Annotated in this window: 105 protein-coding genes, 1 tRNA gene and 2 pseudogenes (1 of these 108 only partly in view); 53 read left to right on the top strand and 55 right to left on the bottom strand. The window is 52.5% G+C overall.

Annotated features, from left to right (window positions below; all coding sequences use genetic code 11):
* Nucleotides 1–33: 33 nt before the first annotated feature.
* A complete protein-coding gene (gene yjgA / locus ACMYSL_RS26045; protein ID WP_110276580.1) occupies nt 34–585 on the bottom strand; it encodes a ribosome biogenesis factor YjgA in 552 nt (183 codons plus the stop codon).
* A 94-nt stretch (nt 586–679) separates the two neighbouring features.
* Here yjgA and pmbA point away from each other — a divergent pair, with 94 nt between their 5' ends.
* The 12 genes from pmbA to ACMYSL_RS25985 all read left to right on the top strand — a co-directional run bounded on the left by pmbA (nt 680) and on the right by ACMYSL_RS25985 (nt 11,495).
* Nucleotides 680–2,032, top strand: a complete 1,353-nt coding sequence (gene pmbA / locus ACMYSL_RS26040; RefSeq protein ID WP_304255439.1) for a metalloprotease PmbA — start codon at nt 680–682, stop codon at nt 2,030–2,032.
* 35 nt (nt 2,033–2,067) lie between these two features.
* Nucleotides 2,068–2,454: a cytochrome b562 gene (gene cybC / locus ACMYSL_RS26035; RefSeq protein WP_182235848.1), complete on the top strand. Its 387-nt coding sequence runs from the start codon at nt 2,068–2,070 to the stop codon at nt 2,452–2,454.
* 345 nt (nt 2,455–2,799) lie between these two features.
* Nucleotides 2,800–3,138: a glycine dehydrogenase gene (locus ACMYSL_RS26030; protein WP_110276582.1), complete on the top strand. Its 339-nt coding sequence runs from the start codon at nt 2,800–2,802 to the stop codon at nt 3,136–3,138.
* 10 nt (nt 3,139–3,148) lie between these two features.
* Complete coding sequence (locus ACMYSL_RS26025) at nt 3,149–3,511, top strand: SFCGS family glycine-rich protein (protein WP_110276583.1); 363 nt, start codon at nt 3,149–3,151, stop codon at nt 3,509–3,511.
* Nucleotides 3,512–3,513: 2 nt separating this feature from the next.
* A complete protein-coding gene (locus ACMYSL_RS26020) occupies nt 3,514–3,813 on the top strand; it encodes a DUF4312 family protein (protein WP_004108982.1) in 300 nt (99 codons plus the stop codon).
* Nucleotides 3,814–3,833: 20 nt separating this feature from the next.
* Nucleotides 3,834–4,610 (top strand): DUF4311 domain-containing protein, encoded by a 777-nt coding sequence (locus tag ACMYSL_RS26015; RefSeq protein ID WP_112216248.1) that lies wholly within the window; start codon nt 3,834–3,836, stop codon nt 4,608–4,610.
* 13 nt (nt 4,611–4,623) lie between these two features.
* Entirely contained in the window at nt 4,624–5,268 is a 645-nt protein-coding gene (locus tag ACMYSL_RS26010) for a DUF4310 family protein (protein WP_112216249.1), read from the top strand.
* Nucleotides 5,269–5,310: 42 nt separating this feature from the next.
* Entirely contained in the window at nt 5,311–6,444 is a 1,134-nt protein-coding gene (locus ACMYSL_RS26005; protein WP_304255443.1) for an amidohydrolase/deacetylase family metallohydrolase, read from the top strand.
* The gene (locus tag ACMYSL_RS26000; protein WP_181483866.1) at nt 6,428–7,546 is read left to right on the top strand and encodes a DgaE family pyridoxal phosphate-dependent ammonia lyase; all 1,119 of its coding nucleotides are present in this window, start codon (nt 6,428–6,430) and stop codon (nt 7,544–7,546) included. Before ACMYSL_RS26005 ends, ACMYSL_RS26000 begins: the two co-directional genes overlap by 17 nt.
* Nucleotides 7,543–8,283: a 2-dehydro-3-deoxy-phosphogluconate aldolase gene (dagF, locus tag ACMYSL_RS25995; protein WP_434660437.1), complete on the top strand. Its 741-nt coding sequence runs from the start codon at nt 7,543–7,545 to the stop codon at nt 8,281–8,283. The genes ACMYSL_RS26000 and dagF overlap by 4 nt, the downstream gene beginning before the upstream one ends.
* A gap of 127 nt (nt 8,284–8,410) precedes the next feature.
* Nucleotides 8,411–9,562: a lactonase family protein gene (locus ACMYSL_RS25990; RefSeq protein WP_434660436.1), complete on the top strand. Its 1,152-nt coding sequence runs from the start codon at nt 8,411–8,413 to the stop codon at nt 9,560–9,562.
* Nucleotides 9,563–9,584: 22 nt separating this feature from the next.
* Nucleotides 9,585–11,495, top strand: a complete 1,911-nt coding sequence (locus ACMYSL_RS25985; RefSeq protein ID WP_434660435.1) for a BglG family transcription antiterminator — start codon at nt 9,585–9,587, stop codon at nt 11,493–11,495.
* Nucleotides 11,496–11,549: 54 nt separating this feature from the next.
* Here ACMYSL_RS25985 and ACMYSL_RS25980 read toward each other — a convergent pair whose 3' ends face one another.
* Together ACMYSL_RS25980 and ACMYSL_RS25975 are read right to left on the bottom strand one after the other, a co-directional pair.
* A complete protein-coding gene (locus ACMYSL_RS25980) occupies nt 11,550–11,942 on the bottom strand; it encodes a DUF4280 domain-containing protein (RefSeq protein WP_434660434.1) in 393 nt (130 codons plus the stop codon).
* Nucleotides 11,939–12,238: a hypothetical protein gene (locus ACMYSL_RS25975; RefSeq protein WP_434660432.1), complete on the bottom strand. Its 300-nt coding sequence runs from the start codon at nt 12,236–12,238 to the stop codon at nt 11,939–11,941. Before ACMYSL_RS25975 ends, ACMYSL_RS25980 begins: the two co-directional genes overlap by 4 nt.
* Before the next feature lie 674 nt (nt 12,239–12,912).
* On the opposite strand from ACMYSL_RS25975, the gene ACMYSL_RS25970 reads away from it, so the two are divergent.
* The 3 genes from ACMYSL_RS25970 to ACMYSL_RS25960 are packed head-to-tail and all read left to right on the top strand — an operon-like array spanning nt 12,913 to nt 17,222.
* On the top strand, nt 12,913–13,401 hold the full coding sequence (locus ACMYSL_RS25970) for an Hcp family type VI secretion system effector (protein WP_434660430.1): 489 nt from the start codon (nt 12,913–12,915) through the stop codon (nt 13,399–13,401).
* 56 nt (nt 13,402–13,457) lie between these two features.
* Entirely contained in the window at nt 13,458–15,458 is a 2,001-nt protein-coding gene (locus tag ACMYSL_RS25965) for an AAA family ATPase (RefSeq protein WP_434660428.1), read from the top strand.
* Between the two features lie 12 nt (nt 15,459–15,470).
* Nucleotides 15,471–17,222 (top strand): type VI secretion system Vgr family protein, encoded by a 1,752-nt coding sequence (locus tag ACMYSL_RS25960; RefSeq protein ID WP_434660427.1) that lies wholly within the window; start codon nt 15,471–15,473, stop codon nt 17,220–17,222.
* Between the two features lie 17 nt (nt 17,223–17,239).
* On the opposite strand, the gene nrdG is transcribed toward ACMYSL_RS25960, so the two are convergent.
* From nrdG to ACMYSL_RS25945, 3 genes are all read right to left on the bottom strand, one after another.
* Nucleotides 17,240–17,704 carry an anaerobic ribonucleoside-triphosphate reductase-activating protein gene (nrdG, locus tag ACMYSL_RS25955; RefSeq protein ID WP_434660425.1) on the bottom strand — a complete coding sequence of 155 codons (465 nt, stop codon included), beginning with the start codon at nt 17,702–17,704 and terminating at the stop codon, nt 17,240–17,242.
* A 235-nt stretch (nt 17,705–17,939) separates the two neighbouring features.
* Nucleotides 17,940–20,078: an anaerobic ribonucleoside-triphosphate reductase gene (gene nrdD, locus ACMYSL_RS25950; protein WP_110276594.1), complete on the bottom strand. Its 2,139-nt coding sequence runs from the start codon at nt 20,076–20,078 to the stop codon at nt 17,940–17,942.
* A gap of 370 nt (nt 20,079–20,448) precedes the next feature.
* On the bottom strand, nt 20,449–21,192 hold the full coding sequence (locus ACMYSL_RS25945; RefSeq protein ID WP_434660424.1) for a MurR/RpiR family transcriptional regulator: 744 nt from the start codon (nt 21,190–21,192) through the stop codon (nt 20,449–20,451).
* Between the two features lie 305 nt (nt 21,193–21,497).
* Between ACMYSL_RS25945 and ACMYSL_RS25940 the strand changes: the two genes are divergently transcribed.
* The 3 genes from ACMYSL_RS25940 (at nt 21,498) to celB (ending at nt 24,530) form a co-directional block, all read left to right on the top strand.
* On the top strand, nt 21,498–21,761 hold the full coding sequence (locus tag ACMYSL_RS25940) for a PTS sugar transporter subunit IIB (RefSeq protein WP_249421906.1): 264 nt from the start codon (nt 21,498–21,500) through the stop codon (nt 21,759–21,761).
* Nucleotides 21,762–21,840: 79 nt separating this feature from the next.
* On the top strand, nt 21,841–23,148 hold the full coding sequence (locus ACMYSL_RS25935) for a 6-phospho-beta-glucosidase (protein ID WP_182235881.1): 1,308 nt from the start codon (nt 21,841–21,843) through the stop codon (nt 23,146–23,148).
* Between the two features lie 26 nt (nt 23,149–23,174).
* Complete coding sequence (celB, locus tag ACMYSL_RS25930) at nt 23,175–24,530, top strand: PTS cellobiose transporter subunit IIC (RefSeq protein ID WP_434660423.1); 1,356 nt, start codon at nt 23,175–23,177, stop codon at nt 24,528–24,530.
* A gap of 200 nt (nt 24,531–24,730) precedes the next feature.
* Here the strand turns inward: celB and treC are convergent, their stop codons facing one another.
* From treC to treR, 3 genes are all read right to left on the bottom strand, one after another.
* Entirely contained in the window at nt 24,731–26,386 is a 1,656-nt protein-coding gene (gene treC, locus ACMYSL_RS25925; RefSeq protein WP_434660422.1) for an alpha,alpha-phosphotrehalase, read from the bottom strand.
* A gap of 52 nt (nt 26,387–26,438) precedes the next feature.
* Nucleotides 26,439–27,857 carry a PTS trehalose transporter subunit IIBC gene (gene treB / locus ACMYSL_RS25920; RefSeq protein WP_181483856.1) on the bottom strand — a complete coding sequence of 473 codons (1,419 nt, stop codon included), beginning with the start codon at nt 27,855–27,857 and terminating at the stop codon, nt 26,439–26,441.
* A gap of 128 nt (nt 27,858–27,985) precedes the next feature.
* On the bottom strand, nt 27,986–28,933 hold the full coding sequence (gene treR / locus ACMYSL_RS25915) for a trehalose operon repressor TreR (RefSeq protein ID WP_434660420.1): 948 nt from the start codon (nt 28,931–28,933) through the stop codon (nt 27,986–27,988).
* 180 nt (nt 28,934–29,113) lie between these two features.
* Between treR and mgtL the strand changes: the two genes are divergently transcribed.
* A complete protein-coding gene (gene mgtL / locus ACMYSL_RS25910; RefSeq protein ID WP_220138900.1) occupies nt 29,114–29,167 on the top strand; it encodes a mgtA regulatory leader peptide MgtL in 54 nt (17 codons plus the stop codon).
* A 146-nt stretch (nt 29,168–29,313) separates the two neighbouring features.
* Nucleotides 29,314–32,022 carry a magnesium-translocating P-type ATPase gene (gene mgtA / locus ACMYSL_RS25905; RefSeq protein WP_434660418.1) on the top strand — a complete coding sequence of 903 codons (2,709 nt, stop codon included), beginning with the start codon at nt 29,314–29,316 and terminating at the stop codon, nt 32,020–32,022.
* A 51-nt stretch (nt 32,023–32,073) separates the two neighbouring features.
* Here the strand turns inward: mgtA and ACMYSL_RS25900 are convergent, their stop codons facing one another.
* The 5 genes from ACMYSL_RS25900 to ACMYSL_RS25880 form a co-directional block, all read right to left on the bottom strand.
* Nucleotides 32,074–32,526, bottom strand: coding sequence for a transposase (locus ACMYSL_RS25900; protein WP_434660417.1), 453 nt, complete (start codon nt 32,524–32,526; stop codon nt 32,074–32,076).
* A 57-nt stretch (nt 32,527–32,583) separates the two neighbouring features.
* On the bottom strand, nt 32,584–32,970 hold the full coding sequence (ridA, locus tag ACMYSL_RS25895) for a 2-iminobutanoate/2-iminopropanoate deaminase (RefSeq protein ID WP_434660415.1): 387 nt from the start codon (nt 32,968–32,970) through the stop codon (nt 32,584–32,586).
* Nucleotides 32,971–33,104: 134 nt separating this feature from the next.
* A complete protein-coding gene (gene pyrI, locus ACMYSL_RS25890; protein WP_110276600.1) occupies nt 33,105–33,566 on the bottom strand; it encodes an aspartate carbamoyltransferase regulatory subunit in 462 nt (153 codons plus the stop codon).
* A 12-nt stretch (nt 33,567–33,578) separates the two neighbouring features.
* Nucleotides 33,579–34,514 (bottom strand): aspartate carbamoyltransferase, encoded by a 936-nt coding sequence (gene pyrB, locus ACMYSL_RS25885; RefSeq protein WP_182235888.1) that lies wholly within the window; start codon nt 34,512–34,514, stop codon nt 33,579–33,581.
* A gap of 37 nt (nt 34,515–34,551) precedes the next feature.
* The gene (locus ACMYSL_RS25880) at nt 34,552–34,656 is read right to left on the bottom strand and encodes a pyrBI operon leader peptide (RefSeq protein WP_072351778.1); all 105 of its coding nucleotides are present in this window, start codon (nt 34,654–34,656) and stop codon (nt 34,552–34,554) included.
* 194 nt (nt 34,657–34,850) lie between these two features.
* On the opposite strand from ACMYSL_RS25880, the gene ACMYSL_RS25875 reads away from it, so the two are divergent.
* The gene (locus ACMYSL_RS25875; RefSeq protein ID WP_182235890.1) at nt 34,851–35,303 is read left to right on the top strand and encodes a YhcH/YjgK/YiaL family protein; all 453 of its coding nucleotides are present in this window, start codon (nt 34,851–34,853) and stop codon (nt 35,301–35,303) included.
* Nucleotides 35,304–35,415: 112 nt separating this feature from the next.
* Here ACMYSL_RS25875 and argF read toward each other — a convergent pair whose 3' ends face one another.
* The gene (argF, locus tag ACMYSL_RS25870; RefSeq protein WP_110276604.1) at nt 35,416–36,420 is read right to left on the bottom strand and encodes an ornithine carbamoyltransferase; all 1,005 of its coding nucleotides are present in this window, start codon (nt 36,418–36,420) and stop codon (nt 35,416–35,418) included.
* Nucleotides 36,390–36,485 carry a putative translational regulatory protein ArgL gene (gene argL, locus ACMYSL_RS25865; protein ID WP_375538842.1) on the bottom strand — a complete coding sequence of 32 codons (96 nt, stop codon included), beginning with the start codon at nt 36,483–36,485 and terminating at the stop codon, nt 36,390–36,392. The genes argF and argL overlap by 31 nt, the downstream gene beginning before the upstream one ends.
* A gap of 99 nt (nt 36,486–36,584) precedes the next feature.
* On the opposite strand from argL, the gene rraB reads away from it, so the two are divergent.
* A complete protein-coding gene (gene rraB, locus ACMYSL_RS25860) occupies nt 36,585–37,010 on the top strand; it encodes a ribonuclease E inhibitor RraB (protein WP_110276605.1) in 426 nt (141 codons plus the stop codon).
* A 52-nt stretch (nt 37,011–37,062) separates the two neighbouring features.
* Nucleotides 37,063–37,821, top strand: a complete 759-nt coding sequence (miaE, locus tag ACMYSL_RS25855) for a tRNA isopentenyl-2-thiomethyl-A-37 hydroxylase MiaE (RefSeq protein WP_434660410.1) — start codon at nt 37,063–37,065, stop codon at nt 37,819–37,821.
* 41 nt (nt 37,822–37,862) lie between these two features.
* Here miaE and ACMYSL_RS25850 read toward each other — a convergent pair whose 3' ends face one another.
* Both ACMYSL_RS25850 and ACMYSL_RS25845 read right to left on the bottom strand, forming a co-directional pair.
* Nucleotides 37,863–38,885, bottom strand: a complete 1,023-nt coding sequence (locus tag ACMYSL_RS25850; RefSeq protein ID WP_434660408.1) for an alpha/beta hydrolase fold domain-containing protein — start codon at nt 38,883–38,885, stop codon at nt 37,863–37,865.
* Between the two features lie 161 nt (nt 38,886–39,046).
* Nucleotides 39,047–39,550, bottom strand: coding sequence for a GNAT family N-acetyltransferase (locus tag ACMYSL_RS25845; protein WP_434660406.1), 504 nt, complete (start codon nt 39,548–39,550; stop codon nt 39,047–39,049).
* Nucleotides 39,551–39,735: 185 nt separating this feature from the next.
* Here ACMYSL_RS25845 and ACMYSL_RS25840 point away from each other — a divergent pair, with 185 nt between their 5' ends.
* Nucleotides 39,736–40,932 carry a YjgN family protein gene (locus tag ACMYSL_RS25840; protein ID WP_434660404.1) on the top strand — a complete coding sequence of 399 codons (1,197 nt, stop codon included), beginning with the start codon at nt 39,736–39,738 and terminating at the stop codon, nt 40,930–40,932.
* 55 nt (nt 40,933–40,987) lie between these two features.
* Here the strand turns inward: ACMYSL_RS25840 and ACMYSL_RS25835 are convergent, their stop codons facing one another.
* From ACMYSL_RS25835 to pepA, 3 genes are all read right to left on the bottom strand, one after another.
* Nucleotides 40,988–43,843, bottom strand: coding sequence for a valine--tRNA ligase (locus ACMYSL_RS25835; RefSeq protein WP_434660402.1), 2,856 nt, complete (start codon nt 43,841–43,843; stop codon nt 40,988–40,990).
* The gene (holC, locus tag ACMYSL_RS25830; protein WP_182235909.1) at nt 43,843–44,286 is read right to left on the bottom strand and encodes a DNA polymerase III subunit chi; all 444 of its coding nucleotides are present in this window, start codon (nt 44,284–44,286) and stop codon (nt 43,843–43,845) included. Before holC ends, ACMYSL_RS25835 begins: the two co-directional genes overlap by 1 nt.
* Nucleotides 44,287–44,406: 120 nt before the next feature.
* Nucleotides 44,407–45,918, bottom strand: a complete 1,512-nt coding sequence (pepA, locus tag ACMYSL_RS25825) for a leucyl aminopeptidase (RefSeq protein WP_181483840.1) — start codon at nt 45,916–45,918, stop codon at nt 44,407–44,409.
* Between the two features lie 393 nt (nt 45,919–46,311).
* Between pepA and lptF the strand changes: the two genes are divergently transcribed.
* Together lptF and lptG are read left to right on the top strand one after the other, a co-directional pair.
* Nucleotides 46,312–47,409 carry an LPS export ABC transporter permease LptF gene (gene lptF / locus ACMYSL_RS25820; RefSeq protein ID WP_110276612.1) on the top strand — a complete coding sequence of 366 codons (1,098 nt, stop codon included), beginning with the start codon at nt 46,312–46,314 and terminating at the stop codon, nt 47,407–47,409.
* Nucleotides 47,409–48,491 (top strand): LPS export ABC transporter permease LptG, encoded by a 1,083-nt coding sequence (lptG, locus tag ACMYSL_RS25815; protein ID WP_112216274.1) that lies wholly within the window; start codon nt 47,409–47,411, stop codon nt 48,489–48,491. The genes lptF and lptG overlap by 1 nt, the downstream gene beginning before the upstream one ends.
* Before the next feature lie 41 nt (nt 48,492–48,532).
* Here lptG and ACMYSL_RS25810 read toward each other — a convergent pair whose 3' ends face one another.
* Both ACMYSL_RS25810 and ACMYSL_RS25805 read right to left on the bottom strand, forming a co-directional pair.
* The gene (locus tag ACMYSL_RS25810) at nt 48,533–50,035 is read right to left on the bottom strand and encodes a helicase HerA-like C-terminal domain-containing protein (RefSeq protein WP_434660399.1); all 1,503 of its coding nucleotides are present in this window, start codon (nt 50,033–50,035) and stop codon (nt 48,533–48,535) included.
* A gap of 88 nt (nt 50,036–50,123) precedes the next feature.
* Nucleotides 50,124–50,945: a TIM barrel protein gene (locus tag ACMYSL_RS25805; protein WP_434660398.1), complete on the bottom strand. Its 822-nt coding sequence runs from the start codon at nt 50,943–50,945 to the stop codon at nt 50,124–50,126.
* 359 nt (nt 50,946–51,304) lie between these two features.
* On the opposite strand from ACMYSL_RS25805, the gene ACMYSL_RS25800 reads away from it, so the two are divergent.
* Nucleotides 51,305–52,810, top strand: a complete 1,506-nt coding sequence (locus tag ACMYSL_RS25800; protein WP_182235917.1) for a CoA-acylating methylmalonate-semialdehyde dehydrogenase — start codon at nt 51,305–51,307, stop codon at nt 52,808–52,810.
* 18 nt (nt 52,811–52,828) lie between these two features.
* Entirely contained in the window at nt 52,829–53,638 is an 810-nt protein-coding gene (gene iolB, locus ACMYSL_RS25795; RefSeq protein ID WP_110276617.1) for a 5-deoxy-glucuronate isomerase, read from the top strand.
* Between the two features lie 144 nt (nt 53,639–53,782).
* Here the strand turns inward: iolB and ACMYSL_RS25790 are convergent, their stop codons facing one another.
* Both ACMYSL_RS25790 and ACMYSL_RS25785 read right to left on the bottom strand, forming a co-directional pair.
* Entirely contained in the window at nt 53,783–54,640 is an 858-nt protein-coding gene (locus ACMYSL_RS25790) for a MurR/RpiR family transcriptional regulator (protein WP_110276618.1), read from the bottom strand.
* 151 nt (nt 54,641–54,791) lie between these two features.
* Nucleotides 54,792–56,705 (bottom strand): bifunctional 5-dehydro-2-deoxygluconokinase/5-dehydro-2-deoxyphosphogluconate aldolase, encoded by a 1,914-nt coding sequence (locus ACMYSL_RS25785; RefSeq protein WP_110276619.1) that lies wholly within the window; start codon nt 56,703–56,705, stop codon nt 54,792–54,794.
* Between the two features lie 527 nt (nt 56,706–57,232).
* On the opposite strand from ACMYSL_RS25785, the gene iolD reads away from it, so the two are divergent.
* The 4 genes from iolD to iolE are packed head-to-tail and all read left to right on the top strand — an operon-like array spanning nt 57,233 to nt 62,086.
* The gene (gene iolD, locus ACMYSL_RS25780; RefSeq protein WP_142464504.1) at nt 57,233–59,173 is read left to right on the top strand and encodes a 3D-(3,5/4)-trihydroxycyclohexane-1,2-dione acylhydrolase (decyclizing); all 1,941 of its coding nucleotides are present in this window, start codon (nt 57,233–57,235) and stop codon (nt 59,171–59,173) included.
* Nucleotides 59,174–59,221: 48 nt separating this feature from the next.
* Nucleotides 59,222–60,235 carry a Gfo/Idh/MocA family protein gene (locus tag ACMYSL_RS25775; protein ID WP_110276621.1) on the top strand — a complete coding sequence of 338 codons (1,014 nt, stop codon included), beginning with the start codon at nt 59,222–59,224 and terminating at the stop codon, nt 60,233–60,235.
* 41 nt (nt 60,236–60,276) lie between these two features.
* Nucleotides 60,277–61,161, top strand: coding sequence for a sugar phosphate isomerase/epimerase family protein (locus ACMYSL_RS25770; RefSeq protein ID WP_110276622.1), 885 nt, complete (start codon nt 60,277–60,279; stop codon nt 61,159–61,161).
* A gap of 25 nt (nt 61,162–61,186) precedes the next feature.
* Nucleotides 61,187–62,086 (top strand): myo-inosose-2 dehydratase, encoded by a 900-nt coding sequence (iolE, locus tag ACMYSL_RS25765; protein ID WP_434660393.1) that lies wholly within the window; start codon nt 61,187–61,189, stop codon nt 62,084–62,086.
* A 159-nt stretch (nt 62,087–62,245) separates the two neighbouring features.
* On the opposite strand, the gene ACMYSL_RS25760 is transcribed toward iolE, so the two are convergent.
* From ACMYSL_RS25760 to ACMYSL_RS25725, 8 genes are all read right to left on the bottom strand, one after another.
* Nucleotides 62,246–63,556, bottom strand: a complete 1,311-nt coding sequence (locus tag ACMYSL_RS25760; RefSeq protein WP_434660391.1) for an ABC transporter substrate-binding protein — start codon at nt 63,554–63,556, stop codon at nt 62,246–62,248.
* On the bottom strand, nt 63,549–64,622 hold the full coding sequence (locus ACMYSL_RS25755) for an ABC transporter ATP-binding protein (RefSeq protein WP_434660389.1): 1,074 nt from the start codon (nt 64,620–64,622) through the stop codon (nt 63,549–63,551). The genes ACMYSL_RS25760 and ACMYSL_RS25755 overlap by 8 nt, the downstream gene beginning before the upstream one ends.
* Before the next feature lie 5 nt (nt 64,623–64,627).
* A complete protein-coding gene (locus ACMYSL_RS25750) occupies nt 64,628–65,452 on the bottom strand; it encodes a phosphodiesterase (RefSeq protein WP_434660387.1) in 825 nt (274 codons plus the stop codon).
* 10 nt (nt 65,453–65,462) lie between these two features.
* Nucleotides 65,463–66,350 carry a carbohydrate ABC transporter permease gene (locus ACMYSL_RS25745; protein WP_434660385.1) on the bottom strand — a complete coding sequence of 296 codons (888 nt, stop codon included), beginning with the start codon at nt 66,348–66,350 and terminating at the stop codon, nt 65,463–65,465.
* On the bottom strand, nt 66,340–67,212 hold the full coding sequence (locus ACMYSL_RS25740; protein WP_304255508.1) for a carbohydrate ABC transporter permease: 873 nt from the start codon (nt 67,210–67,212) through the stop codon (nt 66,340–66,342). The genes ACMYSL_RS25745 and ACMYSL_RS25740 overlap by 11 nt, the downstream gene beginning before the upstream one ends.
* Nucleotides 67,213–67,393: 181 nt before the next feature.
* Nucleotides 67,394–68,413 carry an NADPH-dependent aldehyde reductase Ahr gene (ahr, locus tag ACMYSL_RS25735; RefSeq protein ID WP_434660382.1) on the bottom strand — a complete coding sequence of 340 codons (1,020 nt, stop codon included), beginning with the start codon at nt 68,411–68,413 and terminating at the stop codon, nt 67,394–67,396.
* A gap of 149 nt (nt 68,414–68,562) precedes the next feature.
* A complete protein-coding gene (locus ACMYSL_RS25730; RefSeq protein ID WP_434660380.1) occupies nt 68,563–69,141 on the bottom strand; it encodes a class I SAM-dependent methyltransferase in 579 nt (192 codons plus the stop codon).
* Entirely contained in the window at nt 69,141–70,154 is a 1,014-nt protein-coding gene (locus ACMYSL_RS25725) for an HNH endonuclease (RefSeq protein ID WP_434660378.1), read from the bottom strand. Before ACMYSL_RS25725 ends, ACMYSL_RS25730 begins: the two co-directional genes overlap by 1 nt.
* Nucleotides 70,155–70,461: 307 nt before the next feature.
* Between ACMYSL_RS25725 and ACMYSL_RS25720 the strand changes: the two genes are divergently transcribed.
* From ACMYSL_RS25720 to ACMYSL_RS25705, 4 genes are all read left to right on the top strand, one after another.
* A tRNA-Leu gene (locus tag ACMYSL_RS25720) sits at nt 70,462–70,546 on the top strand.
* Between the two features lie 198 nt (nt 70,547–70,744).
* Nucleotides 70,745–71,998, top strand: a complete 1,254-nt coding sequence (locus ACMYSL_RS25715) for a tyrosine-type recombinase/integrase (RefSeq protein ID WP_316502897.1) — start codon at nt 70,745–70,747, stop codon at nt 71,996–71,998.
* A 196-nt stretch (nt 71,999–72,194) separates the two neighbouring features.
* Complete coding sequence (locus ACMYSL_RS25710) at nt 72,195–73,256, top strand: nucleoid-associated protein (RefSeq protein WP_312069854.1); 1,062 nt, start codon at nt 72,195–72,197, stop codon at nt 73,254–73,256.
* Nucleotides 73,257–73,311: 55 nt separating this feature from the next.
* A complete protein-coding gene (locus tag ACMYSL_RS25705) occupies nt 73,312–74,661 on the top strand; it encodes a hypothetical protein (RefSeq protein WP_316502896.1) in 1,350 nt (449 codons plus the stop codon).
* Between the two features lie 60 nt (nt 74,662–74,721).
* On the opposite strand, the gene ACMYSL_RS25700 is transcribed toward ACMYSL_RS25705, so the two are convergent.
* From ACMYSL_RS25700 to ACMYSL_RS25675, 6 genes are all read right to left on the bottom strand, one after another.
* Nucleotides 74,722–75,510 carry a retron system putative HNH endonuclease gene (locus tag ACMYSL_RS25700; protein WP_097336608.1) on the bottom strand — a complete coding sequence of 263 codons (789 nt, stop codon included), beginning with the start codon at nt 75,508–75,510 and terminating at the stop codon, nt 74,722–74,724.
* Nucleotides 75,497–78,034: an N-6 DNA methylase gene (locus ACMYSL_RS25695; RefSeq protein ID WP_434660374.1), complete on the bottom strand. Its 2,538-nt coding sequence runs from the start codon at nt 78,032–78,034 to the stop codon at nt 75,497–75,499. Before ACMYSL_RS25695 ends, ACMYSL_RS25700 begins: the two co-directional genes overlap by 14 nt.
* Before the next feature lie 42 nt (nt 78,035–78,076).
* Entirely contained in the window at nt 78,077–78,265 is a 189-nt protein-coding gene (locus ACMYSL_RS25690; protein ID WP_316502893.1) for a hypothetical protein, read from the bottom strand.
* Between the two features lie 4 nt (nt 78,266–78,269).
* Nucleotides 78,270–78,476, bottom strand: a complete 207-nt coding sequence (mads1, locus tag ACMYSL_RS25685) for a methylation-associated defense system helix-turn-helix domain-containing protein MAD1 (protein ID WP_316502892.1) — start codon at nt 78,474–78,476, stop codon at nt 78,270–78,272.
* 949 nt (nt 78,477–79,425) lie between these two features.
* On the bottom strand, nt 79,426–79,635 hold the full coding sequence (locus ACMYSL_RS25680) for a helix-turn-helix transcriptional regulator (RefSeq protein WP_434664268.1): 210 nt from the start codon (nt 79,633–79,635) through the stop codon (nt 79,426–79,428).
* 107 nt (nt 79,636–79,742) lie between these two features.
* Entirely contained in the window at nt 79,743–80,321 is a 579-nt protein-coding gene (locus tag ACMYSL_RS25675; protein ID WP_434660371.1) for a hypothetical protein, read from the bottom strand.
* A gap of 415 nt (nt 80,322–80,736) precedes the next feature.
* On the opposite strand from ACMYSL_RS25675, the gene ACMYSL_RS25670 reads away from it, so the two are divergent.
* Both ACMYSL_RS25670 and ACMYSL_RS25665 read left to right on the top strand, forming a co-directional pair.
* Entirely contained in the window at nt 80,737–81,654 is a 918-nt protein-coding gene (locus tag ACMYSL_RS25670) for a hypothetical protein (RefSeq protein WP_434660369.1), read from the top strand.
* A 348-nt stretch (nt 81,655–82,002) separates the two neighbouring features.
* Complete coding sequence (locus ACMYSL_RS25665) at nt 82,003–83,205, top strand: IS256 family transposase (RefSeq protein ID WP_434659316.1); 1,203 nt, start codon at nt 82,003–82,005, stop codon at nt 83,203–83,205.
* A 35-nt stretch (nt 83,206–83,240) separates the two neighbouring features.
* Here ACMYSL_RS25665 and ACMYSL_RS25660 read toward each other — a convergent pair whose 3' ends face one another.
* Complete coding sequence (locus ACMYSL_RS25660) at nt 83,241–84,608, bottom strand: hypothetical protein (protein ID WP_434660367.1); 1,368 nt, start codon at nt 84,606–84,608, stop codon at nt 83,241–83,243.
* Complete coding sequence (locus ACMYSL_RS25655; protein ID WP_434660365.1) at nt 84,608–86,695, bottom strand: ATP-binding protein; 2,088 nt, start codon at nt 86,693–86,695, stop codon at nt 84,608–84,610. The genes ACMYSL_RS25660 and ACMYSL_RS25655 overlap by 1 nt, the downstream gene beginning before the upstream one ends.
* A 148-nt stretch (nt 86,696–86,843) precedes the next feature.
* Between ACMYSL_RS25655 and ACMYSL_RS25650 the strand changes: the two genes are divergently transcribed.
* Entirely contained in the window at nt 86,844–87,755 is a 912-nt protein-coding gene (locus ACMYSL_RS25650; protein ID WP_434660364.1) for a DNA adenine methylase, read from the top strand.
* 130 nt (nt 87,756–87,885) lie between these two features.
* On the opposite strand, the gene ACMYSL_RS25645 is transcribed toward ACMYSL_RS25650, so the two are convergent.
* Nucleotides 87,886–89,124, bottom strand: coding sequence for an IS110 family transposase (locus ACMYSL_RS25645; RefSeq protein ID WP_434660362.1), 1,239 nt, complete (start codon nt 89,122–89,124; stop codon nt 87,886–87,888).
* 389 nt (nt 89,125–89,513) lie between these two features.
* Between ACMYSL_RS25645 and ACMYSL_RS25640 the strand changes: the two genes are divergently transcribed.
* The 5 genes and pseudogenes from ACMYSL_RS25640 to ACMYSL_RS25620 form a co-directional block, all read left to right on the top strand.
* Complete coding sequence (locus ACMYSL_RS25640; RefSeq protein ID WP_050872430.1) at nt 89,514–90,389, top strand: GTPase family protein; 876 nt, start codon at nt 89,514–89,516, stop codon at nt 90,387–90,389.
* 243 nt (nt 90,390–90,632) lie between these two features.
* Nucleotides 90,633–91,349, top strand: coding sequence for a helix-turn-helix transcriptional regulator (locus tag ACMYSL_RS25635; RefSeq protein ID WP_012543038.1), 717 nt, complete (start codon nt 90,633–90,635; stop codon nt 91,347–91,349).
* A gap of 35 nt (nt 91,350–91,384) precedes the next feature.
* Nucleotides 91,385–91,837 carry a hypothetical protein gene (locus ACMYSL_RS25630; protein ID WP_000734321.1) on the top strand — a complete coding sequence of 151 codons (453 nt, stop codon included), beginning with the start codon at nt 91,385–91,387 and terminating at the stop codon, nt 91,835–91,837.
* Between the two features lie 71 nt (nt 91,838–91,908).
* Nucleotides 91,909–92,382, top strand: coding sequence for a hypothetical protein (locus ACMYSL_RS25625; protein WP_434660360.1), 474 nt, complete (start codon nt 91,909–91,911; stop codon nt 92,380–92,382).
* A gap of 119 nt (nt 92,383–92,501) precedes the next feature.
* Nucleotides 92,502–92,630, top strand: a pseudogene (locus ACMYSL_RS25620) (DUF932 domain-containing protein); the annotation flags it as partial.
* An 81-nt stretch (nt 92,631–92,711) separates the two neighbouring features.
* Here ACMYSL_RS25620 and ltrA read toward each other — a convergent pair.
* Nucleotides 92,712–94,412 carry a group II intron reverse transcriptase/maturase gene (gene ltrA / locus ACMYSL_RS25615; RefSeq protein WP_434659184.1) on the bottom strand — a complete coding sequence of 567 codons (1,701 nt, stop codon included), beginning with the start codon at nt 94,410–94,412 and terminating at the stop codon, nt 92,712–92,714.
* 580 nt (nt 94,413–94,992) lie between these two features.
* Between ltrA and ACMYSL_RS25610 the strand changes: the two are divergent.
* The 6 genes and pseudogenes from ACMYSL_RS25610 to drt2 all read left to right on the top strand — a co-directional run.
* Nucleotides 94,993–95,685: pseudogene (locus ACMYSL_RS25610) on the top strand (DUF932 domain-containing protein); the annotation flags it as partial.
* 30 nt (nt 95,686–95,715) lie between these two features.
* A complete protein-coding gene (locus tag ACMYSL_RS25605) occupies nt 95,716–96,156 on the top strand; it encodes an antirestriction protein (protein WP_059356640.1) in 441 nt (146 codons plus the stop codon).
* Between the two features lie 12 nt (nt 96,157–96,168).
* On the top strand, nt 96,169–96,711 hold the full coding sequence (gene radC / locus ACMYSL_RS25600; protein WP_017880113.1) for a RadC family protein: 543 nt from the start codon (nt 96,169–96,171) through the stop codon (nt 96,709–96,711).
* A 10-nt stretch (nt 96,712–96,721) separates the two neighbouring features.
* On the top strand, nt 96,722–97,063 hold the full coding sequence (locus tag ACMYSL_RS25595) for a type IV toxin-antitoxin system YeeU family antitoxin (RefSeq protein WP_141875858.1): 342 nt from the start codon (nt 96,722–96,724) through the stop codon (nt 97,061–97,063).
* Between the two features lie 20 nt (nt 97,064–97,083).
* On the top strand, nt 97,084–97,338 hold the full coding sequence (locus ACMYSL_RS25590) for a TA system toxin CbtA family protein (RefSeq protein WP_181481292.1): 255 nt from the start codon (nt 97,084–97,086) through the stop codon (nt 97,336–97,338).
* Between the two features lie 640 nt (nt 97,339–97,978).
* The gene (drt2, locus tag ACMYSL_RS25585; protein WP_181481293.1) at nt 97,979–99,265 is read left to right on the top strand and encodes an antiviral reverse transcriptase Drt2; all 1,287 of its coding nucleotides are present in this window, start codon (nt 97,979–97,981) and stop codon (nt 99,263–99,265) included.
* Between the two features lie 379 nt (nt 99,266–99,644).
* On the opposite strand, the gene ACMYSL_RS25580 is transcribed toward drt2, so the two are convergent.
* From ACMYSL_RS25580 to ACMYSL_RS25565, 4 genes are all read right to left on the bottom strand, one after another.
* Nucleotides 99,645–100,373, bottom strand: a complete 729-nt coding sequence (locus ACMYSL_RS25580) for a hypothetical protein (protein WP_434660358.1) — start codon at nt 100,371–100,373, stop codon at nt 99,645–99,647.
* Nucleotides 100,374–100,526: 153 nt separating this feature from the next.
* Entirely contained in the window at nt 100,527–100,961 is a 435-nt protein-coding gene (locus ACMYSL_RS25575) for a VOC family protein (protein WP_110276635.1), read from the bottom strand.
* 205 nt (nt 100,962–101,166) lie between these two features.
* On the bottom strand, nt 101,167–101,490 hold the full coding sequence (symE, locus tag ACMYSL_RS25570; protein WP_181483818.1) for an endoribonuclease SymE: 324 nt from the start codon (nt 101,488–101,490) through the stop codon (nt 101,167–101,169).
* Nucleotides 101,491–101,779: 289 nt separating this feature from the next.
* Nucleotides 101,780–102,574, bottom strand: coding sequence for a DNA/RNA non-specific endonuclease (locus tag ACMYSL_RS25565; RefSeq protein ID WP_304255581.1), 795 nt, complete (start codon nt 102,572–102,574; stop codon nt 101,780–101,782).
* A gap of 393 nt (nt 102,575–102,967) precedes the next feature.
* Between ACMYSL_RS25565 and ACMYSL_RS25560 the strand changes: the two genes are divergently transcribed.
* Complete coding sequence (locus ACMYSL_RS25560; protein ID WP_434660355.1) at nt 102,968–104,002, top strand: DUF1176 domain-containing protein; 1,035 nt, start codon at nt 102,968–102,970, stop codon at nt 104,000–104,002.
* 203 nt (nt 104,003–104,205) lie between these two features.
* Entirely contained in the window at nt 104,206–105,216 is a 1,011-nt protein-coding gene (locus ACMYSL_RS25555) for a LacI family DNA-binding transcriptional regulator (RefSeq protein ID WP_181483815.1), read from the top strand.
* 123 nt (nt 105,217–105,339) lie between these two features.
* On the opposite strand, the gene ACMYSL_RS25550 is transcribed toward ACMYSL_RS25555, so the two are convergent.
* The 6 genes from ACMYSL_RS25550 to ACMYSL_RS25525 all read right to left on the bottom strand — a co-directional run bounded on the left by ACMYSL_RS25550 (nt 105,340) and on the right by ACMYSL_RS25525 (nt 111,925).
* Nucleotides 105,340–105,774 (bottom strand): GlcG/HbpS family heme-binding protein, encoded by a 435-nt coding sequence (locus tag ACMYSL_RS25550; protein ID WP_434664266.1) that lies wholly within the window; start codon nt 105,772–105,774, stop codon nt 105,340–105,342.
* Complete coding sequence (locus ACMYSL_RS25545) at nt 105,761–106,672, bottom strand: dihydrodipicolinate synthase family protein (RefSeq protein ID WP_434660353.1); 912 nt, start codon at nt 106,670–106,672, stop codon at nt 105,761–105,763. The genes ACMYSL_RS25550 and ACMYSL_RS25545 overlap by 14 nt, the downstream gene beginning before the upstream one ends.
* Nucleotides 106,666–107,493, bottom strand: coding sequence for an SDR family oxidoreductase (locus ACMYSL_RS25540; RefSeq protein ID WP_434660352.1), 828 nt, complete (start codon nt 107,491–107,493; stop codon nt 106,666–106,668). Before ACMYSL_RS25540 ends, ACMYSL_RS25545 begins: the two co-directional genes overlap by 7 nt.
* A 24-nt stretch (nt 107,494–107,517) precedes the next feature.
* Nucleotides 107,518–108,621, bottom strand: coding sequence for a mandelate racemase/muconate lactonizing enzyme family protein (locus ACMYSL_RS25535; RefSeq protein WP_134184959.1), 1,104 nt, complete (start codon nt 108,619–108,621; stop codon nt 107,518–107,520).
* Between the two features lie 52 nt (nt 108,622–108,673).
* Nucleotides 108,674–110,131, bottom strand: coding sequence for an MFS transporter (locus tag ACMYSL_RS25530; protein ID WP_181483811.1), 1,458 nt, complete (start codon nt 110,129–110,131; stop codon nt 108,674–108,676).
* A gap of 144 nt (nt 110,132–110,275) precedes the next feature.
* Nucleotides 110,276–111,925, bottom strand: coding sequence for a signal transduction protein (locus tag ACMYSL_RS25525; RefSeq protein ID WP_434660349.1), 1,650 nt, complete (start codon nt 111,923–111,925; stop codon nt 110,276–110,278).
* 566 nt (nt 111,926–112,491) lie between these two features.
* On the opposite strand from ACMYSL_RS25525, the gene ACMYSL_RS25520 reads away from it, so the two are divergent.
* On the top strand, nt 112,492–113,856 hold the full coding sequence (locus ACMYSL_RS25520; protein ID WP_112216418.1) for an MFS transporter: 1,365 nt from the start codon (nt 112,492–112,494) through the stop codon (nt 113,854–113,856).
* Nucleotides 113,857–113,898: 42 nt separating this feature from the next.
* On the opposite strand, the gene ACMYSL_RS25515 is transcribed toward ACMYSL_RS25520, so the two are convergent.
* Both ACMYSL_RS25515 and ACMYSL_RS25510 read right to left on the bottom strand, forming a co-directional pair.
* Nucleotides 113,899–115,242 (bottom strand): OprD family outer membrane porin, encoded by a 1,344-nt coding sequence (locus ACMYSL_RS25515; RefSeq protein WP_434660347.1) that lies wholly within the window; start codon nt 115,240–115,242, stop codon nt 113,899–113,901.
* An 84-nt stretch (nt 115,243–115,326) separates the two neighbouring features.
* A protein-coding gene (locus ACMYSL_RS25510) for a histidine phosphatase family protein (protein ID WP_434660345.1) crosses the window boundary here: on the bottom strand, nt 115,327–115,343 show its 3' end. Its footprint extends 763 nt past the window's final position; 17 of the gene's 780 nt are visible here — the last part of the coding sequence; its start codon lies beyond the right edge, outside the window; the stop codon is at nt 115,327–115,329.

Genomic DNA, 115,343 nt, shown 5'->3' with positions numbered 1-115,343 from the left:
GCACAGACCTTAATCCGGGGGAGTCATTCGGAATTAGCCTTCGCTCTCGGCCAGTTCACGCAGATACTGGAAGATAAGACGCGCGGACTTCGGCGGCTTATTGCCTTCTTTCTCTTTTTTGGCGTTACGAATAAGCGAACGCAGCTGCTGACGGTCGGCGTCCGGCCACAGGTTCAGCACTTCAGCAACGGCGTCATCACCATTATCAATCAGACGATCGCGGATTTGTTCGAGCTTGTGGAACAGCGCAACCTGCTGGTTGTGGCGGTTCTTTAGCTTATCCAGCGCCTGGCGAATCGGATCGACATCGCGGTTACGCAGCATTTTGCCAATCAGCTGCATCTGGCGGCGGCGGCCTTCTTTCTTGATGCGTTGGGCGAGTTCAATGGCATCGCGCAGGTCGGTATCCAGCGGGATTTTATCCAGCGCGTTTTTCCCAAGCTCTACCATTTCCGCGCCAAGACGCTTCAGTTCTTCGGCGTCGCGCTTAATTTCACTTTTACTGACCCAGATAATTTCATCGTCTTCATCTTCGACGTCATCACCAGGGACATCGTCGAGCCAGTCTTCGGGCTGCTTTGTCATCTCAGGCTCCTTAAAAAAGAGGCTAATGTTACCAGTTAAGGCGCGCACTGAAAAATGGTTCTCTGTTAGACTTCAGTTAACTCCTTCTTACATTATGGCATTAGCAATGAAAGTTATCTCTCAAGTTGCACAACAGCGTAAGACGCTGGAAGAAGCCGTGACCACGGCGCTGGAACTGGCGGCAGGCAAATCCGACGGGGCTGAAGTCTCCGTCAGCAAAACCACCGGCATTGGCGTCAGCACCCGCTACGGTGAAGTGGAGAACGTAGAATTTAATAGCGATGGTGCTCTGGGCATCACCGTTTATCACCAGAATCGCAAAGGCAGCGCCTCCTCGACCGACCTCAGCCCGCAGGCCATTGCCCGTACGGTACAGGCGGCGCTGGATATCGCGCGCTATACCTCACCGGACCCGTTCGCAGGCGTGGCGGATAAAGAACTACTGGCTTTTGAGGCTCCGGATCTCGATCTGTTCCACCCGGCGGAAGTCTCCCCGGACGAAGCGATTGAGCTGGCCTCTCGTGCAGAGCAGGTCGCATTGAAAGCGGATAAACGCATCAGCAATACCGAAGGCGGCAGCTTTAACAGCCACTACGGCATTAAGGTGTTCGGCAACAGCCACGGCATGCTGCAAAGCTACTGCTCAACTCGTCATTCACTCTCCAGCTGCGTGATTGCCGAAGAAAACGGCGACATGGAGCGCGATTACGCCTACACCATCGGCCGGGCGCTTGAAGATTTACAATCGCCGGAGTGGGTTGGTGAGGAGTGCGCCCGCCGCACCCTATCGCGCCTGGCTCCGCGTAAACTGTCGACGATGAAAGCGCCGGTCATTTTCGCCAACGAAGTGGCGACCGGGCTTTTTGGTCACCTGGTCGGAGCGATTGCCGGCGGCTCGGTTTATCGTAAATCCACCTTCCTGCTCGATGCGCTGGGTAGCCAAATCCTGCCGGACTGGCTGACGATTGAAGAGCATCCGCATCTGCTGAAAGGGCTGGCTTCCACCCCGTTTGATAGCGAAGGCGTGCGTACAGAGCGTCGCGACATTATTAAAGATGGCGTGTTGACCCAGTGGCTACTGACCAACTATTCCGCGCGTAAGCTGGGGCTGAAGAGCACCGGCCACGCGGGCGGGATCCACAACTGGCGCATTAACGGCCGTGGCCTGAGTTTTGAAAAGTTGCTTAAAGAGATGGGCACCGGTCTTGTGGTGACTGAGCTGATGGGGCAGGGTGTTAGCGGCGTCACCGGCGACTACTCACGCGGCGCATCCGGCTTCTGGGTAGAAAACGGCGAAATTCAGTATCCCGTCAGTGAGATCACCATTGCAGGAAATCTGAAAGATATGTGGCGTAATATCGTGACCATCGGCGACGATATCGAAACGCGCAGCAACATTCAGTGTGGTTCCGTGCTGCTGCCGGAGATGAAGATCGCCGGGCAATAACACCTGTGTGTCAATAATAAAAAAGGAAGTGAGCAATGCGTAAAAAACTATTAACGATGCTGGCTGTATCGGCTTTTGCGCTCGGTTCGGCATCGGCTTTCGCCGATCTGGGCGAAGACATGGATACCCTTGCTGAGAACCTGCAAGTGGTGCAAAAAACCTCGGATGCCGGTGAGCTGAAAACCGCGCTGAACAAGATGCGTACTGCGGCGGTAGACGCGCAGAAAGAGACGCCGCCGAAGCTGGAAGGTAAAGCTTCTGACAGCGCGGAAATGAAAGACTATCGTCACGGTTTTGATGTGCTAATCGGCCAGATCGACGGCGCGCTGAAGCTGGCTGACGAAGGCAAAGTCAAAGAGGCCCAGGCCGCAGCGGAAGAGTTTAAAACCACCCGCAATGAGTACCACAAGAAGTACCGTTAATCGTCTTTAGATCGTTGGTATTTCTGCCGGGCGGCGGCTAACGCCTTGCCCGGCCTACCAAACCCAAACCTGTTCTTAAAGCTCGCGCAAGCGGATGGATTCCCCAAAAACCCTTCACCATCACATTTTTCACTTTTCCTGCACGTCTGTTTTAGCCACTTTTAAACCGATGAACTTGTGATATTCATCACGTGCATTCATTGAAATTAATACATTCACAATAACTATGTGAAATGGATCACGCCTGCCTTCTTCCTTTCCACTTCGAAGTGGAAAACAACTCGCTACAAACTCTTTCCCCCTGGCATTAGTGTTATCCCCAGAGACATCAACGGGGTAATTCAAGTGAATAACGGAGCGGTAACACACGTCCCAGAGGAGCAGGCCACGCTAACCGAAAGGCTGGCCGACGAGATGCTGCAGCAGGTCTTCGCACTGTTAAGCCGCCGCAATATCGTCCCCAACGACGTTCAGGAGCAAATGCTGACTTCCCACGTGCGGGCGATGGCCCATCGGTCAATCAGCGGCGAGCCGCTGCCGGACGTGGATGCCAGCCTGTTCGAAGAGATTTCAGAAGATTCAATGATGCTGGCCCGCGAAGTGGTCGCGCAATTCGGCAATCTGCCAGATGAAGAAGCCTGGCTGCTGTCCGTCCACTTCGAAGTCGCAAAAGAAAACCTGTAAGGAGCAAAACATGGAACAAATCACCGTAGTCATTGGCGATCGCCTGGGTAAAGGACAAAAAGTTGCCGCAGGTGCGGAAAAAGCCGGGGCTCGTGCCGTTGTGGTACCGGGCGTCGCCGCGGATATGAAGCTGGGCGACATGATGAAAGCCGAAAACGCCACTTTCGGTATCTCCTTCTGCGGCAGCGGCGGAGCAGGGGCTATCACCGCACAGAATAAGCACGGCTACAAAGCAAAATATGGCATGCGTTCCGTTGATGAGGGCGTCACCGCTATCAACGAAGGTTACAACGTTCTGGGCTTCGGCTTTATGGATAAAGAAGAGCTGGGCGAGCGCCTGGTTGAAGCCTGGAAGAAGAAATACGGCGTGTGAGTATGAAAGAGCAATTCACCACCACGGTGAGCGTTACCGGCAAAGGCGAGAGCAAAACACGCGCTTTCGCCGATGCTCTGAACCATGTCCAGGCGGCGGTAATGAAAACGTCGCCGCACATCTTACTGCGTATTGAACCACAGGATGTGGAGGTTGTTCATGCGCGAGAAGCGGTACGGAAAGAGGCGTTCTTGTTCTTCTTTCTGCGCCGTGAACGACGGACCTACAGCGTTGAGCTGAACGTCACCGTCACCGTGACCGCCATTAATCTCGATAAAGTGGATTTCGTCACGCAAACCTGATTTTACCAAAGGGTCAGATTATGTTCCTGATAATTTTAATAAAATCGCTCATCATCGGCGGCCTGGTTGGCGTCGGCGTGGGCGCCGGAGCGGCACGTATGTTTCATGCGCCCACCACGCAAGGGATGGGCGCATTTCGTACGTTGGGCGAGCTGAATTCATGTGAAGGCGATCCGGCTTCCCACTTCTCTTTTGGCCTTGGTTTCTTCTTTAACGCCTGGGCTTCTTCCGTCGCAGCAGGCTCCTTCACTCAGGACGTCGATCACCGCATTATTCCCAACTGGGGCGCGGCGGCGTTGATGATCAAAAACCGTAACGTCGGCGAAACGCTGCACGATCCGAGGAAGATGGCTATCTCCTGCGGCATCATCGGCATGATTGTCGTCACCTTCCTTAACCTGACCGCCTCTTCAGTACCGGAAGCGCTGCAGGTAACTGCAGTCAAAGTGCTGGTACCGGCGGCAAACCTGCTGGTGAACATCGTGATGCCGGTTATCTTCTGGCTGGCGGCGATTGATGCAGGTAAGAAATCGGGCTTCTGGGCGACGATTTTCGGCGGCGCGGCGCAGCTGATTATGGGTAACGCCGTACCGGGGCTGGTGCTGGGTATCCTGATTGGTAAGGGTGTGGAAGAGAGCGGTTGGCATCGCGTCACTAAGGTGATGATGGTCGCTATTGTCGCGCTGTTTGTCTTGAGCGGCTTCTTCCGCGGCTTCGATATGAAGATGATTGAATCCTTCCATATGACCGTGCCGAACTGGCTGGAACTGATCCACAACTCGCTCAGCGGTAAATAACAGGAGCCTCGCAATGGAACAAAATAAAGGTTTTTGGTATGCCGACTGGTCATTCCCGATCTTTGTTGGTCTGCTCTCTTCCGGTGTTTTCGCCGGGACGCATATGTACTACCTCTACGGCATCGGCGCGTTTAACGAAGTGGCTTTCGTGGCGATGCTGAAGGCGGGAATTGATACCGGAGCCTACGGCGCGGTGGCGGCGTTCGGCGCCAGCTTCCTGTTTGCTCGTATTATTGAAGGCTCGCTGGTGGGGATTCTGGATATCGGCGGGGCGATTCAGACCGGTGTCGGCCTGGGCGTTCCAGCGCTGCTGCTCGGCGCGGGCATCATGTTCCCGGTGACCAACTTTATTGCTTCTCTGGTTACCGGTCTGGTCATTGGCCTGGCGATTGGCTACATCATCATTCTGGCGCGTAAATTCACCATCAACCAGAGTGACTCTACCTACGGTGCCGACGTCATGATGGGCGCGGGTAATGCTTCCGGTCGCTTCCTTGGACCGTTGATTATCCTCAGCGCGATGAGCGCATCGATTCCTATCGGTATCGGTTCTCTGTTGGGCGCGCTGCTGTTCTATATCTGGCAGAAGCCGATTACCGGCGGCGCGATCCTTGGCGCGATGATCCTCGGTACCCTCTTCCCGATTGCGATTAGTTAAGTCCTGCGGGCGCCGTTGCGCCCGCTCTAACAGGAGATAGCTATGTTTGATTTACTCCTGCGCCGCGCGCGCCTCGTTGACGATACCATCACGGATATTGCCATTCGGGACGGAAAGATCGCGGCGCTGGGCGAGATTAGCGCGCCCTCGCGAAAAACCGTCGAGCTGGACGGCAACTATTACGTCAGCGCAGGCTGGATTGACTCTCACGTCCACTGCTACCCGAACTCACCGATTTATCACGATGAGCCGGACAGCGTGGGCATTGCCACCGGCGTGACCACCGTGGTTGACGCAGGCAGCACCGGCGCTGACGACGTTGACGATTTCTATCAGTTAACCCGCAAAGCGGCGACCGAGGTTTATGCGCTGCTCAACATTTCCCGCGTCGGGCTGATTGCTCAGAACGAACTGGCCAATATGGCGAATATTGATGCTGATGCGGTGAAGCAGGCGGTCAACCGCTACCCGAATTTCATCGTCGGCCTGAAGGCGCGGATGAGCAGCAGCGTGGTGGGCGAAAACGGCATTACGCCGCTGGAGCGTGCGAAGACTATCCAGCAGGAAAATGGTGACCTGCCGCTGATGGTGCATATCGGCAATAATCCGCCGAACCTCGATGAAATCGCCGACCTGCTGACTTCTGGCGACATTATTACCCATTGCTACAACGGCAAACCCAACCGCATCCTGACGCCGTCCGGCGAGCTGAAAAGCTCGATTACCCGGGCTTTACAGCGCGGGGTGCGCCTCGATGTCGGTCACGGTACTGCCAGCTTCAGCTTTGAAGTCGCGCGCCGGGCGATTGCGATGGGCATTCTGCCGCACACTATCAGCTCCGATATCTACTGCCGCAACCGTATTGACGGCCCGGTGCGCTCGCTGGCGCTGGTGATGTCCAAATTCCTCGCTATCGGTATGTCGCTACCGCAGGTTATCGACTGCGTGACGGCAAATGTCGCCGACGGTCTTCACCTGGCGCACAAAGGGCAGCTTGACGTGGGCTATGACGCCGATCTCACGCTGTTCACCCTCGCGCAGACGCCAACGGTGCTGGTGGATGCCGAAAAAGAGAGTCTTCAGGCCGACAAGATTCTGCTGCCGCTTGCCGCGATTCGCGCGGGCAAGGGCTATTTGACCGAACAAGGGAGCGCGGAAAATGCCTTCGATTTTTGAGAAATACGATTTAAAACAGGTGATTAATACCTCCGGGCGCATGACGGCGCTGGGCGTATCCACTCCGCGTCCGGAAGTGGTTGAAGCCGCGATGGCGGGCATGAACCAGTACTTCGAGATGAAAGATCTGGTGAATAAAACGGGAGCTTACATTGCGAAACTGCTGGACGTGGAAGGGGCGACCGTCGTCTCCTGCGCATCAGCAGGCATTGCCCAGTCGGTGGCAGCAGTGCTGGTGAAAGACAGCGACTGGCTGCTGGAAAACCTGCACGTGACGCCGATTGAAAACAACGAAATCGTGTTGCCGAAAGGCCATAACGTCAACTTTGGCGCGCCGGTGGGTACCATGGTGGCGCTGGGCGGCGGCAGGCTGGTGGAAGCGGGCTACGCCAACGAATGTTCCGCCGAGCAGCTGGCGGCGGCGATCACTCCGCGTACCGCGGCGATTTTGTATATCAAATCTCACCACTGCGTGCAGAAAAGCATGCTCAATGTGGCGCAGGCGGCAGCGGTGGCACGGCTCCATAATCTGCCGCTGATCGTTGATGCGGCGGCAGAAGAGGATTTACAGGCTTACTACCGTGCGGGTGCGGATCTGGTTATTTACAGCGGCGCGAAGGCCATCGAAGGGCCAACCAGCGGACTGGTGATTGGCAAAACTCAGTACGTTGAGTGGGTCAAACGCCAGTCGATGGGTATTGGCCGGGCGATGAAGGTCGGCAAAGAGGGGATCCTTGGCCTGACCTGCGCCATCGAACACTACCTGACGGCGACCAAAGAGAGCGGTGAAGAGATGGTGGAGAAGATGACACCGTTTATTAACCAGCTCAATACGCTCAACGGCGTGACTGCGCGAGTCGTCTGGGATAGTGCCGGTCGTGATATCGCGCGTGCTGAAATTAAATTTGATGAAGCCGTGACCGGCGTGGACACCAGCGAGCTGGTGAACGCACTGAAGCAGGGTGAATACGCTATTTACTTCCGCGGCTATAAGGCTAACGAAGGGATTATTGAAGCCGATGTGCGCAGCGTCAACGCGCAGCAACTGGAGATTGTCTCCCGTCGCATCGCTGAGGTTCTGAACCAGGAGAAAAACGCATGAAACTGACCCCTAACTTTTACCGTGACCGCGTCTGCCTGAACGTGCTGGCGGGCAGTAAAGACAACGCTCGCGAGATTTATGAAGCGGCGGAAGGTCATGTGCTGGTCGGCGTGCTCTCTAAAAACTATCCCGATATCGCCAGCGCGGTGGCCGATATGCGTGAGTACGCGCAGCTGATTGATAACGCGCTTTCCGTGGGGCTGGGGGCGGGCGATCCGAACCAGTCGGCGATGGTCAGCGAAATTTCGCGTCAGGTGCAGCCGCAGCACGTGAATCAGGTCTTTACTGGCGTGGCCACCAGCCGCGCACTGCTGGGGCAGAACGAAACCGTGGTCAACGGTCTGGTGTCGCCAACCGGCACGCCGGGCATGGTGAAGATCTCAACCGGCCCGCTGAGCAGCGGCGCACCGGACGGCATTGTGCCGCTAGAAACCGCAATTGCTCTGTTGAAGGATATGGGCGGCAGCTCGATTAAATACTTCCCGATGGGGGGGTTAAAGCATCGCGATGAGTTTATTGCGGTAGCCGAGGCCTGCGCTCGCCATGATTTCTGGCTGGAGCCAACCGGTGGGATCGATCTGGAAAACTACGGCGAAATCCTGAAAATTGCGCTGGACGCAGGGGTGAGTAAAATTATCCCGCATATCTACAGTTCAATTATCGATAAAGCCAGCGGCAATACTCGTCCGGCAGATGTGCGTCAGCTGCTGGAGATGACGAAGCAGTTAGTTAAATAGCGTCGATTGCCCCTCACCCTAACCCTCTCCCCAAAGGGGAGAGGGGACCGCTCGGTTTTCTCCCTCGCCCCTTTAGGGAGAGGGCCGGGGTGAGGGGAAATCCCCACCGAACCATCAAGGAGTCACCATGCCTACCGCCCGTCACCTGCTTGTTGCTTCACTGTCCCTGCTCGCCGCTAGCGCCGCTGCGCAAACCCACTACGCCTGGGTCGGCACCTACAACCCTAATGGGGAAGGTCTATACCGTTTTACAGTCGATAGCCAAACCGGCGTATTGAGTGACAAAACCCTGGTTAGCACGCTGCCGAACCTCGCCCAGCTTACCGTCTCGGCAGATGGTAAAACCCTGTACGCCGCCAGCGAAGTAGAAAAGGGCGTGGTGCAGGCGTGGCGTATCGCCAGCAATGGTGAACTGAGCGAGCTGAATCAGGTGGCTTCCGGCGGGGCCGGGCCGGTTTATCTCTCCCTGACTCCCGATAGCCGTCATCTACTGGTGGCGAACTACGTTAGCGGTACCATCGCGGTGCTGCCGGTGAAAGAAGATGGCAGCCTGGGCGAATCGGTAGATGTCCACCAGGATCAAGGGCCAGCGGGGGCTGAACGTCCAGCAGCAGCCGTTGAAGGCAGCTTTGCCATTAGCGATCATAACGGCCCACATGCTCATATGATCGCCGCCGATCCCAGCGGTAAATATGTTTACTCTACCGATCTGGGGCTGGACAGGATCTACCAATACCGGATGGATAACGCCAGCGGCAAGCTGACGCCGAACGATCCGCCGTTTATCGCCGCGTCGTCCCCTGGCGCTGGCCCGCGCCACTTTGTCTTTACACCGCAGGGTGATGGGCTATGGTTGATTAACGAAGAAGCCTCGACGCTCACCTTCTATCATCTTGATAGGCAAAGCGGACTGCTACGCGAGGGGAAAACGGTCTCCGCGCTGCCCAAAGAGTATAGAGGCACCAGCTTTGCCGCCGGGCTGGTCCTCAGTCAGGATGGTAAACAGCTGTACGTCGCCAACCGCCTGCATAACAGCATCGCCCACTTTACGGTGATGGCCGACGGTAGCCTGAGCCATCAGGAGGATATCTGGACCCGCGGCGACTATCCGCGCACCTTAACTCTGGATAACCAGGGCCAGTGGCTGTACGTCATGAACCAGCGTAGCGACAACATCACCCGCTTTAGCGTCGCGCCGAAGGACGGCAAGCTGACGTTTTCGCCAGACTATACCCCGGTGGGCAGCCCGTCTCAGATGGTGATATCTGCTCAACCCTGAGCCGTAAGAAAAAGGAACCGACATGCGATTTCCCAACCCACGTTTAGCGCAGCTGTTTACCCTGCTGCAAAACGAAACGCTGCCGCAGGATGAGCTGGCGCAGCGGCTGTCGGTTTCTACCCGGACGGTACGCGCTGATATCACCGCGTTGAACGAGCTGCTGTTGCACTATGGGGCGCAGTTTACTCTTAGCCGCGGCAGCGGTTATCAACTGGTCATTAACGATCCGTTGCGCTATCAGACCCTGGAAGAGAGCGCGCCAAAAGCGCAGCATATTCCGCGCACAGCGGCAGATCGGATCCACTTTTTGCTGGTGCGCTTTTTGACTTCGGCCTTCTCTATCAAGCTGGAAGATCTGGCCGATGAGTGGTTCGTTAGCCGGGCGACGCTGCAAGGCGACATGGCCGAGGTACGCGAACGTTTTCAGCGTTATCAGCTGACTCTGGAGACGCGTCCACGCCACGGTATGAAGCTGTTTGGCAGCGAAGTGTCGATTCGCGCTTGTCTGACCGATCTACTGTGGGAGCTGACGCAGCAGGGAGCGCTGAATCCGCAGCTCAGCGAAGAAGCGCTGACTCCCGGCGTGCCGGAGCGGCTGGAGCAGATACTGCAAGAGACGCTGACCCGCCACCAGATCCGCCTGACCGACGTGGGCGAGCGTTTTGTCTGCCTGTACGGCGCAGTAGTGGTGCGCCGCGTGAGCGAAGGGTATCCGCTGGCGGATTTCAGCGCCGATGATGTGGCGCATAACGTTCGTGATGCCGCGCGGGAGCTGGCAAATGCCATGCAGCAACTGGCGGATAAACCGCTTGCGCCAGCGGAAGAGGAGTGGCTATGCGTGCACTTAGCCGCGCGTCAGGTACAAGACGTCGATCCGGGGACCATCAGCGCTGATGATGATGAAGCGCTGGTGAACTACATCCTGCGTTATATCAATCAGCAATATAACTACAACCTGTTGAATGACGACCAGCTGCATGCCGACCTGCTGACGCATATTAAGACCATGATCACCCGCGTGCGCTACCAGATAATGATCCCTAACCCGCTGCTTGATAACATCAAGCAGCACTATCCGATGGCGTGGGATATGACCCTGGCGGCGGTGTCCAGCTGGGGGAAATATACACCCTATGCCATCAGCGAAAACGAGATTGGCTTTCTGGTGCTGCATATCGGCGTCGGACTGGAGCGCCACTACAATATTGGCTATCAGCGTCAGCCGCAGGTGCTGCTGGTGTGCGATACCAGCAACGCGATGGTGCGGATGATTGAAGCCATTCTGCAACGTAAGTATCCGCAATTGGAGATCGCCGCCACGCTGTCGCAGCGCGAGTATGAGCAACGACAAGAGATCGCAGAAGATTTTGTGATCTCCACCGTACGCATCAGCGAAAAAGATAAGCCGGTGGTGACCATCGCGCCGTTTCCTACCGACTATCAGCTCGATCAAATCGGCAAGCTGGTGCTGGTGGACAGGACCCGCCCGTGGATGCTGGACAAGTATTTCGATGAAGTTCATTTTCAGGTGATTGATACGCCGATGGACCAGCAAACGCTGTTTGCCACCCTGTGCCAGCAGCTACAGCAGGAGGGGTTTGTTGATGCGGAATTTCATGATTCAGTAGTGGAGCGTGAGGCTATTGTTAGCACCATGCTTGGTGACGGTATTGCGTTACCCCACGCCCTTGGACTACTGGCGAAAAAGACCGTGGTCTATACGGTGATCGCTCCGCACGGTATCGCCTGGGGCGATGAAACCGCACATATCATCTTCCTGCTCGCGATCAGTAAAAGCGAGTATGAAGAAGCGATGGCGATCTACGATATTTTCGTCACTTTCCTGCGCGAACGCGCCATGGCCCGCCTTGCCGCCACCCGCAGTTTTGATGAGTTTAAAACGGTGGCGATGGAGTGCGTCAGCCGGTTTTGATTTTTACCGTACGGCCCTTCGCCACATTTTATGCATCTGTCACCGTTCACAAAATCACGCCACGACCGTCGTTACCTGGCCTGGATAGCTAATCTGGATAACGCCACCCCACATGCAGATTAACTGCGACTGGGCGGTGAGGGCGGGCATATTTCCTACCAGCACCGTTGGCGAACCGGGCATCCATGGTGCGGGCGTTGCAGGAATACAGGGCATCGGCGTCAGGACGCCAAGCGCTGCTGCGGTGGCGGCGGCAACCGTCGGGTTGGCAATACTGAGGCACATCCCGAATGGCATAATGTTCACAAACGGTTTGTTATCCATAATATTCGCCATCGGCAGGCCGCTGACGAGTGTGCGGTTGATAGGCATAACCATCAGTGTTGAGGGCGCAACGCCAAATGAGCACTGCAACAATGCGCCAGAACAGACTCCTGGACAACTCATGGTAATACCCCCAGTTGCCGCCACAATCGGCGGGCGGATTCATCGCCGGTAATCAGTTCTGAGAGCAGCTCCGGTAGCGGCGTGTGCCCCCAGGCAAAAGCGCGGTACAGCAAATATGGTACCGGACTGTGCGGCTCGGTGCGCGCCAGATAATCCGCCACCTGTTTAATCATCTGATACGCCTGCTCCCGATGGGCAAATGCGGTGGTGTTGTCCATCTCCGGTGAGCAGCGGATCGCGTCTGCACTGAGGTTATCCGTCTGAATCGTGGCTGGTGATGCCTGAAGATGCTCCATCGTTTTCCTCCTGATTATTCCTGTTCGGACAGCAGTTTTGCCAGAATGAAAAGCGGCTATTCAGTAAAATTAAAAAATGAGAGATATTATCCTGGCGATATGTGAAATTATTTTAATATCTCTCTGATTTATTTAGGGGGATGTCACTATAAAGAAGATAATTAATGACGGTGGTTTGTTTTTTGATTCAAATCATTATTCATTACATATTACAGAATAAAAATTTTAACATATCATAAATTGATTTGGTGAATGATTTTGCATTTAAATATAATAATTTTGATTTTCCGTTGGTTATACTGTTGATTTTTATTGGTTAATTTTTAGTTAATTGATTTTTATTAAATGTATTGATTTGGTGTGAAAAGTGAAAAATAAAGTTGATATTTATTTTTGGTTGTGTTTTTTATATTGCATATAACTATTCGTAAATATTTTTTTTGAGAATGAGAGTACGACAGAAGTAGCATAAGGAATACTATTGCATTAAAAACATATTAAATATGCAGAGAACATTCAGCATAAACTCAGCTGCATTAGGAATCTGTGCATAAAAATAATCTGTGGAAAATAGGTAGCATGATTAAGAAAAAGAACTGCCGTTGATGGCGGGTCTTTTAGCTGATTTATCCAGCCAATCGACATCCCCATCTGATCAAGTAAGGAGATAGGCCATGGATGCGATTTTTTTAAAGCTGAGCGATGACATTAAAGGCGAAAGCCAGGCTGATGGATTTAAAGATCAGATAGAAATAATGTCCTTCAGCCATAACGTGGCAATGCAGGTTACCAACGACGTCAGTAACACTGAGCGCACCTCTGGGCGGGCGCATGTCGGTGAAATGTCGCTGACCAAGTTTATCGATCTTTCCACACCCGTACTCAATGAGTACTGCTGTTGCGGGAAAATGATTAAAGAGGCTGTGCTGACGTTGTGCCGTAATGATGACGGAAAAATGCTGCCGTTTATCGTGTATACCCTAATGAACGTTGTTATCTCACATCTGAGCGTTAGCGGTGGTTCCGGCGGCAAGCCGGTTGAAACGATGTCGCTGAACTTTACCAAAATTAAATGGGAAATCGTTGCTCAGAAGTTGGATGGTGAGAAAAAAGGCAACGTCTCTTCGGTCTGGGATATGGCGATGGACCAGAAAGGTCGCTGATGGTGAAGTCATTCATTCCACTCGCGCCGCCAACAGCATCTTGAGGAGAATCAAAAATGGATTTAAAAGCGCTGGTGCAACGACTCAATCCGGTCTGCTTTCGTGCGCTGGAGCAGGCCGCCGAGCGCTGCCGGGCGCAGGGACACTGGTTTGTTGAGCCGGAGCATCTGCTGTTGGCATTACTCGATGATGAACACTGCGACCTGGCGTATTGCCTGAGCAGCGCGGTGATTTCCGTCGACAAGTTGCGTGAAGAGATCCGCAGCGCCCAGGCGCAGTTCAAATCCGGCTGTACGCGGATGCCGGTGTTTTCCGTGCAACTGGTGGAGCTGCTGGAAGGGGCAATTTTGCTGGCGACCTTTCAGCGTCTTCCGAAGGTCCGTTCAGCGTTGTTGCTGCAGGCCTTACTCACCCGAGAACGTCTGCGCGCCCAGCTGGCGCAGGGAATGCCGCTGCTGTTGCAGCTTCCGGCAGGGGTGATGGAAAGCCAGTGGCAAAGCTGGTGTTGTGGCTCCGTTGAAGAATTAAGCGACACGCATACGGGAGAAAACCCGGAGCGTGAAGGCGGCGTGCTGGATCAATACACCCACGATCTGACCCGGGACGCGCGGGAAGGGCGGATCGATCCGATCATCGGGCGCGATGCGGAGATCCGTCAGTGTATCGACATCCTGCTGCGCCGCAGGCAAAACAACCCGATTCTGGTTGGCGCACCGGGCGTGGGGAAAACCGCCGTCGCTGAGGGGCTGGCGCGACGCATTGCCGAAGGCAGCGTGCCGCCGCCGCTGCGTGACGTATCGCTGCTGGCCCTCGATCTCGGTCTGTTGCAGGCCGGGGCGGGCGTAAAGGGCGAATTTGAACAACGACTTAAAGGGGTGATCGAGGCGGTAAAAAAATCCCCGCAGCCGATTATTCTGTTTATCGACGAAGCCCACACGCTGCTTGGCGCGGGCGACAGCGATGCCGCCAACCTGCTGAAATCAGCGCTGGCGCGCGGTGAATTACGCACTATCGCCGCCACCACCTGGCAGGAGTACAAAAAGTACTTTGAGAAAGACCCGGCGCTGGACCGGCGTTTTCAGCGCATCCAGATTGAAGAGCCGGATGAGAACAGCGCAGTGCTTATGCTGCGGGCGGTGGCCGACAAGCTGGAGGCGCAACACGGGGTGCAGATCCTCGATACCGCTATTCGCGAGGCGGTGCGCCTCTCCCAGCGCTACATCTCCGGACGTCAGCTGCCGGATAAAGCCATCAGCGTGCTCGACACCGCCTGCGCGCGGGTGGCACTGGCGCAGCATGACGAGGTGCCGGACTGCGTGGATCCCGCCATCGTGGCGGCGGTGATCGGCGGCTGGACCGGCATCCCGCTCAGCCAGATGCTGACTGATGAAGCCCACGCCCTGCGTACGCTGGTCGAACGGATGAGCGAGCGGGTGAAGGGGCAACAAACCGCGCTGGAAACCATTGCCCAGCGGCTGCTTGCTTACCGCAGCGGCCTGACCGATCCGCAAAAGCCGGTCGGCGTGTTCCTGCTGGTAGGGCCAACCGGCGTCGGCAAAACCGAAACTGCCTACGCGCTGGCCGACACCCTCTACGGCGGCGAGCGGAATCTGATCACTATCAACCTTTCTGAATACCAGGAAGCGCATACCGTCAGCCAGCTGAAAGGCGCGCCGCCGGGCTACGTCGGTTACGGCAGCGGCGGAGCGTTAACCGAAGCCGTGCGCCGCCGCCCGTATTCGGTGGTGCTGCTTGATGAAATCGAAAAAGCGCACCCGGACGTGCTGGAAGCGTTCTATAACGTTTTCGACAGAGGCGTGATGGAAGATGGCACCGGGCTGATCGTTGATTTCAAAAATACGGTAATGCTGGTGACCAGCAATGTCGGCGCGGAGCTGGTTCTCGACACGCTGGCTTCTGAATTAAATAGCGAGCGGTTTAATGAGGAATTGCGAGAGGAACTGTTGCGTCATTTTCGTCCGGCGTTTTTAGCACGGATGACCACGGTGGTGTATCGCGTGCCGGATGAAAAAATATTAAAAGACACTCAAAAATAAAAGGAATTCCCCATGCCAGATTCCACCATCATAAAACTCACCGCCCCAACTCTAGCTGGCCTTACCGCTGCGACCGCCCATACCGATTCCCAACTTAACGGCCTGACCGCCGCCACCGTCGCGGGAACCACCTCCGCGCCGCTAACCCTTGACACCGCGCTGGCAACCCATCTTACCGCCACCATCAACAACGCTGATTACGACGGGCTGATTGCCGAGGTGCACCAGCTTCCGGCGACCAGTAACGCCGACCGCTACCAGTTTGTCCTGCGCCCCTGGCTGTGGTGGCTGACGCTTGCCAGCCATAATCGTGTGTTTCAGAACCTCAGCGCGCAGGAGATCGTCGAGAAGGTGTTTAAGGACGCTGGATTTAGCGACTATAAATTCCAGCTGAAAAGCAAACCAATAAAACGTGAATATTGCCTGCAATATAACGAAAGCGATTTTAATTTTGTCTCGCGGCTGCTGGAGCAGGAGGGAATTTTCTGGTTCTTTACCCACGCATCAGGCAAGCACACGCTGGTGCTGGCGGATGATAACAGCGCCTTCCCGCCGATTACTGGCGATAAAAAGGTGAAGTATCAGGCGGAGCAGAGCGGCAGGCGGGAAAGCGGAATGATTCGTTCGGCAGAGCTGCGTTTGCAGGCGACTTCGCAGGGGTTCCAGACCAGCGATTTCAGCTATGAGCAGCCGAAAGCGGCGCTGTTCGCGCAGGCCAAACGGCTGGTCGGTGAAAGCGACTGCGCGGCGCTGATGGCCGGGCACTGGTTCACGTTAACCGATCACGACGACAAGGCGCTAAACATCGACTGGCTAATTACCACCGTTAGCCACGAGTACGACGGCGAGCGCTATCGCAACCGCTTTACCGCCATCCCGAAGGCCACGCCGTATCGCCCGCAGTGCGCCACGCCGAAGCCGTTTATGCATACGCAAACGGCGACGGTGGTCGGCAAGCAGGGGGAGGAGATCTGGACCGATAATCTGGGTCGGGTAAAGGTGCAGTTTCCATGGGACAGGGAAGGCAAAAACGACGAATCCAGCTCCTGCTGGCTGCAGGTCGCCACAGCCTGGAGCGGCAACGGCTTCGGCGCGCAGTTTATCCCGCACATCGGTCAGGAAGTGGTGGTGAGCTTTATCGACGGCGACCCGGATAAACCGTTAATTACCGGCTGCGTGTACAACGGCGCCAACGCATTGCCGTATGCGCTTCCTGCGAACCAGACGCAGTCGGGGATTAAAACCCATAGCGAAAAAGGCTTTAACGAACTGCGCTTCGACGACAAAAAAGACGCTGAACTGCTGGCGATGCAGGCGCAGAAGGATTTCCAGCTCAGCGTACTAAACGACAGCAAAACCACCGTTGGCCATGATGAGATCCTGAGTGTGAAAAATAAACGCAGCGTGACGGTGAAGGGCGATCAGGAACATGCCATCGACGGCAACGAGACGCATAGAGTGAAGGGCAACTACACCCTGAACGTCGACGGCAATCTGACGATTAAGGTCAGCGGCACGCTCACCCTGGAGAGCGGTAAAACGTTGGACATCAAGAGCGGGGCGGGTCTTAACGCCAGCGCGTTGGGCAGCATGAAGCTGGATGCCACCAACATCGCCAGTGAAGCCAAAGCCTCGCTGACCCAGAAAGCCGCAACTATCAGCCATGAAGCTAAGGCGACTCTGACCAGCAAAGCCAGCGCGATGCAAACCGTGGATGGTGGCGGGATGCTGACCATCAAAGGCGGGATGGTGAGGATTAACTGATGAGCGACATGCTGGAATTAACGCAAATGATGCACAACCTGGTTGCTGCTGCCGCGCCAGATCAGCGCCGGGTCTTTTAAATCCTGCACAAATTTACCATCAACCAGCACGTTGATTAAATCCACCACCTGCATCTGCGCGGCGTTGAGTTCGTCCAGCTTGTAGCCGGTCCATACCCAAATATCTTTACCCGGGCACTCGGCACGGATGCGCTGAACCAGCTTGAGGATCTCCGGCACGTTCTGCGGATGCAGCGGGTCGCCGCCGGAAAGAGTGATCCCCTGGCGCTTAACGCGGGTGTCATTGAGGTCGGCAATGATGCGATCGGCCATTTCGGCAGTAAACGGCATGCCGGAATTTAGCCGCCAGGTGCTCTTGTTGTAGCAGCCGGGGCATTCGTGAACGCAGCCGGAGACAAACAGGGTGCAGCGGGTGCCGGGGCCATTGACGATGTCAACGGGATAGTATTGATGATAATTCATTTTTCGCTTCTCAATTAACGCCATAGCCGCGTTGGCTGCGCTCACTCACCCCGGTCACGTACTTAATGTACGCTCCCGGGGATTCCCTCGTTTGCCGCCTTGCTCTGACGCTAATTGCTTTGCGAAAACGTTGGGCGTGTTTTGCATTTGTAAAGGGAACGGCTTCCGAATGGTCAAACAGCGACTGGGCGATTCCCTCTCCCTTTTGGGGAGAGGGTTAGGGTGAGGGGAAGAATTAACCGAGCTGCCCGTTACCCAGGTGCTTAACGCGGCGTTTCACTTCTTCCTGCTTACCGGCGTTGAACGGGCGGGCGTCCGGGCTGCCGAGATAACCGCACACCCGACGGGTCACCGACACGCGGGAGGCATCATGGTTGCCGCATTTCGGGCAGGTGAAGCCTTTGCTGGTACACTCAAACTCGCCGGTAAAGCCGCACTCGTAACACTCATCGATTGGCGTATTGGTTCCGTAATACGGCACGTGCTGATAGCTGTAATCCCACACGTCTTCCAGCGCTCTCAGGTTGTGCTGAATATTCGGGTACTCGCCGTAGCAAATAAAACCTCCGCTAGCCACTGGCGGGTAGGCTGCTTCAAAATCGATTTTGTCGTACGGGTTCACCTTCTTCTCCACGTCGAGGTGGAAGCTGTTGGTGTAATAACCTTTATCGGTCACGCCTTTAATTACGCCAAACTCGGCGGTATCCAGACGGCAGAAGCGGTCGCAGAGGTTTTCGCTCGGTGTGCTGTACAGGCTAAAGCCGTAGCCGGTTTCGTCTTTCCACTGGTCTACCGCTTCGCGCAGATGCTGAACGATGGCGACGCCTTTTTCGCGCAGCGCAGCGCTGTCGTACATATGTTCGTCACCGAACAGCGCATTGATCGTTTCATGGATGCCGATATAGCCAAGAGAAATCGACGCACGACCGTTTTTGAAGATTTCAGAAACGTCATCGTCCGCTTTCAGACGTACGCCGCAGGCCCCTTCCATATACAGAATCGGTGCAACGCGAGCTTTCACCCCTTCGAGGCGGGCGATACGGGTCATCAGCGCTTTACGCGCCAGCTGCAGACGTTCGTCCAGCAGTTTCCAGAACGCAGTTTCATCGCCTTTCGCTTCCAGCGCGATGCGCGGCAGGTTGAGGCTGATAACGCCGAGGTTGTTACGGCCATCGTGAACCTGCTCGCCATCTTCGTTTTCCCACACACCGAGGAAGCTGCGGCAGCCCATCGGAGTTTTGAACGAACCGGTTACCTTCACGACCTGATCGTAGTTGAGGATATCCGGGTACATGCGCTTGCTCGCGCACTCCAGCGCCAGCTGTTTGATATCGTAGTTAGCGTCGCCAAACTTGTGGTTCAGGCCGTCGCGAATCGCGAATACCAGCTTCGGGAACACCGCCGTTTTGCGGTTTTTACCGAGGCCCGCGATGCGGTTACGCAGAATGGACTGTTGAATCAGACGCGATTCCCAACTGGTGCCGAGGCCGAAACCGAAGGTTACAAACGGCGTCTGCCCGTTAGCGGTATGCAGCGTGTTCACTTCATATTCCAGAGACTGGAAGGCGTCGTAGCACTCTTTCTCGGTACGAGAACGGGCATAGCCTTCGGCATCCGGGATCTGCCACTCTTCGGCAATTTTGCGATGCTTGTTAAAACTTTCGGCAACGAACGGCGCCAGCACTTCATCAATACGGTTGATGGTCGTGCCGCCATAAATATGGCTGGCGACCTGAGCGATAATCTGCGCCGTTACCGCGGTTGCGGTAGAGATAGACTTCGGCGGCTCAATCTCGGCGTTGCCCATCTTAAAGCCCTGGGTCAGCATGCCTTTCAGATCGATCAGCATACAGTTGAACATCGGGAAGAACGGCGAATAGTCGAGGTCGTGATAGTGGATCACGCCGCGCTCGTGGGCCATCACCACGTCATGAGGCAGCAGGTGCTGACGCGCGTAGTGCTTGGCGACGATGCCCGCCAGCAGGTCACGCTGGGTCGGGATGACTTTACTGTCTTTGTTAGCGTTTTCGTTGAGTAACGCCGAGTTGGTCTGCTCAACCAGGCCGCGAATTTCCTGGTTCAGACGACCGCGCTTTTCACGTTGGCTATCGCGGTCGTGGCGATATTCAATGTAGGCGCGCGCTAACTGTTTGTACGGACCGGACATCAGCTGGTTCTCAACGGCGGTCTGGATCTCGTTGATATCAACCTGGGCGCGGCCCTGCATTTGCTGGCTAACGACTTCTGCGACGGTGGCGCAATAGTCTGCGTCATCGACTCCCGCTGCTTTAGCTGCACGTAGAATTGCTTCATTAATGCGCTCTGACTTGAACGGCACTTTACAGCCATCGCGTTTCATCACATGCGGTGTCATGATCACTCCATACTTTTTTATAGAACAGGTTATCCACAGTGGCGGAAGGTCAACCGAAGTCATGAGACGCTACAGCTGCCGCCGCTTCCCTTCGATTCCGGCCCTTTTTATCCACATCCCATCACCGCCAGAGTACGATGGGTTGTGGTGACATAATAGACTATTAATACAATATGTAGGGCCGGGGCGCATTTTAAGTTCTATATGTAGTGCTTTGCATCAAAGATGTTTGCAATTTTATTGATGCAGAACAAAGTAAAAAGAGGAGAGTAGCAATGATGGGCGCTAGCGCTTAATGTAAATTTATCTGCCTATTTAATAAGCAAAAATTGGGCCTGAACAGCTATTGCTCAGGCCGATAAGAGGGATTTCAGGCGATTAGCGTATCGTTAAGCAGGTCGACCAGCAGCAGCATAGCGTAGCGCGCGGCCTGCGCATTTTCAGGCAACGGCAGCAGGGCGGAAGCCATATTGCTCAACGTATGATTAGCCGGGGTGAGGGCAAAAATCGTCGCTTCCTGTACGCGGGCCAGCAGGGTAGCGCCTTGCAAAATAGCATCAGCTTCGCCGGTTGCCAGCACCAGCAGTAGATGATCGTCGCTGAGCGAGCTGGCTATCATGCGCATCAGGGCGCTGTCCTGACACAGATTAATCACGATCCCTATCGACAGCAGCTGATGCTGAAGCAGCGTCGCCAGCGCGATGTCCTGAGCGCCAAGGGCGAAACAGTGTACGGCGCGGGCATTCTGCAGACGGGTACGCAGTTTTTGCAGCGTGGCTTCCGGGGTGCCAACCAGCTGCTGCTCCAGATTTTCGTTAATCAGGCTGAGCTTATCGCGCCATGCGGCGGGCAGCGTTGCACTGTCTTCGCTGAGCCAACTGGTGCGACGTTCGCAGGCCTGCGCCAGTTGTTTGCGCAAATCGCGGATATCATCGCAGCCCACGGAGCGAGCAAAGCGGGTAATGGTCGCTGGGCTGACACCAGCGCGTATCGCCAGTTCATCAATTGATGCGCTGGCGGTAAAGCTTAAATTCTCCAGAATAAACGCCGCGACTCTCGATTCCTGAGCGCTAAAGCGAGTCATCCCTTCCTGCAACTGCCCTACGATATCCATGGTCTCAGCCCTTATCTCCGTCATCGCCGGAATGAAAATATTTTTCAATTAATGATGGCTTTTTATACCACTTAATCACTCGTGATGCCTGGGTTTATTATCAACTTTGCTTTTTTTGCATGAGTAAAAGGGTGAAAAGTTACGTTCCGATCACGTACATGAAAAAAATTTTCATATAGCCTTCACCCATACCTCACCTCGTCATATAGTCGATGGTGTCTATTTAGCGATCGCTCAAGCAAAACCCAACGGGAGGAATGATGCAACGTATTGTACTGTGCTGCGCCGCCGGAATGTCCACCAGTATGCTAGTCAACAAAATGAAGGCCGAGGCGCAACAGCGCGCGCTGACGCTGGAGATCTATGCCGTTCCCGTCGCCGAGTTTGAACGCGAGTTAGCGAATGCTGATGTGATTTTACTGGGGCCACAGGTGAAATATGAAGCGGCCAGATTGACGGAGCTTGCCGCGCCGCACGGTAAAGCCGTTGCGGTGATCGATATGGCGGATTACGGCATGATGCGTGGGGCCGCCGTTCTGGATAAAGCGCTCGCGCTACTGAACCACTAACTCTTTCCCATCACCGCGTTCATTTCACGAAGCCACTGCGGCTGCGTGCGGGGATCTGTACGCCAAAAATGAGGCCATCATGCAAGCATTGAAAATTGCCGTTATCGGCGGCGGCAGCAGCTATACGCCGGAACTTATTGAAGGGATTATCCTTCGCCATCAGCAGATCCCGGTGACGGAGCTGGCGCTGGTCGATGTTGAGGCCGGGCGCGAGAAAGTGGCGATTATCGCCGCGCTGACCCAGCGCATGCTAAAACGTAACGGTCTTGAACAGGTGAAGGTCAGCGTGCATTTTGCTCTGGATGAGGCCATCCGCGGCGCTAAATTTGTGCTGACCCAGCTGCGGGTCGGGCAGCTGGCGGCGCGAGCGGCGGATGAGCGTTTGGGGTTGAAGTACAACCTGCTCGGCCAGGAAACCACGGGCGTCGGCGGATTTGCCAAAGCCCTGCGCACCATTCCGGTGATTTTGCAGGTCGCGCGTAAGGTTGAAGAGCTGGCGCCTGATGCCTTTATCCTCAACTTTACTAACCCGGCAGGGATAGTGACGGAAGCGGTTAGCCGCTACAGCAAAGCGAAAATCATCGGCCTGTGCAACGTGCCGATCAATATGCAGCACATGATCGCCGGCATGCTGGAGGCGAAAGAAGAGGAGGTCAGGCTGAGTTTCGCCGGGCTGAATCATATGGTCTGGGTACATAAGGTGATGCAGGGGCGGGAAGATGTGACCGGCAAGGTGCTCGACATGCTGTGCGATGGTCAGTCGCTGTCGATGAACAATATCAAATCGCTGCCGTGGCCTGCGGAGTTTCTCCGGGCGCTGAAGGCGATTCCGTGTCCGTATCATCGCTATTTCTGGCTGACCCCGACCATGCTGGCGGAAGAGATTGAAGCGGCCAAAACCAAAGGCACCCGTGCAGAGCAGGTGATGAAGGTGGAACAGGAGCTGTTTGATATTTACGCCCGACCCGAGCTGGATGAAAAGCCCGAACAGCTGAGCTTTCGCGGCGGGGCTTATTACTCCGAAGTGGCGGTGGAGCTGATTAACGCCATCCACAATAACCTTGGCAAAGAGATGGTGGTGAATACCCGCAACAACGGCGCGATTCACGGTTTTGATGATGATGCGGTAGTGGAGATTAATAGCATCATTGATGCGCAAGGTGCACGTCCGCTGGCTTTTGGCGCGCTGCCCCCGGTGATGAACGGGCTAACCCAACAGGTGAAGGCGTTTGAGCGGCTGACGATTGAGGCGGCGGTCCACGGCTGTCGCGATAGCGCGTTGCTGGCGCTGGTGAGTAATCCACTGGTCGGCAATGTGACCGATGCCCAGGCGCTGCTTGATGAGGTGTTAACCCTCAACCGCCCCTGGTTAACGCAGTTTAACTAAACTTTTCCGCCTTCGGGGATACCATTATGTCTCGTACTTCATTTATTGAACGTTATGTCATGCCCGCCGCGCTGAAAATCGGCGGCCAGAAGCACGTCCTTTCGGTACGTGACGGCATCATTCTCAATATGCCGTTTATGTTGATTGGTTCGTTTTTCCTTATTTTTGCTTATCTGCCGATTCCGGGTTACGGCGAGATGATGGCCAGCATGTTTGGTGATGCCTGGCGCGACAAGATGCTGTACCCCGTCAAAGCGACCTACGACATTATGGCGCTGATCTCGGCCTTCGGGATAGCTTACCGACTGGCGGAAAAATATCGTACCCTGGACCCGCTAAGCGCCGGGGCGATGTCGCTGGTAGCGTTTGTCATGACCATCCCGCAGGTGACGCTGTTTACCCCCGCAGATGGTTCGGCGGCGCAAATCGTTAAAGGCGTGCTGCCGGTGGGGATGATTGGCAGCCAGGGGCTGTTTGTGGCGATTGTGATTTCGCTGCTCTCCACTGAAATCTACCGTCTGGTAGCCAGCCGTAATCTGGTGATCCGCATGCCGGATGGCGTACCGCCTGCGGTGGCGAAATCTTTCCTCGCCCTGATCCCTGGTTTCTGCGTGCTGGCCGTTGTGCTGGCGCTGCGTTTGATTGTCGAAGCTTCGCCGTTCGGCGATATCAATAGCATGATCACCACGCTGATTGGTATTCCAATGTCGCACGTCGGCGGATCTTTGCCGGGGATGATTATCTCGGTGATCCTGATTGGTATTCTGTGGACCCTGGGGCTGCACGGCGACACTATCGTGCTGGTGTTTATTCGCCCGGTTTGGTTGTCGAATATGTCGGAGAACCTTGAAGCGTTTCAGAACGGGCTGCCGATCCCGCATATCATTACTCAGCAGTTTTATGATTTGTGGATTGCCCCAGGCGGTACCGGGGCGCTGCTGGGGCTGGTGATCTTTATGCTGCTGCGCAGCCGCAGTCAGCAGATGAAACAGCTGGGGAAAATCGCCGCGCCGGGTGCGCTGTTTAATATCAGCGAACCCATGGTGTTCGGCATTCCGCTGGTGATGAACCCGTACTTCTTCCTGCCGTTTATTTTGACGCCAGTGCTGTTGGTGATTGTCTCTTATACCGCAATGGCGACCGGACTGGTGGTCAAGCCTGCGGGGATAGCGCTGCCGTTCACCACGCCTATCTTTATGAGCGGGTACCTGGCGACGGGGGGGCATATTTCTGGCGCGGTGCTACAGGTGGTGAACCTGGCGATTTCGCTGGTTATCTATTATCCGTTCTTCCGCACATGGGATCGTCTGAAGGCGAAAGAGGAGCAGGCTTCAACACCGTCGGAGGCCAGCGCGACGTTGTCAGCGGCGGACCGCATCTAATGTTTCTACCGTCTTCTTCCCGGAGGCGGCGCTTGACGCGCCTGTCCGGGCTACCGAAAACCAGCGGGTGCTGTCCGGCAGTTGTAGCCCCGCTAAGCGTAGCGCGAGCGGGGGACGGTTTTTCCCCGGGTTGCGGCGTAAACGCCTTACCCGGGTTACCCGATCACATGATTCCGCAGCCCTGGTAGCCTGGAGCTCACTTACTCCTGCAACCACCACACCGCTTCAAACGGGCGCAGGGTCATGTCGGATGGGCGGTTAGCGGCTTCTGCATAGTTGCTCATCAGCACCCGCCAGTCGCCGTCAATGCCTTCCGGCTGCCAGCTTTGGAACTCGCGGCTCAGGTTAGCGACGACAACCAGGGTTTGCCCCTGCCACTGGCGGCGATAGCACCACAGCGATGGATGCTCTGGCAACAGATCCTGATAATCACCCCAGGTCAGTACTGGCGTGCTTTTGCGCAGCGCAATCAGCTGCTGGTAGGCATAAAACACCGACTGCGGATCGGCCAGCGCCGCTTCGGCGTTGATCTGGCGATAATTATCGCTCAGCGCAATCCACGGCTCGCCTGCGCTGAAACCACCGTTTTCATCGCTATTCCACTGCATTGGCGTACGGCTGTTATCACGCGATTTGCTCGCCAGAATCGCCAGCAGCTCATCGGCATCCTGACCCTGCGCCGCGCGTTCGATAAACATATTGTGGCTCTCCACATCGCGGTAATCGGTGATGCGCGTGAAGTGCGGGTTAGTCATACCTAGCTCTTCGCCCTGATAGATATACGGCGTGCCCTGCATACCGTGCAGCACCATCGCCAGCATTTTTGCCGCCGGGACGCGGTACTCGCCTTCGTCGCCGAAGCGGGAAACGATGCGCGGCTGATCGTGGTTACACCAGAACAGCGCGTTCCAGGCCCGATTGTGCATTCCCTGCTGCCAGTGGCTGAACAACGACTTCAGCTCCACAAAGTCCGGGCGCGCTAGCGTCCACTTCTCGCCGTTGGGATAGTCCACTTTGAGGTGATGGAAGTTAAAGGTCATCGATAGCTCTTTGCCGTCGAGCGAGGCGTACTGCTGGCAGTGTTCCAGTGAGGTGGAGGACATCTCGCCAACGGTCATCAGGCCGCGCGGGGTAAACACATCGCGGCTGAACTCCTGCAGGAACTCATGAGCGCGGGGACCATCAGTATAAAAGCGGCGACCATCGCCCTGGTGGTCATCCGGGAAGGATTGCCCTTTGGAAATCACGTTCACTACATCAAGGCGCAAGCCGTCGACGCCGCGATCGGCCCAGAACTCACAGACCTTTTTCAGCTCCGCGCGCACCTCTGGGTTTTCCCAGTTCAGGTCCGCCTGCTCAACAGCATACAGGTGCAGGTAATACTGCTCACTTTCCGCATGCCACTGCCAGGCGTTGCCGCCAAACTTGGAACGCCAGTTATTCGGTGGGGTGGTCGGTTCGCCATCGCGCCAGATATAGAACTGGCGATACGGGCTCTCTTTGTTGAGTGATTCCTGGAACCAGGCGTGTGCAGTGGAGGTGTGATTTAGCACCATATCCAGCACGATACGCATGCCTCGCGCCTTCGCCTGAGCCACCAGTTCGTCGAAATCGTCCAGCGTGCCGTAGGCCGGGTCGATAGCGGTGTAGTTGGCCACGTCGTAGCCGTTATCGACCTGCGGCGAGACGTAGAACGGCGTCAGCCAGATGGCGTCAACGCCGAGCTTTTGCAGATAGTCGAGGCGTGAAGTGACGCCGCGTAAATCGCCGGTACCGCTACCGGTCGTGTCCTGGAAACTCTTCGGATAGATTTGATAAATAACGCCGTTTTGCCACCAAAGGGGAAGGGTCTTCATATCGCGTTCCTGCTGCAAAAAGGGGGCGACAGCGCGCCCCGAAAATAAGAAATCAGACAATCTGTAAGGTGCCCTGGCGGAACTTGCGCTGGTAGACGACCGTCGTCAGGACAATCGGCACCACCACGGCGATGACCATCGCCAGCGCGAAGACCTGCCAGTAGCTCGGCTGAATAGAGAGGATGCCCGGCAGGCCACCGACGCCAATGCCGTTGGCCATTACGCCGTTGAGCCCACACAGCAGTCCGGCAAGACCGGAACCGACCATCGCACAGAGCATCGGGAAGCGGTACTTAAGGTTGATACCGTACATTGCCGGTTCCGTGACCCCGAGGTAGGCGGAAATGGCTGCCGGAACGGAGATTTCGCGTTCATTCTGCTTGCGGCTGGCGATGATGATCCCCACCACTGCCGATGCCTGGGCAATATTGGACAGCGCAATCAGCGGCCATACCGGCGTGCCGCCCATGCTTTGAATCATCTGCATGTCGATAGCCAGGGTGGTCTGATGGACACCGGTAATCACCAGCGGTGCATACAGGAAGCCGAACAGCGCGGCGCCAATCGGCGCGAAGCTGCCGGTCAACAGGTGGCGCACGGCCCAGGCCACGCCGTCGCCAATCATGCGGCCAAACGGGCCGATGAAAGCGTGCGCGAGGAATACCGCCAGGATCAACGAACACACTGGCACTACTACCAGGTAGAGGTAGTCAGGCACGATGCGCTTCAGGCGAGTCTCGATAAAGCCGAGCGCCAGTCCCGCCAGCAAGGCCGGGATAACCTGCGCCTGATAGCCAACTTTCTCGATGGTAAACAGGCCGAAGTTCCACACTTCCGGTACCTGCTGGCCCAGCAGATAAGCATTCATCAGCTGTGGAGAGACGAGAGTGACGCCCAGGACGATGCCGAGGATCGGCGTGCCGCCCACTTTTTTCACCGCTGACCAGCAGATCCCCACTGGCAGGTAGAAGAAGATCGCTTCGCCAATCAGCCACAGGAAGTCATAAATGGATTTCAGCGACGGGTGCATCTGCGCCAGCGTCTGGCCGTTGCTCATCGGCAGGTCGCCGATCACGTTGCGAAAACCCAGGATTAGGCCGCCGCTGATCAGCGCAGGCAGCAGCGGGAAGAAGATCTCGGCAAAGTGTGAAATGAGCTGTTCATGCCACTTCATATTCTGCCGCGCGGCCTTTTTGGCCTGTTCTTTGTCGGCGCTGGCTTGCCCTGTAGTGGCCAGTAGCGCTTTGTAGTAATCGCCGACTTCGGTGCCGATCACCACCTGGAACTGTCCGGCGTTGGTAAAGCAACCCTTCACCATGCGCAGTTGTTCAATCTCTTTGGGTTTGGCAATGGCTGGATTATTCAGCACAAAGCGCAGACGGGTAATACAGTGGCTAACGGTGGCGATATTGTCGCGCCCGCCCACCAGCTCGATAAGTTTATCGATGTCCTGCTGATTCACTTTACTCATGATGAGGCCTCATGACCGAGGGAGAGGTTGTGTTTTAACTTGGGTTGAATCCTAACCGCTCCGTTTGAATTGCAAAATGGGAACGTTCCCGAAACGCAGCGAAGATCACATAAATCGTTAAGACAGGCTTAATTCAGTACGGCAGGAATCACTATCTGGCGGGGTTCACTGCTCCCGGCGATCTGCTCGATCAACTGCTGCGCCGCCCGTCGTCCGGACTCGGCGTAGCCGGGATCGACGGTGAGGATCTCCGGGTGAAGAAACTTCATTAACGGCGTGCTACCGACGCTGGCAAGCTGGAGATTGTCGATTCCCTGCTGCTGGAGATATTTGCTGGCCCCAAGGGCGAGGGTATCGGTGGCGCACACCAGCGCGCTGGTGTCAGCCGACAGCACGCTGGCGACATTCTCATAACCTTGCTTCATTCCCAGACCCGGCAGCGCGTCGAGGGGAGTGAGATGTTTTTTCTGGCAGAAATGGAGATAGGCCTGGTGACGGCGTTGCCCGGTGGTGATGTCGCTATGCGGCACCCCGAGAAAGCTGATATGGCGATGCCCGAGATCGTACAGACGCTGCATCAGCATTTTGATGGATCCTTCATCGTCATAGCACACGGAAGCGATCCCCGGTGCGTCGCGGGCCAGCAGCACCAGCATCTCTCGCCACGGAGTGAGCATCTCTTCATGAATGCCGGTAAAGCCAAACAGCACCACGCCGTCGATATTGCGCCGGGCGAGTATGCCGAGATGCTCTTCGACCAGCGCCGGGGAGAACTGGCTTTCCATCATAATCGGGTCGTAGCCCTGCTCATAAAAGACGGGAAGCATGGTCTGCACGGCGAGATTTTCCGACAGCGAATCCAGACGAGTGACGATGATCGCCACCACTTTGTCGCTCTGGCCGCGCATCGCCCTGGCGGAACGCGAAGGAGAGAACCCTTGTTGCTGCATCACCGCTTCTACCCGTTCGCGGGTGCGCTCGCTAACGCCGCTTTCGTTATTGAGTACGCGCGATACCGTTGATTTCCCGACGCCGCTTAAGCGGGCGATATCTTTGATGGTCAGCCGGTTTTGCATGCAAGGTTCTCGTCGTGGTCCGATTAAAGTGAGCCTAATGCTACTCAACGAAACCACAATGAGCAAAGTCTGGTTTACATCTGGTTTAGTTTCCGGGGGGTATCATCGCCATAATAGCCACAAATAGATTATTGGTAGCGTTATAATTCGCGCCGTTTGTATTCACTTACCGGAGATTTTATGGACCCCGATCCCACTCCTCATCCTCGATGGAGTCACCTTTCTTTCCGGTAAGCCTGCTTAGCACTGCTTTACCGGAAAGCGTAAAGCAGTGATGTCTTTGATGTCCCTGCCATAAAAATAACATGCCTGACAGGTAGAGCTTGCTCGCACCTGTTGGTTATTCTGCGTTCGCTCGCGCGAACGCGGAGGGACTGTTTATGCTGAAAAATTTTACCCGCCAGCTGTTTGCTCAGCTTGGCCGTCATCTCCCGCGCCGTTTGGTCCAGCGCGATCCGCTGCCCGATGCCCGCAATCTGGCGAGTGCGCCGATTCCGGATTCGCTTGGTAAGCAGTGTCTGAACGTCGCGGCAATGGACGAAAATGAAGTCTGGCGCGCTTTTGCCAGCCATCCGGAAGGGCTGAATGAAGGCGAAGTTGCGCAGAAAATCGCCCAGCACGGCGAAAACCAGATCCCGGCGCAGAAACCCTCGCCGTGGTGGGTACACTTGTGGAGCTGTTACCGCAACCCCTTCAACCTGCTGCTGACCGTTCTGGGGATTGTCTCCTACTCAACGGAAGATCTGTTTGCCGCGGCGGTTATCGCCCTGATGGTGGGGATCTCTACGCTGCTTAACTTTATTCAGGAAGCCCGCTCGACCAAGGCGGCGGATGCCCTGAAGGCGATGGTCAGCAACACCGCGACGGTGCTGAGAGTGGTGAATGAGCAGGGTGAAAGCCGCTGGTGTGAGCTGCCGATCGATCAACTGGTGCCGGGCGATATCGTCAAGCTGTCGGCGGGAGATATGATCCCTGCGGATCTGCGCGTGTTTCAGGCGCGCGATCTGTTTGTCGCCCAGGCTTCGCTGACCGGCGAATCGTTGCCGGTCGAGAAAGTCGCTCGCACCCGCGATCCGCTGCAAACGAACCCGCTAGAGTGCGACACCCTGTGCTTTATGGGCACCAACGTGGTGAGCGGTTCGGCGCAGGCTATTGTTTTCGCCACCGGCGGCGGCACCTGGTTTGGTCAACTGGCCGGGCGGGTCAGCGAGCAGGAAAGTGAGCCGAACGCCTTCCAGAAAGGCATCAGCCGGGTCAGCATGCTGCTGATCCGCTTTATGCTGGTGATGACGCCGATAGTGCTGCTGATTAACGGCTATACCAAGGGCGACTGGTGGGAAGCGGCGCTGTTCGCGCTCTCTGTCGCTGTCGGCCTGACTCCTGAAATGCTGCCGATGATCGTCACCTCGACGCTGGCGCGCGGGGCGGTGAAGCTGTCGAAACAGAAAGTCATTGTCAAACACCTCGATGCCATCCAGAACTTTGGCGCGATGGACATTCTGTGCACCGACAAAACCGGCACCCTGACTCAGGATAAAATCGTGCTGGAGAACCATACCGATGTCTCCGGCAAGGTGAGCGAACGTGTGCTGCATAGCGCCTGGCTCAACAGCCACTACCAGACCGGGCTGAAGAATTTACTTGATACTGCGGTGCTGGAAGGCGTCGAGCTGGAGTCGGCGCGCGGGCTGGCGGAGCGCTGGCAGAAAGTGGATGAGATCCCATTCGATTTTGAGCGCCGCCGCATGTCGGTGGTGGTGCAGGAGAAGGACAACGTCCATCAACTGATCTGCAAAGGGGCATTGCAGGAGATCCTCAACGTCTCGACCCAGGTGCGCTACAACGGTGACATCGTACCGCTGGACGACACCATGCTGCGACGCATCCGTCGCGTTACCGATACCCTAAACCGTCAGGGATTGCGCGTGGTGGCGGTAGCGACCAAATATCTACCCGCACGCGAGGGCGACTACCAGCGCGCGGATGAGTCAGACCTGATCCTCGAAGGTTACATTGCCTTCCTTGACCCGCCGAAAGAGACCACCGCCCCGGCGCTAAAAGCGCTGAAGGCCAGCGGCATCACGGTGAAAATCCTCACTGGCGATAGCGAGCTGGTGGCGGCAAAAGTCTGCCATGAAGTGGGGCTGGATGCGGGCGACGTGGTGATTGGCAGCCAGATTGAAGCGCTGAGCGATGATGAACTGGCCGAACTGGCAAAACGCACCACCCTGTTTGCTCGCCTGGCGCCGCTGCATAAAGAGCGCATTGTCACCTTGCTCAAACGTGAAGGGCACGTGGTGGGTTTTATGGGCGACGGCATTAACGACGCACCGGCGCTGCGCGCGGCGGATATCGGTATTTCCGTTGACGGCGCGGTGGATATCGCCCGCGAGGCGGCGGATATTATTCTGCTGGAGAAGAGCCTGATGGTGCTGGAAGAGGGGGTTATCGAAGGCCGCCGGACTTTCGCCAACATGCTCAAATACATCAAAATGACCGCCAGCTCTAACTTCGGTAACGTCTTCAGCGTTCTGGTCGCCAGCGCCTTTTTGCCGTTCCTGCCAATGCTGCCGCTGCACTTGCTGATTCAGAACCTGCTGTACGATGTATCCCAGGTGGCGATTCCGTTTGATAACGTGGACGACGAGCAGATTCGTAAACCGCAGCGCTGGAATCCGGCGGATCTCGGGCGCTTTATGGTCTTCTTTGGGCCGATAAGCTCGATATTCGATATTCTGACGTTCTGCCTGATGTGGTGGGTATTCCATGCCAATACACCGGAAACTCAGACCCTGTTCCAGTCCGGCTGGTTTGTGGTCGGTCTGCTGTCGCAGACGCTGATTGTGCATATGATCCGCACACGGCGGATCCCGTTTATTCAGAGCCGCGCGGCCTGGCCGCTGATCGTGATGACGCTGCTGGTGATGGTGGTGGGGATTGCGCTACCGTTCTCGCCGCTGGCGGGCTATTTGCAGCTTCAGGCGCTGCCGCTGAGCTACTTCCCGTGGCTGATTGCCATTCTGGCGGGCTATATGACGCTGACCCAGATGGTTAAGGGCTTTTACAGCCGCCGCTACGGCTGGCAGTAATTTCTTCGCTCATTATCGGCCTGGCGCGTTTTTATCCAGGCCGATAATCTTTCAGGCTATACGCACAATGAAATATCCAACGCTAAAGACAAAAAGGGCGATGAAGGCCCAACTGAATTGATAAAATGCATTTCTCGCTCCGCGTCCGGAGCGGGAGAGAAAGATATTTTCTTCCCGGATGTGTTGTGCCGATATTTGGCGAAAGCGGCGGATGTAGCCAACGCAGTACACCAGGAAAACGGACATTACGCATGCGCCGATAGATCTAGAGAACATAATGGTGAGGATTGGGGCTGTAATGACGAAGCACAGGAATACTTTTGCGGCCGTCGACTCTAATTGTTTCAACTCGGCACGTACATTTTCGGCGTGCAGCTCTTGCCAGCGCCGCAGGGTGCTGACGCTAAACTCATATTTTTCGCACAAGACTTTGTTGGGGACGCCGTTTTTAGACTGCTGAAGAAAATCAGCGATTTGTTCATCGGTAAAGCGTGCTTTTGCCATTATCCGCCCTCCATGGCGATGATAAATGAGCGTCCTGATTTGCTCAGAATAAAGATATCAGCGACGAACGGCGATCGCTTCAATCTCAATTTTCACGTCTTTCGGCAAGCGCGCCACTTCTACACAGGAACGCGCCGGGAAGGTGGCGTTATGCTCGGTGAAGAAGGCTTCATACGCGGCATTAACGGTGGAGAAATCGTTGAGATCTTTCACGAAAACGGTAGTTTTAACAATATCGCCCACTTTCAGGCCCGCGGCTTCAACGATAGCTTTTACGTTGTCCAGAGACTGACGCGCCTGAGCGGCAACGTCTTCCGCCACGCTGCCGGTTTTCGGGTCGACCGGGATTTGGCCGGAAGTGATGATCATGCTACCCAGATCAACACCCTGAACGTACGGGCCGATGGCTGCTGGTGCATTTTCCGTCGCGATAGTTTTAGACATGATTTCTCCTGAATAACAGCATAATGAAGTAGTTACGCCCATCTTTTACATCGCTAACTGCACGATAGCCTGAAAGATGAGGGGGTAAGAGACCCGGCCATTATAGGGAGCCGGGTACACAATACCAACCTCAATTAGTTCGCCAGAACCACATTGTGCGAGAACTCTTTTTCACAATATTTGCACTTCAGCGCGATATCGTTTTCGCGTTTTTTCACCGCAAAACTGGAAGAGACCGGCTCAGCGTGGCTGATACAGTTGCTGTTCGGGCACACCAGCACGTTGTTGATACGGTCCGGCAGGCTCGGGCGAGATTTACCCACCACTTCATACTCATCAATACGGTTCACCGTAGCCTGCGGTGCGTACAGGGAGAGCTGGTTAACCTGTTCATCGGTCAGGAAAGTGTTCTCGATTTTGATTAAATCTTTGCGGCCCATTTCACCTGACGGTAGATTCAGGCCGATGGTGATGCGCTGATCCGTTTCGGTCAGTTTGAACAGCGTCAGCAGCTTAAAGCCGACCTGCGCCGGGATGTGGTCGATAACGGTGCCGCGTTTGATGGCTTCTACCTGCAATTTATTATCATGTGTCATCTCTTTTTCCCCTTACAGTGCCAGATCGCTATTCAGTACCAGTGCCAGTAACGCCTGGCGGGCGAAGATGCCGTTACCGGCCTGCTGGAAGTACCAGGCGTGCGGCGTTTTATCGACATCAGTGGTGATTTCATCAATGCGAGGCAACGGGTGCAGCACTTTCATGTTTGCTCGTGCGCCTTCCAGGTCGGCGGCGCGCAGAACAAACTGCGCTTTCACGTTGGCGTATTCCGATGGGTCGAGGCGCTCTTTCTGCACGCGGGTCATGTACAGAATGTCCACTTCTTCCATCACCTCTTCGATGGCGCTATGCAGGCTCCAGGCGATGCCTTTTTCGTCGAGCATATCGAGAATGTACTGCGGCATGGCCAGCGCGTCCGGGGCGATAAAGTAGAAGCGGTTGCCGCTAAATTTCGCCAGTGCCTGGGTCAGTGAGTGGACGGTACGACCATATTTCAGGTCGCCGACCATGGCGATGCTCAGGTTTTCGAGGCGACCCTGGGTTTCCTGGATGGTGAACAGATCCAGCAGCGTTTGCGTCGGATGCTGGTTCGCGCCGTCACCGGCGTTGAGAACCGGAATGCCACCGGAGAATTCGGTCGCCAGGCGCGCCGCCCCTTCCTGCGGATGGCGCATGACGATGGCGTCGACGTAGGTGCTAATCACTGAAATGGTGTCGGCCAGAGTTTCGCCTTTTTTGCCCAGCGAAGTGTTGCTGCTGTCTGAGAAGCCGACCACGCTGGCGCCGAGGCGGTGCATCGCGGTCTCAAATGACAGGCGGGTACGAGTGGAGGCTTCGAAGAAGCAGCTGGCAATCACTTTATGTTTGAGCAACTCCGGCTGCGGATTGGCTTTCAGTTTTGCAGCGGTCGCCAGTACCAGTTCAAGGTCTTCGCGGCTGAGATCGTTTATGGAAATGATATGTTTTTGAAATAGCGGGTTAGCCATGTTTATCTCCTGACGCCTGGGCAAAAAAAAAAGCCCCTTAAATAAGGGGCTTTACGAATACGGATGCAACGGAAAGGAAAAACGGCAGGCCAGCGTCTGTTTTCAGACGCGGTAAGACGCGATGTCGTACACACTGAACCATAATTCCTCCCGGCAAAACGGGTGGCATTATACGCAGCTCATATTTCGGATCAAGCGATTAATCCACAAACAGGTAAACGTTTGCCTGGATAACGTTGCGTCAGCGCAAAAAACCATAAAAAAGGAGTGGTATGGCAGTGGGAAGGGGGGTATAAAAACGGAAAATGAAAAGCTGTTTTATATTCGAGGATTATTATGATTGTTGGAAACATTCACCATCTACAAAGCTGGCTGCCGGAGTCTCTGCGCGAGGCTATCGACCACGTTAAAGCTCATGTCACTGATGCGACACCGCTCGGCAAGCATGATATTGACGGCAATAACCTGTTTTATCTGATTTCTGAAGATACTACCGAGCCGATGGCCGACCGTCGCGCTGAGTATCACGCCCGCTATCTGGATATCCAGATTGTCCTGAACGGGCAGGAAGGAATGACCTTTAGCAACCTGCCTGCCGGTGCACCGGATACCGACTGGCTGGCGGACAAAGATATCGCATTTCTGGCGGCAGGCGAGCAGGAGAAAACCGTGATCCTCAGCGAAGGGGATTTTGTGGTGTTTTATCCTGGCGAAGTGCATAAACCGCTGTGCGCCGTCGGCGCACCGGCAAAAGTGCGCAAAGCTGTTGTGAAGATGCTGATGGCGTAAAAAATCCCCCGGGTTGCGGCTAACGCCTTACCCGGGCTACGGTTTAGTGCTGTCAGGTAGCCCGGACAGGCGCGTCAAGCGCCGCCTCCGGGAAAATATCGCTAAAGAAGAGTTACTTTCCCAGCGTCGCGACCATCACCGCTTTGATGGTATGCATACGGTTTTCCGCCTGGTCAAAAACAATGCTCGCCGGGGATTCAAACACCTCATCGGTCACTTCCATTCCGCCATGCAGGCCGTAATCCGCCGCCATTTGTTTGCCGAGCGTGGTCTGGTCATCGTGGAACGCGGGCAGGCAGTGGAGGAATTTCACCTGCGGATTGCCGGTCAGCGCCATCATCTTGCTGTTCACCTGATAATCGCGCAGCAGTGCTATCCGCTCGGCCCATTTCTCCTTGGCTTCGCCCATCGATACCCACACGTCGGTATAGATAAAGTCAGCGCCTTTCACGCCCGCAGCGATATCTTCGGTCAGGGTGATGTTACCGCCATTTTTCTTCGCCAGCGCCTGACACTGTGCGACCAGCTTCTCTTCTGGCCAGCACGCCGTCGGGGCCACCAGACGCAGATCCAGCCCGGTCAACGCGGCGGCTTCGAGCATCGAATTCCCCATATTGTTACGCGCGTCGCCGGCGTAGACCAGGGTCATCTCATTGAAGGCTTTGCCCGGTAGGTGTTCTTGCATAGTTAACAGATCTGCCAGCAACTGGGTTGGGTGAAATTCGTTGGTCAGGCCGTTCCAGACCGGAACACCGGCATATTCCGCAAGCGTTTCCACCACTTCCTGGCCATGACCGCGGTACTGAATGCCGTCATACATCCGGCCCAGCACGCGGGCAGTGTCTTTGATCGACTCTTTATGGCCAATCTGGCTGCCGCTCGGCCCGAGGTAAGTGACGCGAGCGCCCTGGTCAAATGCGGCAACTTCGAAAGAGCATCGGGTGCGGGTAGAGTCTTTTTCGAAGATGAGCGCGATGTTTTTACCGGTGAGATGCTGAATTTCGATATTGTTCTTCTTATCAGCTTTCAGTCTGGCCGCCAGCTCAAGCAGGGCGGTGATTTCGGCAGGAGTAAAATCAAGCAACTTTAAAAAATGCTTCTGATAAAACGCAGACATGTTTCCCTCACATGGCTCAGGCCATTTGTTGAATTAAAATTCACTTTATATGTATGAATATTCATTTGCAACCCCGTGTCATAAATCTTTCTCTCAGAAGGTGGAGGCAATCACGGCGGTATGTGACAATAGAAGTATCTGCGACACATTATGAGGAACGAGCCATGGCAAACCCGGAACTACTGGAAGAACAGCGTGAAGAAACGCGTCTGATTATCGAAGAGCTGCTTGAAGATGGCAGCGATCCGGACGCGCTGTACACCATTGAGCATCATCTCTCTGCCGACGACTTCGAAACGCTGGAGAAAGTGGCGGTAGAAGCCTTCAAACTGGGTTATGAAGTGACCGAGCCAGAAGAGCTGGAAGTCGAAGAAGGTGATACTGTTATTTGTTGCGATATCCTCAGTGAGTCCGCGCTGAATGCTGAGCTGATCGATACTCAGGTTGAGCAACTGATGACGCTGGCAGAAAAATATGAAGTTGAATACGACGGCTGGGGCACCTACTACGAAGATCCTAACGGTGAAGATGAAGAAGGTGACGACGACGAAGATCTCGTTGATGAAGACGACGACGGCGTTCGCCACTAAGCCGCAGAGATATACGGCGGCGCGGTATGCCGCCGTATAGCAAGGAACTTCAATGGATTACCCGCACATACTCTCCCCGATTTTAGATTTTCTGCACTGCCCAACTCCTCAGGCGTGGATTGATGAAGCCCGGAAGCCGGAAAATCTGCCGTTGTTGCTCACCGATCATATGGTGTGCGAGCTGAAAGCGGCGCAGAACGCCATGCTGCTGGTGCGTCGGTACGTGGCGGATAAAGAAGGTGCGGATGAACTGCTGGCCTGCCTGAAACCCTATGAGGACTTCACCTATCGCTGGGGTCCGGAGCCGGATTTTGTCGCGCTGCATAAGCAGATAAATAAAAGCGCCATGCCGCAGACCGACGATCCCTGGGGAGGTCAACTGCTCGACAGTATGATTTTGCTGATCAAAGAAGAGCTACATCACTTCTGGCAGGTGCGCGAAATCATGATCTCCCGCGACATACCTTACGTCAAAATCACCGCCAGCAACTACGCCCGCGGGCTGCGCCGGGAAGTACGTTCTCACGAACCGGTGATGCTGATCGATAAGTTAATCTGCGGTGCCTATATTGAAGCCCGCTCCTGCGAGCGTTTTGCCGCGCTGGCGCCATGGCTGGATGATGATCTGCAGAAGTTTTACCTGTCGTTACTGCGTTCCGAAGCGCGTCACTATCAAGACTATCTGGATTTAGCGCAGAGAATTGCCGAAGACGATATTAGCGAACGCGTGCGACAGCTTGGCGAGGCGGAAGCGGCGCTTATTAACGCAACCGAAGCGGAATTTCGTTTTCACAGCGGCGTGCCTGCTTAAAAAGTTCAGGCCGCCGTTTAGCTATTGCGGCCTGACAATCACTATAGATTCGCGTTCTTATCTTTTTCCGCAGCAGCGGCGGCTTTCGGTGCGCCGAGAGTCGCTTTAAACCAGTTCACCACTCGCTCAATAACTGGCTTCTGATACCAGCTGTCATCGCCATGCTCCGCGCCTTCAAGCAACACGTAGTCCGCCTGGTTACCCTCTTTTTTCAGCGCGTTATAGAGCTGTTTGCTTTGTAGCGGCGAAACCAACGTGTCGGCGCTACCGTGCATAATTAAGAAAGGTGGTTTTTTACCGCTGATATGGCCCATGGGGCTGGCCGCCAGCGCTTTTTGCTTATCGCTGCCGATAGTCGCGCCCGGCCAGTCGCGAAAGGCGCTGCCGTGAACCAGAAGCGCTTCAGTGACCGCCGGTGACTGATGCACTTTTTGTATCGCCTCCGGAAAGCCTTCGCCGATGTTCAGCAGGTTTGAAATGCCGTACAGCGTTGCGGCGGCCTGTACGTCTGAGGACTGGGCCATATTATCGCCGCGCTCGAACGTTTTATCGCCATTGGTCAGCGCCAGCATCTGCGCCATATAGCCTCCGGCAGAGTCGCCCAGAACGCCAATGCGGGCCGGATCGATGCCGTATTCCGTCGCATGCTCGCGCAGGTAGCGAATTGCCGCTTTACCATCAACAACCGGAGCCGGAAAGGTATCGGGAACCGTGCGGTATTCCGCTGCGGCGACCACAAATCCTGCATCTGCCAGCGCCATACGCATTTCGATAAACTTATTCCATGCCGCGCTGGTGAAACCGCCGCCGGGGAAATAGACGATTGCCGGTTTCAGGTTGCCATTACGCGGCACCAGCAGCGACATATGCAGCTGACGCACGGCAACGGTGCTTTTCACCTGGCTATAAACAATATCGTTCAGCGCATCGATGCGGCCCTGCGTTTTTTCCACGCGGATAACCTGGGCACCTTCGGTATTACCGGGAAGTTCGTCGGCGTAAACGCTGGCAACCATGCCGCCAAGGATCAGGCTACCGGCCAGCAGGAAGGGGACTTTTGTCATGATGTTCTATCCTGAGCAACGCCTGTTGTGGCGACAGGCTAAAAGGGAAAAAGATCCAATACTCAGGCAGTGTATTACCGAAAATTTGCCATGAATAATGCTCTTTTTGCATTAAATTCATTTATTTTTTCGATAGATATATGCGTTTGTCTTAACGGGAACTACAAAGTCTTTAGCATTGTGACTTCGCAGTCGACATGTCCGGTACAGCCCAGCGGCCCGTTGATATGCTCGAAGCCGAGATGCTCATATAATCCAATCGCTTCTTTCAGGAAGGCGGTCGTTTCCAGATAGCAGCGTTTGAACCCCTGTTCGCGGGCATGATCCAGCGCTATCAGCGCCAGCTTTTTCGCCAGCCCTTGACCACGCGCAGAGGTCATAAAATACATTTTCTGCAGCTCGCAGATATCGGATTCGCTACACGTTAATGGCGCAACCCCACCGCCGCCAACGACCAGACCGTTTTGCTCGACCACCCAATAGGCAGAGCCCGGCTGGCTATACAACTGGAAAAGCTCATCCAGATTAGGGTCGGCCACCGTGTAGCCTTTATCGGCGGTCAGGCCATATTCTGCGGAGACCTGGCGGATAACGGCTGCTATCGCGGCATTATCATGCGCAGAGATGCGGCGTAAAGTGAAGGTCTGTGGCGCGGCAAGATTCATAGAATCACTCAATTTTAACTTAAATAACTATACGCTGCTTTAATACCACTATTTTTTTACTGGCGCAAGGAGAGCGTTAAATGCATTGCCGAACAATGAAAAGATAATATATTCTGTTTGTTTATTTCAGATGCGCTTGATTTATTATTTTCATATATGGTTTAAATGACAAGGACGACGTATTTATGAGTATGATCTCAGGGCAGCAACAAAGCCATAGCTATCGTTTTGTTTTTCATGGTCAGATATGGCCCTATTTTGTTATTTGTTTGGTTAATGTCATATTGTCTATCATTACTTGCGGGATATTTATTCCGTGGGCCTGGGTGCGTAGTCGTCGCTATCTTTGCGAGAATATGGAGGTAAACGGTACTCGTTTTGGCTACCATGGTCGCGGTATTACGATTTTACTCAGTTGGGTGCTGATATTTGTCGTACTAGTCATACTCGGTTTAGCGTTAGCCATATTTTATCCCGGAAGTGAAGGGGGGGAGATGCTGCTGTTCCTCATCCTGTTGCCTGTAATGATAACAAAGGGGCTAAGCTATCACGCAATGATGACCTCTTTTGGTAAAACTCGTTTTGGATTTCAGTGCCACCCGCTTCGCGCGTGGTGGGTTATGCTCGGTATGCCTGTACTGATGCTTATACTACTGCTTGTCATCATCACGATGTATGAAAGCAGTCTTGATATTTTCTATGGCACCGGAAATATAATCATTAGTGTTATTTTAATTACTCTGCTGGTGCTGTTTAGTGTCTGTGTTATCAGTGGCATCGTTTATAGTCATTGGCTAGAGATAATCGGAAAAGGAGCGGCGCTCGGGAAAAATAAATTTGATATCCATATCAGTACTAAACGCTGTGTGGTTATATTTTTATGGGCAACGGCAATTTCATTGCCATTTGTTCTCATTTTCATTATTTTTTTACTTTCCGCATTCTCACAGATGATTACTGGCTGTATGTTTGGTCTGTGCACTGAAAGTACGGCGCTGCTTATGGCCTTGCAGCATCTTAGCGCGGTTGCGGGCGGATACTTCTTTTTCATGATCGGTCTGGTGTTATCAGCAGCATACGCCTGGGCTGCGCTACGCAATCATGCTTTGAATAATCTGGTACTGGGAGACGGTATTCAATTCCGTTCAACCCTGACGTTTTCTGGTCTTGCGCCGCGTTTATTGGGCCTGACGTTTCTCCCTCTATTCACGCTGGGGCTGACGTATCCATGGTTAAAGATTAATTTGATGCGCTATATCGCTGCCAATACTGCGGCGATCGGCGAGCTTGATTCTCTGAATATGGAGCCGGATGCGGCACCTCAGCCTAAGGTGACCGAAAAACTGTGCGGCGGATTTTTCCCGATGCTGCCGTTCCTCTAATGCAAAAATGCAAAAGGCCGGAGCGAGCTCCGGCCTTATTTTCTTTAACCAGAAATTACAGCGCGGCGATAACGGCCTGCTGTTCAATCAGCTTCGCTTTCGCTTGTGCATAACCTTCCAGCTTCTCACGCTCTTTGGCGATAACCGCTTCCGGTGCGCGGGCCACAAAGCCTTCGTTGGAGAGCTTGCTTTCGATGCGGCCAATTTCACCTTCGATTTTGGTCACTTCTTTCGCCAGACGCGCCAGCTCATCTTCTTTGTTGATGAGACCAGCCATCGGGATCAGCAGCTCGGCGCCATCGATAATTTTGGTCACGGAAACCGGACCTTTATCATCAGCAGGCAGCACGGTGATGCTTTCCAGACGTGCCAGGTTCAGCAGGAAGCTGCGGTTGTCGTTCACACGACGCATCGCGTCGGTGCTGCAACCACGCAGCAGCAGCTCCAGCGGTTTGCCCGGCGCAATGTTCATTTCCGCGCGGATATTACGTACGGCAACGATCGCCTGCTTCAGCCATTCGGTGTCGGCCAGCGCGGCTTCATCAACCTGGGCCGCATCGTATTCCGGGAATGGCTGCAGCATGATGGTGTCAGCGGTAATGCCGGAGATAACCTTCACGCGCTGCCAGATGGTTTCAGTGATGAACGGAATGATCGGGTGCGCCAGGCGCAGCAAACCTTCCAGAACGGTCACCAGCGTATTGCGGGTACCGCGCAGTTCAGACTCGGAACCACCGGTCATGACCGGCTTGGTCAGCTCCAGATACCAGTCGCAGAACTGGTTCCAGGTGAACTCGTACAGAATGCCCGCGGCGATGTCGAAGCGGAAGTTATCCAGCGCTTCGCGGTATGCTTTGATGGTCTGGTTAAATTCCGCGAGGATCCAACGGTCCGCCAACGACAGGGTCATTTCGCCGCCGTTAAAGCCGCAATCCTGCTCTTCGGTGTTCATCAGCACAAAGCGGCTGGCGTTCCACAGCTTGTTACAGAAGTTACGGTAACCTTCCAGACGCTTCATATCCCAGTTGATATCGCGGCCGGTCGAGGCCAGCGCCGCCAGGGTGAAGCGCAGGGCGTCGGTACCGTGCGGCTCGATGCCGTCCGGGAACTGTTTCTCGGTACGTTTGGCAATTTTCTCAGCCAGCTGCGGCTGCATCATGTTGCCGGTACGTTTCTCCAGCAGGTCCGGCAGGGAGATACCATCAACCATATCCAGCGGGTCAATCACGTTACCCTTGGATTTGGACATCTTCTGGCCTTCATCATCACGAATTAGACCGGTCATGTAGATGGTCTTAAACGGAATCTGCGGCTTGCCGTTTTCATCTTTGATGAAGTGCATGGTCATCATGATCATGCGGGCAATCCAGAAGAAGATGATGTCGAAGCCAGAAACCATCACGCTGGTTGGGTGGAACTGACGCAGCGCGTCGGTGTTTTCCGGCCAGCCGAGAGTAGAGAAGGTCCACAGCGCGGAGGAGAACCAGGTGTCGAGAACATCTTCGTCCTGACGCAGCGCGACTTCAGCACCGAGGTTGTTTTCCTGACGCACTTCGTCTTCGGTTCGGCCCACGTAGACGTTGCCGTCGTTGTCATACCATGCCGGGATGCGGTGACCCCACCACAGCTGACGCGAGATACACCAGTCCTGAATATCGCGCATCCAGGAGAAGTACATGTTTTCGTACTGCTTTGGTACGAACTGAATGTCGCCGTTCTCAACTGCTTCTACAGCCGGTTTTGCCAGCACGTCGGCACGGACGTACCACTGGTCGGTCAGCATTGGCTCGATAACCACGCCGCCACGGTCGCCGTAAGGTACGGTCAGGTCGTGCGGTTTAACTTCTTCCAGTAAACCCAGAGCGTCGACAGCGGCAACCACGGCTTTACGCGCAGCAAAACGCTCCAGCTTCTGGAACTCTGCCGGGATGTCGCTTGGGTAAACGTCAGATTCTTCGCCTTTGGTGTCGTAGACTTCCGCGCTTTCGCGGATATCGCCGTCAAAGGTCAGGATGTTGATCATCGGCAGGGCGTGACGACGACCGACTTCATAGTCGTTAAAGTCGTGCGCCGGGGTGATTTTCACGCAGCCGGTGCCTTTTTCCATATCGGCGTGTTCATCGCCAACGATCGGAATGCGGCGGTCAACCAGCGGCAGAATCACGAATTTGCCGATCAGATCTTTATAACGCGGATCTTCCGGGTTCACGGCCACGCCGGTGTCGCCCAGAACAGTTTCTGGACGCGTGGTGGCGACCACTAGATAATCTTTACCGTCGGCGGTTTTCGCGCCGTCGGCCAGCGGATAGCGGATGTGCCACATCGAGCCTTTAGACTCGCGGTTTTCCACTTCCAGGTCAGAGATGGCAGTGCGCAGTTTCGGGTCCCAGTTGACCAGGCGCTTGCCGCGGTAGATCAGATCTTCTTTGTACAGGCGAACAAAGACTTCTTTCACGGCGTTAGACAGGCCTTCGTCCATGGTGAAGCGCTCGCGCTCCCAGTCCACGGAGTTGCCAAGGCGGCGCATCTGACGGGTGATGGTGCCGCCGGATTCCGCTTTCCACTGCCAGATTTTGTCGATAAAGGCGTCGCGACCGTAGTCGTGGCGGGTTTTACCTTCTTCGGCGGCAATCTTACGCTCAACCACCATTTGGGTAGCAATACCCGCGTGGTCGGTACCGGCCTGCCACAGGGTATTTTTACCCTGCATGCGCTGGTAGCGAATCATGGTATCCATGATGGTTTGCTGGAAGGCATGACCCATATGCAAACTGCCGGTGACGTTCGGCGGCGGGATCATGATGCAGAAGGACTCTTTGCTTTCATCGCCGTTAGGCTTGAAATAGCCCTGCTTTTCCCAGTGCTCGTAAAGCGGCTGTTCGATATCTTGGGGGTTGTATGTCTTTTCCATTATTTCCAGGTTGCCGTGTTCAGGTTGAAACCAGCCATGCGGTACGCCTTATAGCGTTCGCGCGCCAGTTGTTTCAAAGAATCTTCATAAGGGACGAAGTCTATCACTTCTGTGAAAGCGGTGGCAAAATCTGCAAAGTTGAGCCGCAGGCTAATCAGAATATCCCTCGGGCTGCTGTTGCGCTTTTGCGGCCAGGCGATTTCCACTGGCGCACCGCCTCTCGGACCTTCCCCTGCCAGGTTATGCGGGACGAAACTTTCCGCGGGTCTTGCCCATAGCGCTTCATCCAGACGAATCGCCTGCTGCTCGTCTTCGCAAGCGATAAGCACCCGCTTGCCGCTGCGCCAACGTTCTGCGGCAATGTCACACACCAGTTGCTCGACGGCGCTTAAGCCATCAACGGTGGTTTCATTGTCCAGAAGGTAGAACGTTGCGTTTCTCATAATATGGGGCTTCTTGTGGTGGATTTAAACGATTTGCCCGGCGGCGCTGCGCTTGCCGGGCCTATGGTTAAATGCCGTTTGTAGGCCGGGTAAGGCAAAGCTGCCACCCGGCATTTTACATCACTCTTCGCCAGTAAACCCGGCGCGATTGAGCAGGAACTGCGACAGTAGCGCCACCGGGCGACCGGTTGCGCCTTTGGCTTTACCGGAACGCCATGCGGTACCGGCGATATCCAGGTGCGCCCAGTTGTACTTACGCGCAAAGCGCGACAGGAAACAACCTGCGGTAATCGCGCCGCCAGGACGGCCGCCGATATTCGCCATGTCGGCAAAGTTAGATTCCAGCTGATCCTGGAACTCGTCACCAAGCGGCAGACGCCATGCGCGATCGCCCGCCAGTTCGGACGCGCCAATCAGCTCATGGGCCAGTGGATTGTGGTTCGACATCAGGCCGGTGATGTGGTGGCCCAGCGCAATCACGCAGGCACCGGTCAGGGTCGCTACGTCGATAACCGTTTCTGGCTCGAAGCGCTCAACGTAGGTCAGCACATCGCACAGCACCAGACGCCCTTCGGCATCGGTGTTCAGCACTTCAACCGTTTGACCGGACATGGTGGTCAACACATCGCCAGGACGATAGGCGCGACCGCCCGGCATGTTTTCACATCCGGCCAGCACGCCAACAATGTTTAACGGCAACTGAAGCTCTGCAACCATGCGCATCACGCCATACACCGCCGCCGCACCGCACATGTCGTATTTCATCTCGTCCATGCCTTCGGCAGGCTTGATAGAGATACCGCCGGAGTCAAAGGTCAGGCCTTTGCCAACCAGCACGATAGGACGTGCGTCTTCTGCCGGATTGCCTTTGTATTCGATAACTGACATCAGCGATTCGTTTTGCGAACCGTTGCCGACTGCCAGATAAGAGTTCATCCCCAGCTCTTTCATCTGCTGTTCGCCGATAACGCGGGTAATGACGTTCTTGCTGTAGGTATCGGCCAGCTGGCGCGCCTGAGAAGCCAGGTAGGCGGCATTACAGATGTTCGGCGGCATATTGCCGAGATCTTTCGCGGCCTTGATACCGGCGGCAATCGCCAGACCGTGTTGGATTGCGCGTTCGCCGCTGGTCAGCTCGCGACGGGTTGGGACGTTGAAGACCATTTTACGCAGCGGACGACGCGGCTCGCTTTTGTTAGTTTTCAACTGATCAAAGCTGTACAGCGTCTCTTTTGCGGTCTCAACCGCCTGACGCACTTTCCAGTAGTTATTGCGGCCTTTGACGTGCAGTTCGGTCAGGAAACAGACGGCTTCCATTGAGCCGGTATCATTCAGAGTATTGATGGTTTTCTGAATGACCTGTTTGTACTGACGCTCGTCCAGCTCGCGTTCTTTACCGCAGCCGATAAGCAGAATGCGCTCTGAGAGAATGTTCGGCACATGGTGCAGCAATAACGTCTGGCCAGGTTTACCTTCCAGTTCGCCGCGACGCAGAAGGGCGCTGATATAACCGTCGCTGATTTTATCGAGCTGTTCGGCGATGGGGGAGAGCCGACGTGGTTCAAAGACGCCGACCACGATACAGGCGCTCCGCTGCTTTTCCGGGCTACCGCTTTTTACACTGAACTCCATGCACTATGCTCCTGAATCTTAAAGACAACAATGGTGGCTACAGCTATACTCGTCGTCTTTCAAGTTGCAGATGCGTTGGCTGCGCCTGCTCACCCCTGTCACTTACCTGATGTAAGCTCCGGGGCTTCACAGTCTTGTCGCCTGCCTGCAACTCGAAATCCATAGAGTATAGAAATTGAAAGCTTTCGTAACTCATGTCCGCTGTTGTGGTGACTTCGTGTTAATCTTAACGTTATTACGGCCTTGGTTCGTCAGAAAAGATCCTGATACGCAGAACCAGCAAGTCATTTAATCTTAGCGATGTTTTCGACGACCAAAGAGAATAAATGACGTTTAAGCCATGAAACAAGCTATTTTCCTGCAATAAAACGGGTTTTTACGGGCGTATTTATAGTGATAATCATAAGATATCTGGTTCGTGAGACGCTGAAAAGCCAGTTGGCGATCCTGTTCATCCTGCTACTCATTTTCTTTTGTCAGAAACTGGTCAGGATCCTCGGTGCCGCTGTTGATGGCGATATCCCGACAAATCTGGTGCTCTCGCTGTTAGGGCTGGGCGTACCTGAAATGGCGCAGCTCATTCTGCCCCTGAGTTTATTCCTCGGGCTGCTGATGACGCTGGGCAAACTGTATACCGAAAGTGAAATCACGGTGATGCACGCCTGCGGCCTGAGTAAGGCTGTTCTGGTGAAAGCCGCCATGATCCTCGCACTCTTTACCGGCATCGTCGCGGCAGTCAACGTGATGTGGGCCGGCCCCTGGTCATCTCGTCACCAGGATGAAGTACTGGCGGAGGCGAAAGCCAACCCCGGCATGGCGGCCCTGGCTCAGGGCCAGTTCCAGCAAGCCAGCGACGGTAGCGCGGTGCTGTTTATCGAAAACGTCAATGGCAACCGCTTCAACGATGTCTTCCTTGCGCAACTCAGGCCGAAAGGCAATGCCCGTCCATCGGTGGTGGTGGCGGATACCGGCGAGCTCTCATTGCGTAAAGACGGCTCGCAGGTGGTGACCATGAATCAGGGTACCCGCTTTGAAGGTACCGCGATGCTGCGCGACTTCCGCATTACCGATTTTAAAAATTATCAGGCAGTTGTCGGCCATCAGGCCGTCGCATCTGACCCTAATGATACCGAACAGATGGACATGCGCACCCTGTGGCGTACCGATACCGATCGTGCCCGCGCGGAGCTGCACTGGCGCTTCACCCTGGTGGCGACGGTATTCATTATGGCGCTGATGGTTGTACCGCTCAGCGTGGTCAACCCGCGTCAAGGGCGCGTGCTGTCGATGCTGCCGGCGATGCTGCTGTATCTGGTGTTCTTCCTGCTGCAAACGTCGATTAAATCAAGCGGCGGTAAAGGCAAAATGGACCCGATGCTCTGGATGTGGACGGTCAACCTGCTCTATTTCGCGCTGGCTGTGCTGTTGAACCTGTGGGATACGGTGCCGATGCGCCGCTTCCGTGCCCGTTTTAACAAAGGAGCGGCGTGATGCAGGCGTTTGGCGTACTTGACCGTTATATCGGTAAGACGATTTTCAACACCATCATGATGACGCTGTTCATGCTGGTCTCCCTCTCGGGCATTATCAAGTTTGTTGACCAGCTGAAAAAGGCCGGGCAGGGCAATTATGATGCGTTGGGGGCCGGGATCTACACGATTCTCAGCGTCCCAAAAGATATTCAAATCTTCTTCCCGATGGCGGCATTGCTTGGCGCACTACTGGGGCTGGGGATGTTGGCACAACGCAGCGAACTGGTGGTGATGCAGGCTTCCGGCTTTACTCGCTTGCAGGTGGCGCTGTCGGTGATGAAAACCGCTATCCCGCTGGTGCTGCTGACTATGGCAATGGGCGAGTGGGTTGCGCCACAGGGCGAGCAGATGGCGCGTAACTATCGTGCTCAGCAGATGTATGGCGGTTCGCTGCTTTCAACCCAGCAGGGGCTGTGGGCGAAAGATGGTCATAACTTTGTCTATATCGAACGGGTAAAAGGCAGCGATGAGCTGGGCGGCGTGAGCATTTACGCCTTTAACGACCAGCGTCGCTTGCAGTCTGTACGCTATGCCGCATCGGCGAAGTTTGATACCGAGAATAAGCTCTGGCGTCTGTCTCAGGTGGATGAGTCTAATCTCACCGACCCGAAACAGGTCACCGGTACGCAGATGGTCAGCGGGACCTGGAAAACCAATCTGACGCCGGACAAACTCGGCGTGGTGGCGCTGGACCCGGATGCGCTGTCGATCAGCGGCCTGCATAACTACGTCACCTATCTGAAGTCCAGCGGTCAGGACCCCGGTCGTTATCAGCTCAATATGTGGAGCAAGATCTTCCAGCCGCTGTCGGTGGCGGTGATGATGCTGATGGCGCTGTCGTTTATCTTTGGCCCGCTGCGTAGCGTGGCGATGGGCGTGAGGGTGGTAACCGGCATTAGCTTCGGTTTTATCTTCTACGTGCTGGACCAGATTTTCGGCCCGTTAACTCTGGTCTACGGCATTCCGCCGATAATCGGTGCGCTACTGCCGAGCGCCAGCTTCTTCCTGCTGAGCCTCTGGCTGATGATGCGCAAATCCTGATGTAACGCGCCCCCTTCCTGATGTAGAAAGGGGGCGTTTTTTTATCGTTTTCTCCCGCCGAGTAAGCTTCCCAGCATTCCCCTGACTATCTGATTCGTCACCTGACGCACCGCGCTTTTGGCTGCCGTTTGCACGATGCCATCGCGCTTACCGCCGCGTGGCCCGGTGGTGCCGAACAGAATGTCTTTTAACCCGCCGAGCAGGCCGTCGTCATCGCCGCTTTGCTGGCCTTTTGCGGGCGGTGACTGCTGCTGCTCCGTTGTGCTCTGAACGCCCTGTTGCAGCATTTCAAACGCCGATTCGCGGTCGATCTCTTCTTCGTATTTGCCATATAGCTCCGAGTGATTAATCAGCCCGTTGCGTTCATCGTCGGTGACCGGCCCCATACGTGAACAGGGGGCGATAACCATCGCGCGTTCGACCACTGAGGGGCTGCCTTTTTCATCGAGGAAGGAGATCAGCGCCTCCCCGGTACCCAGCTCCTGGATCGCCTGTTCGGTACTGAATGCCGGGTTGGCGCGCATGGTCTGTGCGGCAGTTTTTACCGCTTTTTGGTCTTTCGGCGTGAAGGCGCGCAGGGCGTGCTGCACGCGATTACCTAGTTGGCCGAGAACCGCATCGGGAATGTCCGCCGGGTTTTGTGAAACAAAATAGACCCCGACGGCTTTAGAACGAATCAGACGAATGACCTGCTCGATTTTATCCAGCAGTACCTGCGGCGCATCGTTAAACAGCAGATGCGCTTCATCAAAGAAAAAGACCAGTTTTGGCTTTTCCCGATCGCCGGCCTCCGGCAGCCGTTCATAAAGCTCGGAGAGCATCCACAGCAGGCTGGCGGCGTACAGCTTCGGCATCTGGTAGAGCTTCTCGGCGCTGAGGATATTAATCACCCCTTTACCGTTGGCATCGACTCGCATCCAGTCCTGAATATCGAGCATCGGTTCGCCAAAAAAGTGCTCTGCGCCCTGCTGCTCCAGAGTGAGCAGACCGCGCTGAATCGCCCCGACAGAAGCGCTGCTGATATTGCCGTACTGGTTCTGAAACGCTTTGGCATTGTCGCCAATATATTGGGTAATGGCGCGCAGATCTTTGAAGTCGAGCAGCAACAGACCACGATCGTCGGCGATGCGAAAGATAATATTCAGCACCCCGGACTGAACCTCGTTGAGGTTGAGCAGACGGGCCAGCAGCAGCGGTCCGAGGTCAGAAACCGTAGCGCGAACCGGATGACCCTTTTCGCCAAAGATGTCCCAGACCACTACCGGGTTAGCGTGCGGATGCCAGTCCGTCACGCCTATTTTCTCCAGCCGCGCCTGCAGTTTTTCCGAGCTTTGGCCTGATTCGGCAATACCGGTAAGGTCGCCTTTCACATCGGCCATAAACACCGGAACGCCAATTTCTGAGAAAGACTCCGCCAGCTTTTGCAGGGTGACGGTTTTACCGGTCCCGGTGGCGCCGGTAATCAGGCCGTGACGGTTGGCCATCGCGGGCAATAAATGCAGCTGTTTTTCCAGCGTGTGTGCAATCAGCAGAGGTGAACTCATGATCGATTTCTCCATTTATCCTGCTGCGAGTATAGGCAACCTGACCACAAATGGAGGGAGAAATCACACGCGCTGGCATTGACTCACTTCAGGCGCAGTGGCGCTGAATTAAGTCGATGCTCTGTTCTATTTCGCGGCGGATGTCGTCTTCGCTCCAGTTTGCCAGCTCAGGCGAGAAAGGTTCGAAGGCATACACGCCCTGGTAGCCGCGCGCTTCCAGATTCTTCACCTGCTCGCAGCTTTGCAGCCGATCCTTCGGCGTCAGCATGATGCGTTCGTTATCCGTGAGCGTCTCGCGGGGGCGGGTGTCCTCAACGCCGGAAAGATGTACCAGGCCAATCTCTGCCATATCTACCTGAGCGAACTCTTCATCAGCCTGAGGATAAAGATGGTGGTGGAAGGTATCGATCAGCAGCTTAAACGGCACGCGCGCATCGTGAATCAGCGTTTGTGCCTGCGCCGATGAACGCAGCGAACTTTGCGGGAAGCCGAGTGGTTCAACCAGGCCGTGAATACCGTAGAAGGCAAATAACGGCGCCAGATCGCGCAGGGCGTTGAGCGTCTCGCTCGCCGGAACCTCGGTGCCATCATTCAGCGGGCACAGCACCAGCGATTTCGCTCCAACGGCTTTCGCCTCTTTCAACAGCGACTCCGTCAGGCTGCGAACCTCTTCGGTGCGACAGTTGAAAGGGTAGACTGCGTTGATGGTGAGGATCTCAATATGGTAGCGATCCGCCAGTTCACGAACCTGCTGAGGGGTGAGATCGTCGGTCACTTTTCCGCTGGGAAGATCGTTACGTAGCTCGACCTTATTCAACCCCAGGCTGTTCACCAGGCGGAAGAAGGCTTCAATACTGAGTGAGGGGGCGATCTTGCGATTGATACAGAAACGCTGCTGTGCGATAGCCATTTGACTCTCCTGACACAAGATGGATCGGGTTCGTTCGATTGCCCCTTAGTCAAAACGTTTATTCCAAAATTAGCAATGAGTGAAATGGTGGTTTTTTGAGCCGACTCGCAAAATAGTTTGCTGGTGTGTTTTTATGACTTCTGTTTCCAGGACGCTCTACGTCTAATCTCTTTCAGTTGTGGTTTAGCCTGTAAGGCGACATTTTCTTACAAGAAAGTGCGACCACCATCACCAAAATAGAATTTCATTATACGCAAATATTGAAATATTAATTTCATTTTACTACGGTTATAGCACAGCAGATCCAGCAATGGGCCGTACTGCGTTGGCCCCGACACCCCATACTATGAGGCGAGAGCATGACTATCACAGGAAACTTTATTGGCGGGAAAACCGTTACCAGCGGCAGCAATAAGACGATGCCGGTATTCGACCCCGCAACGGGCAAAGTGGTCCGCGAAGTCACGTTATCGACCGCGCAGGAAGTTTCTGATGCCATTCAGGTTGCGCGTGATGCTTTCGAAAGCTGGTCGCGTACCACACCACTGCGCCGCGCCCGCGTGATGTTCAATTTTAAAATGCTGCTTGAACAGCATGCTGAAGAGCTGGCGGGGATTATCGTTAGTGAACACGGTAAAGTGTTCTCTGACGCTATGGGTGAACTGACTCGCGGTATGGAAGTCGTCGAGTTTGCTTGCGGCATTCCGCATCTGATTAAGGGCGAGTTCTCATCAGATGTAGGTACCGGAGTAGACTGTTACTCTCTGATGCAGCCGCTTGGCGTGGTGGCAGGGATCACACCATTTAACTTCCCGGCGATGGTGCCAATGTGGATGTTCCCGCTGGCGCTGGCCTGCGGAAATAGCTTTATCCTCAAGCCGCCGGCCCTGGCGCCTACTGCTGCGGTGCGCATGGCGGAACTGCTGAAGGAAGCGGGCCTGCCGGATGGCGTCTTTAACGTGGTGCACTGCAGCAATGAAGATGCCGAGCAGCTGTATAGGGACCCGCGTATTGCGGCGGTGAGCTTTGTCGGCTCTTCCGGCGTGGCAGAGCATATTTATAAAACGGCCAGCGCTTATGGTAAGCGGGTTCAGGCATTTGGCGCGGCGAAAAACCACGCTATCGTCATGCCGGACGCGGACCTTGATGCCACCGTCAATGCCATTATGGGCGGCGCATTTGGTTCCGCAGGCGAGCGCTGCATGGCGCTGCCGGTCGTCGTTGCTGTAGGCGATGAAACGGCAGATAAGCTGATTGCGCGCCTGACGCCGCTGGTGGAATCGCTGAAGGTCGGACCTGGCTGTATGCGCGGCAAAGAAGAGAACGAAATGGGGCCGGTTGTCTCCGACACTCATCAGAAAAAAGTGCTGGGCTATATCGATAAAGGCGCCAGTGAAGGGGCAACGCTGGTCGTCGACGGCCGTAAGCTGCGGGTTCCCGGGTTTGAAGAGGGTTACTACGTTGGCGGAACGCTGTTCGACCACGTGACGCCGGAGATGACTATCTGGCGTGAAGAGATCTTTGGGCCAGTGTTGGGTATTGTTCGCGTGGCGGATTACCACAGTGCGCTTGAGCTGGTGAACAGCCATGAATTCGGCAACGGCAGCGCCGTCTTTACCAGCAACGGCCACACCGCGCGCGAGTTTGTACATGATGTCCAGGCCGGAATGGTCGGGGTCAACGTCCCGGTTCCTGTTCCGATGGCCTTCCACAGTTTTGGCGGCTGGAAACGCTCCGTATTTGGTGCACTGAATGTGCATGGGCCGGATGGTGTGCGTTTCTATACTCGAATGAAAACCGCCACCGTCCGTTGGCCGCAAGGTCAGCAAACCGTATCTGAGTTCAGCATGCCGACGTTAGGTTAATCGGCGAAGGAGAACGCCATGTCTTTACTGGCTAAAGCAAAACAAGAAGGGCAAATCCAACATATCACCCCGCAGAGCGCGGGGTGGCGCTACGTTGGCTTTGATGCCTGGATGTTAAAAAAAGGGCAAACCATTACGCTGGAAAGCGGCGATCGCGAGCTGTGCCTGGTGCTGGTCGCCGGGCTGGCTTCGGTAAAAACCACGAAGGCTGATTTTCCGAATCTCGGTCAGCGTATGTCGCCGTTTGAGCGCACGCCGCCGTGGTCAGTCTATGTGCCGCCGCAGGATAAAGTTGAAGTGACGGCCGATTCCGATCTTGAGCTGGCCGTATGCAGCGCACCGGGTAAAGGCACGCTTCCCGCGCGGGTGATTTCCCCGCAGGATGTGGGTGTGGAGCACCGCGGAAAAGGGCGCAACCAGCGTCTGGTGCACAACATTCTGCCGGACAATGCGCAGGCGGACTGCCTGCTGGTGGTTGAGGTTTACACCGATGAGGGAGCCACCAGCTCATGGCCGTCGCATAAGCACGATACGGCGCTGCCGGGCCAGGAAACCCACCTGGAAGAGACCTATTACCACCGTTTCGATCCGCCGCAGGGTTTTGCGCTCCAGCGCGTTTACACCGATGACCGCAGCCTGGATGCCTGCATGGCCCCTTACAACCACGATGTGGTGATGGTGCCGCGAGGCTATCATCCGGTCGCCACCATCGCCGGTTATGACAGCTATTATCTGAACGTCATGGCCGGTCCGGACCGCAAGTGGTTGTTTACCTGGGAAGAGGATCACGCATGGATCAACAGCCCTGAGTATCCTCGCCACGATTGATATCTGTAGATGACAGTCGATGATAAAAAGGCCGGTTAGCGATGCTAACCGGCCTTAAATTTAGCCATTGTTGCCGGCCCGTGAAAATGAGGTTTGGTAGCCTGGGCAGGCGCAGCGCGCCGCCCCCGGGAAAAGGCAAAAAACCTAGGCCAGCTGTTTCGTTTCTGAATCTTTGCTGCTGTTTAGCGCCAGAGAAACCGCCAGCGTCTGAGCCAGACACAGCGATGCCACCTGCGAACGGAAACCATCAACCTGCGCCTCGCGCACCACAAAGCACACGTCGCTGAAGGCCGCCAGCGGGCTGACCTGACTGTCGGTAATCGCTATCTGCCGGGCTTTACGCTGAGCGCCGAGCTCAACCAGCTCAACCACTTCACGGGCATAAGGCGAGAAGCTCACTGCGACAACCACATCTTTCGGCCCTACCAGGCTTAACTGTTCGGTGAACATGCCGCCCAGGCCATCGATCAAAAACGCCTTACGATCCAGATGGCGCAGCGCGTAGGTCAGGTAGGAGGCGACGCTAAAGGAACGGCGCAGGCCGATAACATAGATATTTTCCGCTTCCGCCAGCAATGCTACCGCGCGCTGCAAATCGTCACCGGAGGTCTGCATCGCCAGCTGCTGTAGCGCCTGCGTATTAACCATCGTGAACATATTGAGGATTTCGGTCGGTGTTTCCGGCGGGGAAGAATCATCCGTCGTGGTCTGGCGGAACAGACGGGCACGCTCGGTGTAGTTAGCCGTCTCTTCCATCAGATGCTGCTTGAACATCTGCTTCATTTCGTTAAAGCCGCTGAAACCGAAGGCGTTAGCGAAGCGAATCAGCGTTGAAGGAGGAACGTCAGCTTGTTGCGCGATAGAGGCCACGGTGTCGAAAGCCACGCTATTACTGTTATCCAGAATATAACGGGCTACTTGTTTCAGGCGTTTGCTTAATGTGTCATAGCGACGCCTGATTTCATCCTGCAAGATGGTAAGTTGGGTCGGATTATTGGCCATAGATTGCGCTCTAAGAAAATAAAAGGAATATTATTTCCAGTGTATCAAATGAAGCGAATTTTTCATTTGTTGCAATGAAATACGCGATTCATTTCACGAAGATCCAGAAAAAAGCCCGCATCTTCGAGAGAAAATGCGGGCCGGGTCAGAATCAGCCGCGGGCTTCGCGCCAGTAGCCGATAAGCGTGAGGTAGTTACGTTTCACTTCATCAATCAGCGCATCGTCGCTGAGCTCTCCCTGCATCCAGCGGCGTGAAGGTTGGCCAAAGATGGTGCGACCGACGGCAAAGCCTTTGATCATCGGGTGCTTCGCGGCTTCGGCAAAACCAGCGCGCAGACGATCCGATGGCGCATCCAGACCGAGGATCAGGATCCCACGGCACCAGCGGTCTTCACGTTCGATCAGCTTGCTGATTTTCTCCCACTGAGCGCTCGATAGTGGCGGCAGCTTCCACCAGTCTGGCTGAATACCCAACTTATAGAAGTGCTCCAGCATATCGTGGTAATGACGCTCATCTTTATCCGGGCCGTTCTCCGGTAGGATAATTTCCAGCAGCAGTTCATGTCCGGACTTGTTGCATGCCTGCCAGACTTCCAGCAGCAGCGCATCCTGCTCGGCGCGCAGCTCAGCCGGGTCAGCCGGATGATAGAAGACCAGGCATTTCACCACGTGCTCCAGCGGCCAGTCGATCAGCTGGGAACCGATGTTGCCGTGTTCCAGGCGCAGCGGGCGCGAGCTCGGCATCTCAATCGGCCGACCGATCCACCAGCCCTTGCCGGTGATAGCATTCAGCGAGCTTTGACCGTAGGTACCGTCGGCGAGGATGCCGCTGCGTCCATCAAGACCGGCTTCTTTAGCTGCGCTTTCCGCGGCCGCCAACAGCAATAGCTTCAGCTGTGGGATGCAGGCGACATCGCGCCCGGTTTCCTGCGCCAGATCTGCCAACTGCTTGCGATGGTCAAAGGCGAAGATGCACAGCTCCGGCCATGCCTGACGGCGGCTGGTGACGCGATGGAGATGGTTGAGACGGTCGTCGATATCCGGGCGCGGAACGGATTCTGCCCGCGACAGGTAATCATCCAGCTCGACTTTGGTTGGCATTGCCGGCGCGCAGCCGTGGCGAGAGACGACCAGCGCACCGCAGGCGTTAGCGTAACGGCAGGCCTGCACCCAGCCTTCATCATTCAGCCAACCGCGCAGCAGGCCGGACATAAAGGCATCGCCAGCGCCCAGCACGTTGAGTACATCGACCCGCACGCCCTGCTGTAACGGTACGCTATCCCAGCTATCAGGAATGGCGCCTTCCAGCACCACGCAGCCCATCGGACCACGTTTGCAAACCAGCGTCGCTTTGGTGGCATTGCGCACGTTTTTCAGCGCCGTGAGAGTGTCGGTGCTGCCTCCGGCAATATGAAACTCTTCTTCTGTACCGACCACCAAATCGAACAGATGTAGCACTTCCTGAAGCTGGCTGGTCACCTGGCCTGATTCAACGAAACGCGTTTCACCATCGCCCAAGGAGGTGAGTCCCCACAGCACCGGACGATAATCGATATCCAGCGCGGTACGCAGGCCGTGGCGGCGAGCATATTCCAGCGCTTTCAGTACCGCTTCACGGGTATTCGCGTGCGAAAGGTGAGTGCCGGTAATCGCCAGCGCCCGGGAAGAGGCAATGTACTCTTCTTTAATATCGTCTGGCGCAAGAGCCATATCAGCGCAGTTATCGCGGTAAAAAATGAGCGGGAACGTCTCCTGATCTTTAATACCCAGCATCACTAACGCCGTCAGACGCTGCTCATCTGTTATTAAATATTCGGTATCGACGCCAGCACGGCTCAGCGTTTCACGTAAAAAACGCCCATTATGCTCATCGCCTACGCGAGCGAGCATTGCTGATTTCAATCCCTGAATGGCTGTGCCGAAGGCAACGTTGCCGGAAGAGCCGCCCAGGTATTTAGAAAAACTGGCAACATCTTCTAGCCTCGCGCCAATCTGCTGGGCATAGAGATCGACTGCCACCCGGCCAATACAGATGACGTCGAGTCGCTTTACTGCTGCATTCATAGCTAGGGTTTCCTTTTGCATTTCTGCTGTACGGAAGGGTCGGAATGCCGACAGCGTCTCCGAAAACAGCCTGAGGGTTATTGGTTACCCCTAGTTTGAGAAATAAATATTTCATTTGCAAACTAGATCGAAATTAAAAAACCAAAAATGTGAGGGATCTACCACTATGCCGCGCTGAGCCTCATTCTACTGTGGATCCTGTGCTGTGACTGAAGTTTGCGAGGGTATACGGGTATCGTGTTTCTTTATCTATGATTTTTAAAGGGATATTAAACGCGAAGCCCCGTTGGTCGGGCGTCACCCCATATGAATAATGGCAATGAAACGGGTGAAATGCATGGAGAGTTTGATCCCTCTCGCAAAATGAAATATTTTTTCTGTATTTCTATTTAATGAAAAAAATGTTTGCCTATAATCCAAAAGTATTCCAGTGACGTTAACGATTTCGCTCTGTCATCAGCCGTATTGTTGCACAGGGTCAAGGCGCTAACCCACACACAAATACTGAACAATAAGGATTGGGCAACATGGGCAAACTGAGACTGACAATGGCGCAGGCGCTGGTGAAGTTCCTGGATAACCAGTACCTGGAAGTTGATGGTGAAGAGCATAAATTCGTAAAAGGCATCTTTGCTATCTTTGGTCACGGCAACGTTCTGGGGCTGGGTCAGGCCCTGGAGCAAGACAGCGGTGAAATGCGGGTCTATCAGGGGCGTAACGAGCAAGGGATGGCGCATGCCGCAACCGGTTTTGCCAGACAGTCTCTGCGCCGTCAGATAATTGCCTGCACCTCTTCTATCGGCCCCGGCGCGGCGAACATGATTACCGCTGCTGCAACCGCTACCGCCAACCGTATCCCTCTGCTGCTGCTGCCAGGCGATGTGTTCGCCACTCGCCAGCCGGATCCTGTTTTACAGCAAATTGAACAGAGTCATGACCTGAGCATTACCACCAACGACGCGTTTCGTGCAGTGAGCAAATACTGGGATCGCATTACCCGCCCGGAACAGCTGATGAGCGCCTGCGTGAGCGCGATGCGCGTGCTGACCGACCCGGCGGAAACCGGCGCGGTGACGCTCTGCCTGCCGCAGGATGTCCAGGGGGAAGCCTGGGATTATCCAGAGTCCTTCTTCACCCGTCGCGTACATCGTCTTGACCGTCGCCCGGCCAGCGCCGCGCAGTTGGCGGATGCGGTTGCGGCGATTAAAGCCAGCCGTAAGCCGCTAATCGTCTGCGGCGGCGGGGTGAAATACTCCGGTGCAGGTGAGGCGTTGACCCGTTTTGCCGAGCGTTATGGCGTTCCATTTGCCGAAACCCAGGCCGGGAAGGGCAGCGTGGTCTCTTCGCATCCGTTTAACGTTGGCGGCGTCGGTGAAACCGGCTGCCTGGCGGCGAACCTGCTGGCGAAAGAGGCAGATTTAGTCATCGGCCTCGGCACGCGTTTCAGCGATTTCACCACCTCGTCGAAATGGATTTTCCAGCATCCGGGCGTGCGCTTCCTCAATATTAACGTCAGCAACTTCGATGCCTGGAAGCTCGATGGTATTCCGATGCTGGCGGATGCTCGTGAAGCCCTCGACGCCCTGGATGACGCCCTGTCCGGCGACACCTGGCAGGCCGCGTGGGGCGAGCAGATCGAAAGCGTACAGAGCCGCCAGTTGAAAGAGACTCAGCGCGTTTACCAGGCGGTGTGGCAGGAAAAATCTTTTGTACCGGAAATTGACGACCATCTGGATCGTGAGTCGGTGTATCGCGAATTCCGCCAGATAACCGACTCCACCCTGACGCAAAGCAGCGTTCTCGGCGTGTTAAATGAAACGCTACCGGCGGATGCAGTGATTGTGGCGGCGGCGGGAAGCCTGCCGGGAGACCTGCAGCGCGTCTGGCGTAACCGGGCAACCAACACTTATCACGTGGAATACGGCTATTCCTGCATGGGCTATGAAGTCAGCGCCGCGCTGGGTGTGAAGCTGGCGCAGCCGCAAAGTGAGGTCTATTCACTGGTCGGCGACGGCTCGTTCATGATGCTGCACTCCGAGCTGGTGACCTCCCTGCAGGAGCGCGCGAAGATCAACATCGTGCTGCTCGACAACATGGCTAACGGCTGCATTAACAACCTGCAAATGGAACATGGAATGGACAGCTTCGGCACCGAATTCCGCTTCCGCTGCGCCGAGTCTGGCCAGCTGCAGGGCGGCCTGGTACCGGTGGATTTCGCCACCGTCGCCTCCGGCTACGGCTGCAAAACCTGGCGCGTCACGACGCTGGATGAACTACGCCATGCGCTGGATGCCGCGCGCCGCGAAACCGTCAGCACCCTGATCGACATTAAAGTGCTGCCGAAAACCATGGTGCACAAATACGGCAGCTGGTGGAACGTCGGCGTCGCGCAGTCTGCGCTGTCCGAGCGGATCCGCAAAGTGGCCGAAATGATTAATGAAAAACGCGCTCAGGCGCGGGATTACTAAAACAGAACACAAACCCTGAACCCTACAAATCTCGGGAGAAAACCAACTATGTCACTCAAATTAGGTGTCATCGGTGCCGGCGCTATCGGTAAAGAACATATCCGCCGCTGCACTCAGGTATTACAGGGCGCTACGGTGGTAGCGGTTTCGGATATCAACGAAGAGAACGCGCGTGCTTCGGTCGCACTGCCGGGCGTACACGCAGAAGTGTACGCCGACGGTCATGACGTCATTAAAGCCAGCGATGTGGACGCCATTCTGGTCACTTCCTGGGACCCAACCCATGAAGAGTACACCCTGGCCGCTATCGCCGCCGGTAAGCCAGTGTTCTGCGAGAAGCCGCTGGCGATGAGCGCCGAAGGCTGCCGTCGTATTGTTGATGCGGAAATGAAAGCCGGTCGTCGTCTGGTGCAGGTTGGGTTTATGCGCCCTTATGACGAAGGCTATCTGGCGCTGAAAAAAGTGATCGATGACGGTGATATCGGCGCGCCGCTGATGCTGCGCTGTGCGCACCGTAACCAGTCAGTGGGCGAGAATTACACCACCGATATGGCGATAACAAACACCCTGATCCACGAACTAGACGTTCTGCGCTGGCTGCTGGATGACGACTATCTTTCGGTGCAGGTGCGCTTCCCGCGCTCGACCTCACACACTCACGCGCGCCTGAAAGACCCGCAGATTGTGTCGTTCGAAACCAAGAAAGGCACCCTGATCGATGTTGAAGTGTTTGTGAACTGCCAGTACGGCTATGACATCCAGTGTGAAGTGGTTGGGGAAACCGGTATTGCTCGCCTGCCTGAGCCGTCAGCGGTGCAGATGCGTAAATCCGCTAACCTGTCGACCGCCATTCTGGTCGACTGGAAAGACCGCTTTATCAAAGCCTATGACGTTGAATTGCAAGCCTTCATCAACGATGTTCAGGCAGGCCAGTTGCATGGCCCATCGGCCTGGGATGGCTATGCTGCATCCGTTGCCGCCGATGCCTGCATCAAGGCACAGGGTACCAGCGAGCCGGTAAAAGTGACGCTACCGGAGTGCCCGGCATTCTACAAAAGCTAAGCACGCTTTGCTGACGGAATTTCTTTGCACAGGTAACGACGATGAAAATTGCCTTTGATGTTGATGTAATTAAAGACCTCGGGGTCACCCGAATGGTTCACCAGGTGGCGGAGTGGGGCTACAAGTACATTGAGCAATCGCCGCATCCGCAGATTAACCCGTTTTACAAGCACCCGCGTGCCAGCCGGGAGATTATGGCTGAGTACAAGCAGGCGCTGCGTGAAACCGGCGTAGAGCTCTCTTCATTTATCTGCGTTTATCGCTGGTCCGGTCCGGATGAGCTGCGCCGTCAGGCGGCAGTGAAAAACTGGAAACGACTGATCGAAATTGCGGTTGAAATGGGTGTACAGGTGATCAACACCGAGTTCTCCGGCGATCCTAATCAGCCAGAGATTTGCGATGAGATGTTCTATCGCTCCATGGAAGAGCTATTGCCGATTTTCGAACGCGAAGGTATCCGCGTTGAAATCCAGGCGCATCCGTGGGACTTCTGTGAAGAGAACAACGAAACCGTCGATATTGTGAAGTCGTTCCGTAGCGATAACGTTAAGTACGTCTACAGCGTTCCGCATACCTTCTTCTATGACAAAGGTGTGGGTGACGTTGAGAAGATGCTGCGCTACGCGGGAAGCGATCTTTCTCATGTGCTGATTGCTGATACCCGCAACCATACAAAACATTGCCGCTATATCGTTAATCCGCCGGGAGTGGATGCCGTCGTTCACCAGCATGTGGGCGTCGGGGAAGGGGATGTCGATTTCGACGCGCTGTTCCGTACCTTGCGCGATATGAAATTTGCCGAGCAGACCTTCAAGGTCGGTGGTGAGCCGATTGTGGCTACCTCGCTGTTTGGCTACCCGGAAAAAATGAAATACCAGGCAGTGGAAACCCGTGAACTCATCGAACGTGAATTGCTGCGCCGATAAGGCGTAGCGGCAGGAGCCCCCTACTATGAACAAAGATAACGTGAAACTGGCTATCGCCCCGATTGGTTGGACTAACGACGACATGCCGGAGCTGGGCAGCGAGAATACTTTCCAGCAAATCGTCAGCGAAATGGCGCTGGCAGGCTTTACCGGTAGTGAAGTTGGCAGCAAATATCCACGCGATCCGGCGGTTCTCAAGCCGATGCTGGATATCCGCGGTATTCAGATTTGCAACGCCTGGTTTAGTACCTTTTTTGCCGACGGGCAGCGGGAAAAAACCATTGATGAATTCGTCAACCACATGAACTTCCTCCATGCGATGGGTGCAAAAGTGATTGGCTGTTCTGAGCAGAGCGGCAGCATCCAGGGTCTGGAAAAACCGATTCTTGGCAATGCGAAACCGTGCTTCAGCGAACAAGAGTGGCAGCAGGTTGCAGAAGGCTACAACACGCTTGGTCGCCTGGCGGCAGAAAAAGGCATGCAGGTCTGCCTGCACCACCATATGGGCACCGGCATCCAGACGACAGAAGAGATCGACAAGTTTATGTCGCTGGTGGATGACAAAGTCTTCCTGCTGTACGACACCGGCCACGCCTGGTATTCAGAAGGCGGCGAGGAGCCGATGCTGGCGATCCTGGAAAAATATCTGCCACGCATTAACCACGTGCACCTGAAAGATGTGCGTCCGCCGGTGATTGAGCAGGTGCGCCGCGAAGGGCTCTCTTTCCTTGATGGCGTGAAGAAAGGCACCTTCACCGTTCCGGGCGATGGCGTGATTGATTTTCGTCCGGTGTTCAAACTGCTGGACGAGCATGGCTACAAAGGCTGGATGGTGGTTGAGGCCGAGCAGGATCCGGCGCTGGCTAACCCATTCGAATACGCAGTAAAAGCACGTAAATATATCCGCGAAACGGCAGGAATCTAATCGTTGTTTCACTTACAGGCCATACCTCGTATGGCCTGCTTTTTTTCCTGTCTCACATCCTGAATCCTTTCGTAAATGCTCAACCGCGCTGATCCGAATAAGCTGCGCTGAACTGTCCCCTCTCCCCATCGGGGAGAGGGTTAGGGTGAGGGGAAAGACTTACTTCACTTCCGCCAGCGCGGTCTTATCCACATACGGCTTCATCAGCGCATCGGCCTCTTTCTGCGCTGCCTGCACGGCTGCTTCCGGGGTGACTTTTGCATCGTTCACCACTGCCGCCAGCTGGTTTTCCATCGCCTTACGCACGGCAACGGTCTCCCAGGTGGAGTACCACGGATGGGCATACTTCAGTTGCTCCAGGGCGATGGCCGCTCGCGGATCCTGCTGCAAATACGCCTTCATTTCCGGCGTATCGTAGGCGGCCTTGCGCGGCGAGAAGTAACCGGTAAAGCGGCTCCAGGCGCCGTTAACCTGCGGACTAACCAGATACGTCAGGAACTGATACGCCGCTTTCTTCTGCGCATCGTTGATGCCCTTAAAGCTCACCAGGCTGGCACCGCCGATTGGCACTGCTCGCTGCTCTTTGGCCGGTAGCATCGCCACGCCCAGCTCAAAATCTTTGCTGTTCTCGCGCATAAAGCCCAGCGCGCCGGTGCTCAGCATCGCCATCCCGACTTTGCCGGAGAAGAAGCTGGCGCTGATCTGTTTCGAATTCAGCACGCCGGAAGGCATTACCTTGTCTTTATAAACCAGGTTCTGCCAGAAGCGCAGGGCGCCGATGGTGGTCGGCGAGTTGTAATACACTTCGCCCGGATAATCTTCATTAAAGTATTTACCGCCGTTGGCGCGAACCAGCGCCGAGAAGATCCAGCCGCCGTAATCATCGTTAGTCGACGGCAGCATGATCCCCCACTGGCCTTTACTCTCGTCGGTCAGCTTTTTGGCGTCAGCCAGCAGCTCGGCCCAGGTCTGCGGCGGCTGTTTGATCCCGGCCTGATCGAACATCGTTTTGTTGTAATAAAGGATCGGCGTCGAGTTATGGAACGGGATCGCATAGGTGGTACCCATGACCTGGGCGTTTTTATGCATCGCAGGCCAGAACTCCTTCACCAGAAAATCTCCCGCTTTTTGATCGCCATACTGGAACAGTTCGTCCATCGGCAGGATCTCATCTTTCAGCGCCAGATCGGTGGTGAAGTTGGCGGACATAATCACCAGCGCAGGCGGCTGCCCGGCCTTCTGCGCGGATTCGGCTTTGATCTTGGTGGTGTCATAGTTGCCGGTAAAGATCCCACGCACTTCCACGTCCTGTTGCGACTCGTTGAATTGCTTAATGACGCGGGTCATCTCCATGGTCAGCTTGCCGTCCACCGGCGCTGGAAACATGAAATCGATCTTCTCTTTCGCCAGCGCCGCGCCGCTCAGGGCGAGGCTAAGGCTGACGGTGATGGTCGCCAAGGGCCTAAACATGGTCAATCTCCTGGAGTAAATTATGCTGTTTCTCAGCATGAAAAAGATGAATATCACCGGGCGAAAAGCCGAGGAGCAGTGAATCGCCTTTCTCCGGCACCGCGCCGCGATGGCGGCGGCTAAAGCGTAAAGTGCCGATGGGGGTGCTGACGTGGAGCAGATAATCCGCTCCCATCAGTTCTCGTTGCAGCACGGTGGCAGGCAGGCGCAAATGGCTCTCCTCCACGCGGTCGCTGATATGTTCCGGACGAATGCCTAACCATACCTGGGACTCTTCGCGGTAGCGCGGCGGCAGCGGATGATGCTGTTCGCCGAGCAGTACCTCGCCGTCAGCGCAGGGCAGTGAGAGCAGATTCATCGCCGGGGAGCCGATAAACCCGGCAACAAACAGATTGGCCGGGTTGGCGTAGAGATACTCCGGTCGCCCGACCTGCTGCACGAGGCCGCCGTTCATCACCACAATACGGTCGGCCATCGACATCGCTTCCGTCTGGTCGTGAGTCACATAGACGGTGCTGGTTTTGAGCTGCTGGTGGAGGTCCATAATGCTGTCGCGCACTTCGCTGCGCAGGCGGGCATCGAGGTTGGAGAGCGGCTCATCCATCAGGAACAGGCGCGGATTGCGCACAATCGCCCGCGCCATCGCTACCCGCTGCCGTTGGCCGCCGGAAAGTTTCGCCGGTTTGCGCTCCAGCAAGGTATCCAGTTGCAGCATTTGCGCGACTTTATCCACCCGCGGCTGCCAGCTGGTTTTCTCCTCTTTGCGCACCTTCATGCCGAAGGTGATGTTGTCGCGTACCGACAGATGCGGAAACAGGGCATAGTTCTGGAAGATCATCGCGAAATTGCGCTCTCTGGGCGACATTTCGGTGATGTTCTCATCATGCAGCCAGATCTCCCCCTCGCTGACCGGCTCCAGTCCGGCAAGCAGACGCAATAGCGTGCTTTTACCGCAGCCGGACGGGCCTACCAGCACCACGAATTCCCCGTCGTGAATATCCAGCGACAGGGCGCTGAGGGCCGGTTTACCGTCAAACTGTTTACTGATGTTTTGCAGACTAAGCATGGCGATTAGCGATCTTCCGTTGGGCAGCTGATATTTTCGTCGTACATCCACGGTCCGGCGTAGTGGGTCAGCGGATGCTGGTAGCTCACCCACTGTTCGCCCACCTGGCGATGCATCAGGCACGACGCCGGGGAGAGGTCGTAATACGGACGGGTATCTTCATGAAAATAGGGCACCTGGTGGACGGTTCCCGGAATGGTGGAGATGATGGCCTGGCGATACTGCGTCATGGTCAGACTGTGGTTATGGCCGCAGAAAATGCGCGTCAGCGACGGGAAGCGTTCAACCAGCCCCAGCAGACGGTGGCCGTTCTCACAGGCGATAGGGTCCATCTGCGCATTGCCCAGCGGCAGCGGCGGATGATGCATAAACACCGTCGCCGGTTTATCGCCGCCGTCGAACAGCTGGGCTTCCAGCCATTTGATGGTTTCGTCGGTCAACCAGCCTTTCGACGTCCCCGCCCGGCTGGAGTCGATAAACAGCAGGCGAGTGGCAAAGTCATCTACTGCGTAATGCATGTTTTGCGCGTCGGTGCCGAGCTGCGGGCACAGCGGATGCAGGTATTCCAGAAACAGCGCTTTATCGTCATGGTTACCGGGAATGAGATACAGCGGATAGTTCAGGCTGCCGAGGATCTGGCGAGCGGCCTGATACTCTTCCGGGCGGCCGCAGTTGACGATATCGCCGCTCACCACCACCGCATCCGGGCGCTCCTGCATGGCATTTAGCTGGGAAACCACGTCGGCGTTGGCGGCGTTAACGTCAATAAAGCCGTACAGCTTCTGACCGTGGCTGCGGAAATGAGTATCGGAAATTTGCGCTAACAGCATGAATAACTCCTTATTTGATCCCGGAGAAGCCGAAGCTTCGCAGGAACTGTTTCTGGAAAAGGATGAATGCCAGCATCAGCGGCAGGCAGACCATCAGCGTTCCGGCACCGATGATGCCCCACTGACCACCGGATTCTGCGCCCATGGCGAAAGAGACCAGCCCTACGGTCAGCACCTGTTTATCCGGGTCGTTCAGCATCATTAGCGGCCACAGATATTCGTTCCAGTGGTAGGTAATGCTAACGGTGGCGAAGGCCAGTACCGACGGCCAGGACATCGGCAGCAGCACGCGAAACAGCACCTGCCACCAGCGACAGCCCTCCATCAGCGCCGCCTCCTCCAGCTCTTTAGGAATGGCGAGAAACGCCTGCCGCATCAGGAACACGCCGAACGCCGAGGTGAAGTAGGGCATCATCACCCCGGTAAGGGTATTGAGCAGGCCGAAGGTTTTCAGGGTCAGCATGTTCGGCACCATCATCACCACCGGCATGATCATCAACTGGACGAGGAACATCAGGAATAGCGTCTTCTTGCCGCGAAATTCGTGGCAGGCGAAGACGTAGCCGGCGGTGGTGATGGTCAACAGCTGCACAAAGAAGGTGCCGAAAGCGAAGATAATGGTGTTGGCGTAGAGGCTTAGCCAGTCGGCGCTGGCCCAGGCATCGCGAAAGTTATCCAGCGTCAGCGGTAACCGGGGCAGCAGGGAGGCCATATCCTCGCCGAAGGTAGTGGCGCTGAACGAGGTCGCCAGCATCCATAAAAATGGGCTCACCCACAGTAGCGCCAGGCAGCACATTAATACCGTGAGCGTAAAGGGCTGCGAGCGGCGCAGGCGCAGCCATAGCGGGCGTGATGCGCTTTGCGAACGCAGCACCAACGGCGAGATTTCAGCGCTCATAGTGCGCTCCTTTCTCCAGCAGTTTGAGGTTAATCAGCGAGAAGGCGAACAGCCCGGCCAGCGTCAGGAAGGTGGCGGCGGAGGCTTTACCTAAATCATGGGTGTCCCAGGCGAGATTCTGGATGTAGTAGAGCAGCACGGTGGTGGCGTTATCTGGCCCGCCGCGGGTCATCACCGCCACGTGATCGATCTGGGTGATGGAATAAATCAGTGCTGTGGTAATGACGAAGCTCAGGGTTGGGCGCAGCAGCGGCAGCGTCACTTTAAAGAACACCTGCGTTCGGGTAGCGCCTTCCATTATCGCCGCTTCGCGCGTTGATGCCGGGATGCTTTGCAGTCCGGCAAGGAAAAACAGCATGTAGTAACCGGCGAACTTCCATACGCCAATCAGCGACAGGGCCAGCAGCGCGCTATTACTGCGCCCCAGCCAGTTGTTATTCAGCGGGCCAAACAGCTTCGCCAGATAGTGATCGAGCAGGCCAAGGCCGGGCATAAAGATAAACAGCCATAGCGCGGCGGCGCTGACCATCGGGATAATCATCGGGAAGAAGAAGGCGGTGCGTAGCCAGCGGTTGACGCGGTGATTCTCGGTCAGGGCGACCGCCAGCAGCAGGGCGAGCGTTACGCCCGGCACTACCGTCAGCAGGATATAAAGCAGGTTATTCACCAGCGATTGCCAGAAGACGCTATCGGCGAACAGGCGACTGAAGTTCTCCAGCCCGACATACTGGCCGCCATCGCTGACCATGCGGGTATCGAACAGGCTGTCATAGACCGAACGCCCCAGCGGGAACCAGGTAAAGAGCAATAAAAACAACAGGGAAGGCGACAGTATCAGCCAGGGGAGCCAGGTTTTTCTCATGGTGGCAGACGTCTCGTTCAGGCGTTTGTAGAAGCCCGGATTTTGAGAAGGATTGACTGCAAAAGGATGGCGGGGAGATGACGGTTTAATGACCAGAGGGCGAAATACCGGGCAGACGGGCCGCCCGGCGGTGAAGTCCTGAGTCAGGAGCGTTCATGTCACGCCCCTGTCACGGATATCATTAGAAGTCGGCTTTCAGCACCACGCGGTAGCGAGCTTTGCCCTCGCGAACGTGCTTCAGCGCTTCGTTGATTTGCGACATCGGGAACAGCTCGGTGGTCGGTGCGACTTTGCTGCGTCCGGCAAATTTCATCAGCTTGCGCAGCTCGGACGGGTTACCGGTAGCCGAACCAGAGATGCTGCGGTCGCCACCGATCAGGGTAAAGGCGGGGACCGGGAAAGGCTTCATTACCGCACCGACGGTGTGGAAGTTGCCGCCGTACGCCAGCGCTTCAAAGTACGGCTGCCAGTCGAGGTCGACGGCAACGGTGTTGATGATCAGGTCGAACTGCCCGGCCAGCGCTTTTAAGGCTTCAGGATCGCGGCTGTTTACGACGCGATCGGCGCCCATTGCCAGCACTTCCTGCTCTTTCGCTGGATTTGAGCTAAAGGCGGTGACTTCCGCGCCCATCGCGTGCAGCAGCTTGATGGCGATATGGCCGAGGCCGCCAATGCCGATCACCCCGACGCGGCTGTTTGCCGTGACGTGATGCATCAGCAGCGGTTTGAAGACGGTTATGCCACCGCAGAGCATCGGTCCGGCGGATTCGATATCGACGTTTTCCGGCAGCGGGATCACCCATTGCCAGTCGGCGCGAAGTTTATCGGCAAAGCCGCCGCGGTTAATGATGGTAGGGACCGAGCCTTCCAGACAGTTGATCTGGTTGCCGCTGATGCAGGCATCGCAGTGGCCGCAGCTGCGCGCCGTCCAGCCGATACCTACTTTCTGGCCGATTTTAAGGCCCTTCTCCTGCGCCGCGCTGCCCAGCGCCGCCACGCGACCAATCACCTCGTGACCGGCTACCAGCGGATAGCTCGACATGCCCCATTCGTTGTCGATCATCGACAGGTCAGAGTGACAGATCCCGCAGTACTCCACCTGCACTTCGACATCTTCCGGCTTGAGGTCGTCGGCATCGTACTCCCACAGCGACAGATCGGCTCCCGCTTCTTTGGCGGCGTAACTTTTAATAGTGCTCATAACAGATTCCTTGGGTTTGGCGTAGTTTTGGCATCGTTAAGAAGGAAGTGTAGAGCATGAGGCGAGGGGACGCTTGGCAGAAGGAGGGGGAAGGGGGGTTGAGATTGCGCAAGATGACCTCTTCACAAAGGAGAAGTCATCTTGATAATTCAGCTTTTAAGCAACAGCGCGTTAAGCCAGATTTCGCTCCGTTCCGGGCGCTTATCCACCGTCTGCCACATTTTGGCGATACGGATATCCGCCTGCAGTTCGACCAGGGCCGTCAGACTCGCTTCATCGAGATCGGTAAAACGCCGACCGTCCTTTTCTCGCTCGCCTGAACCGTATTTGAATGAGACGTACCAGATGCCGCTCGGTTTAAGCGCCGTAGCCAGTTTCTGCATCACCCCGTCGAGTTCTTCGGCGGGAACGTGCAACAGCGAAGCGCAGCACCAGATGCCATCATAGCGCGCACTCTCCGTGATGCTTTGAAAGGTCGCCTGACGCACGGCCAGCCCGCTAAATTGCGCTGCTCGCTCAACCATTGCTGGTGAGGCATCAAAAGCCTCGACCCGATAGCCCATATCCGCAAAGGCTTTTGCATCGCGTCCGGAGCCGCATCCGGCATCCAGGATCAGTCCGTTCGGTTTAATCGCCCCGATAAAAGGCGCGTAAAGAGAGGTCATATCGACAGCCACGGTTGAAGCTACAAAGTTGTCAGCGTTCTGCTGGTAGTAATTGATTGTCATCAGAAAATATCCGTTCCGGCGGCCTGAGGTTCCCATTCATGAAGGAGCGTTATACGAGCAGTGTTCCAGATTTTGGCGAGAAAGTCATCGCGGCGGGCGGTCGTGTTACCGGTCTGACGGATTAAGGTTTCACGCAAGGGGAGGTGGCTGGTAATAAAATATTCGTTTCTGTCGCGCAAGCGGCGCAGCAGTTTTACCGACGGTACCCGCATAAACTTGCCATTTTCACCGCGATTACAGCTCTTACAGGCGAGAACCAGATTCCAGACGCCATTGATATTTGCTACCTCGCTACGCGCCGCCCAGGGGATAAAGTGATCAACATCGGCCAGGTTCTCATCCCCAGTTTCAAGACTAATTGGCGCATAGCAGTAAAAGCAGCGCCCCTTCTGATAGCCGTTCAGGCTGTCGCGACAGCTAGAGATAGCGACCCGTCGGGTATTCAGGGTGCTAAATAGCTGCTGTTCGGCGGCATCGTATTCTATGGCGATCAGGTTGCTGGCGATGCTCATGGCCCATGCCTGCTCCACCAGACGCCAGCGTGCGTCAGTTTCGTGGATCAGGTTCTGGTACTGCTGGCGCTCCGTCAGATAATAAAAGTTGTCGGTCAGGCGGATGCCTTTATGCGTTTTGCGCTCGTCGATAAAAAAGCGTTTGGCGATTTCACCCTGATTGACGTTATGAAACTTGTCCAGCACCACGCTAAAGCCGAGCTTTACCGTCGCAGCGGTGAGCTGCTCCTGGTTTATTTCATTACGATTGAAGCGGTTACAGGCACTAAGATACTGGCTTTTTGGAGAGGTGATCTGTTTGGGCGCGTGCCCAAGATGGCGACACAGATGCTGGCTGAACGGCACAGCCAGATCCTCAAGGCGTATCAGATCGCTACCGTCTCGACGGATATCGTACAGCGCATGAGCCAGCGCGAACTTATAGGAGGCGACGTTTTTGCCAAAAAGAATAATGCCGCGCCAGTAGTTCTCCAGCGTCGGTTCGATCTGATAGAAGCGCATTGCAGGTATCCTGTTTGGGAAAGTACAGGCGTTATTACGCGTACTAATAACAGGATCTGATAACAAACTGGCGAAAATGTAAACCGTATTGAGCCGTTTGCAGGATTTTGCGAGCAGACTCGGAGAAAAAGAACGTCGCTGGTGGGAGAGGGAAGGGGGCGTAGTTTGTATCGGGAACGTATTGAATGTTCGTCAAAATGCGGCTGGCGCTGTTTTTTTCAACACTTAGCGTGGCAATCGCACTCTGCTGCTTGCGCAGCAGCCAGCGACAGGTATAATCCACAACGTTTTCCGCATACCTTTCCGTGCCGGAGTGGCGAAATCGGTAGACGCAGTTGATTCAAAATCAACCGTAGAAATACGTGCCGGTTCGAGTCCGGCCTTCGGCACCATCGGAACATCAATAGACGTCAACGGACGTCTTTTTTTGTGCCTGAAATCCAGTATCCGCAAGGCTTTCCTCGCTTTTTCACTCAACCTAAGTCAACCTGATTCAATCTACATCAACTTACTGATGCGGGTACAACTGCGGGTATATCGCGGTTCGATAATGTTTGTACCCACACAGAACCCTTGAAAGGATACTCATCATGGCTCTGAGTGATGTGAAGGTTCGTTCGGCTAAGCCTGAAGCAAAAGCCTATAAACTTACTGACGGTGAAGGCATGGTTTTGCTGGTTCATCCTAACGGCTCCAAATACTGGCGGCTACGTTATCGCTTCGGTGCTAAAGAGAAGATGCTGGCGCTGGGGAAATACCCAGAAGTGTCATTGGCGGATGCCCGGGCACGCCGGGATGAGGCCCGTAAGCTATTAGCGAATGGTGTCGATCCCAGTGAAAACAAGAAAGCCGTTAAGGTAGAGCAGGAACAAGAGGCGATAACGTTTGAAGTGGTAGCCAGAGACTGGCACGCCAGCAATCAGAAGTGGTCTACATCGCATAGCGCTCGTGTATTGAAAAGCCTGGAAGATAATCTCTTTGCTGCTATCGGTAAGCGGAACATTGCGGAACTGAAGACGCGGGATCTGCTTGTCCCCATCAAGGCGGTGGAATCATCCGGACGACTCGAAGTTGCGGCTCGTTTGCAACAGAGAACTACCGCGATTATGCGCTTTGCTGTGCAGAGTGGGTTAATCGACTACAACCCTGCGCAAGAAATTGCCGGTGCGGTTGCTACGGCTAAAAGACAGCATCGTGCTGCACTGGAGCTTAACCGTATTCCTGAATTACTTCACCGCATCGATCGCTATTCTGGAAGGCCATTAACCCGACTTGCTGTCGAACTTACCTTGTTAGTTTTTATCCGTTCAAGCGAGCTGCGCTTTGCCCGTTGGTCAGAAGTAGATTTCGAAACGGCCATGTGGACTATTCCAGGTGAGCGTGAACTGCTGGAAGGCGTTAAACATTCTCAGCGTGGTTCGAAGATGCGGACTCCACATCTTGTTCCCTTATCGCGGCAAGCCTTAACTATCCTGGAAAAGATTAAAAGCATGAATGGGAATCGAGAGCTGATCTTTGTTGGTGATCATGATCCGTGTAAACCCATGAGTGAGAACACGGTGAACAAGGCTTTGCGAATTATGGGGTATGACACCAAAACGGAAGTCTGTGGGCATGGTTTCAGGACGATGGCGTGTAGTTCGTTGATTGAGTCGGGGCTTTGGTCGAGAGATGCGGTAGAGCGGCAGATGAGTCATCAGGAGCGTAGCTCTGTTAGGGCTGCCTACATCCATAAAGCGGAACATCTGGGGGAGCGCAGGTTGATGCTGCAGTGGTGGGCAAATTATCTGGATGCGAATCGGGAGAAGGGGGTGAGTCCGTTTGATTTTGCCCTAGTAATGTAAAAAGTCTAAGAAAGCGAGGCAGCTAATGCTGTCTCGATCATATTTTCATTATTTTATTTTGACGTTTATTCTGTCTGGGGCGAGGATAAGCTACGCCATAAGCTATGCAATACTGTTATCGTGTTTTCCGCCACGTTCTACGCTTAGGTAAGATGGCTCACGGTAGTAAATAAAAATACAATATTGAGAAATAAAAATGAGTTTTTTAACGGATGAAGAAATCAATGCATTATCAATAAAAAGGATGATTTTTCATGTGGTTGGCGGTGAGTTGGAAATCCCTGTTTTACTCAGCGAAATTTCCCCTCCGGAGCATGTTGATTTCTTTCTGGAACGTATCAAATCTGCAGTTAGTGGCAATATGTTTCATTTTAAGGAGTTGTCAAATACAGAGCGAATCCTGAGGATCATCAGGGAACATGCAGACACCGATATCGGCTGCTTTACTGAGCAATCCTCCTTATTGGCAAGCGATTTTCAGTCTCACCACCATACCAAGAATGCCAGTATGGGCGTTTTTTTCCTTTTTGAACTTCATACACTCAACGATGAGAAACTGTATGCGTTGATTAAGTATGACAATGAAGATGTAGTCCGTTATGTGCTGGATGTTGAAGGAGATGAGTTTCAGGTACCTAAACTCGAACGCTTTCGCGAAAGTTTCGTTAAAAAAGCCGAAGCCATGCAGAAAATCGCACTGGTACGGCTGAATGAAGATTTGCCGGGCGGATTAGTTGTCGTACGAGATCGCAGCAAACGTACTAACATCTCTGTCTATTTTGAACGATTTCTACAGGTTAAGCGCGTCAATGACCCAACTCAGCTCAGCGATAAGCTAGTTACTGTATTAAAAGATGTATATAAAAAGCATCGAAACTTACTACCTGAAGAGATCAAGCGCAGCGGAGTAAACAAAATTTATGAAACTTTACGCCATGGCGAACAGGATTTTAATACTGATGAAGCACTGCCATTGTTGACCCAGATTTTTGGTCCCTTGGAGGAAGAACACCCTCTGGTTAAGTATTTTTTTCGTAAAATAAAGGATTTAGGAATTTCAGGTGAATCTTTCCGCATCATTCCGGATAACATTCAGAAGCCCCGGAAGAGAAAACTGGAAACATTGGAAGATGTAATCATTATCTACGATGAAGACAATGCACCAGCAGTAGAAAATATGGAAGACGGGCGAAAACGAATTGTAATTGTGACGGCAGGATTGGTAACAGATGATATCGATATTGGAAAAAATCGGTAAGGCTATATGCCACTCACGACATTTATCTGACCTTGTGATCACAGAGGACCAGCAGGTGTCTATCCATAAGCTTTTTATTTCCGCCACAATGGATAGTGAATCCCTTGATTTATGGGGAGAAATAGTGGATGTACATGCAGAAGATCTCAAGATCGTTTTTATCGATGAGAGCAGAGATGTTATTCATCCGAGAGAGGGGGTCCCAGGGCAGAAGCACTACATTACCATCACTTATAATGAAATTCCGGGGCTACTGAGGCTTTTTACCTTAGAAGGATGGCGCACTTTTTTACTTCAAGATAGCAAACTCTGTCGGTACAAACATATTTATGGGCTGTTTATTACTGAAGGCTTTCAGACAATAAGCTGGTATGTGCATCCATGGAAGGAGATACAGCCGGTGAGTGCTGGTGATGCAACAGCTATCACTAAGCCTTCAGTAACAAAAAGTATCATCAAATGTTATTCAACAACTTTTCTTCCTCCAGATGCCATTGCCCCTTGGATACTTGAAACTTGTAGTGAGAAGACTGATGAAGCAATCAAGATATGGAAATTGCTAGGATGCCGAGAGTTGCTGAAATGTTTTGCAAATGAACTTTTTTTTGCTGACGAAATGATGGTGGGGCTTGCAGGAAAGCCTCCCAGAAAAATAGCATTCGGCGATGAGACGGCAGCATTACCTGCTTTTGATATTATCCAGGAAGCGGCAAAGTGGATTTTTCTAGAGGGGAATGAAACTGAGCTGAAACATACGTTTTTGTCCAGCGAGCTGGCTAGAGAGTGGCCTTCAGACCTGAACTTTTGTGAGGGAGTGATGCTTCGACTCTCATCAGCTTTGGAGTCTGCACGGTTAATGTATAAGGCCCATATCAGGACTGGTGGTAAAGATACTATGAAATCCTTGGGTGATTTGCGGAAAACGCTGGCTGAAGATACACAAAAGATCATTCAGCAATCCCGAGATTTGTCCTCTTCCCTATGGAAAGATATGGCTCTTGTAATTAGTGTCTTGGTTATTCGCTACAGTCTGGATGCAGTAAAATCAGTTGGTTTGCAAAATATTTACGCTTTGGTTTTTTGTGCTATTGCGGTTTATATAGTTATTTCCTATGGAATGTCTGTCTATATTAATAGGCAAACAATTTTATTGCTTGAAAGAGTTAGAACAACCTGGAGAACTAAATTATACGGATTTCTGGATGAGCAGGATTATCAGGAACTGGCTAGACAACCTGTAAAAGATGCGATGGGATCATACTGCCGTGTGGAAAGAATGACTTCTACTGTAGTGATCCTCTTAGTGGTCATTCTGTTAATTGCTGCATGCAGTGAGCTTTGGTCAATCAGCACATTTTACAGATCAGTTCACGCTTGGTTCTCTGAGCTAGCATCGCCCCTGTAGTCGATTCTGCACTCTGCAAGAGGCTGCCAAAAGCAGCCTCTCTAACTAGTTGAAAGTATGTTAAATAGGTTGGGCTAAAACAAGCTCGGCCTGCTGACCTAAATAATATCGTGTTGCACTAAAAAAAGAGGGCCAATCACCTGCTCCATTTTTTCTAAAGAGTGATATGGCAATAAATCTAACAGCTTGCTCTACCGTTTGTCCCTTCTTCAGCCTTTCTGTGATTAAAATGTTGAGATTATTTAGAATAGCCTTTCGAAATCTAATTAATCGAGGGGAATTTAAATTCAATTCTTTAATTGTTTGGTGCGCCATTTCAACACTTATACCAAATTCTAAACAGGAATCTTCATTTACGGAAATTTGCCCCGAAGAACGATGAAACTTCCAAATATTTAATTCAGGTAAGTTAAGTGGATTTAATATAATTGTATCTAAAATTTTGTCACTCTTTGGTACATCGCAAGAGTAATTTTTGGGATCAGCATCAAATCTTTGCCCTGGATTAACAACTTTACTTTGATTTCCGCCACAGCAAACAACTAACAAATTGCTCCATTCCAAAGCCCAATTAGGTTCTCCCTGTTCACGTTTAGATTTCGGGTGAAAATGCTCAATACGGCAGTCATCTAATGCCCCATTAGTTCCAGACATTAAATCCTGTTCACAATATGCACATAAATTACCTTGGTCCGTACGTAATTGTTGTAGAGTTTCTTGATATCTGGCAATGCAACAACGGAAAGCCTCTTCAATTGAATTTTTATCCCTCTCCCACAAAGCATTAGGATGAGTAGCTTTGAACACACCAAGTCGATTTGGCTCATCTAGCTTATTAATCTTTTTCATTGCCACGCTCGAACTCGCGAATTCGAATATCAGTTTCTAACTTTTGAAGCTCGTCTTCTGTCTGACCACCCCATTTATATAACTCTTTTTTGAGTTCTAATGCCTCATCTGTATCCCATTTGTCGGCCTCTACTAACTCCGTATAACGGTTTAGTTTTTTAACAATATCAAGGTGTTGGGCGCGATTGTTACCACCTAAAACATCTTCCAACATTCTTGAGCTTTCAGAACCATAAGTAGTAGTTCCTGTCACTAATTTTGCTTCGTTAGCATTGACGGAAACAATACGGATACAATCGGCTTTGATTGTTGTTAAGACTTGAGGACTATGTGTCGTGACAATAAACTGAATATTCTTAAACAGCTTAGTCAGGTCATTTAAAATCTTTTGCTGCCATCTAGGGTGCAAGTGAAGTTCAATTTCATCAATTAAAACGATCCCATTGACTGTTAGCGGTTTCGGCTTGGTAGGATTAAGTAAATAAGCACGTCTCACTAGGTCAATGGTCAGGGATACCATATTTCTATACCCTTCACTTAGTTGTTCCAATGTAAGCATTACGCACTCTCCCTGCTCATTTTTCCAATGAACCATAACATCGTTACTATTTTTGTCGAACTCCAAGCATGTAGCTCGATCAACAATCTGGTAAACAGCCTCTGAAACAAGTCTCTTAGCCGGATGAATGAATTTATGGTCTTTTAGTTCATCACGTTTTCGAAGCTCATCAACCTCTATTTTTGAAAACCAGTTCTTTAAGATGCCGTAGTTAACTTTAGCATCTAAAGCAAAGTCATAACCTTCCCCACGATTTTCTTTCTCGAATGGATTTATTGCAACTTTAGAACTGGTAGAAGTAAGAGCACGGTTAGTCCCATAATAAGCAATGAGTGGATATTCAGAGTGACTATCTACAAGATGAGTCGCGTAGCTAGTTAATGCTGATGTTCCTATCTTAGGGGGTTCGGAAACATCAACCCCCTTTGCCACAAGATCCCAACTTAAACTTGATGTTGTTTCAATCGATATTCGAGCATAATTTGCGATTCCTTTTGAACTTATATGGATATCTGATTTTTTTATTAGTTTTCCTTTAGCATCAGGCATAGCAGTAAGGAAAGGACCAAGGCCACATGCTAATGCTTCTAATATCGAAGTTTTCCCAACGCCGTTCTCACCAACCAATACATTTAAAGAAGGATGTATAGAAACTTTAAAGTCAGAGTATCCTCTAAAATTTTTTAAAGAAACCTCACTGATTTTGAGATCTTTACGTACATAAAGAGAGGGATCTAAATTAAAGTCTCTGTTTGCTATTTGGGTATGAGATGAACTAATACTAAATCGGCCATCTTTATGACAAGCCTCTACGATCTCATTTATATTTTTTGTTGTGAGGGTGTTTCGACCACGGGCAGGTTCGTAAAACAGTGAAGCATCTACAAATTTAATACTTCTGTCATTTATGTTACTTGTTCCTGAGTTGAGGACAAGAAGTACAGTTGAGATAGCCGTAGAGTAATAAATATTTTTAGGTAAAAGAATTACTTGTTCGATAATTCCGCGAGAGACTAAATACTCACGGACCTTTGCCTCAGAGCCTGCTCTTGTCAAAGCCCCAAGTGACATACCTACTAGTATCTTACCCCCCTCAGAAAGGGCTGGAAGCATTGATAATGTTATAAACCAATCACTTCTACTTTCTGGCAAGATTTCAGTAATATCCAGCCACTTATTACTGGTTTTATAGTAAATATTATTTCGAGTGGCTTTAGGAATTTTCATGCCAAAAGGTGGGAAAGAAACTATCAGATCATATTTATTTTCTTGATACAATGGTTGTGATAGTGAATCGCCGAAATAGTCTCGACCTTCTATTTTCCTGATGGTTCTACTTATTACTAGTTTAAAGTAAGCATCTCTATTAATTTCTTGAGTATCAATCCTAACTTTTTCAATACCAGTATTGGCAAAAGAAAATGCTGTGTTTCCAGCACCTGCAAATGGGTCACATATTGACTTTGGTTGATAACTCAATCCTAATATTTTAACCAATAAGTTGATGTCTCTAGGGGTATAAAACTCACCTCCTGACTTACCTTCATTCTCGGCAAAAAGTAAATCCAGTTCTGACAAAGAAAGCGACGCTATTGCAGGGGTTTTATTGAGTAGACCATCTCTAATTGCATAACGAACAAAAGACTCATCAATATTGGCAAATGAACGGAGTGTGTTTTCTAAATAATCAATTAAGAATTTAGATACGTCGCTATGAATCAATCCAAGTTGAACGGCATAGTTTACAAGATCGTAGGAATACTGGGCGATGACATTAAAAGAGTCGAACCTTTCTGCCTCAAAATGCTGACCTGTATTGGATTGAAGATAGCGTACGAAGAAGATTGAATACGCTAATGAGCGATAATTAGATATAGGTGATGCTCCTCGAACATAATCAAGGATCTTCCATATTTCTTTTGCCTGAGCTTTAGCAAGTTCTAGTTCTTCATGGTCATTTATCATTATTTATCTCATTTTAAAACGTAATAGATAGCCCAAAATCCTTTAGATATTCATATTTTTATTCTGCTTCATCATGTCGAAAATCAGCTCAACATAACTTGCCATAACTTGTGGATCCTTGAGCAACGTTCGGGCGATATCACCTTCTTTCAGTAGAGCTTGCACAACGGCTTGCTTCACTGCATGTGGCAAGTGGCCTTTGAGGGCTACCGACTTTTCAAGTTTATCCACTTGATCAACCACGATTGAATTTTGTGATACTCGGGTAGCTTTGAGTCTTCTGACCTTCAATCCACATATCTAAATCCTCTCGTTTGAAGCGCCATGAGCCTCCAACCTTAAATCCCGGCAATTTGCCTTCGCTAGTCAACCTATACGCTGTTTTTTCTGCCAACTTTAAGTAAGCCACCACATCTTTCAAGGTTAAAATTTTGTCATTCATTTCAGCTAGTTAGCCCTACAAAATTCGGCAGAGAATACTAATGATGAGAGAATATGGGAAAATTGGGGAATGAACAATACTGAAGGTTCGTATTTAACATCATTAGACTACTCCCCTTGTACATTTTAAGTGGGGTATTACGATCCCAGATCAACGTGCATAATTCTTATCAGCCTCTGCTTTTTCCTAACTTTCATCTCCGGCTGCATATGCGTTTAGTTCAACGATTGCTTGCCGCTAACATAGAGCTGGTCGTGTTTGAACCAGGATTTCCTGGTGTTAACTTGCAGCTACGTGAGGGCAGTTTCGCACTTTGACTGACGCTTGCTCTAATTGTTACATCGGTAGAGGCATACTAGCTCAGTGAGTTGGTGGCAAGAAAGCATTTCAGTTTTTTCATGATGCTATATCTACTGGGCGGCTGAAGTCTCAGGTACTACATGCCATACAATAGCGTTCACCGTGGTAATCGTCGCTACAATGCCAGTCTGCTTTGAGTATCTGCCACGTAAAAGCGTAACTTACGAATTCGTCTGGCTGCCTTTGCATCAAGATTTGCATAAAGCATTTTCGCCGCCCTCTGTCAGTGTGTTGGTCACTGTTCAAACTACGGGCGTTCCGTGTCGTACTCATAATGGTATTGCAGTGTGTTTTCACAAAAGTGGCAGGTATAGCGGTTGTTGGGAACCGTTTGTACGATACTGGCCTCGATTAGGCGATCGATTACCATCGAGAGCAATAAAGGATTTTGCGGACATAGTATTGTTCTTTACCGCCAGACGACGCGCAGGTGTGGTCAATCCCGATACGGGCAGACTGGCGGGTTTATCAAGTTAAGGGCGTTTTACGGGGGACTGGCAATATCTGGTGAATTACAATGATTAGCGCCAGAAGTAGTCGGGAAGTGAAGTGGGCTTATTACGATGAAATTCAGAGCGAGCTGGTCGTATCAGCAGCCGCGTGAGACCGCTATACGTTGTAGAAGCCATGATTCAACTTCACTCCGTCGCCAACGAGAGCTGCGACCCAGCTTAATTGGCTTCGGGAACAGTCCATCTTTTATCAGCTTGTAGAACCATTTATCTGTTAACCCTGTAAGCTTAGTGATGAATCGCATATCCACCAGTTGGTCATCAAGTAAAGAAATATGTTTTGTCATGATGCTGTCTTCCATTGTGGGATTATCCTGAACTGGTGGGTGATTGCTCGTTACCACCAGCCCTTCCACATCAATGGATTGATACGTAAAAAAGTGCAGAACGTGATTTACACCGTGCGAGGACGCCCCAGTCCGCTGGGCGATGGTACCTCACTGGCCCCGTAATGATAATGACCGTCCTTTTGCTCTTCTTTGGCGAGATAGCTGATGATGTAGCGCAGGTTATCGATGGCTTCGGTATCATCGTAGTTCACCGGCCTATCAATACTGACGTCATAAGTGGGTTTGTATTCGCAGCGGTTGTAATAGCCTTCTCGTTGCGTTGTTTCCCGCCATATTATTCCGACTCTCTCAGCTATTGGGTAGGTAGCCTGATTAAGGTGCCTGTCGAGATAGAACACGAAATGGGCATGGCACCCGTGGTCTAGAGAGTTCTCGAGTATCCAGAAATATCCTGCCAGATTTGTATACTGTAGTGTGCGTTCAACCAGCATACGTACTTCTTGCTCTGTTTCGTTCCATGAATAATGTTTATAGCGTTCTGTACCTTTCTGATAGAACAGGTCGAGTCTGAGTGCCTGTATTCGGGAGTATCGCTTCAGTAGCTGATTCAGGTGGTCATTGAGTAGAGACAGTAGAAACCAGTTCATCGTGTATCTGGAATTAAAAGGGTAAGGTGTGTGCATTGATTTATCCTTTGTCAGGTGGAGTACAAAGGATTGGGATGAGATGTAATTTTTAAGAGAAGCAGGGATACGGCAGATAAAGGGAACTGTGTATCTAGGGGAATACAGGCAGGGTTGCTTGTTGGGGGGAAGGAACTGTGAACAGGGAGGTATAGAAACAGGGAGTTCCCTTAATTATACTAAAAACCCAAATGTTCATATCTGCTGTTGAACGATTCTAATGAGGTGAGTAGAGGAGATTCGTAGAGTAAAAACCACAGGAATAATGCAGTAAAAAGTCATGAAATTATCACAATAAAATCAGTAAGATATCATTAAAAAATCAGTCATCCCTCAGCCTGTGACCCGCCTCCCTCTACCTAAAAGATGCTCATGCTAATCTGTGTTCGGGAGCCAGAATTAGAGGGAAGAGACGATGTTGCATTACGATATGATCCGCTATGAGATAATGTACCTAAAAATGTTGGATAAGTTTTTCGATTCAGATCACTCGTTACTGTGCAGTACTTATGATACGCCGGATGATTTTCGACGCTTGATCTCTCGGATACTTGAACGGCATTTTCCTGGCGATCAGAACAGAATCAAAGTTGCGCGGAAAACACTTAAAGAATGGGCCGATCTGCAACTGATTGATAAAGATTATTTTGATTGTTTCAAAGGTACACCAAGAGCATCGTGGTTTGCTCACCATTATATTTTTGAATACCCAGTATTATCTGCAGGGCTGATGCTTGGTGGGTTGGGGAATGACGTCGGTTGTTCTGGTAGTTTTAATTCTCTTCTAATGGACGATAATATCTTCACAAATCTTGATTTCTCTAATTTGAATATCGACCTGGAAGATATTGATTGGGGCCTGATAACAAATCCGCAGGTCACTGCTTCGAAAAAACCGAAACGCGTTTTCTCCCGATTTTATCTGAACGCGGGAGCAAGTACCGATCTGTACAACCCCACTCCGGTAACTGAGCGTGAACAGATCAACGGTGTGATGAGGTACATTGATGAAGCTCCATGCTCACTTGGAGATAAGATCTCTTATTTCAGAAAACTGCATGAGTGCTGGCTTGAGCAATATGATTTTTTTCTGACAGATTTTGACTGGATGTCACGTGATGATGAAACTCAGTTAGTATATCTCTGGGACTATCTCAAAGGAAAAGGACGAATAGCGGGCTATCTTCGCCCTTATAATACGTCTATGCGTTATGACATGATTATTGCGGCTATAGATGTGTGGAATGTCCAACCTGAAGAGAAGCTGGAGTTTATTGAGAAGATGAAACATGCCTGGCAGTCATCAAAATCTTATCGGCGATCTGCTAAATAGCGTTGTGATCTCAGTGGTCACTTCGTCTGATTTCTCATTGTGAAGGATTAATATGGCGAGGTATGGAAGCTGGAGCGGTTGCATGGTTACTAGAGTGTCTACTTCTGGCTCGAAGCGTATAAGCTAACTGAGTTGAAGATCCGCTGTGAGCGAGGAGCGGAAGTTTGGAATGCATACTTACTTCGATGCGTGTTAAGCAATGGGGAGCAGGTCAGAATAGTTAAAACATTATACAAGCAAGGCCATTTCTGGCCTTAGCTTTAGATTATCTAAACTATAAGTATTATTTTGGGGAGTGTTAGAAATTCTGTGTCATTCCAGTAATATACAATCAAAAAGGAATGACACATGTCCCAGCCCTTCGATTTCGACAAAGCGCTTAAAGCACTCCAGTCCGGTCAGGCATTAACCGGCAAAGATGGGATCTTAACGCCTTTAATCAAACAGTTAACCGAAGCTGCTCTTTCTGCAGAGCTTGACTCCCATCTGGCTCAGGATGTTGAAGCCAACCGTAAAAACGGCACAGGCAAAAAGACCATTAAAGCCCCGACCGGCCCCTTCGAGCTGACGACTCCGCGTGATCGTAATGGCACTTTTGAGCCTCAGCTAGTGAAAAAGCATCAGACCACGCTGTCTGATGAGATAGAGCGTAAGATCATTCGCCTGTTCGCGCTGGGGATGAGCTACCAGGACATCAGCCGGGAGATTGAAGATCTTTATGCTTTCAGTGTTTCCAGCGCAACTATCAGCGCCGTCACCGATAAAATCATTCCTGAGCTAAAACAATGGCAGCAGCGCCCGCTGGAGAAGGTTTATCCCTTCGTCTGGCTGGACGCCATTCACTATAAAATCCGGGAGGATGGTCGTTATCAGAGCAAAGCGGTTTATACCGTGCTGGCGCTTAATCTGGAAGGCAAAAAAGAAGTTCTGGGTCTGTATCTGTCAGAAAGTGAGGGCGCGAACTTCTGGCTGTCGGTTTTAAGCGACCTGCAAAATCGTGGGGTTGAAGATATTCTGATTGCCTGCGTGGATGGATTGACCGGTTTTCCGGAAGCGATAAACAGTATTTATCCGCAGACGGAAGTTCAGCTATGTATTATTCATCAGATACGTAACTCGATTAAATATGTGGCGTCAAAACATCATAGAGCGTTCATGGCTGACCTGAAGCCAGTCTATCGCGCGGTATCGAAAGAAGCGGCAGAAACGGCGCTGGATGAGCTGGAAGCAAAATGGGGCCAGCAATATCCGGTGGTGCTCCAGTCGTGGCGGCGCAAGTGGGAAAACTTGTCAGCGTACTTCCGCTATCCGGCAAATATCCGCAAGGTCATTTACACCACGAATGCGATTGAATCGGTACATCGCCAGTTCAGAAAGCTGACCAAAACCAAAGGCGCTTTCCCGAATGAAAACAGCCTGTTGAAGCTGCTTTATCTGGGTCTGATGAATGCCCAGGAAAAATGGACAATGCCCATCCAAAGCTGGAATTTGACATTGTCGCAGTTAGCCATTTATTTTGATGGGCGACTGAATGAAGTGATGACGCTGTAGAATTTTTAACGTGACACAGAATTCTGAACGCTCTCTTATTTTGTGTCCAGACCACCACGTACCAACAAATTCAGTACCTGCCCACCAGGCACGAGGCTAATTGATGCATGTCTGTGTGCAAGAGCCACTGGCACAATCGCATTGTCATATAGGTCCATTTCAAAATGTCTAATAAGATCACATGCACGTTGCACTTGGTCACCGTATCGCTCAATTTCAACCTTAGCTAGTGCAAATGCTCGCCCACCACCATTATGATTTTTATCCTGAAATGGGTATGGAAGCGCGAAATTGAACATACGACCTCTCTCGGTCTTAAACAAAAAATCTTGCCCATAGTAGGTTTCATTACCAAAATTGGCCGAGGGATTGTCTGAACCCGTAATGTAGGTATTGCGATAATCATCATCAACCACGCGCAACATCCCATCACTAAGAAAACGTTCAAGCAAAAGCGCATGGTTCATCAGTCCCCCTGTCTTTTGCAATCCAATGACTAACATTGATTTCAAGTTAAGCTCGGCAAGCCGCGTATTTACTTTATATATAAGCGATTGTAAACGAAATGAAAGTTTCGCTGGCTCACCAAATAAGGCGAGAGGTCCATCAAGAATAAATGCGATGTCTGATAACGCCCCTGGGTGAACTTCGAATACCTGAAGAATGTATGCACCAAGCATGAGATGCTCAATTGCGTTCATCATCCTCGTCATTGCACTGCTGTTATCACCATAGTCACTAATTCCTTCATGCAGACGCAACCAATCTGTAATAAATACATCAGTGCCACAATCAGGACATTTTTCAATGTCTTTTTCAGCAAATTCAAAACAAAAATCATGTCCACATGATGGACAAGCCTTAATCGAAATAGTCGTTCCAACTAATTCTCTTAAGGTATTGGTCAGTTGCATTGGGGCCTGATTGTCACCACGATTAGCTTGCATTTGGTCAAACAAAGCATGCCGAAAACCATGTTTTACACTAGTAATACCCTTGTATCGAATATTGCTTCCCGGCATTGTGAATGTTACCGGAGATGCTGAGCGATGCATATCAGCCACTTTAAACGGATCTGCAAAATGGCTTGTTGGATCCAGCAAACCAGCGTAAGCATCCATATTAATTAAGATATGACTTACTTTTAAGAATCCGATCTGAGTGCTTGGTAACTTATCATTAATAGGTGTATCGCTCTTACTCGCATCGGAAGCCACCACAAATTTTGGGAGTTGTGGTGGCATACGAAGGGGAGCTGCTTGAAAACGTGATGCCAGAGCTAACGCTTCTTCATCAGATGGTTGGCGCAGGTAATCACAATTCGAAAGAAAGCTCTGCACATCTGGATTACGCACAAAATCTGCATGCCCACCTTTTCCAGCACTTTCACGCATATAAGGCATTAGAAACCTACCTTATTTTTATGTCCGACTATCTGTGATATCTGAGCCTTGATATCATCCGGAGTGAATCTTTTAATTTGAGTTGGAATAACAAATGGGGCTGATAGTGTTTTTATACGCGCGAATCCTACATCTTGGGCACTTTTAAGAGATGGTAGGAAATCCTTAAAATCATAAAATTTTCCTAATGTTTTCAGCTCGTCATCATTGTTTAGATGAGTGACGAACCAATTTTCTGTGTTGGCTAAGATATTAGGATGAACAGATGATGGCTCCTGAGTTGCATACACAAAAGCTATTCTCGCTTTTGCGCCCTCTTTGGCAATACGAGGCCATGTCGAATCAAGATTAGCTTGCTTCCCAACTAAATTATGAGCTTCTTCAACATAAAGCACTATATTTTGCGGTATTTTTCCATGATTTAGAGCTTCCATTTGGCGTTCAAAAATTTGTCTAGCAATCCTCTCAGACAGGACCTTTCGTATTTCTACTGGGCCAGCTGACAAATCGAGAATTACAATCTTGCCAGAATCGAGATACTGCACAATTTCTGTCGTGACATCTTGAACACGACGAGGAGAGTGGTAAGAGCGATATTTTTGTATTGCACGCCAGCCACCAAATGATTGTTTCCTGCTTGTTTCACGGGCCAGCATATTCAGCATTGACTCAAGTAGTGGATCAACCCAAGAATTTCCTGGTGTGGAGGATTGTAATCCTATTGTAGCCATTCCTTTTTCTGCCTGCTGTTCCCGCAAACCGAGGTTGATCATTCGAATCTGCTCAAACCATGCTGAAGCTTCAGCTGGAGATATTTTGTCAGACGCAGGAGGAACAACCTCAGGGTTTTCCTGCGAGCGTTGGAACGTATTCATCCGCTTAATAAGGGCTTGTGGGATAGGTACTTCTACCTTTAGTCCTGAAGGAACAGGATAACCTGCCCGCGATAAAATACATTGAAAAACAGAAAGGTGGCGCTTCCAACGAGTGTGATCACCCTTTTCTGACAAATCAGGTTCTTCGAGTGTCGCAGACATGAATGCATCTAGATCCTGACCTGAGAATGGGGATTTCTCTTGTTTGAAAAGCGCTTGAATCAAACTCAGCGCTTGCCCAGGGTCTGAATAGAAATTCATCCTCAGATCTTCGAATCCTGGTGTTTCAAGAGCGCGATAACGGATAACCCGCTCACCAAAAACATCAGCAATCGAGCTACCATCATCCTGATGATTAGCATTTGCATATTCACCATTTATATCGAAAACAAGCTGTCCAATGTTGATGTTTGATTTCATAGCAGCTAAGGCAACAGCCGAAACTGTCGTCTTAACAGTATTTGATTTACCGGTGCGAGTCATGCCAAGCACGGCGGTACGGCGAGCCAAAAAATCGGCTGGCTGGATTTCCACCCGAACTGACTCACCACTGTCGCGTTGTAATCTATTCGTAGATGTATATCGAACGGAACCAATTTCAATGGGTTGAGGTACGTCGCTAAAACCGGCCTTCTTAGCTTCATCAGCTGCTTTCGCTCTAACTTCTGGATTCACATGATTGACTATCCTAGCCAAAACATCCCCTCGGGGCTTGTATGCTCGCATACGAGGCAAACTCATAAATGTTTCAACATCACTACCGAGGCGTAGTTGATCATCTTGCATAAAAAAGGTTCCCAATACTCGGCAACGCAACCCACCCCACTGTAATTCGCTACGAGTCATTGGATCGAGTCCATCATTACTATCATTGGGTAACTTTTCTTCTGCCCTCCGACGCTGATGGTGCTCAATGCGAGTACGGACCATATCAGCATCCTGTGGTAATGCAGCAGGTTCAATTACACGAAGTAATACAACTTCTTGGTCTATAATGGGGGCAGTGTTGATTCGGCTAGGATTGAAGCCTGCCGCGACTAAAAATGAGTTATGGGCTAATCCATTGATTGCATGCTTAAAACTGTCGTTGGTTTGTACATAAGCCTCGTCATAGCGGAGGTTGTATACGTATCCAACAAAAGACTGATCGACATCACCAATCAATTGACTGAGTGGATGATTCGCAGTGACTTGGTTAATAATGCTATGCATGGCTGACACCTTCCCTAAGCTATTGTCATTTTTACTGAGTATGTTGATGTGAAGTTGAATGCCCGGCAAAACAACAACAGATAAAAGTACTGGCCAGCATTCAATGGGTAAGTTACGATGCTTATAGGATACTAACTTAGAGTTGATAATGAACGGGTTAATTGCAAGCGAAGATAATCAGCCGACAAAAGGGGGGACATTTGGCACACCTCTGCGTTACCCTGGAGGCAAAGGGAGGTTAAGCCTTTGGTTATCTCAGCTAATTCGAGAGAATGGCTTGAATGACGGATGGTACGTCGAACCCTATGCCGGAGGTGCTGGCGCTGCCATTCTTTTACTTTGTGGCGGCCATGTTGATCGTATAGTGCTCAATGACCTAGACCCAGCAATTCATGCGTTCTGGTGGGCTGTTCTGAACGATACAGATAACCTATTACGACTTATTGATGAAGCTCAACCAACACTAGAAACTTGGGAGGCTCAACGCGCGGTCCATGCAGATCCTCAAAACCATAGTCCAACAGAAGTTGGTTTTGCCACCTTTTACCTTAATCGGACCAACCGTTCCGGAATCCTGCGGGGAGGCCTTATAGGTGGGAAAGCTCAAACAGGCAAATGGTTAATGTTTGCCCGTTTTAATAAGCCAGATCTTTCTCTAAGAATTCGTAACATTGCCAGGTTAAAAAGGCATATTTCTCTTTATAATGAAGATGCGCAAGATCTTATATCTGGCTTAAAATCAGACTTGCCAGCACGTAGCTTGATTTATTTTGACCCACCGTATTATCACAAGGGTAATCAACTCTATCGCAACCATTATAAAGCATCTGATCATGCATCAATTGCTGCTCAGGTTGAAACTATTGCGACTCCATGGTTGGTGACTTATGACAATTGCGAGGAAATTCGAGAAATTTATGCGGGTAAACAGAATATTGAATTCTCATTACATTACTCAACCGCAAGCACTCGCCCTCTAGTCAGCGAGATCATGTTCTATGGTAACCTTTCATTGCATGCTAAACCCACAATGAGCAGGCGATTTCCTCAGAGGACATAATCAATATGTCTGAAGCTCTCTAAAAGTGAATGGCACGATTTTGCGGGATATTTACACCATCATCTTGCCGGGACACATAATCAAAATAGGAAGGTCTGCTTCACGCCCTGAGACATTCGACAAGCTTTTTTTATGGCTTCAGTAAGGGCGACTTTCGCGCTTCCAGTGTCAGCAAATATTTAGCTTCGTCGTAGCGGGTTCTGGTCTTCCAGCAGCGGTAAATGATCCTTATCCATTTAAACGCCAGAGCCCGGATTGCTGATTGATGCGATTTCCCTTTTTCTCGCTGTCTCTGGTAATAAAGTTTGGCCCAGTATGATGAATTAACCGTCTTGGCAGCCCATTCAACAAAGGTCTGCCTGACGAACTTGGCACATTGCCATCGCCAGTGAACCCATGATTTCTGGCCACTTCGTTCGGTCACCGGTGCAATACCTGCATAGTTTTGAATTTCTTCAGCGCTGTTAAACCGATCACGGTTATCACCAAGTGCAGCAAGCATACGTGGGCCCATACACGGCCCCATGCCCGGAAGTGATTTGAACAGCCCAGCATCTGGCAATGTGTCAAACAGCGTTTCGATTCGTTCGTCATAGGTTTTGATGATTTCACTCACGACTTTAATTTGTGTCGCCAGTGCTGTTGCCATCAAAGCATTAGCCTCTATAACACTCAGGTCTGTCGTCAATGGGTTCGCGTTATCAATATTCGCAACACGTTGCTCGGTAAGGGCCATTGCGCGGCCACCTTTGGCATTCAGAAAGTTGCGAATCGTGTCGCGCCTGGCTCGTTTCAGTTGTTGCAGACTGGGCCACCGGATAATCAGCTCACACAACAGTAAGCTACCCCGATGTGAGAACCACTCCAGGGGCTGAGGATAATACTGTTTTAGCGTATTGATGAGTCGATTCACAAAGCGGCGTTTGTCCTCAACCAGCAGTCGACGCTGCTCAACTAACTGTTGAAGTAATCGGATATTGCCATTGTCGGGTTCTATGGCTTTTATCTTTTGGGGATAGCGTAGCATTAGCTCTAATGCTAACTCAGCATCCTGTGGATCATCCTTAGCACCGCTTGGCCAGAAGGTCTGCCGATAGCGGGCCAGTGACAACGCGTGCACAGGAAAAACAGTGACAAATGGGTACTTCTGGAGAGCATACACCACCGGGCCTTTCTTCAGCTCAAGGGCGATAGCGATCCTGCCTTTCACCTTTTGGTGCAACTCGTTGAGCCAGATATCAAGTGCTTCCGGAGTGTGTTCAACCACCTGGAATATGCGCTCGCCGTTTTTAAACTGAACGCAGACATCGTGTTTTTTATCCGCCCAGTCCAGACCAACATGAGCAGCAAACTGATTAATCGCAGTCATCACCAGCTCCTTTAAATCGAGGATTGGTATGCATTCCACGCTCTTCGAAAGAAATATAGTCAGCAGTTTTTCTGCATGCCCTGAGTATTCGTTAGCGAACGTGGAGCACTTACTGGCTCGAAAGCAAAGCGGCAATCATCAAACCACATGATTCTGGCACAATATTCGTAACCAGTAAGCGCATACCCTGAATCACTTAAAAGTGTAACTCTCAGGGTGTGAATGACTATACTTGGCACTAAGCGGATATCTTTCAGCCCTAGACTGCACATCTTCCTTTACGTATTAATCTAAAATTCCAAATAATTTCAGACAGATATTATCTCCGTGAATCCCCGCTTTCCTGACTGGAGCGCGGGGTTTTTAATTTTTCACGCTGAGACTACTGTATGAATAAACCTGACGGCCTTCAGGCCTTTGAACAACCGCTCGCGTCGCTTCCGCGCACGCTTCGCCAGCTTATTCTTGAACGTATCCAGAACCTGACTCACTACGAGCCGGTGATTGGCATCATGGGCAAAAGTGGTGCTGGTAAATCCTCTCTCTGCAACGAACTTTTCCGGGGCGAGGTGTCTCCGGTGAGTGACGTGAACGCCTGTACTCGCGACGTACTGCGCTTCCGGCTGCGCAGCGGTCGTCACAGTCTGGTGATTGTCGATTTACCGGGGGTAGGTGAAAACGGGTGGCGGGATCACGAATACCGTGCCCTGTACCGTCGTATGCTGCCCGAGCTGGACCTGGTGCTGTGGGTCATTAAGGCCGATGATCGGGCACTAACTGTGGACGAGCAGTTCTGGCACGGTGTGATGCAACCTTACAGGCAAAAGGTACTGTTTGTGATTAACCAGGCCGACAAAATCGAACCCTGTCATGAATGGGATACCCTCACCAGCAAGCCTTCACCGCACCAACTGGAAAATCTTAAAGCGAAGCAGGCAGCGATTATGGCGATGTTTAAACTGCATCATCCGGTCTGTGTGGTGTCCGCCCGCACTGGATGGGGCATTGAGGAGATGGTGGCAGCCATGATGCGCTGTCTGCCTGACCGCGCCACCAGCCCGGTGGTGACACAACTGCAAGGGAGACTCTGCACAGAGCCGGTAAAGTCGCAGGCCCGTGACAGTTTCGGTGACGCTGTGGGCCGGGTTTTTGATACGGTTGAGTCATCGTCATTCCTGCCTGCGCCACTGAAAACGGTGATTCGTACCGTGCGTGATGCGGTGGTGTCGGTCGCACGGGCCGTCTGGGACTGGATATTCTTCTGATATCGCAATTTTCTCTGCGAATGATGAACTGGTTGTTAATGATTTGTTGATTGTGGACACGTCCTTTCCACTGCGTTTTATCATCAATTAAATCAGGCGAAGCATCATTGTCTGTCAGACGAGCGCCCACAAGGCTGGACTGCTCATAAAAAATAGTTCCGATGTTGTCCATACCCTGTCCACTCCTTCCTTTAAAGTAATCAGTATTAATTCAGAGAGTTAACTTCTCAGGAGAAATCTTTCATGACGCTTCAGGAGCGGCGACATGACCGGCTTGCTGTCAGGTTGTCTTTGATTATTAGCCGCCTGGTGTCCGGTGAAACTCTGTTTATTCGCAAACTGGCAACTGAATTCGGGGTATCAGAGCGCACGCTGCGTCGTGACTTTCGGGAACGTCTGATGTATCTCGACCTGGATTATTACCAGGGGCAGTGCAGTCTGCGCTCGGATATTCACAGTACGCGGCAGGAAATAGATATTCTGACCTTTGCTCACCGCACGGGGCTGGCCGGGGTTTTCCCTGGCTTTGACCGGCGACTGATCAGCAGCCTGCTGGACTGTGATGATCGACCCTGTCTGGTATGGCATCAGGACAGACCTCATCCCCCGGCAGGAAAGCTCTGCTTCTACAGGCTGGTCAGAGCTATTTCGGGATGTCAGCGCATCACCGTTCTGACTGAAGGGGAGCGTCATGAGGCCATCGCACCTTACCGGCTAATCGCTCTTGACGGTTACTGGTATCTTGTCGCTGAACATAACAGGCAATTACGTGTCTTCCGGCTGGATGAGATTCATCTGGTAAGGCCATCGCGGGAAACATTTATTCGCAGTGAGCTTCTCTATCAGCTGTCGGAGGACAAACATTTTATCTCTGCCTTACCTCATTTCCGTTTTATTCAGCAGTCGCTGAATTCATTTTCTCCATCAGAAAGTCGGGGGCAATCCGGACAAACTGATTAGAGATGGTCTCCACAATTGAATGTAAGGTTAATCTAATGAAAAAATTGAAATTATTGTCTTTACTGCCTGTCATGTTTTTTCCCTTACTTATCGCAGGTAATGCTCACGCAGCACGTCCTTATAGCGGGTTCCTGCCTGCGGCAGTGAATAATAAAAGTGGGAATATATTCTGGTGTGATGCCCACCGACAGGTCAGAAAACTGTGTACAGCGACGGAAGTGGATTCAATGGGATGGTTTATTGTTGTTCGCTCGAAACCTTCCAGAGATTGTCCGGGGGGGATATGGGGGTGGATCACTCCCAGTAAAGACGATGTGGCAACAGGGTATACCATTACGCCAGGTAAAGAATTCAATCTCACCATGAAGGATATGTGCAGTCCCGATATGAAAGTAACGTTCCGCCCGAATAAAAAGGACCCTCGTTATGACGATCTTGTCGGGATTTATGCTGGAAAAGAAGCGTTTCGCTACAAACAAATAAAATAATCCAACTGTTTTTTCATTACTTTATTGTTTTAAACAACAAAAGCTTTATTACATGATTTGAGGACAACATTATGCGACTGCCTTACGTAATATTTACATTAGCTATGCTGGCTTCTGTATCAACAGCACAGGCTATTCCCAATATGTGGACGAGTGGTTTTGGGATGGGCGTGACCGAATATATCATTACCAGCCCGGAGAAGGTGGTGTTTAATCTGAACTGTACTGGCAATCCGGATGCGCAGAATATTATGCAACACGGTGTTGATCTCACTCTGCCTGATGGAACATCAGTAAGTTCTCATGACGACGGGACGGAAATAACGGTCGTCATTGATAACAGTCAGTTCTCATTACCTTCATCCCTCGGCTGGAGGAATGGCGATAATGCCTGGGTGTCATTTATTGACGCACTGGGGCAGGCAGCAAATTTCGATGTTTATGTCAGCGATAAAAAAGTAGGCACTTTCAGTCCGGGTCTGAAGAATACGCAAAAAGAGCTGTCTGACCTCAGTGAGTGCCGGACCACACACTACAGCGATTAGTTACTTACATTTCAGTCCTCTCCACCTCGCAACACACCAGCACCAGATAGCAACAGGCCATGCTCCTTCGGGAACATGGCCTTTTTGTTTTTATTTCATTATCAGATAAGGAGTTAGCTATGCGATTAGCCAGCCGCTTTGGTCGTATAAACCAGATACGCCGTGACCGGCCTCTGACCCACGAAGAGCTGATGAGTCATGTCCCCAGTGTGTTCGGGAGTGACAAGCATGAATCTCGTTCAGACAGGTCGGGTAAGGACACGGTGTTACCACCGCATCCTCCCCTAAGAACCGTGCTTGCGAGTTTCCCCGCACACGGCTCAAGCCTTTCAAAGCCCCACTGGAGGAGCCGGTTTCACCACTTTGAATCGGCGTGCGCGGGCTATCTGGTAGCAGTCTGGATGTAACATTATCAGATTACTGTTGGTATCTCGCCCACCGTCGATCGTTCGTTTCACGTGGAAGAGACGCCACCCAGTAGATTCTCCGATCATCTGTTGGCAGACAGGGCAATGTCGTTCCTGAGCCAACCATATTCGAATCAGCCGGGTTCGTCCCTTGATTGACCTCTGCATTGCAAGGGCCAATCGCTCTTCGAAGTAGATTTCCCATTTAGGATCAAATGGATTGGCATCAGAACGGATTTTCCTGTGCCGCCTGATCGGCGTACTGTCAATGTTGTAAAGCTCCAGAAGCTCGGGGACTCCAGTTTGGAGTATCCTGCCGGTTTCCGTGGCAAAGACCCAGTGCCGGGATCCAATGATTCGGAAGTACTTCCTCCTAATCCACCCAGTTCCCTTGTGGGGATGCCGACGTTTTACCCAGCGCCACAGGCTATGCCATATCGCGCAACTGACCTTACTTAATGTTTGTTTCGCCACAACATGCCGATAGTAATTTGCCCATCCACGTAACATCGGGTTGAGTTTCTTTATCAGTGTATCGTGTCGCACCATTGCATTACCCTTAATCACTCCCCTTACTTTGCGCAGGAAACGTTGGACACTTACAGGAGCTGGCTTGATTAACAGTTTGCCCCCATATTTGCGTACGTTCATGCCGAGGAAGTCGAATCCATCGCTGATATGTGTGATCCTGGTCTTTTCTGGTGACATCGAGAGACCTCGCTCCGCCAAAAACTGCTCGACCATAGGGATAACTTCTTCTGCCAGCATTTCACGTGTCACACCGGTTATGATGAAGTCGTCTGCATATCGAACAATATTGACCTTTGACGGATTGCGGGTACTCCTGCGATATTTAAGTCGCAGCAAGTGTTCTAATCCATCAAGAGTCATATTCATCAACGTTGGCGATATGATCCCCCCTTGGGGTGTGCCCGCCGCTGTTGGATAAAGGACACTATGGTGAAAGTAGCCAGCTTTCAGCCACATTCGCAAGATCGCCTTGTCCATCGGGATATTGGTGACCAGCCAGTCGTGCGATATTTCGTCAAAGCAGCTACGGATGTCAGCTTCAAGGATCCATTCCGCACAATCGGTGTGTGAAAGAGCCTTGAAGCACTGTTCAATTGCATCAGCCGTTGATCGGGCAGACCTGAACCCATATGAGTTCGGGTCTGCGGTTGTTTCGGCTATCGGTTCCAAAGCGAGCAAATGCAATGCCTGCTGCGCCCGGTCGATCATGCAGGGAATGCCCAGTGCCCGCTGCTTCCCGTTGGCTTTTGGGATGTAAATCCGCCTCAGTGGCTGAGGACGATAGCCCCTTCGCCTGAGTGATAATACTGCTTTGAGCTTGATCTTCGGCGTAGACCACGTAATCCCATCCACGCCAGAAGTTCGTTTGCCGCGATTCTCTGTCACTCGCTTAACGGCGAGAGCTTTGCCGCTGAACGAGTGGGTGAGCAGCCATTGCAGGGCTTTCACTCTGCCATGTCTGCCTTCCTGCGTTGCCTTCACGATACGTGCCTGAAGCCTTCTGACCTCGCGGTGGCATCTTGCCCAGTCAATACTGTGCCAGTGCGTCGCCTGATCGGAGAGTGCACCAGAGCTATTTAGCTGCGCCGTCATTTGCTTTCCCTCCTTTAAAGGTTCGCCAGACTCTCTCGTGATGAAAGACCAGACTGAAGTTTGCCCGCTTTCGCGTGAGGTAATGTTGCCTATCGACGCAACCTCTATCCATTCCATTACAGAATGGCCTTCGCTTTCTCAGTCCTCCTCTATCCGCACCGCCAACGGTTTCCCTTACGAGGCCCCTGCCCAACCGGGCGGCAATACGGATTTACCATGTTCCGTTCGAAGAACACGATGGGTTAGGTTCTGCTTCTCCGCCGGTAGCTCTGTTGTCCGCGTATCCCCAGTATAAAAAGGAATATCCAGCTACTGTGCCTTTTGGCTACAGCCTTTCAGTACCTTTAGCTGCTTAATGTTGACGACGTTTATCAGCAGTTCACTTGTGTTAACCGTACCATCAAGCCTAGCGCCTGAGCCGCATTGGTACTTGCAGCCCCTGCTACATTGTCCCGATCGCTTCAGACCCAACAGTTACCCATCGAGCCTGGATCAGTAGGCTACCGCTGACGGAACAGCGGGCTTTATCACCGCGATACTTGCGGGTAAAGCAATTCTTCGAACGACTTCATGTCGCACGTACACCTACATCCCGACCATTACCATCCTCGAAAGCCTGCAGCGCGAAGGTTTTGAGCCGTTCTTTGCCTGCCAGACAAAGGTTCGCGACCAGAGCAAGCGGGAACACACCAAACACATGCTTCGCCTGCGTCGTGCCGGTCAACTGACCGGACATCAGGTGCCGGAAATCATTTTGCTCAACAGCCATGACGGCTCATCAAGATACCAGATGTTGCCGGGGCTATTTCGAGGCGTCTGTACCAACGGTCTGGTCTGCGGACAGTCATTTGGCGAAGTGCGGGTACCACATAAAGGGAATGTTGTTGAGAAGGTGATTGAAGGGGCTTACGAAGTGCTCGGTGTGTTTGACCGGGTGGAGGAGAAGCGCGATGCAATGCAGTCACTGGCACTGCCAGAACCAGCCCGGAACGCCCTGGCGAATGCCGCGCTGAAGTATCGCTTTGGTGAAGACCACCAGCCGGTCACGGTATCGCAGTTGCTGACCCCACGTCGCCGGGAGGACTACAGCGATGACCTGTGGACCGTATACCAGCGCGTGCTGGAGAACCTGATGAAAGGAGGTCTGTCAGGGCGAACCGCTCAGGGGAAAAGCAGCCGCACCCGTGCTGTTACCGGCATTGACGGCGATGTGAAACTCAATCGCGCCCTGTGGGTTATGGCAGAAAACATGCTCGAATTTTTCGGGCGTTAAACAACCGTTCCGGCATAAGGAGATATTTTAATGGATACCCACAACCCTGAGTTTGCTGAGCAGGCAGCAATTACTGCCTCGGTAGTCCCTGACGAGTTACGTATCGGCTTCTGGCCAAAGCGCTTTGGATCTATCCCACAATGGATAACCCTTGAGCCCCAAATATTTGGCTGGATGGATCGTCTGTGCGCTGATTACAGCGGCGGCGTCTGGAGCTTTTACACACTCAGCAACGGCGGCGCATTTATGGCTCCGGAGCCCGACGGTGAGAAGTGGACGTTGTTCAACCCGATGAATGGAAACGATGCGGAGATGAGCGGAGAGGCTGCCGGTATAGCGGCCTGCCTGATGGCATACAGCCACCACGCTTGTCGCACCGAATGTGACGCGATGACTGAGCACTATTATCGCTTACGTGACTACGCGCTAAACCATCCGGAATGCAGCGCCATTATGCATCTAATCGACTGAGGAATACCTGACATGAATATCGCATTATCCCCGGTATCATCACAGCCTGAACTTTTTCCGCTGGCGGTTATGGCTCAACATGATTACCTGCTTACCGCGACATCCGGATTAACACCCTATGCTCAACGGACCATCCGACGCGCTACCAATCTGCTGGATAAATATCTGCGCCAGCCCGGTATATCCTTTACCTCAAGTACTGCTGCCCGTGACTGGCTTCGGTTACAGCTGGCAGGACAAGAACGGGAAGTGTTTATGGTGCTCTATCTCGATAACCAGCATCGTTTACTGGAGAGTGAAACGCTATTTGCCGGTTCGATTAACCATGTGCAGGTCCATCCCCGTGAGGTAGTGAAATCAGCGCTTCGTTTCAATGCTGCGGCCGTTGTGTTGGCGCATAACCATCCATCCGGTGATCCGGAGCCCAGCCAATGTGACCGCAACATTACGGGCAGGCTTAAAGAAGCGCTGGCACTGGTTGATGTGAACACACTCGATCATCTGGTTATCGGTTCAGATGGAATTGTGTCGTTTGCAGAGCGAGGCTGGATATGAGGGCACTTCAATGAAATCTACTGACTCAGAGAACGATTCATTTCTAAAATGGGGACTGAATTGTAATATGACACCTTGCTTTGGTGCTCGTCTGGTACAGGAGGGAAACCGGCTGCACTATCTGGCTGATCGGGCCTGCATTACCGGTGAATTCAGTAACGCAGAATCTTTGAAGTTGGATGAAGTATTCACACGTTTTATCCGCCAAATGGAACCGATGCTGACCACTGGTGAAATGAATCCTCGCCATGCCCACAGTGTCACCCTGTACCACAACGGTTTCACCTGCGAAGCCGATACCCTTGGCAGTTGCGGCTACGTATACATCGCCGTTTACCCCACTCATCGTTAACTACTTTCACAAGAGCAAATATGAAAACTCTACCTGCAACAAATCCGCAGGCGGCGACGCTATATCTGTCGCCTGTGGCAGTCTGGCAAATGCTGCTTGCACGCCTGCTGGAACAACATTATGGCCTGACACTCAACGACACACCATTCAGTGATGAGGTTGTCATTCAGGAACATATTGAGGCCGGTATAACACTCGCTGATGCTGTTAACTTTTTGATAGATAAGTACGAACTGGTTCGTAATGACTGCAGAGGAGCTAGTTGGCAGGAATAATCATACTATTTTCGGGCTATCGACAGTATGCGTGCGTGCCGGGTTACTGGGGCCCTGCCGTGAAGGCTTAGCTGATGGTAGACTGTTGCTTCGCAAGGGTTGGATGCCACAAAAAAAGCCTGTGGGGTATGGGTACGATAACCTGAGTAAGGCTCAAATGTTGCCTCTACAGTTTCTTTGGTTAAGTTCTGCCATTTTTACTCGGCGGTTGACATTATATAGCATGCGGTATTAGAGAAACTTTTTATTACGGAGGAATCCGCCAGTCTGGCTGATTTGTGAAGTGCACAAGTACAATCTATCTTAGAGTTGCACTTGAAACATAATAAATGTTATAAATTCACTGCCCTACGCATAGGCGCAGGGGTGATGTACAGTTTGTCAACTCCCGGCCAGCGACCTTCGCTGAACACCGACCAGAGGCTGACTAACAAGTGGATGATGCTCATTACTGTCTCCATTATGCTGATTACATTATACAGTGTTTCTAACATTTGCGGTGAAATGCACAATTGGCTACAAGTAGCCAATTGTGTATGAGAAGGTTGGATAAAGACCACTTTGTTAAGCCGGGGCAATGTACGTTGAATGACCGCAGTTCAAAATTGCCCCGGTTTCACAATTTTTGAGAACTTACAAAATGGAATCACGTGAACACTCATGGTATAGACGACGTGGCTACCTTCATTTCGATAAACCTGTTTCGTTAGAGCATGCTTTAGACATAGTGAGCAACCCTGAATTAATTGCGACTCACTCATTTCTTCCTTTTATTACGTTTACATCAGCTTCCTATAAAATAAAACAAGACAAAGGCACGAGTGCCATAAATAAGATATTGAAAGAAAGACCAATAGCTTATTCATCCCATGTTGATAGTCATATTTATTCTTACTATGCAGCTATTCTCAGTGAGTTTTATGAAAAAGAGTTGCAGTTGCATAATGTAAATAAAAATGTGCTAGCATTTAGAACATTAAATAAAAGTAACATTGATTTTGCATATGAGGCTTTTCGAGAGATTAAAATAAGGGGTAACTGTAGTGCAGTTGCTTTAGATTTGTCTAAGTTTTTCGATACTCTTGATCATGGTTTTCTGAAAGAAGCCTGGTGCAGGTTACTAGGTAAAGATAAGTTGCCTGAAGATCATTACGCCGTATTCAAAGCAATTACTAAGTATTCAAAGGTCGATAAAAACGAAGTATATGATCTAATGGGAATCCCTAAAAATAATGCCAAAAACGCAAAGAAAACAAGAAGGCAAATATGTACTTTCGTAGATTTCAGAAATAAAGTTAGAAAAGGCAAATTAATAGTCTCTAATAAGGCGGGTTTTGGTATCCCACAAGGATCACCAATAAGTGCTCTTTTATCTAATATTTATATGCTTAATTTTGATATTGAGATGAATGAATATGTTTCATCTTTAGGTGGCGTATATTTTCGATACTGTGATGATATGCTTTTCATTGTCCCAACGGAAGAGAAAAATAATATTGCTGGTGAGGCAGAGAAAAGATTAATTAAGCTTAAAGTATCACTTAACATCAAAAAAACAGAAATTAGAGAGTTCTCAGTTTCCCCAACAAAGATAAGGTGCGATAAACCCCTGCAGTATTTAGGTTTTTTATTCGATGGTGACAATATTTTTCTGAGATCATCATCTCTATCACGTTACTCTGACAGGATGAAAAGAGGTGTACGCCTTGCGAAAGCAACCATGAAACGTAAGAATAAAATAAGGAAGTTAAAAGGGTTATCTAAAAAAGAACTTTTTAAAGAAAAAATTTATGCTCGCTATGCTCACGTAGGGAAACGGAATTTTTTGACATACGGATACAGAGCATCTCGTATAATGAATTCGAACTCAATAAGAAAACAGTTAAAGCCTCTATGGGAAAGATTACAGAAAGAAATCAGTAAATAAGAAATAGCTAACTTGACCATTACAACCTAATGCTCACTTTATGTATCCACTTTTTTCAATCATAGCTCATAGCAGAACCGATGTGGGGGGGATTTATGTTATACTATTGGCCTACATCTTGCTTTGTTTGATAGCCATATCGGTGTTCTACTGGTATGGTTTTATACCCACTTGCAATGTCTATTTTTTGTACGGATTTTAACTTGTGGGTACAAGTGCGGGTATAAATAATTATTCCTGCTTGTAAACTACATTAATATCAGTCTATTAGGTGTGAAATTCGAGTCCGGCCTTCGCACCAAATCACCAAATCACCAAATCACCCAATCAGTCCACTAAAAATCTTTTTTGTATCTGCATTTCATCATTTGAAAACCGCCTATTGAGGTATCTGTTCTTCTGTCTCCGATGTGGTTAGCACAGCACCCTCAACACTATCCACCCGCGCTTCCTCCTCACACCACCTTTCAAACAGCCTGGCGAATCTGGTGCTTTGCCAGGTATCCCCAACCTGGCTAAAGATAAAGCCAGTGACCACAATAGCGGAAATAAAGTAAAACAGTGAAAATGCGATAACCGAATTTATGGCCCCGCTGGCCAGTAACGATTGTATTGTTGTCCACCAGGCGCAAGCAAAAATGACTATTGAAAATAGCCAGAAAATCCCGCTAACGATGTGGAAATTTTTGATTTTTTTAGGATCTACAGAAAAATGCTTTTCTTCACAACGATATAAGGATGGGTTTTTAAGGAAGCTCATTAATCGTACATCATATGAGCCGATATTTTTATCAGCGATAAAAGCGATCAGCTTATGGGCGTGCCAGACAGGAAGAGTAATCCCGATCTGCTCATACAAAAACTTTATTTGTACCGTCTGATGCGTCCTTGAGAGCTTGGTGTCGAGTATTTCAGCGTTTGCTATTTCAGCGATTTTATTCAGCACCTCTATTTTTGTTTCAATAGGTACCTTTTCAAAGCGAATTATTCGCTTCGCTGGCGGGCTGGACATCACCTTTCCCGCCCAGTCGATGATCTTTTTTGCAACATATAAAATCGCGGGTAGTAATACCAGCTTTGCAATATCTATCTCGTTAATGGCTCCCATATTTATTCCTTAATAAAATGAATAAGTAATGAATCTACAACACTGAATTTATTTTATGTAGCCCTCATTATTATGAGGGCTTCGATATGGCGAATTCCTGGTCTGACTTAATGCCATTCGCCCAATACGGTCCCTGTCCAGAGGCCGTCCTGCTCAAAGACTGAAACTAATCTCTACCGATTCCGCATTGCGTTCAGCCTCTCCGTGGTAAACCGCCTCAATATTGTTACCATCGGGATCGAGTACGAAGGCCGCGTAGTATCCGGGGTGATAGGTTCGCTCTCCGGGCGCTCCGTTATCACGCCCGCCGTGTGCCAGCGCCGCCTGGTAAAAAGCATCCACCGTTTCACGGTCCCTGGCCTGGAAAGCCAGATGATGGCGTCCTGTCGGCATACCGGCAGACCCTGGACTTTTTATTGATGAAACAACAAGTTCATCAGCCCAAAAGTAATCGTCGTAGGTATTCACGATAGGGATCTCAAGAACCGCCAGCACGGCTGTATAGAACGCTTTGCTGGCTTCGAAATCATTTACAACGAGCTGGATATGGTCGATAAGCCTGCCGCGGTGTAGTCGATAAGTTTCCATGATCGGTTTCCTCATTTAGAGCCTATCCCATTAGGACTATTTCACTTGCCATTTTGGACCTGGGCAGTGCTCGAAATCCTCACGTACTACGTGTACGCTCCGGTTTCTATGCGCTGTCCGTGTCCAAACTGGCTGCGCCAATAACGCCTACTGGGATAGGCTCTTAGTCTATAAGACACGAAATCTCATTGTGAGAATAATCTCTCTAACCCCGTCCTCCAATCACCCCGATAAACTCTCTGACCTGCTTCTGCTTCCTGGCCGACAGCTTCTCCACTCTGCGCATCGCGGCTTCCAGTTCCGGTTCTGGCTCGATTGTCGTCAACACGATACAGCCGTTCATCACCCGCACAGCTACTTTGGTGCCGGTCGTAAATCCTGCTGCCGCCAGCCACTCGCCTTTCATGATCACCGCCGGAATACGGCTACGATCTGGCAAACGCCTCACATAACTCACCGTCAACTGACGCTTATTCTTCGGCGACACTTCTGGATCAAGCGAATCTACAATACAATCGATATCAGTCATGGTTGCTATTCCTTGTAAATAGTAATTGTGATCAGCGGTGCGGGTGTGCGCCAACACATTCGCACCGCGCTAAATAACACCTGTAAACCTAACCAGTAATAAACGCAAAGTCCAGAATTTAATCGAACATAATAAACGCCTTTAACCGCATGTTAAGAATGAATGAAATACGTAACCCGATTATTTAGCTCCAACGGTAAATACCTTTCCTGATATTGCTTAAATAACCAAAAAACAGTCTTGAACAATAATACAAACTTAATACCTGAATCCGGAGGAAAATATCAAATCAAGAGCAGCCCAATTCCTTCGCCAGCGTACCTTTATGGGTCTTCAGGCTTTGGGCAATCTCCGGCGGCAGGGCAGACCAAAAAGAGAGCGCCGGATGGGTTCGTTGTTCAATCTCTTCCACCGTTACCTGATAATCACAAAAACTGGCGCTTTTTGGCGTCGCCTGATCCAGTAAAAACGCCGCGTATTCGCCTTTATCCGGACTGGAGCCGATAAAAATAATCTTCCAGTAGCCGCTAGGGATCTCTACGTCGGGCGCGGCGGGCAGGGTGGCAATATGTCGTTCGAACAGTGGCCCGGTTACGGACCAGACTGCGGTGACGTCGCTGCGCTCGGCAAGGGCGCGCTCCTTATCCTCCAGCCTTGCCCATGCACCTTGATTGAGCCCGGACTCCTGCGGCGTAATATTGGAGAGATAGTTTAATGTCTGCCAGTCCGCGCTTGCGCCCAGCCCGGCGAGCGGGGCCTGATGTCCGCGATCGACCGTCAGCGCCGTACTTGCCCCTTTATAGGCAGCAGGGGCTAACGTATCTGCGGCGGGTAAATCCGGATCGCGCTTCCAGCTGCGCGAGCGCCCGCTAGCCTGGCTGGCTTTGGTGATTTTATACGCCACCCAATTAGCGAATTTGCTGCGGCTATTGTTATTCAGCGTATAGGCTTCGCGAACCAGCGTCTGTGCGCTTCCGCCGGTCGGGCAGCCCACTTCACAATTATCGATAGCGGATGTGCCAGCGGCACACGCTAGCCCTAAAAATAACGATGGCAACAGGCCCAAAAATCTATATATCTTCATTTTATTTATAACGTGATAGCGAACGTGAATCCAAATTCATAAACAGTAGAAAGACGCTGTTAATAACAAAACGGCGCAATTCATAAATGAATTTGAAAGATGAAGTGAGAGAATAAAAACAACCAGAAAAACGCGACAGAGTGAAATATCACAAGATGATTAAACATCACGCCGGATGATATTTTTTGATAATCAAATGATGTTGGATGATGCCAAATAATATATTTTCACCCAACACTCTGGACTGATCGTGATGTGAGAATGTTTGATGAAGGACAAAGGGACCTGCAACCTCTGATATTGTCTGAAAAGAATAAAAGAGAAGGGAAAACACTTCTCTCCGTCACGGGCATTGTTCAGACTACGGAAAATTATCCGATAGGGAGAAACGGTATGAAAAAGGGAATCAGGGCAGGGCTGCTGACATTAGCCGTGCTCAGCGCCCCCGCGCTGGCGGAAAAAAGCGGCGTTTCATTCAGCCATAAAGACTGGGAAGTGGTTTGTGATAACACGTTGACCTGCCGGGCGGCGGGATACAGCCCCGACGAAGGTGCCGGTGGTTCAGTACTGCTGACCCGTCAGGCCGGAGCGGGGACTGCGGTGTCTGGGGAACTTATGCTGGCGGATATTACCGATAGCGATGTTTATCCTGACAAGCTGACGCTGTGGATCAATGACCAGCCTGCGGGCGAAGTGAAGCCTGGAAAAGAGAGCTGGCCACTGTCGAACAAACAGGTCCAGGGCATCATCAATGCGGTCAAAGGCAGTGGAAAAATTGAATTTAAAGGCGGTCCGGACCCGTTTGTGCTCTCCGGCGATGGTGCTTATGCGGTGCTGCTAAAAATGGATGATGTTCAGGGGCGAATCGGCACGCCGGGCGCGCTGACCAAAAAAGGTGATAAACCGGAGAGCAGCGTCCGGGCCGCCGTTCCCGCGCCAGTGATTTACCAGGTTAAGCTTGAGAAGGCTCAGGAAAGAGCGCTGACAGCGCCTGAACTGGCAGTGCTGAAGCCAAAATTACTGGCAACGCTGAACAAAGATGACTGGTGCGATCTCATCCAGCCAGAGGAGGGGCAGGAGGCAGAAATTATCAGTCTGATGCCGCTGGATGACGCCCACTCGCTGATTTCAGCGCTGTGCTGGCGGGCGGCATATAACGAGGGGTACGGTTATTGGGTGGTTGATAGCAAGCTTGAAGGCAATCCCGCTCTTATTACCGTTTCAGGATCCGAGTATGGCGAGGGTGAGATTTTCATGAGCCAGAAAGGGCGCGGTCTCGGTGATTGCTGGGGAATGGCAAACTGGGTGTGGGATGGTACAACGTTTCGCAAAAGCCGCGAAGCGACGACCGGAATGTGTCGATATTTACGCATGGGTGGGACATGGGATCTCCCCACCTGGGTAGCCGATGTTAAACCTGGAAAGTAACGCGCTGAAATAACGCGGAAAACATTCCCTCCGGCACATTTATCAAAGTCAGTGCCGGAGGATAAGGCGAGCGCCACTGTATATCGATAATGTCATTGCCTCAGCAGGTCGACGCCTTGTTCAAAATAACAGCCCATCTAATGTATTGCTAACTCGAATTAGTTTATGATTAAGCAGTTCTGTTCGTTATGGAAAATGATGTTATGGCCAAAACTGTTGAGCAAGTCGCCAGAGCGCTGGAAATCTCGATTACTACCGTGCGGCTGGTGCTGGGGGGTAAAGCTGAGCAGTACCGCATCAGCGCCAAAACGCAGCAGCGTATTAATGACTATATCGCTGAGAACGGGCTGGTCGTTAACCACATCGCCCGCAGCCTGAAGCTCAATAAAACCGAGACCTTAGGGCTGGTGATCCCGCGCCTGTCGAACCTGTTTTTCTCCACGCTGGCGGAAAAGCTGGAAGCCTGCTGCCGCCAGGCAGGGTATCAACTGATGATCGCCTGTACCTACAGCGACAGCGAGCATGAAAACAGCCTGGTTGAAGGGCTGTTGGCGCGCAATGTCGATGGATTATTTGTCGTGCCTTCTAATCGGGAAACACAGCTGCATCATCAGAAGGTAGCGCGCAAGCGGCCGCTGGTGCTGCTCGACCGTGATTTTGGTGAGAGCGACGTATCGCTGGTGGTGAGTGATAACTATAACGGCAGTAAAAAGCTGGTGCAGGCGATGACTCAGGCGGTAGACGTCTCGCCGATTTTTTTTATCGCCGGGGATACCCAGCAGCCGTCGATCCAGCGTCGTTTGCAGGGTTATCTTAGCGAGCTGCCCGCCGGGAAAGAGTGGATTTTATCGGCCAGCCATAACCGTCAGGAAGAGGGTAAACAGCTGATGCTCGATTTTCTACGCCAGCATCGGGAGCCGCCGAAGGCGTTTATCGCCTCATCGCTGCCGATTCTGGAGGGGACGCTAAGCGCGCTGCGGGAAACTTATGGTTTTATTCCGTCGGATATCCCGATTGGGACCTTCGATGAACATCAGATGTTAGGTTTCCTGCCGAATGCGGTGTGGTCGATGCGTCAGGACGAGGACGCCTGGGCCCAGCACGCGTTTCATCTGATGCAGCAGAAGCTGCAGGGCGAGAATGCCGACGTGAAGATCACGGTGCCAATGACGCTGATTCACCGCCCTTTGTCGGTGGAAAAGCAGCGGAGTTAAGTGGACGCGGTAAAAGACCCTCACCCCGCCCCTCTCCCTGGAAGGGAGAGGGGGAAAAGAGCGTCGGAGCTGGCATATGCCGCGTAGCCCGGACAGGTACGCAGTACCGCCTCCGGGAATGCTTTATGTCATCAGCCGCTGAACAAACTGTGCTGCCAGCTCGGCGTCTAATTCCGGCGGCAGGCCGCTGATCCCGACGCCGCCTATTGCCAGCCCATCAAGCATCACTGGCACACCGCCCGGCATTGCCAGCAGTTGCCGGTCATTAAATACCTCCAGCCGTAGGCTACCAACGCTGACTTCTTCCGCAAGCCTTGCCGTTGGGCGGCGAAAGCGCAGGGCAGTCCAGGCCTTGCGCTGTGCGAGCTGGCGCGGCAGCGGCGGACAGCGAGCGTGTGCGCCAAAGGCGATAAGCTCGCCCTCCGGCCCCACCACCGCAACCGAGAGCCCCCGGGTCTGTGCATCGCCTTCGGTCTCCTGTAAAAACAGCGCCACCTGCTGGCAAACGGCGCTATCGTTCAGGCGACTCTGGGTACATAGCCTGTCATTGCCGGGCATCGGCGATATACCCCCGTAAGCGCAGATAGAGTTCATCCAGCTCCCCTTTCTGCGCTGCCGTCAGCGCCACAAACGGCTCGCGGGTTGGCCCGGTATCGACGGTCTCTTTACCGGCAAGATACTTCGCCGACTGGAACACGCCGCGCGCCACCAGGTTTTCCACGACTTCGTTAATCTGCTGCTGTAAGCGCTGCGCCCGGGCGATATCGCCCTGCTTAAACGCGCTGCGCAGAGCGAGAAACAGCTCCGGCTGGAGGTTGACCGTGGTGCCGACGGTGGCCGTCGCACCTGCCGCGAGGCTGGAAAGGAAGATCTCATCGAAACCGTTAAAGAACACTTTGTCCGGATAGCGGGCGATCATCCGCTCCAGCGAATAGAGGTTATGCGAAGTATGTTTAACCCCCAGTACCTGCTCGTCGCCGAGCAGCGCTTCGGCGGTCTGATGGTCAAGCTCGACGCCGGTAAACTGCGGAATATTATACAAAATCACCGGAATCGAAATGGCGTCCAGTACCCGACGGTAGTAGGCGATAATTTCCTCGCGGCTGTATTTGTAGTAGTAGGGCGGAACCAGCGATACCGCGCTGGCCCCGTCCTGCTCGGCGCTTTTGGCCAGCTCAACGGCATCCCGGGTGCGCGGTGTTCCGACGTGGGAAATTACCGGCACTTTGCCCTCCGCCGCCTGGACCAGCGTTGCCAGCACCTGCCTGCGCTCATCGAAACGCAGTAACGGCCCCTCCCCGGAGGAGCCGCAGCAGTAAAAGCCTTCAACACCACGCGCCAGCTGGGCACGGGCGAGGGTGTCCAGCGCCGCATAGTTTACCGACTCGTCGGCATGCATCGGCGTCACCACGGCGGAGATAATGCCGCGAAAAACCTGCCATTTATCGTTTACCATGCGGTCCAGCCTCCATCCACGACGACGTTGGAGCCGGTCATATAGACCGACGCGTCGGAGAGCAGGAACACCACCGCACCGTTGTACTCATGCGGTTTTGCCATCCGTCCAATCGGAATGCGGTTGGTGTAGTTTTTCTGAAAACGCGGATCCTGGTCGCTACGCTCAACGCCGGAAAGGGTCAGGGTGTTGACGCGAATGCCGTCGCGGCCCCAGTAGGTGGCGCAGTAGCGGGTAAAGTTATACAGCCCGGACTTTGCCGCCGAATAGGCTACTGGTTTAACGAACGGAATGCCGGTGTCCTCTTTTTTGTAGCTATAGATATCCTGCACCGGGGAGACCACGCCGTAGATCGATCCGACGTTGATAATCGAGCCGCCTTTGCCGGCCTGTTTGATGCGCTTGCCAACCTGCTGGGTCATCAGGAAGGTGCCGACCAGGTTCACTTCCACCACCTCGCGGAATACCTCTTCCGGAAACTCCTCAAACGGGCCGGAAACTTCCGGCGGCGCGCTGGGCTGGGTATCAACACCTGCATTATTCACCAGACCATCCGGCACGCCCCATTTCGCTTCGATGCTATCAAGAACCCGGTTAATGCTGGCTTTGTCGGTAATATTCACTTCCGCGCACAGCAGGCGGTCGGAGTCCTTTATCGCCCCCAGCACGCGATCGATACGTGCGGCATCGACGCGGGTGGCTAGCGCCGCCACCTTTGCGCCGCGCTCATGTAAGGTCTTCACGTACTGCGCCCCCAGCTGTCCAAGGCCGCCGGTCACGATGATGACCTTGTCTTTAACTGAGAATAACGTGTCTTCCATTGTCCTTTCCCCATCACTGAGTGGTTAGATTTTGTGTGTTGCGAGATAGTCACGATCGAGAATGATGCCGTGGCCCGGTCGTTCGCTCGGCACGTAGTAGCCGTCCACCTCTTCGCCCGCTTCGGCGATAATGCGCAGATCTTTCCAGCGTCCGCCGTCGGTCATTTCGGCGTAAGAGATATTCGGTACCGTCGCCAGCAGGCTGGCGCTGAGCTCCATGACAAAATGCGGCGTCATCGGCAGGTTGTGCGCGCGGGCGACGGCGGCGATATCCAGATAACCAGTGATCCCGCCGACGCGTCCGAGATCCGCCTGGATGTAATCCGCACAGCCGCTCTCGATGTATTGCGTGAACTGGTTTAAGTTATAGACGTTTTCGCCCAGCGCGATAGGCGTAGTGCTGCGTTCCCGAAGCTTGAGATGGCCGGTGATATCGTCGGAGGGCAGAGGCTCTTCAATCCATAACAAGTTGAGCGGCTCGAACAGCTTGAACGCGCGTAGCGCCTGCGGGAAGTTCCAGCCCTGGTTGGCGTCCACCGCCAGCGGAAATCCCGGCACCGCTTCCTGAATTTTACGCAGGCGCTCCACGTCTTCTTCCAGCGTCGGTTTGCCGACTTTCACTTTCGCCGCCAGGTAGCCGGTGCTTTTCCAGCGTTTGACCTGGTCGATCACTTCTTCGATAGACAGATGCAAGTTGATGCCGCTGCCGTACAGCGGAACGCGATCGCGCACGCGGCCAATAATGTCGATGATTGGCGTGTTAAGCGTTTTGCCCAACAGATCCCAGTAGGCGATATCCAGCGCCGCCAGAGCATGGGTGGTGACGCCCGCGCCGCCGACGTCGTGAATATGTTTATATGAACGATGCCACAGGCCGCGCGGCGAGAGCGGCTGGCCGATCACGTCCGGGATAATCTCAGCAATCAGCGCGGAGATGGTTTTTCCGCACCAGCCGGAAGTGTGGCTAAAACCGGTACCGACGTGGCCGTTTGAACCGTAGACATCAACAATCGCCACTTCGATATCGGTAACGTGGTGAATCTGATCCCCCCACGGACCTTCCGGCAGCGGGACGCGGGCGGTCATCAGTTCGATATTTTCAATCACGGGCATTTTTGTGCTGTTCATCTGATTCCTTCCTTTATGTGTTCAGCGGGGGCCGCACCTGCGGCCCGGGCGATTAATGTTTAGAGGTTGAGGCCGGGGATTCATGACCCTGCAGGGCGATTGCCGGGCTGGCGTCATGTTCTTGATCGTTTTCGTCGCCCACCGCATGACCAAAGACTTCCGGTAGCAGGAAAATGGAGGCGAGGAAGGCGCAGAACGGCGCGATAGCGATAATCATTGAGGCGACTGGCACGCCGACTGCCTCAAACAGGGCCGGGAATACCAGAGTCGTGACGAAGGCGGTGACCTTGACGATGGTGTAGCCGATACCGGAAGCCACGCCGCGGTAGCGCGGTTTTGCCACCAGAGAGATCACCGTCATCCCGCTTTCAGAGTCCCAGTAGTGGCCCCACAGCATCAGCGCTGCGCCGAAGATGATAAAAGCGAAGCTGCTGCTATAGACGCCCCACGCCGAAATCGAGATACCAATGGTCACCAGCAGGAAGCCGTATTTGCTCAGCCCTTTATGGCCGAGTGTCGGCAGCAGCAGTGGGCCAACGAACGCCGAGAGCGCGGCGATGCAGTTCACCGCCAGCAGAGCGAGGTTGTTCTGGATCTGCCCGGAAATACCGATGGTGACGAGGATCAGCGGCAGGAAGAACGAGAAGGCATAGTTCTCAAATGATTGTACGGCGCAGGAGAACCAGCCGAACAGGGTTGTGCGGCGGGTAAACGGGCGGCGGAACAGATCGTGCAACGTCTCTTTGAGCGTCGGGTCGGCGATAGCGACGTTTTCGTTGGGCAGAATGTCGTCCAGCAGGCGGCCATCTTGTTCGCCGTAATATTCGCGGGAGGCTTTTTTAGCTTCGATAAAGCGGCCGCGTTCCACAAACCACGCTGGAGTTTCCGGTAGCTCCCGACGCATAAACAGCAGCAGACAGGCAGGAATGGCCGGAACCGCTAGCACGATACGCCAGATCATATCCGGGTGAACATCAAGCGCGACCAGAGTAGTGACCAGCAGGATAGCGGCGATAATCCCTAGCGCGAACATAAACTGCCAGCGGTTCGCCATCACTTCACGCTTGCCTTTCGGCATGACTTCCATGATGTAGGTAAAGCCGTTGGCCACGTCCGCGCCCACTGGGATCCCGGCGAGGCAGCGAATAATCGCCAGCCAGTACATATTGGGCGCCAGGCCCTGAAGAACGGCGAAAATCGCGAACAGAATCATCGACCAGAGGAAAATTTTGCGCCGTCCGAGTTTGTCGGTCAGCCAGCCGCCGAGCAGCGCGCCGATAACCGCGCCGAGCTGAGTACCGGCGGCGGTAAAACCGAGCAGCCAGCTGCTGGGTTCATAAATGTCTTTCAGGGCGAATAAGATAAACGCCATGGAATAAATATCCCATGACTCAATAAGTAATGCGGTGATCATGAGCCATCCCGCTTTGGTACAGCCGGGGGCTTCCTGTAGGTCGAGTCGTTTCTTTGCCTTTTGGATAATAAATTCAATATGTTGCTGCTGATACATATAATCCTCTCTCGTCCGGGCAAGCAAAAGGCCCGCCCGGACAGATGCGCGTTGACCCGCTCTTTATGGGCGATAAAGAGGCGAATTAAGCGGATGTTTGCCAGGATCGCTAACAACGTAAAAATTACATAAGCGAATCAGTTTTTATTTCATTAATAAATGAGCATCGCCTGCGATAAAGACTTTTATATTTTGCGTCAGCGCCTGGGCAATAAAGGCGTTCAGCACTTCGGATAAAACCTCCTCCTCTACGTAAGCCAGACTGAGATGGTTGCTTTGGTGTCCCGCCATTAAATCGTCGCGCGAAACCCCGTCGAGAACGGCGTTGAGTAGCGGCCACTCGTAGTTTGTCGCCTTGCGGCGGCGTTCGAATTCGTCATGCGGTAGTTCGACGGCGGTGCCGGTGCCGATGTGCAGGATCACCTGAGTGCCTTCATAGTGCGCGCGCGCCCAGATAAAGCGTCCGGCTTTGCCCTGTCCGGCGATAGTTGAACCGCCGTAGGGGAAGAACATTGGCGGCTGGCGATAGCCGGTGGCTCCGGCGATCCCGCCTTTCAGATGGGCGAACGGGACCGCGCCGGAGATCTCCAGATCCCAATAAAATGTGCCGTTGTATTTGCTACCCCAGCGGATATCGTGGAGGGTGGTTTCGCTCTCCATACCCAGCGCGCCGAGCAGCTTCGCCAGCATTACCTGCGGGATGGCGCTGCCCATATCCACCTCGTTGATGCAGGGGATTGGCGCATCCGGGCAGATAATCTCGCCGTGCTCATCCGGGATCGGGAAGCGTTCGGCGTTGCCGATAGCGCCCTCTGCAAAATCAGAGGCAGCACAGCTGTCTTTGAGCCCCTGTTGATACTGTACGCCAACCGCCGTCAGCCCGAATCGCTTCACGAAACGCGCCATAGCGATCATCATTGCGCACTGTTCCAGCACCTGCTCCCGGGTGAGATCCTGCGCGCTGTCAGGGCCGAATTTGAACTGCATTCCGCGGGTTTCGTACCAGTCGAGGCAGGCTTCGCGCAGGGCGGCCGGTACTTTATTCATCTCAACCAGCAGCGCCGATTGCGACAGCGACTCCACCGGCATCCCCACGTCGATCATTGCTTTTTGCGGGAACACGCCGTTGATCATCCCCATACAGAAGGTGTCGAACAGGCCGACAATGGCTTTATGTTTGAGGATCGACTGCCCAACTTTGACACCAATCTGCCCGGCTTCGCTGGCCAGCAGCGGCGCGCTGGGGGCGACCGGGTGCAGATAGCCGAGCTTATGGCTGAGATGGCCATCGCGCAGCCAGGTCTCTAAGCCACGAATAAACGCGTCATCGGCAAAGGTTTCGGACCATAGCCGCGAGTAGTTACGCTCAAGGCTGGTGAGGCATCCGGCCATGCAGAGCATGCCGACCAGGCCCGGCCAGGTGCCATCGAAATTGGCGAGCAGCAAAATGGGGCCGCGATGATGCACCAGCGAAGGGGCAAGATGGTGAGAGTATTGCCAGGCGGTCAGCAGGATGATAACCGGCGCATCCGGATCGATTTGGGCGAACAGATCGCTACCTTCCTTCTGGCTGCTGATAAACCCGTGACCGCGGCTCTCATTGACCGGATGGGCGCGGCGCAGGCGGTAGCCTAATGTTTCCAGCACCGCTTCCAGACGCTGTTCAAATAATTTTTGCGTGGGCCAGCAGGTGACGTTAGCCGGTTCGCGGAGATCCGCATTGGTGACCATCAAAACTTCGCCTGATTTCGGGGTAATAAACTCGGCTTCCGCGGGTAACGTTAAATTCAACATGTGAATTTCTCCTGTAGGGGATAGGTAGCTTAGTTATCGTTCATCGTGCTGCGCATGGTTTCGTGCCGTATCAGCCGCTTCTTTGGTTGCTGATTTCATTAGCTAACTCGAATTAGCAAATTAGGGTAAAAAAAGACAGGGACAAACCCTTTACCGGGATTTTGTGATGGCAATCAATATTGTTTTGTTAAGTTATTGATATTTAAATTTTTATTTAATTTGTTCTGAGTGTGGGGGATAAATGCCTGTAAAAGCGTTGAGAAGGTGGGGAAAAAAGGGTGAAGAGAAGTGGATTGATTATCCTTGATCACTAATTAACGGATATTTTATTTATTTTTAATGAGTTATGTCTTTTTTTAGATCGCCTTACCGGCATCGGTGATTTGCATGAGTGTTAAAATTTAACCGATCCGGGTCACACTCTTTTAGCATTCACGTTGTGAATCTCTGTATCTTGTTATAATTAGCTAATTCGAGTTAGCTTGCTGGCGATTTTCCCTTCGCCACTGCTGTTAGCCAGGCGCCGCCCGATTTAACAATAATGATTCAGGACAGAGGATTTAATGATGACTATGCTTACCTCGCCAGCCATTGCCCCTGCAAAAGACGAACAAACATCGCTACAAAAGCATGAACGAAGAAAGCTGATCACCGTGCTAGGCTCGGGTTTATCCGGCACAACCATCGAGTTCTATGACTTTTTTATTTACGGTACCGCCGCCGCGCTGGTGTTCCCGTCGCTCTTTTTCCCCAATCTCTCACCGCTGATGGCGCTGCTGGTATCCTTCCTGACGCTGTCGATCACCTTTGTGAGCCGACCCATCGGGGCCATCGTTTTTGGCCACTACGGCGATAAAATTGGCCGTAAAAAATCGCTGGTGCTATCGCTGATGATTATGGGAATTTCGACGTTCTGCATTGGTTTAATTCCCAGCTATGACACCATCGGCAACGCCGCGCCGCTGATCTTGATTTTTCTACGTCTCTGTCAGGGATTCGCCATCGGCGGCGAGTGGGGCGGGGCGACCACGCTTATCACCGAATATGCGCCACGCAATCGTCGTGGCTTTTTTGGCACTTTTGTCCAGTTAGGTAACGTGCTTGGATTGTTTATTGCGACTGCCGTTTTCGCGCTGGTGGTGATGCTGCCGGAAGATGACCTGATGTCCTGGGGCTGGCGCGTGCCTTTCCTGCTAAGTATCGCGTTGCTGTTTGTCGGCATGTTTATCCGTTCGCGCATTGAAGAGACGCCGGTATTCCAGGAAAATCAGAAACAGCAGCAGAACGCGCCGAAAGCGGCGGAACAACAGTTTCCGATTCTTGCCGTGCTGAAGCACCATCGCAAAGCGGTGTTCCTGGCGATGGGCATGCGCATGGGGGAGATTGTGCTGGGCTGGCTGACGGTGGCGTTCTTCATGTCGTACGTCACCAGAGAGCTGAACTTCACCCGTGAAACGGCGCTAAATGGCCTACTGTTAGCTAGCTTCGTTGGTATCTTTACCTTCCCATTCTTTGGCTGGCTATCCGATAAAATTGGCCGTCGCCCGGTGTATCTTGCAGGGGCTGCCATCACGCTGATCTTTGCCTTCCCACTGTTCTGGATGATCGATTCTGGCTCGGTGAAAATGTTTATGTTCGCCACCACCTTCTGTTATTCCATTGGGCTGGGGATGATGTTCAGCGTTCAACCCGCTTTCTTTTCGGAGCTATTTGACACCAGCGTGCGCTATACCGGCGTGTCGTTAGGCTTCCAGTTGGCGAATATTGTTGGCGGCTTAACGCCGATGATTGGCACTTTGCTGCTGGTGTGGTCCGGCGGCGAGTCGTGGCCTATCTCGCTGTTCCTTGCCTGTATGGCGCTGATTACCATTCTCTGCGTATGCGTGACGCGGGAAAGCTATAACGATGAACTCAATGATGTGAAGAAGTAATTTGTGAAGGTTTGCCCCGCCAATGGCGGCGGGGCGAGCATATCAGAACAGATTAAACTTATATTCGATAATCACTTCCGAGGAGAGCGAGTTGGCCCGGCTGTAATGACCGTCGGTCAGCACCGGGGTTTTGCCATTCATTTTATAAGACCAGCCCGGTCCGAACATCGCCCAGACGGTGAGGTTTTTCAACCTCGGATGCGTTGGCACCCAGCGGCTAAAGGCGTTGATTTCGCCAGTACGAACATGGTTGCCACGGTAGTTAAACTGGGCAATGTTACCGGCCAGGCCGATAGCCAGTTCTGGCGTCAGGTTGTAATCCGACATATTGGAGAGCACCAGTTCGCCGTCGCGCATATAGTCATTACCTGCATAGGCCATTGAGGTAAAGGTGCCGCGCGAGTTTTTGCTCATGTGACGTGGATAGAATCCCACTTCATTAGCCTTATTGGCATCGGTATAGCCCAGGCCCCATTTGGTGCTCCAGTTGTCGGCCTGCCACTTAACGTCCATAGCGATATGCCAGGCGTCGTCGTCAAAATCACGCTTATTGGCCGGCATGTTTTTGTACTCATCCAGCGCATGGGTGGCGTACACCTGGGTACCAATATTCAGTGCTTTCATCGGCTTAAGATTAGTGAACAGGATATGGCGGCGCAGATAGTTATCGCTTTCACCATAGGCGTACTGCATGTTCAAGAGCTCGCTTTGCCACAGAATATCGCCGCTGGCGATGTGGTTAATATATTGTCCGCTATTGGTCTGAAAGCGTTTCTTATCCGGTGAGTTGCGATCCATCGAGCTTTCGATGTACGCACCACGTAGCGTAAACGGACCATAGTTCACCGCGCCGGTCCAGCCTAAATAGGTCGTCGGTGAGAGGCGGGTGGAGTTGGAGATGACGCCGTAGTTTTTCATCGTCTGCCAGCCCCAACGGGCATTCAGGTTGACGTCTTCCAGGCGGTATTGCAGCTTGACGTTGCGTTGGCCAATTTTTGAAAAACCTTCGGCGTTGCTTTTTTTATTACCGCTGCCGTCATTGTAGAGTACGCCACGGGAGTTAAAGTAATCGCTGGCACCGAGTTTCATCGCCCCGTAGTAGGTGGCATCAAAACCGATAATATCGGCAAAATAACCTGACTGGTAATCCACTGCGACGCCCTGACCCCAGGCGTTATGGACCTTTTTCGGCTCGGTTTCTTCTTCCTTGAGATATTTCCAGTAGTTTTTAAAAGATAAGGACATGTGCGACTGGCTAAATAACGGGTCGTCGAGCACGGTATTAACCATATCGCGTTCTTGAATGCTGTTTTTGGTCGTGGAGGACCAGACGCTGGTGGGAATAGCCAGCATCATAATGGCGACTGTAATTGTATTGATTTTCATAATAAACCCCAGGGTAGGGACGCAGCGATCCGGGCGAGACAATTTCGCCTGCAGCCTGCAGTAATGAATAACTAAATGCTGGTTTTATTTTTTATCGAGAG

The sequence above is a fragment of the Klebsiella sp. MISC125 genome, assembly GCF_051131775.1.
Classification (GTDB): Bacteria; Pseudomonadota; Gammaproteobacteria; order Enterobacterales; family Enterobacteriaceae; genus Klebsiella.
The sequence above is the reverse complement of the archived record's forward strand: the minus strand, read 5'-3'. Positions and strand labels throughout refer to the sequence as shown.

Coding starts and splice junctions, on each gene's coding strand:
- argL (WP_375538842.1), bottom strand. CDS start 36,485: ATGAATATTCATACATATAAAGTGAATTTTAATTCAACAAATGGCCTG.
- ACMYSL_RS25880 (WP_072351778.1), bottom strand. CDS start 34,656: ATGGTTCAGTGTGTACGACATCGCGTCTTACCGCGTCTGAAAACAGAC.
- mads1 (WP_316502892.1), bottom strand. CDS start 78,476: ATGAATGACAAAATTTTAACCTTGAAAGATGTGGTGGCTTACTTAAAG.
- ACMYSL_RS25695 (WP_434660374.1), bottom strand. CDS start 78,034: ATGATAAATGACCATGAAGAACTAGAACTTGCTAAAGCTCAGGCAAAA.
- pmbA (WP_304255439.1), top strand. CDS start 680: ATGGCATTAGCAATGAAAGTTATCTCTCAAGTTGCACAACAGCGTAAG.
- ACMYSL_RS25785 (WP_110276619.1), bottom strand. CDS start 56,705: ATGAATGCAGCAGTAAAGCGACTCGACGTCATCTGTATTGGCCGGGTG.
- ahr (WP_434660382.1), bottom strand. CDS start 68,413: ATGAGCACTATTAAAAGTTACGCCGCCAAAGAAGCGGGAGCCGATCTG.
- ACMYSL_RS25535 (WP_134184959.1), bottom strand. CDS start 108,621: ATGAACAGCACAAAAATGCCCGTGATTGAAAATATCGAACTGATGACC.
- ACMYSL_RS25775 (WP_110276621.1), top strand. CDS start 59,222: ATGTCACTCAAATTAGGTGTCATCGGTGCCGGCGCTATCGGTAAAGAA.
- ACMYSL_RS25665 (WP_434659316.1), top strand. CDS start 82,003: ATGTCCCAGCCCTTCGATTTCGACAAAGCGCTTAAAGCACTCCAGTCC.
- ACMYSL_RS25935 (WP_182235881.1), top strand. CDS start 21,841: ATGCAAGCATTGAAAATTGCCGTTATCGGCGGCGGCAGCAGCTATACG.
- ACMYSL_RS25940 (WP_249421906.1), top strand. CDS start 21,498: ATGCTAGTCAACAAAATGAAGGCCGAGGCGCAACAGCGCGCGCTGACG.
- ACMYSL_RS25805 (WP_434660398.1), bottom strand. CDS start 50,945: ATGGCTATCGCACAGCAGCGTTTCTGTATCAATCGCAAGATCGCCCCC.
- ACMYSL_RS25575 (WP_110276635.1), bottom strand. CDS start 100,961: ATGGAAACTTATCGACTACACCGCGGCAGGCTTATCGACCATATCCAG.
- radC (WP_017880113.1), top strand. CDS start 96,169: ATGAATATCGCATTATCCCCGGTATCATCACAGCCTGAACTTTTTCCG.
- celB (WP_434660423.1), top strand. CDS start 23,175: ATGTCTCGTACTTCATTTATTGAACGTTATGTCATGCCCGCCGCGCTG.
- ACMYSL_RS25835 (WP_434660402.1), bottom strand. CDS start 43,843: ATGGAAAAGACATACAACCCCCAAGATATCGAACAGCCGCTTTACGAG.
- mgtA (WP_434660418.1), top strand. CDS start 29,314: ATGCTGAAAAATTTTACCCGCCAGCTGTTTGCTCAGCTTGGCCGTCAT.
- ACMYSL_RS25800 (WP_182235917.1), top strand. CDS start 51,305: ATGACTATCACAGGAAACTTTATTGGCGGGAAAACCGTTACCAGCGGC.
- ACMYSL_RS25730 (WP_434660380.1), bottom strand. CDS start 69,141: ATGACAATCAATTACTACCAGCAGAACGCTGACAACTTTGTAGCTTCA.
- ACMYSL_RS25605 (WP_059356640.1), top strand. CDS start 95,716: ATGGATACCCACAACCCTGAGTTTGCTGAGCAGGCAGCAATTACTGCC.
- ACMYSL_RS25565 (WP_304255581.1), bottom strand. CDS start 102,574: ATGAAGATATATAGATTTTTGGGCCTGTTGCCATCGTTATTTTTAGGG.
- lptG (WP_112216274.1), top strand. CDS start 47,409: ATGCAGGCGTTTGGCGTACTTGACCGTTATATCGGTAAGACGATTTTC.
- ACMYSL_RS25645 (WP_434660362.1), bottom strand. CDS start 89,124: ATGACTGCGATTAATCAGTTTGCTGCTCATGTTGGTCTGGACTGGGCG.
- ACMYSL_RS25525 (WP_434660349.1), bottom strand. CDS start 111,925: ATGTTGAATTTAACGTTACCCGCGGAAGCCGAGTTTATTACCCCGAAA.
- treR (WP_434660420.1), bottom strand. CDS start 28,933: ATGCAAAACCGGCTGACCATCAAAGATATCGCCCGCTTAAGCGGCGTC.
- ACMYSL_RS25770 (WP_110276622.1), top strand. CDS start 60,277: ATGAAAATTGCCTTTGATGTTGATGTAATTAAAGACCTCGGGGTCACC.
- ACMYSL_RS25700 (WP_097336608.1), bottom strand. CDS start 75,510: ATGAAAAAGATTAATAAGCTAGATGAGCCAAATCGACTTGGTGTGTTC.
- treB (WP_181483856.1), bottom strand. CDS start 27,857: ATGAGTAAAGTGAATCAGCAGGACATCGATAAACTTATCGAGCTGGTG.
- argF (WP_110276604.1), bottom strand. CDS start 36,420: ATGTCTGCGTTTTATCAGAAGCATTTTTTAAAGTTGCTTGATTTTACT.
- ACMYSL_RS25850 (WP_434660408.1), bottom strand. CDS start 38,885: ATGACAAAAGTCCCCTTCCTGCTGGCCGGTAGCCTGATCCTTGGCGGC.
- ACMYSL_RS25660 (WP_434660367.1), bottom strand. CDS start 84,608: ATGCCTTATATGCGTGAAAGTGCTGGAAAAGGTGGGCATGCAGATTTT.
- ACMYSL_RS25840 (WP_434660404.1), top strand. CDS start 39,736: ATGAGTATGATCTCAGGGCAGCAACAAAGCCATAGCTATCGTTTTGTT.
- yjgA (WP_110276580.1), bottom strand. CDS start 585: ATGACAAAGCAGCCCGAAGACTGGCTCGACGATGTCCCTGGTGATGAC.
- nrdG (WP_434660425.1), bottom strand. CDS start 17,704: ATGAATTATCATCAATACTATCCCGTTGACATCGTCAATGGCCCCGGC.
- ACMYSL_RS25970 (WP_434660430.1), top strand. CDS start 12,913: ATGGATGCGATTTTTTTAAAGCTGAGCGATGACATTAAAGGCGAAAGC.
- ACMYSL_RS25590 (WP_181481292.1), top strand. CDS start 97,084: ATGAAAACTCTACCTGCAACAAATCCGCAGGCGGCGACGCTATATCTG.
- iolD (WP_142464504.1), top strand. CDS start 57,233: ATGGGCAAACTGAGACTGACAATGGCGCAGGCGCTGGTGAAGTTCCTG.
- nrdD (WP_110276594.1), bottom strand. CDS start 20,078: ATGACACCGCATGTGATGAAACGCGATGGCTGTAAAGTGCCGTTCAAG.
- drt2 (WP_181481293.1), top strand. CDS start 97,979: ATGGAATCACGTGAACACTCATGGTATAGACGACGTGGCTACCTTCAT.
- pyrB (WP_182235888.1), bottom strand. CDS start 34,514: ATGGCTAACCCGCTATTTCAAAAACATATCATTTCCATAAACGATCTC.
- ACMYSL_RS25985 (WP_434660435.1), top strand. CDS start 9,585: ATGCGATTTCCCAACCCACGTTTAGCGCAGCTGTTTACCCTGCTGCAA.
- ACMYSL_RS26005 (WP_304255443.1), top strand. CDS start 5,311: ATGTTTGATTTACTCCTGCGCCGCGCGCGCCTCGTTGACGATACCATC.
- ACMYSL_RS25555 (WP_181483815.1), top strand. CDS start 104,206: ATGGCCAAAACTGTTGAGCAAGTCGCCAGAGCGCTGGAAATCTCGATT.
- ACMYSL_RS25710 (WP_312069854.1), top strand. CDS start 72,195: ATGAGTTTTTTAACGGATGAAGAAATCAATGCATTATCAATAAAAAGG.
- ACMYSL_RS25760 (WP_434660391.1), bottom strand. CDS start 63,556: ATGTTTAGGCCCTTGGCGACCATCACCGTCAGCCTTAGCCTCGCCCTG.
- ACMYSL_RS25960 (WP_434660427.1), top strand. CDS start 15,471: ATGCCAGATTCCACCATCATAAAACTCACCGCCCCAACTCTAGCTGGC.
- ACMYSL_RS25635 (WP_012543038.1), top strand. CDS start 90,633: ATGACGCTTCAGGAGCGGCGACATGACCGGCTTGCTGTCAGGTTGTCT.
- ACMYSL_RS25975 (WP_434660432.1), bottom strand. CDS start 12,238: ATGGAGCATCTTCAGGCATCACCAGCCACGATTCAGACGGATAACCTC.
- ACMYSL_RS25550 (WP_434664266.1), bottom strand. CDS start 105,774: ATGCCCGGCAATGACAGGCTATGTACCCAGAGTCGCCTGAACGATAGC.
- ACMYSL_RS25745 (WP_434660385.1), bottom strand. CDS start 66,350: ATGAGCGCTGAAATCTCGCCGTTGGTGCTGCGTTCGCAAAGCGCATCA.
- ridA (WP_434660415.1), bottom strand. CDS start 32,970: ATGTCTAAAACTATCGCGACGGAAAATGCACCAGCAGCCATCGGCCCG.
- holC (WP_182235909.1), bottom strand. CDS start 44,286: ATGAGAAACGCAACGTTCTACCTTCTGGACAATGAAACCACCGTTGAT.
- ACMYSL_RS25540 (WP_434660352.1), bottom strand. CDS start 107,493: ATGGAAGACACGTTATTCTCAGTTAAAGACAAGGTCATCATCGTGACC.
- ACMYSL_RS25545 (WP_434660353.1), bottom strand. CDS start 106,672: ATGGTAAACGATAAATGGCAGGTTTTTCGCGGCATTATCTCCGCCGTG.
- rraB (WP_110276605.1), top strand. CDS start 36,585: ATGGCAAACCCGGAACTACTGGAAGAACAGCGTGAAGAAACGCGTCTG.
- ACMYSL_RS25595 (WP_141875858.1), top strand. CDS start 96,722: ATGAAATCTACTGACTCAGAGAACGATTCATTTCTAAAATGGGGACTG.
- ACMYSL_RS25900 (WP_434660417.1), bottom strand. CDS start 32,526: ATGGCAAAAGCACGCTTTACCGATGAACAAATCGCTGATTTTCTTCAG.
- iolE (WP_434660393.1), top strand. CDS start 61,187: ATGAACAAAGATAACGTGAAACTGGCTATCGCCCCGATTGGTTGGACT.
- ACMYSL_RS25750 (WP_434660387.1), bottom strand. CDS start 65,452: ATGCTGTTAGCGCAAATTTCCGATACTCATTTCCGCAGCCACGGTCAG.
- ACMYSL_RS25965 (WP_434660428.1), top strand. CDS start 13,458: ATGGATTTAAAAGCGCTGGTGCAACGACTCAATCCGGTCTGCTTTCGT.
- ACMYSL_RS25670 (WP_434660369.1), top strand. CDS start 80,737: ATGTTGCATTACGATATGATCCGCTATGAGATAATGTACCTAAAAATG.
- ltrA (WP_434659184.1), bottom strand. CDS start 94,412: ATGACGGCGCAGCTAAATAGCTCTGGTGCACTCTCCGATCAGGCGACG.
- symE (WP_181483818.1), bottom strand. CDS start 101,490: ATGACTGATATCGATTGTATTGTAGATTCGCTTGATCCAGAAGTGTCG.
- ACMYSL_RS25980 (WP_434660434.1), bottom strand. CDS start 11,942: ATGAGTTGTCCAGGAGTCTGTTCTGGCGCATTGTTGCAGTGCTCATTT.
- ACMYSL_RS26010 (WP_112216249.1), top strand. CDS start 4,624: ATGGAACAAAATAAAGGTTTTTGGTATGCCGACTGGTCATTCCCGATC.
- ACMYSL_RS25560 (WP_434660355.1), top strand. CDS start 102,968: ATGAAAAAGGGAATCAGGGCAGGGCTGCTGACATTAGCCGTGCTCAGC.
- ACMYSL_RS25715 (WP_316502897.1), top strand. CDS start 70,745: ATGGCTCTGAGTGATGTGAAGGTTCGTTCGGCTAAGCCTGAAGCAAAA.
- ACMYSL_RS25625 (WP_434660360.1), top strand. CDS start 91,909: ATGCGACTGCCTTACGTAATATTTACATTAGCTATGCTGGCTTCTGTA.
- ACMYSL_RS25990 (WP_434660436.1), top strand. CDS start 8,411: ATGCCTACCGCCCGTCACCTGCTTGTTGCTTCACTGTCCCTGCTCGCC.
- ACMYSL_RS25650 (WP_434660364.1), top strand. CDS start 86,844: ATGAACGGGTTAATTGCAAGCGAAGATAATCAGCCGACAAAAGGGGGG.
- ACMYSL_RS26020 (WP_004108982.1), top strand. CDS start 3,514: ATGAAAGAGCAATTCACCACCACGGTGAGCGTTACCGGCAAAGGCGAG.
- ACMYSL_RS25640 (WP_050872430.1), top strand. CDS start 89,514: ATGAATAAACCTGACGGCCTTCAGGCCTTTGAACAACCGCTCGCGTCG.
- ACMYSL_RS26015 (WP_112216248.1), top strand. CDS start 3,834: ATGTTCCTGATAATTTTAATAAAATCGCTCATCATCGGCGGCCTGGTT.
- ACMYSL_RS25655 (WP_434660365.1), bottom strand. CDS start 86,695: ATGCATAGCATTATTAACCAAGTCACTGCGAATCATCCACTCAGTCAA.
- ACMYSL_RS25790 (WP_110276618.1), bottom strand. CDS start 54,640: ATGGCCAATAATCCGACCCAACTTACCATCTTGCAGGATGAAATCAGG.
- pyrI (WP_110276600.1), bottom strand. CDS start 33,566: ATGACACATGATAATAAATTGCAGGTAGAAGCCATCAAACGCGGCACC.
- ACMYSL_RS25580 (WP_434660358.1), bottom strand. CDS start 100,373: ATGGGAGCCATTAACGAGATAGATATTGCAAAGCTGGTATTACTACCC.
- ACMYSL_RS25675 (WP_434660371.1), bottom strand. CDS start 80,321: ATGCACACACCTTACCCTTTTAATTCCAGATACACGATGAACTGGTTT.
- iolB (WP_110276617.1), top strand. CDS start 52,829: ATGTCTTTACTGGCTAAAGCAAAACAAGAAGGGCAAATCCAACATATC.
- miaE (WP_434660410.1), top strand. CDS start 37,063: ATGGATTACCCGCACATACTCTCCCCGATTTTAGATTTTCTGCACTGC.
- ACMYSL_RS25630 (WP_000734321.1), top strand. CDS start 91,385: ATGAAAAAATTGAAATTATTGTCTTTACTGCCTGTCATGTTTTTTCCC.
- ACMYSL_RS25810 (WP_434660399.1), bottom strand. CDS start 50,035: ATGAGTTCACCTCTGCTGATTGCACACACGCTGGAAAAACAGCTGCAT.
- ACMYSL_RS25530 (WP_181483811.1), bottom strand. CDS start 110,131: ATGTATCAGCAGCAACATATTGAATTTATTATCCAAAAGGCAAAGAAA.
- ACMYSL_RS25945 (WP_434660424.1), bottom strand. CDS start 21,192: ATGGATATCGTAGGGCAGTTGCAGGAAGGGATGACTCGCTTTAGCGCT.
- ACMYSL_RS25845 (WP_434660406.1), bottom strand. CDS start 39,550: ATGAATCTTGCCGCGCCACAGACCTTCACTTTACGCCGCATCTCTGCG.
- ACMYSL_RS25515 (WP_434660347.1), bottom strand. CDS start 115,242: ATGAAAATCAATACAATTACAGTCGCCATTATGATGCTGGCTATTCCC.
- ACMYSL_RS25875 (WP_182235890.1), top strand. CDS start 34,851: ATGATTGTTGGAAACATTCACCATCTACAAAGCTGGCTGCCGGAGTCT.
- treC (WP_434660422.1), bottom strand. CDS start 26,386: ATGAAGACCCTTCCCCTTTGGTGGCAAAACGGCGTTATTTATCAAATC.
- ACMYSL_RS25520 (WP_112216418.1), top strand. CDS start 112,492: ATGACTATGCTTACCTCGCCAGCCATTGCCCCTGCAAAAGACGAACAA.
- cybC (WP_182235848.1), top strand. CDS start 2,068: ATGCGTAAAAAACTATTAACGATGCTGGCTGTATCGGCTTTTGCGCTC.
- ACMYSL_RS25680 (WP_434664268.1), bottom strand. CDS start 79,635: ATGACAAAACATATTTCTTTACTTGATGACCAACTGGTGGATATGCGA.
- ACMYSL_RS25740 (WP_304255508.1), bottom strand. CDS start 67,212: ATGAGAAAAACCTGGCTCCCCTGGCTGATACTGTCGCCTTCCCTGTTG.
- pepA (WP_181483840.1), bottom strand. CDS start 45,918: ATGGAGTTCAGTGTAAAAAGCGGTAGCCCGGAAAAGCAGCGGAGCGCC.
- ACMYSL_RS25755 (WP_434660389.1), bottom strand. CDS start 64,622: ATGCTTAGTCTGCAAAACATCAGTAAACAGTTTGACGGTAAACCGGCC.
- dagF (WP_434660437.1), top strand. CDS start 7,543: ATGAAACTGACCCCTAACTTTTACCGTGACCGCGTCTGCCTGAACGTG.
- ACMYSL_RS25725 (WP_434660378.1), bottom strand. CDS start 70,154: ATGCGCTTCTATCAGATCGAACCGACGCTGGAGAACTACTGGCGCGGC.
- ACMYSL_RS26000 (WP_181483866.1), top strand. CDS start 6,428: ATGCCTTCGATTTTTGAGAAATACGATTTAAAACAGGTGATTAATACC.
- ACMYSL_RS26025 (WP_110276583.1), top strand. CDS start 3,149: ATGGAACAAATCACCGTAGTCATTGGCGATCGCCTGGGTAAAGGACAA.